The 115,343-nt window shown below is 72.3% G+C and carries 97 protein-coding genes (2 of these 97 running past the window's edge); 71 read left to right on the forward strand and 26 right to left on the reverse strand.

The genetic code is table 11. From position 1 onward, the window contains the following. Positions 1–856: the 5' portion of a hypothetical protein gene (locus ACIBCT_RS03715; protein ID WP_399185834.1), read on the reverse strand. Its footprint begins 14 nt before the window's first position; only the first 856 of its 870 coding nucleotides appear in the window; the start codon lies at positions 854–856; its stop codon lies off the left edge, out of view. Between the two features lie 446 nt (positions 857–1,302). Here ACIBCT_RS03715 and ACIBCT_RS03720 point away from each other — a divergent pair, with 446 nt between their 5' ends. The 4 genes from ACIBCT_RS03720 to ACIBCT_RS03735 all read left to right on the forward strand — a co-directional run bounded on the left by ACIBCT_RS03720 (position 1,303) and on the right by ACIBCT_RS03735 (position 6,172). Further along, positions 1,303–1,710 carry a cobalamin B12-binding domain-containing protein gene (locus ACIBCT_RS03720; protein WP_344889743.1) on the forward strand — a complete coding sequence of 136 codons (408 nt, stop codon included), beginning with the start codon at positions 1,303–1,305 and terminating at the stop codon, positions 1,708–1,710. 391 nt (positions 1,711–2,101) lie between these two features. Continuing rightward, positions 2,102–3,283 carry an ADP-forming succinate--CoA ligase subunit beta gene (sucC, locus tag ACIBCT_RS03725; protein WP_399185835.1) on the forward strand — a complete coding sequence of 394 codons (1,182 nt, stop codon included), beginning with the start codon at positions 2,102–2,104 and terminating at the stop codon, positions 3,281–3,283. Then, positions 3,283–4,158 (forward strand): succinate--CoA ligase subunit alpha, encoded by an 876-nt coding sequence (gene sucD / locus ACIBCT_RS03730; RefSeq protein WP_399185836.1) that lies wholly within the window; start codon positions 3,283–3,285, stop codon positions 4,156–4,158. The genes sucC and sucD overlap by 1 nt, the downstream gene beginning before the upstream one ends. 352 nt (positions 4,159–4,510) lie before the next feature. After that, positions 4,511–6,172 carry a DUF6350 family protein gene (locus ACIBCT_RS03735; protein WP_399185837.1) on the forward strand — a complete coding sequence of 554 codons (1,662 nt, stop codon included), beginning with the start codon at positions 4,511–4,513 and terminating at the stop codon, positions 6,170–6,172. 156 nt (positions 6,173–6,328) lie between these two features. On the opposite strand, the gene ACIBCT_RS03740 is transcribed toward ACIBCT_RS03735, so the two are convergent. Next, positions 6,329–6,739 (reverse strand): hypothetical protein, encoded by a 411-nt coding sequence (locus ACIBCT_RS03740; RefSeq protein WP_399185838.1) that lies wholly within the window; start codon positions 6,737–6,739, stop codon positions 6,329–6,331. A 78-nt stretch (positions 6,740–6,817) separates the two neighbouring features. Here ACIBCT_RS03740 and purN point away from each other — a divergent pair, with 78 nt between their 5' ends. The 4 genes from purN (at position 6,818) to ACIBCT_RS03760 (ending at position 10,235) form a co-directional block, all read left to right on the forward strand. Then, a complete protein-coding gene (gene purN, locus ACIBCT_RS03745; RefSeq protein WP_399185839.1) occupies positions 6,818–7,438 on the forward strand; it encodes a phosphoribosylglycinamide formyltransferase in 621 nt (206 codons plus the stop codon). Between the two features lie 46 nt (positions 7,439–7,484). Beyond that, positions 7,485–9,029 carry a bifunctional phosphoribosylaminoimidazolecarboxamide formyltransferase/IMP cyclohydrolase gene (purH, locus tag ACIBCT_RS03750; protein ID WP_399185840.1) on the forward strand — a complete coding sequence of 515 codons (1,545 nt, stop codon included), beginning with the start codon at positions 7,485–7,487 and terminating at the stop codon, positions 9,027–9,029. Between the two features lie 150 nt (positions 9,030–9,179). After that, positions 9,180–9,353 (forward strand): hypothetical protein, encoded by a 174-nt coding sequence (locus tag ACIBCT_RS03755; RefSeq protein WP_399185841.1) that lies wholly within the window; start codon positions 9,180–9,182, stop codon positions 9,351–9,353. 21 nt (positions 9,354–9,374) lie between these two features. Beyond that, positions 9,375–10,235: a bifunctional methylenetetrahydrofolate dehydrogenase/methenyltetrahydrofolate cyclohydrolase gene (locus ACIBCT_RS03760; RefSeq protein ID WP_399185842.1), complete on the forward strand. Its 861-nt coding sequence runs from the start codon at positions 9,375–9,377 to the stop codon at positions 10,233–10,235. Positions 10,236–10,453: 218 nt separating this feature from the next. Here the strand turns inward: ACIBCT_RS03760 and ACIBCT_RS03765 are convergent, their stop codons facing one another. Beyond that, positions 10,454–11,107: an FHA domain-containing protein gene (locus tag ACIBCT_RS03765; protein WP_344889718.1), complete on the reverse strand. Its 654-nt coding sequence runs from the start codon at positions 11,105–11,107 to the stop codon at positions 10,454–10,456. A 181-nt stretch (positions 11,108–11,288) separates the two neighbouring features. On the opposite strand from ACIBCT_RS03765, the gene ACIBCT_RS03770 reads away from it, so the two are divergent. The 3 genes from ACIBCT_RS03770 to ACIBCT_RS03780 all read left to right on the forward strand — a co-directional run bounded on the left by ACIBCT_RS03770 (position 11,289) and on the right by ACIBCT_RS03780 (position 14,064). Next, on the forward strand, positions 11,289–12,410 hold the full coding sequence (locus ACIBCT_RS03770) for a citrate/2-methylcitrate synthase (RefSeq protein WP_399185843.1): 1,122 nt from the start codon (positions 11,289–11,291) through the stop codon (positions 12,408–12,410). A 34-nt stretch (positions 12,411–12,444) separates the two neighbouring features. Beyond that, positions 12,445–12,735 (forward strand): hypothetical protein, encoded by a 291-nt coding sequence (locus ACIBCT_RS03775; protein ID WP_399185844.1) that lies wholly within the window; start codon positions 12,445–12,447, stop codon positions 12,733–12,735. A 114-nt stretch (positions 12,736–12,849) separates the two neighbouring features. Continuing rightward, positions 12,850–14,064 carry an NADP-dependent isocitrate dehydrogenase gene (locus ACIBCT_RS03780; protein WP_399185845.1) on the forward strand — a complete coding sequence of 405 codons (1,215 nt, stop codon included), beginning with the start codon at positions 12,850–12,852 and terminating at the stop codon, positions 14,062–14,064. Positions 14,065–14,187: 123 nt separating this feature from the next. Here ACIBCT_RS03780 and ACIBCT_RS03785 read toward each other — a convergent pair whose 3' ends face one another. Continuing rightward, the gene (locus ACIBCT_RS03785; protein WP_399185846.1) at positions 14,188–15,813 is read right to left on the reverse strand and encodes a sigma factor-like helix-turn-helix DNA-binding protein; all 1,626 of its coding nucleotides are present in this window, start codon (positions 15,811–15,813) and stop codon (positions 14,188–14,190) included. A 274-nt stretch (positions 15,814–16,087) separates the two neighbouring features. On the opposite strand from ACIBCT_RS03785, the gene ACIBCT_RS03790 reads away from it, so the two are divergent. The 3 genes from ACIBCT_RS03790 (at position 16,088) to ACIBCT_RS03800 (ending at position 20,657) form a co-directional block, all read left to right on the forward strand. After that, positions 16,088–18,559, forward strand: a complete 2,472-nt coding sequence (locus ACIBCT_RS03790; protein WP_399185847.1) for a protein kinase — start codon at positions 16,088–16,090, stop codon at positions 18,557–18,559. Between the two features lie 109 nt (positions 18,560–18,668). Beyond that, a complete protein-coding gene (locus ACIBCT_RS03795; protein ID WP_399185848.1) occupies positions 18,669–19,646 on the forward strand; it encodes a malate dehydrogenase in 978 nt (325 codons plus the stop codon). Between the two features lie 174 nt (positions 19,647–19,820). Further along, a complete protein-coding gene (locus ACIBCT_RS03800) occupies positions 19,821–20,657 on the forward strand; it encodes a hypothetical protein (protein WP_399185849.1) in 837 nt (278 codons plus the stop codon). On the opposite strand, the gene galE is transcribed toward ACIBCT_RS03800, so the two are convergent. Beyond that, positions 20,654–21,619: a UDP-glucose 4-epimerase GalE gene (gene galE / locus ACIBCT_RS03805; protein ID WP_344889697.1), complete on the reverse strand. Its 966-nt coding sequence runs from the start codon at positions 21,617–21,619 to the stop codon at positions 20,654–20,656. The genes ACIBCT_RS03800 and galE overlap by 4 nt on opposite strands. 122 nt (positions 21,620–21,741) lie before the next feature. Between galE and ACIBCT_RS03810 the strand changes: the two genes are divergently transcribed. The 3 genes from ACIBCT_RS03810 to ACIBCT_RS03820 all read left to right on the forward strand — a co-directional run bounded on the left by ACIBCT_RS03810 (position 21,742) and on the right by ACIBCT_RS03820 (position 25,437). Beyond that, a complete protein-coding gene (locus tag ACIBCT_RS03810) occupies positions 21,742–23,055 on the forward strand; it encodes a hemolysin family protein (protein WP_399185850.1) in 1,314 nt (437 codons plus the stop codon). 162 nt (positions 23,056–23,217) lie between these two features. Beyond that, a complete protein-coding gene (gene trpS, locus ACIBCT_RS03815; protein WP_399185851.1) occupies positions 23,218–24,222 on the forward strand; it encodes a tryptophan--tRNA ligase in 1,005 nt (334 codons plus the stop codon). 282 nt (positions 24,223–24,504) lie between these two features. Beyond that, entirely contained in the window at positions 24,505–25,437 is a 933-nt protein-coding gene (locus tag ACIBCT_RS03820) for a YihY/virulence factor BrkB family protein (protein WP_399185852.1), read from the forward strand. A 44-nt stretch (positions 25,438–25,481) separates the two neighbouring features. On the opposite strand, the gene ACIBCT_RS03825 is transcribed toward ACIBCT_RS03820, so the two are convergent. After that, on the reverse strand, positions 25,482–26,741 hold the full coding sequence (locus ACIBCT_RS03825; RefSeq protein WP_399185853.1) for a D-alanyl-D-alanine carboxypeptidase family protein: 1,260 nt from the start codon (positions 26,739–26,741) through the stop codon (positions 25,482–25,484). 86 nt (positions 26,742–26,827) lie between these two features. Between ACIBCT_RS03825 and ACIBCT_RS03830 the strand changes: the two genes are divergently transcribed. Further along, positions 26,828–27,040, forward strand: a complete 213-nt coding sequence (locus ACIBCT_RS03830; protein WP_399185854.1) for an SCO4848 family membrane protein — start codon at positions 26,828–26,830, stop codon at positions 27,038–27,040. Positions 27,041–27,094: 54 nt separating this feature from the next. Here ACIBCT_RS03830 and ACIBCT_RS03835 read toward each other — a convergent pair whose 3' ends face one another. After that, a complete protein-coding gene (locus ACIBCT_RS03835) occupies positions 27,095–28,483 on the reverse strand; it encodes a peptide ligase PGM1-related protein (RefSeq protein WP_399185855.1) in 1,389 nt (462 codons plus the stop codon). A 536-nt stretch (positions 28,484–29,019) separates the two neighbouring features. On the opposite strand from ACIBCT_RS03835, the gene ACIBCT_RS03840 reads away from it, so the two are divergent. From ACIBCT_RS03840 to ACIBCT_RS03870, 7 genes are all read left to right on the forward strand, one after another. Then, entirely contained in the window at positions 29,020–30,261 is a 1,242-nt protein-coding gene (locus ACIBCT_RS03840) for a M20 family metallopeptidase (RefSeq protein WP_399185856.1), read from the forward strand. A gap of 287 nt (positions 30,262–30,548) precedes the next feature. Continuing rightward, complete coding sequence (locus ACIBCT_RS03845) at positions 30,549–31,628, forward strand: BMP family protein (protein ID WP_399185857.1); 1,080 nt, start codon at positions 30,549–30,551, stop codon at positions 31,626–31,628. A gap of 102 nt (positions 31,629–31,730) precedes the next feature. After that, the gene (locus ACIBCT_RS03850) at positions 31,731–33,254 is read left to right on the forward strand and encodes an ABC transporter ATP-binding protein (RefSeq protein WP_399186092.1); all 1,524 of its coding nucleotides are present in this window, start codon (positions 31,731–31,733) and stop codon (positions 33,252–33,254) included. A gap of 37 nt (positions 33,255–33,291) precedes the next feature. Next, on the forward strand, positions 33,292–34,440 hold the full coding sequence (locus tag ACIBCT_RS03855; RefSeq protein WP_399185858.1) for an ABC transporter permease: 1,149 nt from the start codon (positions 33,292–33,294) through the stop codon (positions 34,438–34,440). Beyond that, positions 34,437–35,717 (forward strand): ABC transporter permease, encoded by a 1,281-nt coding sequence (locus ACIBCT_RS03860; RefSeq protein ID WP_399185859.1) that lies wholly within the window; start codon positions 34,437–34,439, stop codon positions 35,715–35,717. Before ACIBCT_RS03855 ends, ACIBCT_RS03860 begins: the two co-directional genes overlap by 4 nt. A 78-nt stretch (positions 35,718–35,795) precedes the next feature. After that, positions 35,796–36,242: a cytidine deaminase gene (locus ACIBCT_RS03865; RefSeq protein ID WP_399185860.1), complete on the forward strand. Its 447-nt coding sequence runs from the start codon at positions 35,796–35,798 to the stop codon at positions 36,240–36,242. A gap of 37 nt (positions 36,243–36,279) precedes the next feature. Further along, positions 36,280–37,560, forward strand: coding sequence for a thymidine phosphorylase (locus tag ACIBCT_RS03870; protein ID WP_399185861.1), 1,281 nt, complete (start codon positions 36,280–36,282; stop codon positions 37,558–37,560). Here ACIBCT_RS03870 and ACIBCT_RS03875 read toward each other — a convergent pair. Beyond that, positions 37,550–38,194, reverse strand: coding sequence for a MarR family winged helix-turn-helix transcriptional regulator (locus tag ACIBCT_RS03875; protein WP_399185862.1), 645 nt, complete (start codon positions 38,192–38,194; stop codon positions 37,550–37,552). The two genes, ACIBCT_RS03870 and ACIBCT_RS03875, sit on opposite strands and share 11 nt — an antisense overlap. Positions 38,195–38,281: 87 nt before the next feature. On the opposite strand from ACIBCT_RS03875, the gene ACIBCT_RS03880 reads away from it, so the two are divergent. The 5 genes from ACIBCT_RS03880 to ACIBCT_RS03900 all read left to right on the forward strand — a co-directional run bounded on the left by ACIBCT_RS03880 (position 38,282) and on the right by ACIBCT_RS03900 (position 43,161). Next, a complete protein-coding gene (locus ACIBCT_RS03880; RefSeq protein ID WP_399185863.1) occupies positions 38,282–39,715 on the forward strand; it encodes an MFS transporter in 1,434 nt (477 codons plus the stop codon). Positions 39,716–40,068: 353 nt separating this feature from the next. Further along, positions 40,069–40,665: a hypothetical protein gene (locus ACIBCT_RS03885; RefSeq protein ID WP_399185864.1), complete on the forward strand. Its 597-nt coding sequence runs from the start codon at positions 40,069–40,071 to the stop codon at positions 40,663–40,665. A gap of 138 nt (positions 40,666–40,803) precedes the next feature. Then, positions 40,804–41,157: a cupin domain-containing protein gene (locus ACIBCT_RS03890; RefSeq protein ID WP_399185865.1), complete on the forward strand. Its 354-nt coding sequence runs from the start codon at positions 40,804–40,806 to the stop codon at positions 41,155–41,157. A gap of 78 nt (positions 41,158–41,235) precedes the next feature. After that, a complete protein-coding gene (locus ACIBCT_RS03895) occupies positions 41,236–42,315 on the forward strand; it encodes an adenosine deaminase (protein WP_399185866.1) in 1,080 nt (359 codons plus the stop codon). 33 nt (positions 42,316–42,348) lie between these two features. After that, on the forward strand, positions 42,349–43,161 hold the full coding sequence (locus ACIBCT_RS03900) for a PH domain-containing protein (protein WP_399185867.1): 813 nt from the start codon (positions 42,349–42,351) through the stop codon (positions 43,159–43,161). A gap of 45 nt (positions 43,162–43,206) precedes the next feature. Here ACIBCT_RS03900 and ACIBCT_RS03905 read toward each other — a convergent pair whose 3' ends face one another. The 3 genes from ACIBCT_RS03905 to ACIBCT_RS03915 are packed head-to-tail and all read right to left on the reverse strand — an operon-like array spanning position 43,207 to position 46,205. Beyond that, on the reverse strand, positions 43,207–44,850 hold the full coding sequence (locus tag ACIBCT_RS03905; RefSeq protein WP_399185868.1) for a phospho-sugar mutase: 1,644 nt from the start codon (positions 44,848–44,850) through the stop codon (positions 43,207–43,209). A 59-nt stretch (positions 44,851–44,909) separates the two neighbouring features. Beyond that, positions 44,910–45,713, reverse strand: a complete 804-nt coding sequence (locus ACIBCT_RS03910) for a purine-nucleoside phosphorylase (protein ID WP_399185869.1) — start codon at positions 45,711–45,713, stop codon at positions 44,910–44,912. 39 nt (positions 45,714–45,752) lie between these two features. Beyond that, positions 45,753–46,205, reverse strand: coding sequence for a gamma-glutamylcyclotransferase (locus ACIBCT_RS03915; RefSeq protein WP_399185870.1), 453 nt, complete (start codon positions 46,203–46,205; stop codon positions 45,753–45,755). A gap of 151 nt (positions 46,206–46,356) precedes the next feature. Between ACIBCT_RS03915 and ACIBCT_RS03920 the strand changes: the two genes are divergently transcribed. Beyond that, positions 46,357–47,751, forward strand: coding sequence for an NAD(P)H-quinone dehydrogenase (locus tag ACIBCT_RS03920; RefSeq protein ID WP_399185871.1), 1,395 nt, complete (start codon positions 46,357–46,359; stop codon positions 47,749–47,751). A gap of 52 nt (positions 47,752–47,803) precedes the next feature. Here ACIBCT_RS03920 and ACIBCT_RS03925 read toward each other — a convergent pair whose 3' ends face one another. Next, positions 47,804–48,997, reverse strand: coding sequence for a pentapeptide repeat-containing protein (locus tag ACIBCT_RS03925; RefSeq protein ID WP_399185872.1), 1,194 nt, complete (start codon positions 48,995–48,997; stop codon positions 47,804–47,806). A 235-nt stretch (positions 48,998–49,232) separates the two neighbouring features. Between ACIBCT_RS03925 and ACIBCT_RS03930 the strand changes: the two genes are divergently transcribed. The 3 genes from ACIBCT_RS03930 (at position 49,233) to ACIBCT_RS03940 (ending at position 51,102) form a co-directional block, all read left to right on the forward strand. After that, positions 49,233–49,916: an alpha/beta fold hydrolase gene (locus ACIBCT_RS03930; protein WP_399185873.1), complete on the forward strand. Its 684-nt coding sequence runs from the start codon at positions 49,233–49,235 to the stop codon at positions 49,914–49,916. Next, entirely contained in the window at positions 49,913–50,365 is a 453-nt protein-coding gene (locus ACIBCT_RS03935; RefSeq protein WP_399185874.1) for a hypothetical protein, read from the forward strand. Before ACIBCT_RS03930 ends, ACIBCT_RS03935 begins: the two co-directional genes overlap by 4 nt. Positions 50,366–50,532: 167 nt before the next feature. Further along, entirely contained in the window at positions 50,533–51,102 is a 570-nt protein-coding gene (locus ACIBCT_RS03940; protein WP_399185875.1) for a hypothetical protein, read from the forward strand. A gap of 68 nt (positions 51,103–51,170) precedes the next feature. On the opposite strand, the gene ACIBCT_RS03945 is transcribed toward ACIBCT_RS03940, so the two are convergent. Then, positions 51,171–53,189: a beta-galactosidase gene (locus ACIBCT_RS03945; RefSeq protein ID WP_399185876.1), complete on the reverse strand. Its 2,019-nt coding sequence runs from the start codon at positions 53,187–53,189 to the stop codon at positions 51,171–51,173. Positions 53,190–53,381: 192 nt separating this feature from the next. On the opposite strand from ACIBCT_RS03945, the gene ACIBCT_RS03950 reads away from it, so the two are divergent. The 8 genes from ACIBCT_RS03950 (at position 53,382) to ACIBCT_RS03985 (ending at position 64,173) form a co-directional block, all read left to right on the forward strand. Continuing rightward, the gene (locus ACIBCT_RS03950) at positions 53,382–55,670 is read left to right on the forward strand and encodes a TIM-barrel domain-containing protein (RefSeq protein ID WP_399185877.1); all 2,289 of its coding nucleotides are present in this window, start codon (positions 53,382–53,384) and stop codon (positions 55,668–55,670) included. 10 nt (positions 55,671–55,680) lie between these two features. Beyond that, positions 55,681–56,985: an ABC transporter substrate-binding protein gene (locus tag ACIBCT_RS03955; RefSeq protein WP_399185878.1), complete on the forward strand. Its 1,305-nt coding sequence runs from the start codon at positions 55,681–55,683 to the stop codon at positions 56,983–56,985. Positions 56,986–57,092: 107 nt separating this feature from the next. Beyond that, positions 57,093–57,971, forward strand: coding sequence for a carbohydrate ABC transporter permease (locus ACIBCT_RS03960; RefSeq protein WP_399185879.1), 879 nt, complete (start codon positions 57,093–57,095; stop codon positions 57,969–57,971). Beyond that, positions 57,968–58,783 carry a carbohydrate ABC transporter permease gene (locus ACIBCT_RS03965; protein WP_399185880.1) on the forward strand — a complete coding sequence of 272 codons (816 nt, stop codon included), beginning with the start codon at positions 57,968–57,970 and terminating at the stop codon, positions 58,781–58,783. The genes ACIBCT_RS03960 and ACIBCT_RS03965 overlap by 4 nt, the downstream gene beginning before the upstream one ends. A gap of 221 nt (positions 58,784–59,004) precedes the next feature. Then, complete coding sequence (locus ACIBCT_RS03970) at positions 59,005–61,932, forward strand: glycoside hydrolase family 3 C-terminal domain-containing protein (protein ID WP_399185881.1); 2,928 nt, start codon at positions 59,005–59,007, stop codon at positions 61,930–61,932. A 200-nt stretch (positions 61,933–62,132) separates the two neighbouring features. After that, on the forward strand, positions 62,133–62,999 hold the full coding sequence (locus tag ACIBCT_RS03975; RefSeq protein ID WP_399185882.1) for an aldo/keto reductase: 867 nt from the start codon (positions 62,133–62,135) through the stop codon (positions 62,997–62,999). Between the two features lie 320 nt (positions 63,000–63,319). Then, on the forward strand, positions 63,320–63,775 hold the full coding sequence (locus tag ACIBCT_RS03980; protein WP_399185883.1) for an Hsp20/alpha crystallin family protein: 456 nt from the start codon (positions 63,320–63,322) through the stop codon (positions 63,773–63,775). An 86-nt stretch (positions 63,776–63,861) separates the two neighbouring features. After that, complete coding sequence (locus ACIBCT_RS03985; RefSeq protein ID WP_399185884.1) at positions 63,862–64,173, forward strand: helix-turn-helix domain-containing protein; 312 nt, start codon at positions 63,862–63,864, stop codon at positions 64,171–64,173. Positions 64,174–64,327: 154 nt separating this feature from the next. Here the strand turns inward: ACIBCT_RS03985 and ACIBCT_RS03990 are convergent, their stop codons facing one another. The 3 genes from ACIBCT_RS03990 to ACIBCT_RS04000 are packed head-to-tail and all read right to left on the reverse strand — an operon-like array spanning position 64,328 to position 67,936. Then, positions 64,328–65,227 (reverse strand): carbohydrate ABC transporter permease, encoded by a 900-nt coding sequence (locus ACIBCT_RS03990; protein WP_399185885.1) that lies wholly within the window; start codon positions 65,225–65,227, stop codon positions 64,328–64,330. Beyond that, positions 65,224–66,246, reverse strand: coding sequence for an ABC transporter permease (locus tag ACIBCT_RS03995; protein WP_399185886.1), 1,023 nt, complete (start codon positions 66,244–66,246; stop codon positions 65,224–65,226). Before ACIBCT_RS03995 ends, ACIBCT_RS03990 begins: the two co-directional genes overlap by 4 nt. Then, positions 66,239–67,936: an extracellular solute-binding protein gene (locus ACIBCT_RS04000; protein ID WP_399185887.1), complete on the reverse strand. Its 1,698-nt coding sequence runs from the start codon at positions 67,934–67,936 to the stop codon at positions 66,239–66,241. The genes ACIBCT_RS03995 and ACIBCT_RS04000 overlap by 8 nt, the downstream gene beginning before the upstream one ends. 212 nt (positions 67,937–68,148) lie before the next feature. Here ACIBCT_RS04000 and ACIBCT_RS04005 point away from each other — a divergent pair, with 212 nt between their 5' ends. The 3 genes from ACIBCT_RS04005 (at position 68,149) to ACIBCT_RS04015 (ending at position 73,347) form a co-directional block, all read left to right on the forward strand. After that, positions 68,149–69,354, forward strand: a complete 1,206-nt coding sequence (locus ACIBCT_RS04005; RefSeq protein ID WP_399185888.1) for an ROK family protein — start codon at positions 68,149–68,151, stop codon at positions 69,352–69,354. A 181-nt stretch (positions 69,355–69,535) separates the two neighbouring features. Next, a complete protein-coding gene (locus ACIBCT_RS04010; RefSeq protein ID WP_399185889.1) occupies positions 69,536–72,346 on the forward strand; it encodes a glycoside hydrolase family 3 C-terminal domain-containing protein in 2,811 nt (936 codons plus the stop codon). Beyond that, entirely contained in the window at positions 72,343–73,347 is a 1,005-nt protein-coding gene (locus tag ACIBCT_RS04015; RefSeq protein ID WP_399185890.1) for a LacI family DNA-binding transcriptional regulator, read from the forward strand. Before ACIBCT_RS04010 ends, ACIBCT_RS04015 begins: the two co-directional genes overlap by 4 nt. A 250-nt stretch (positions 73,348–73,597) precedes the next feature. Here the strand turns inward: ACIBCT_RS04015 and ACIBCT_RS04020 are convergent, their stop codons facing one another. Together ACIBCT_RS04020 and ACIBCT_RS04025 are read right to left on the reverse strand one after the other, a co-directional pair. Further along, positions 73,598–74,941, reverse strand: coding sequence for a hypothetical protein (locus ACIBCT_RS04020; RefSeq protein ID WP_399185891.1), 1,344 nt, complete (start codon positions 74,939–74,941; stop codon positions 73,598–73,600). A 334-nt stretch (positions 74,942–75,275) separates the two neighbouring features. After that, a complete protein-coding gene (locus tag ACIBCT_RS04025) occupies positions 75,276–77,042 on the reverse strand; it encodes an acetyl/propionyl/methylcrotonyl-CoA carboxylase subunit alpha (protein ID WP_399185892.1) in 1,767 nt (588 codons plus the stop codon). Positions 77,043–77,441: 399 nt separating this feature from the next. Between ACIBCT_RS04025 and ACIBCT_RS04030 the strand changes: the two genes are divergently transcribed. Continuing rightward, on the forward strand, positions 77,442–77,714 hold the full coding sequence (locus tag ACIBCT_RS04030; RefSeq protein WP_344889587.1) for a WXG100 family type VII secretion target: 273 nt from the start codon (positions 77,442–77,444) through the stop codon (positions 77,712–77,714). Between the two features lie 227 nt (positions 77,715–77,941). On the opposite strand, the gene ACIBCT_RS04035 is transcribed toward ACIBCT_RS04030, so the two are convergent. Continuing rightward, on the reverse strand, positions 77,942–82,636 hold the full coding sequence (locus tag ACIBCT_RS04035; protein ID WP_399185893.1) for an FtsK/SpoIIIE domain-containing protein: 4,695 nt from the start codon (positions 82,634–82,636) through the stop codon (positions 77,942–77,944). 631 nt (positions 82,637–83,267) lie between these two features. Between ACIBCT_RS04035 and ACIBCT_RS04040 the strand changes: the two genes are divergently transcribed. The 12 genes from ACIBCT_RS04040 to ACIBCT_RS04095 all read left to right on the forward strand — a co-directional run bounded on the left by ACIBCT_RS04040 (position 83,268) and on the right by ACIBCT_RS04095 (position 94,535). Further along, entirely contained in the window at positions 83,268–83,966 is a 699-nt protein-coding gene (locus ACIBCT_RS04040) for a hypothetical protein (RefSeq protein ID WP_399185894.1), read from the forward strand. Position 83,967: 1 nt separating this feature from the next. Then, positions 83,968–84,747 carry a hypothetical protein gene (locus ACIBCT_RS04045; protein WP_399185895.1) on the forward strand — a complete coding sequence of 260 codons (780 nt, stop codon included), beginning with the start codon at positions 83,968–83,970 and terminating at the stop codon, positions 84,745–84,747. Then, positions 84,744–86,045, forward strand: coding sequence for a CpaF family protein (locus tag ACIBCT_RS04050; RefSeq protein WP_399185896.1), 1,302 nt, complete (start codon positions 84,744–84,746; stop codon positions 86,043–86,045). The genes ACIBCT_RS04045 and ACIBCT_RS04050 overlap by 4 nt, the downstream gene beginning before the upstream one ends. Next, positions 86,042–86,929 (forward strand): type II secretion system F family protein, encoded by an 888-nt coding sequence (locus tag ACIBCT_RS04055; protein WP_399185897.1) that lies wholly within the window; start codon positions 86,042–86,044, stop codon positions 86,927–86,929. The genes ACIBCT_RS04050 and ACIBCT_RS04055 overlap by 4 nt, the downstream gene beginning before the upstream one ends. Beyond that, positions 86,922–87,857 (forward strand): type II secretion system F family protein, encoded by a 936-nt coding sequence (locus ACIBCT_RS04060; protein ID WP_399185898.1) that lies wholly within the window; start codon positions 86,922–86,924, stop codon positions 87,855–87,857. Before ACIBCT_RS04055 ends, ACIBCT_RS04060 begins: the two co-directional genes overlap by 8 nt. Before the next feature lie 2 nt (positions 87,858–87,859). After that, complete coding sequence (locus ACIBCT_RS04065; RefSeq protein ID WP_344889566.1) at positions 87,860–88,108, forward strand: hypothetical protein; 249 nt, start codon at positions 87,860–87,862, stop codon at positions 88,106–88,108. Further along, complete coding sequence (locus ACIBCT_RS04070) at positions 88,095–88,556, forward strand: TadE/TadG family type IV pilus assembly protein (protein WP_399185899.1); 462 nt, start codon at positions 88,095–88,097, stop codon at positions 88,554–88,556. The genes ACIBCT_RS04065 and ACIBCT_RS04070 overlap by 14 nt, the downstream gene beginning before the upstream one ends. 7 nt (positions 88,557–88,563) lie before the next feature. After that, positions 88,564–88,992, forward strand: coding sequence for a TadE/TadG family type IV pilus assembly protein (locus ACIBCT_RS04075; RefSeq protein ID WP_399185900.1), 429 nt, complete (start codon positions 88,564–88,566; stop codon positions 88,990–88,992). Positions 88,993–89,129: 137 nt separating this feature from the next. Then, positions 89,130–89,531: a pilus assembly protein TadG-related protein gene (locus ACIBCT_RS04080; protein ID WP_399185901.1), complete on the forward strand. Its 402-nt coding sequence runs from the start codon at positions 89,130–89,132 to the stop codon at positions 89,529–89,531. Positions 89,532–89,583: 52 nt separating this feature from the next. After that, positions 89,584–92,613 carry a BTAD domain-containing putative transcriptional regulator gene (locus ACIBCT_RS04085; RefSeq protein WP_399185902.1) on the forward strand — a complete coding sequence of 1,010 codons (3,030 nt, stop codon included), beginning with the start codon at positions 89,584–89,586 and terminating at the stop codon, positions 92,611–92,613. A 187-nt stretch (positions 92,614–92,800) separates the two neighbouring features. Then, positions 92,801–93,472, forward strand: a complete 672-nt coding sequence (locus tag ACIBCT_RS04090) for a hypothetical protein (RefSeq protein WP_399185903.1) — start codon at positions 92,801–92,803, stop codon at positions 93,470–93,472. A 40-nt stretch (positions 93,473–93,512) separates the two neighbouring features. Further along, a complete protein-coding gene (locus ACIBCT_RS04095; RefSeq protein WP_399185904.1) occupies positions 93,513–94,535 on the forward strand; it encodes a hypothetical protein in 1,023 nt (340 codons plus the stop codon). A 168-nt stretch (positions 94,536–94,703) separates the two neighbouring features. On the opposite strand, the gene ACIBCT_RS04100 is transcribed toward ACIBCT_RS04095, so the two are convergent. From ACIBCT_RS04100 to ACIBCT_RS04120, 5 genes are all read right to left on the reverse strand, one after another. After that, a complete protein-coding gene (locus tag ACIBCT_RS04100; RefSeq protein WP_399185905.1) occupies positions 94,704–95,234 on the reverse strand; it encodes a methylated-DNA--[protein]-cysteine S-methyltransferase in 531 nt (176 codons plus the stop codon). After that, complete coding sequence (locus ACIBCT_RS04105; protein ID WP_399185906.1) at positions 95,231–96,730, reverse strand: AlkA N-terminal domain-containing protein; 1,500 nt, start codon at positions 96,728–96,730, stop codon at positions 95,231–95,233. The genes ACIBCT_RS04100 and ACIBCT_RS04105 overlap by 4 nt, the downstream gene beginning before the upstream one ends. Positions 96,731–96,822: 92 nt before the next feature. Beyond that, entirely contained in the window at positions 96,823–97,770 is a 948-nt protein-coding gene (locus ACIBCT_RS04110) for an NYN domain-containing protein (RefSeq protein ID WP_399185907.1), read from the reverse strand. Positions 97,771–97,871: 101 nt separating this feature from the next. Next, positions 97,872–98,078, reverse strand: a complete 207-nt coding sequence (locus ACIBCT_RS04115) for an acyl-CoA carboxylase subunit epsilon (protein WP_399185908.1) — start codon at positions 98,076–98,078, stop codon at positions 97,872–97,874. Next, positions 98,075–99,667, reverse strand: a complete 1,593-nt coding sequence (locus tag ACIBCT_RS04120; RefSeq protein ID WP_399185909.1) for an acyl-CoA carboxylase subunit beta — start codon at positions 99,665–99,667, stop codon at positions 98,075–98,077. Before ACIBCT_RS04120 ends, ACIBCT_RS04115 begins: the two co-directional genes overlap by 4 nt. 353 nt (positions 99,668–100,020) lie before the next feature. On the opposite strand from ACIBCT_RS04120, the gene ACIBCT_RS04125 reads away from it, so the two are divergent. From ACIBCT_RS04125 to ACIBCT_RS04135, 3 genes are all read left to right on the forward strand, one after another. Beyond that, a complete protein-coding gene (locus tag ACIBCT_RS04125; protein ID WP_399185910.1) occupies positions 100,021–100,806 on the forward strand; it encodes an ABC transporter ATP-binding protein in 786 nt (261 codons plus the stop codon). Further along, complete coding sequence (locus ACIBCT_RS04130; RefSeq protein ID WP_399185911.1) at positions 100,782–102,425, forward strand: hypothetical protein; 1,644 nt, start codon at positions 100,782–100,784, stop codon at positions 102,423–102,425. Before ACIBCT_RS04125 ends, ACIBCT_RS04130 begins: the two co-directional genes overlap by 25 nt. Before the next feature lie 65 nt (positions 102,426–102,490). Further along, positions 102,491–105,127, forward strand: a complete 2,637-nt coding sequence (locus ACIBCT_RS04135; RefSeq protein ID WP_399185912.1) for a phosphoenolpyruvate carboxylase — start codon at positions 102,491–102,493, stop codon at positions 105,125–105,127. Positions 105,128–105,191: 64 nt separating this feature from the next. Here the strand turns inward: ACIBCT_RS04135 and fdhD are convergent, their stop codons facing one another. Next, positions 105,192–106,070, reverse strand: coding sequence for a formate dehydrogenase accessory sulfurtransferase FdhD (gene fdhD / locus ACIBCT_RS04140; RefSeq protein ID WP_399185913.1), 879 nt, complete (start codon positions 106,068–106,070; stop codon positions 105,192–105,194). Positions 106,071–106,334: 264 nt separating this feature from the next. Between fdhD and ACIBCT_RS04145 the strand changes: the two genes are divergently transcribed. The 9 genes from ACIBCT_RS04145 (at position 106,335) to ACIBCT_RS04185 (ending at position 114,044) form a co-directional block, all read left to right on the forward strand. Continuing rightward, on the forward strand, positions 106,335–107,159 hold the full coding sequence (locus ACIBCT_RS04145) for a biotin--[acetyl-CoA-carboxylase] ligase (protein ID WP_399185914.1): 825 nt from the start codon (positions 106,335–106,337) through the stop codon (positions 107,157–107,159). 121 nt (positions 107,160–107,280) lie between these two features. After that, on the forward strand, positions 107,281–107,799 hold the full coding sequence (locus ACIBCT_RS04150) for a PH domain-containing protein (protein ID WP_399185915.1): 519 nt from the start codon (positions 107,281–107,283) through the stop codon (positions 107,797–107,799). 237 nt (positions 107,800–108,036) lie between these two features. Continuing rightward, positions 108,037–109,029 carry an adenylate/guanylate cyclase domain-containing protein gene (locus ACIBCT_RS04155; protein WP_399185916.1) on the forward strand — a complete coding sequence of 331 codons (993 nt, stop codon included), beginning with the start codon at positions 108,037–108,039 and terminating at the stop codon, positions 109,027–109,029. A 136-nt stretch (positions 109,030–109,165) separates the two neighbouring features. Then, entirely contained in the window at positions 109,166–110,251 is a 1,086-nt protein-coding gene (locus ACIBCT_RS04160) for an S-(hydroxymethyl)mycothiol dehydrogenase (RefSeq protein WP_399185917.1), read from the forward strand. Further along, positions 110,248–110,865: an MBL fold metallo-hydrolase gene (locus ACIBCT_RS04165; RefSeq protein WP_399185918.1), complete on the forward strand. Its 618-nt coding sequence runs from the start codon at positions 110,248–110,250 to the stop codon at positions 110,863–110,865. The genes ACIBCT_RS04160 and ACIBCT_RS04165 overlap by 4 nt, the downstream gene beginning before the upstream one ends. 299 nt (positions 110,866–111,164) lie before the next feature. Then, on the forward strand, positions 111,165–111,344 hold the full coding sequence (locus ACIBCT_RS04170) for a (2Fe-2S)-binding protein (RefSeq protein WP_344889512.1): 180 nt from the start codon (positions 111,165–111,167) through the stop codon (positions 111,342–111,344). 16 nt (positions 111,345–111,360) lie between these two features. Then, positions 111,361–111,843, forward strand: coding sequence for a bacterioferritin (gene bfr / locus ACIBCT_RS04175; protein ID WP_399185919.1), 483 nt, complete (start codon positions 111,361–111,363; stop codon positions 111,841–111,843). Between the two features lie 251 nt (positions 111,844–112,094). After that, positions 112,095–112,763, forward strand: a complete 669-nt coding sequence (locus tag ACIBCT_RS04180) for a response regulator transcription factor (RefSeq protein ID WP_012888073.1) — start codon at positions 112,095–112,097, stop codon at positions 112,761–112,763. Between the two features lie 3 nt (positions 112,764–112,766). Further along, positions 112,767–114,044: an ATP-binding protein gene (locus ACIBCT_RS04185; protein WP_399185920.1), complete on the forward strand. Its 1,278-nt coding sequence runs from the start codon at positions 112,767–112,769 to the stop codon at positions 114,042–114,044. Positions 114,045–114,167: 123 nt separating this feature from the next. On the opposite strand, the gene ACIBCT_RS04190 is transcribed toward ACIBCT_RS04185, so the two are convergent. Next, entirely contained in the window at positions 114,168–114,698 is a 531-nt protein-coding gene (locus ACIBCT_RS04190; RefSeq protein ID WP_399185921.1) for a GtrA family protein, read from the reverse strand. 417 nt (positions 114,699–115,115) lie between these two features. Here ACIBCT_RS04190 and ACIBCT_RS04195 point away from each other — a divergent pair, with 417 nt between their 5' ends. Next, positions 115,116–115,343 carry the 5' end (the start) of a 5-(carboxyamino)imidazole ribonucleotide synthase gene (locus tag ACIBCT_RS04195; protein ID WP_399186093.1) on the forward strand. 885 nt of this gene lie beyond the right edge of the window, so the window shows 228 of its 1,113 coding nt (coding positions 1–228); its start codon is at positions 115,116–115,118; its stop codon lies off the right edge, out of view.

Below are 115,343 nucleotides of genomic sequence, written 5' to 3' on the forward strand. Positions count from 1 at the left end.
GCAGGGGGATGGTCTCGACGGCCTCGAAGCCCGCCTGGACGTCCTTGACGGTGGCGATCTGGTCGGCCGGCGGAGCGGTGACCGCGACCGGGGCACCCCAGTTGGTGTAGGCGGTGGTGATCGTTGCGCCCCCGCTCGAGATCGTCAGCCTGGCGGGGAGTCCGCGGCCGTCCAAGAACAGCTTCCAATTGATCTTCATCTTGGCCAGGGGCGCGAGCAGCTTCTGCCCCACCCCCGCCCGGAACCACGGCGAGACCTTGTGGAGCTCGCTGTAAGTGATCTTCCCCGCGTAGGCGGAGGTCTGCTTCACCGTGGCGTGCGCGAGCAGGGCCTTGAGGGTGGCGGGCTCGGCCGCGTTGACGGGCTGGCCCATCGAGCCGGTCACGCCGTGCGTGTCCTCGGGATACTGCAGCCAGGGCTTGTCCGTCGGCATGAACCGGCTGAACGCCCCGCCTGAGATGTAGGCCTTGTTCCCGATCCGGACGACCCGCTCGGGCTCGGCCAGCCCGGCCATCAGCTTGTTGAACCGCTTGCTCTCCGGGCTGTCTTCCTCGTCGTTCGACTCAAGGCCGAGCCCGAGGTCGCCCTCCTTGATGCGCAGCGTGGTGGTGTGGTCGGACGCGATCACCCCGGAGGCGCCGAACTGCAATTCACCGACGCGCTTGCCGAGGACCTCGGTCTTTTGCTGCCGACGAATCTTGATGGTGTCGGTGTAGGTGACACCGCGTCCGTTCTTGAACTGGCTCTTCAGCGCGGTGACCGGATCGGCGACCTGCGCGTGCGCGGTCGATGCCAGCGCCGGGACGCCCAGCACGGCCGTTGCGGCGCACGCCAGCCCGGCGATGTATCGCTTCAAGGGAAGTCCTCCTGATGGTGCCCCGCGCCCTGACGGCGAAGGGTCTGCACACTCTCGCAGTGCTAGATCACGAAAAGATAGCGCATGCGGACGTTCGTCTTGAATTAATCGTGCATATTCCGTGCAGAACGCCTCCCCGTGTTCCGGGATTCCGTCCGGAGGGCCGGGATGGGCATTCTTGTTTCCACGCGATCACGGAACGTTGTTTTCCCGTTTTTCGAACGTGATGGGAGCCCGGCTTTCTTTCGCCGTTCCGTGAAATTCACGGCGCGTTCGCCGTACCGGGAAAGCGGTGGGATTCCGGAGGTGGCGACGCCGGGCCGTGGCGCGCGCCGGGGAAGGGCCCGGAGGGAGAATCGAACCGGTCGCTGGACGGTACCGGGACGGGGCCGGTTACGCTGCCGACAGCTCCCATGTTGCGGGGGAGCGCAGACAAGGAGGTCTGTATGGATGCCGTGCCGAGGATCCGCGTCGTCATCGCCAAGCCGGGGCTGGACGGTCACGACAGGGGAGTGAAGATCGTGGCGCGCGCGCTGCGGGACGCGGGGATGGAGGTCGTCTACACCGGCCTGCACCAGACGCCCGAGCAGGTGGTGCGCACCGCGATCCAGGAGGACGCCGCGGCGATCGGCCTGTCCATCCTGTCCGGCGCGCACATGACGCTCTTCGCCAGGGTGCTGGAGCTGCTGAAGGAGAACGACGCGAGCGACATCGTGGTCTTCGGCGGCGGGATCATCCCCGAGGCCGACATGCCCGCGCTCCAGGAGATGGGCGTCGCGCGCATCTTCACACCGGGCGCCACCACGCAGGAGATCGTCGACTGGGTCCGGAGCGCGATCCCCTCGCCGGTCTGACGGTCGGCGCGGACCCGTCCGGGCCGGACGGCGCACGGACCTGCCGGGGCGTCGCGGACGTCTCCGGCGGATCGGCGCTCGGACCGGCGCTCGGATCGGCGCTCGGATCGGCGCTCGGACCGGCGCTCGGACCGGCGCGTGGATCGGCGCGTGGATCGGCCACGCCGTCGCGGACGTCTCCGGCGGACCGGCGCGGGCGGTTTCTCGCGTCCCTCGCACCCCCCGCGAGGTCACGAACAACATTCGGCCAGGCGATCATGGACCCGGTTGCCTGGTCATGTCATCAGGCGGGCTAGGCTTCATTGGCGCAAAACCGCCGGGCTCCCCCTTGGATCGTGGAGCCGGCCCGCTCACATCTGTACACCAGCCGGACAAGCAAGGACGGACCCTCGTGGACCTGTTCGAACATCAGGCGAAGGAGCTCTTCGCGGAGTACGGCATCCCGGTGCCGCGCGGCGTCGTCGCGCACACCGTGGAGGAGGCACGGGCGGCAGCCGAGCAGCTGACCGGCCGTGTCGTCGTCAAGGCCCAGGTCAAGACCGGTGGTCGAGGCAAGGCCGGTGGCGTGAAGGTCGCCGACGACGCGGCCGACGCCGAGCGGAAGGCCACCGACATCCTCGGCATGGACATCAAGGGCCACACGGTCCACAAGGTCCTGATCGAGGAGGCCAGCGCGATCGCGGAGGAGTACTACTTCTCCTTCCTGCTCGACCGCGCCAACCGTACGTTCCTCGCCATCTGCTCCGCCGCGGGCGGCATGGACATCGAAGAGGTCGCGCACAGCACGCCCGAGAAGGTGGCGAAGGTCCCGATCTCCCCGCTGGACGGCGTCGACCGGGCCAAGGCCCGTGAGATCGCCCAGGCCGGCGGGCTGCCCGAGGTGGCGCTCGACGGTGCCGCCGAGCTCATCGAGAAGCTCTGGTGCGCCTTCGTCGACGAGGACGCCTCCCTCGTCGAGGTCAACCCGATGATCCTGTCCGCCGACGGCCAGGTGAAGGCCCTCGACGGCAAGGTCACCCTCGACGACAACGCGGCCTTCCGCCAGACGGACCATGAGGCCTTCGAGGACAAGGCGGCCGAGGACCCCCTAGAGGCCGCGGCCAAGGCCAAGGACCTCAACTACGTCAAGCTGGACGGCTCCGTCGGCATCATCGGCAACGGCGCGGGCCTGGTCATGTCGACCCTCGACGTCGTCGCCTACGCCGGCGAGGCGTTCCCCGGCAAGCCCAAGCCCGCCAACTTCCTCGACATCGGCGGCGGCGCCTCGGCCGAGGTGATGGCGGCCGGCCTGGAGATCATCATCTCCGACCCCGCGGTCAAGTCGATCTTCGTCAACGTCTTCGGCGGGATCACCGCCTGCGACGCGGTCGCCAACGGCATCGTCTCCGCCTTCGAGCTGCTGCAGACCCGCGGCGAGAGCGTGAGCCGCCCGCTGGTCGTCCGGCTGGACGGCAACAACGCCGAACTCGGGCGTCAGATTCTCTCCGACGCCAAGCTCTCCGGCGTCGAACTGGTGGACACGATGGACGATGCGGCCAAGCGGGCCGCCGAACTCGCCGCGGTAGGTGCGTAATGGCCATCTGGCTGACCGAGAACAGCAAGATCATCGTCCAGGGCATGACCGGCGGTGAGGGCACCAAGCACACCCGGCGCATGCTCGCCTCGGGTGCCCGCGTCGTCGGCGGGGTCAACGCCCGCAAGGCCGGTACCGTCCACGAGGGCCTGCCCGTCTTCGGCGCCGTCGCCGAGGCCATGAAGGAGACCGGCGCCGACGTGTCGGTCGTCTTCGTGCCCCCGGCGTTCACCAAGGACGCCGTCAAGGAGGCCATCGACGCCGAGATCCCGCTCTGCGTGGTGATCACCGAGGGTGTCCCGATCCACGACACCACCGAGTTCTGGGCCTACGCGGTCGCCAAGGGCGGCAAGACCCGGATCATCGGGCCGAACTGCCCCGGCATCGCCTCGCCCGGCGCCTCCAACGCGGGCATCATCCCGGCCGACATCACCAGCGCGGGCCGTATCGGCCTGGTCTCGAAGTCGGGCACGCTGACCTACCAGCTCATGTACGAGCTGCGCGACATCGGCTTCTCCACCGCGGTCGGCATCGGCGGTGACCCGGTCATCGGCACCACCCACATCGACGCGCTCCAGGCGTTCCAGGACGACCCGGCCACCGACGCGATCGTGATGATCGGCGAGATCGGCGGCGACGCCGAGGAGCGGGCCGCCGCCTACATCGAGCAGCACGTCACCAAGCCGGTCGTCGCCTACGTGGCGGGCTTCACCGCTCCGGAGGGCAAGACCATGGGCCACGCGGGCGCGATCGTGTCCGGCTCGGCCGGCACCGCACAGGCCAAGAAGGACGCCCTGGAGAAGGTCGGCGTGCGCGTCGGCAAGACCCCGAGCGAGACCGCGCGGCTGATGCGCGAGGTCGTCCAGGCGCTCTAGCCGTACCGGGGCGGGCACCGCGCACCGGGGCGCACGAGAACCGCGCGCCGGAGCGCATGAGAAACGCGCACGAGAGACCGCGCGGAAACCGCGCGCGGGGATCGCGTACCACCGAAGGGCGTCCGGCATCTCGCCGGGCGCCCTTCGCCGTCCGGTCCCGACCACGGCCACGGTCCCGACCACGGCCACGGTCCTGGCCACAGCCCCCGACCACGGTCCCGCTCCCGCTCCCGCTCCCGCTCTCGGTTCCGGCCACGGCCCGGATACCACACGTCCCCGCCGAGGGGTGGTGCGCGACACGCGGGGCGCAGGAGTCCCTTCCACACCGGAGATGCTGAGACCATCGACTACTGTGACGGCCCTTTTCGATCAGCTACGGACGGCTCCCCGCAACGTCCTCAGCCGTATCCCCCTGCCCGGCCTCACCGGTGACGACGACGACGTCCGCCGGCCGCTTCCCGTCTCCGGGATGCTCGCCGCCGCCTGGACGCTCGGCGTGGGACTGGCGGTGCTCACCACGCTCACCCTGGTCGGCTGGATCGCCGCTCCGCGTGGCGCGCTGGGAGTCGGTCTGCCGGCGGTGTTCCGGACCGCGTCCCAGCTCTGGCTGGCCGCCCATCACGCGGGTTTCGCGATCCCGGGCGGCTCGGTGGGACTGCTCCCTCTGGGCCTGACGATCCTGCCCGCCTTCCTGCTGTACCGCGCCGGGATGTGGATGGCCCGCGACGCGGACCTGCGGCTCCGCCTTCCGGCCCGGCTGCCCAAGAACACCCCCAGGGAGGTGTCCAACGCGCGCCGCAGGGCCCAGCTGGTCCTGGTCGCCCAGGCGGGCATCTCGCTGGCGGCGCCGTACGCGCTGCTGGCCGGGCTCATCGCGCTGATCACCAGGAACGAGATCACCCAGCCCTTCCTCGGCGACGTGCTGATCAGCCATCTCGTGCTGGCCTTCATCGCGGGCTCGGTGGCCGTCGCCAGGACGATCGGACCCTGGCGGTCCATGCTGCGCCTGCTGCCCGAGCGGCTGCGCTCGGTCGTGGCCGGCACGTCGGCCGCGTTGACGATCATGCTCGTGGCCGGCGCGATCCTGGTGACCGGGGCCACCGTGGCCAACTTCGGCCAGGTCGGTGAGCTGTCGGGCATCCTGGCCCCGGGATTCGTGGGCGGGCTGCTGCTCCTGCTGATCCAGGGGCTCTACCTGCTCAACGCCGTCATTTGGGCGATGGCCTACATCGCCGGTCCCGGCTTCGCGGTCGGTACCGGCACGCTCGTCGCGCCGACCGGGGTGCAGCTGGGCACGGTGCCGAGCCTGCCGATCCTGGGCGCGCTGCCGGAGGCGGGCCCGACCCCGGCCTGGGTGATGGCGGTGGTCGCGGTGCCGTTCGTGGCCGGCGCCGTGGCGGGCGTGCTGGTCGTGCGGATCTCCCCCTCCTCCTCGTACGAGGGGGCTCCGCTGTGGGGGCTCGCCTGCGGGCTGGGCACCGGGGCCGCGGCGGGCCTGCTGGCGGCGCTCTCGGGCGGTTCGCTCGGTGGCGCGCGGCTCTCCGAGGTGGGCCCGGCGGCCTGGGAGGTGATGCTCTCGGTGACGCTGGAGGTGGGCGTCGCGGCCGGGATCGCGGCCGGGCTGGCCAACTGGTGGCTGCTCTTCCGCGGGCACGGTACGGCCGTCACCAAGGCGGCTGCCAAGGTCGGCACGGCCACCGCGCCGGTCCGCAAGGCCGGCGTCAAGCTCGCGCGGGCCGCCGGGTCGGTGGCAGGCAAGGCCGGTCTCGCCGAGCCCGAGGAGCTGCGCAGGCTTCCCGGTCACTGGCTGGACGCCACCGAGTGCGACACCCAGCCGATCCCGGTCATCCGGGACGACTGGGAGGACGAGCACGCCTCGGCCGCCGCGGAGGACACGCTCGCGACCCGCCGCCCCGACCCGCCGCGCCCGCCCCGGCGCGACATCGTCGACGAGTCCGACGACAAGGGCGGCCACGTCATCTACGTCGACCCCTACGCCTGGGACCGCGACTGAACGACCTCGCGGCCGGAGCCGCCGGACGACCCACCGCCCGCGTCCGTCGTCGGCCGCGGGGGTGGTCGTCCAGGAGGGCCTTCCCGCGGGCGCGCGGGGTTCTCACGACGTCCCCGGTGCTCCGGACGGCTCCCGCGGGGCCGTCCGGGACGGTTCTCAGGGCGGGAAGGGGAACTGCATCTGCCCCGGCCGCACGAAGGGCATCTTCTTCTCAAGGGCCCGTTCGAGCTGCTCGACGCACTCGTTCTGCGACGCGACCGTGCCCGCGCCCCTGCCGCACTCGGCGTAGGCGGCCAGCTCGTCGCTGAAGTAGAACTGCAGCGCGGACATCGCGACCGACACCACCAGCGCGCCGGCCGACAGCACGACGCCCACCACGGCGATGCCGGCGGGCTTGGGCACGGAACGCAGCGTCCGGATCGCGCGTACCGAGGTGACCAGGGCGAAGAACGCCATCACGACCCCCGCCAGCGGGAGCACCAGCGTCATCACCACCGCGGCGACGGCGAGCCACAGCGCCCTGCGGCCGGCACTCTCGGCGGGCCGCACCTGGACCGGTAGTGTCACCTGACCTCCTTGTATCGTTCGTACGGACAGCCGATACCCTTGCAGCGGCGTGAGTCCCCGTCCGAATGGAGAGCGTCGGTGTCATCCCAGGCCGTTCGGCTCGTGGTCCTCGTGTCCGGTTCTGGGACCAACCTACAGGCCCTGCTGGACGCCGTGGCAGACGAGACCTACGGCGCCCGCGTGGTGGCGGTGGGGGCCGACCGCGACGGGATCGAAGGGCTGGCCCGCGCCGAGCGGGCGGGGGTGCCGACCTTCGTGGAGCGGCTGGCCGACCACCCGGACCGCGGGGCGTGGGACCTGGCCCTGGCCGGACGCATCGCCGCTCACCGGCCCGACCTGGTGGTCTGCGCGGGCTTCATGAAGATCCTCGGCGAGCCGACCCTGCGGGCCTTCCCCGTCCTGAACACCCATCCCGCGCTGCTGCCCTCCTTCCCGGGCGCGCACGGCGTTCGGGACGCGCTGGCGTACGGCGTGCGCGTCACCGGCTGCACGGTGATGCTCGCCGACGCCGGCGTCGACACCGGGCCGATCATCGCGCAGCAGGCCGTGCCGGTGCTGGACGGCGACGACGAGGCCACCCTGCACGAACGCATCAAGACCGTCGAGCGCGACCTGCTCGTCGACACCGTCGGACGGATGGCCCGCGAGGGCTGGACCGTGACCGGCAGAACCGTCCGACTCGGACGCACCGGCGAATGAGCCGGATCCCCGGGAGAGACCCGGAAACGACCATGAGGAGCACGAAGTGACCCGCATCGCCATCCGGCGCGCGTTGATCGCGGTGTATGACAAGAGCGGGCTGGAGGAACTGGCCCGCGGCCTCGACGCCGCGGGCGTGGAGATCGTCTCCACGGGGGGCACCGCCGCGAGGATCGCCTCCTTCGGCGTCCCCGTCACTCCCGTCGAGTCCCTGACCGGCTTTCCCGAGTGCCTCGACGGCCGGGTCAAGACGCTGCACCCGCGGGTGCACGCGGGCCTGCTCGCCGACGGCGGCAACCCCTCGCACGTCAAGCAGCTCGAAGAGCTGGAGATCGAGCCGTTCGAACTGGTCGTGGTCAACCTCTACCCGTTCCGGCAGACCGTCGACTCCGGCGCCTCCGACACCGAGTGCGTCGAGCAGATCGACATCGGCGGTCCGGCGATGATCCGGGCCGGGGCCAAGAACCACGCCACCGCAGCGGTCGTGGTCGATCCGGCCTCCTACGGAGACGTGCTCGCCGCGATCGAGGCGGGCGGCTTCACCCTCACCGACCGCCGCCGCCTGGCCGCCGCCGCGTACGCCCACACCGCCGCCTACGACACCGCGGTGGCCTCCTGGTTCGCCGAGGTCTACGCGGCCGAGGAGGGCGCCTGGCCGCGCTACATGGGCGCCGCCTGGGAGCTGCGCTCGCCGCTGCGCTACGGCGAGAACCCGCACCAGGGCGCGGCCCTGTACGCCGACCAGAAGGACGGCCTGGCCGCGGCCGAGCAGCTGCACGGCAAGGAGATGTCCTACAACAACTACCTGGACGCCGACGCGGCCTGGCGGGCGGCGTGGGACTTCGACGGGCCCGCCGTGGCGATCATCAAGCACCAGAACCCGTGCGGCGTCGCGGTCGGCGCGGACGTCGCCGAGGCCCACCGCAAGGCCCACGCCTGCGACCCGGTCTCGGCGTACGGCGGCGTGATCGCGGTCAACGCCGAGGTGAACGGCGAGCTGGCCGCGCAGATCGCCGAGGTGTTCACCGAGGTCGTGGTGGCCCCCTCCTTCACCGAGGAGGCGCTGGCGACGCTCACCGCCAAGAAGAACATCCGGCTGCTCGCCTGCCCGGGCGGGCCGTCCAACCCCTCGGAGTTCCGCCGGATCGACGGCGGGCTGCTGGTGCAGGCCGCCGACCGGATCGACGCGCCCGGGGACGACCCGTCCTCCTGGGAGCTGAAGGCGGGATCGGCCGCCTCTGCCGAGGTCCTCGCCGACCTGGCCTTCGCCTGGAGGGCGTGCCGTTCGGTGAAGTCCAACGCGATCCTGCTCGCCGCGGACGGGGCCAGCGTCGGCGTCGGCATGGGCCAGGTCAACCGGGTCGACTCGGCGCGGCTCGCGGTCTCCCGGGCCGGGGAGCGTGCGCGGGGGGCCGTGGCGGCCTCCGACGCGTTCTTCCCCTTCGCGGACGGCCCGCAGATCCTCATCGACGCCGGGGTGAGGGCGATCGTGGAGCCGGGCGGCTCGATCCGGGACGAGGAGGTCGTCGCCGCGGCCGAGGCCGCCGGGGTGACCCTCTACTTCACCGGGACCCGTCACTTCTTCCACTGACCTGCACCGGGGTACGGCCGTCGCGTCACCGTGGCGGCCGTACACGGGAGATAGGAAAGTGGCCGTTTGGACAGGACTGGTCAGCTGAAATTGGTTTGAAACGCGGTTAGGGTGAAGCATCCTCTTTCGTCCGAATCGTGGAGTCCCCCTATGCCGCTGCTCGACCACGCCCTGTACGCCTTCGTGATCATGCACGGCCTCTGGGGAAGTCCCCTGATGATGATCGTCATCGCGCTCGGCGCGGCCTACCTCAGCGGACGGGCCATGGAGCTCATCCCGTTCACCCGCAGGATCATCGAGCGCAGGGAAGCGGAGCGCGGCTGATCCCGTGAGAGGGTGGCCCCTATGAGCGCGCGGATTCTCGACGGCAAGGCCACGGCGGCGAAGATCAAGGCGGACCTCGCGGTGCGGGTGGCCGCGCTGGCGGAGCGGGGCGTCGTCCCGGGGCTGGGAACCGTGCTGGTGGGGGCCGACCCGGGCAGCCAGATCTACGTGGCGGGCAAGCACCGCGACTGTGCCGAGGTGGGCATCTCCTCCATCCGCAGGGACCTGCCCGAGGACGCCGGCCAGGCAGAGGTCGAGGCGGTCGTCGACGAGCTCGACGCCTCGGACGAGTGCACCGGCTACATCGTCCAGCTCCCGCTGCCCCGTCACCTCGACACCCAGGCGCTGATCGAGCGGATGGACCCGGCCAAGGACGCCGACGGCCTCCACCCGGTCAACCTGGGCCGCCTGGTCCACATGGTCGACGCGCCGCTGCCCTGCACGCCGTACGGGATCGTGGCGCTGCTGCAGGAGTACGGGGTGCCGATCAAGGGGGCCGAGGTCGTCGTGGTCGGCCGGGGGATCACGGTGGGCCGCTCGCTGGGCCTGCTGCTGACCCGCCGTTCGGAGAACGCCACGGTCACCCTCTGCCACACCGGGACGCGGGACCTGGCGGCCCACACCCGGCGCGCCGACATCGTCGTCGCCGCCGCGGGGGTGCCGCACCTGATCACCCCGGACATGGTGAAGCCCGGGGCCGCGGTGCTCGACGTCGGCGTCTCCCGGGTCGACGGGAAGATCGCCGGTGACGTCGCGCCCGGTGTCGGGGACGTCGCGGGCTTCCTGACCCCCAACCCCGGAGGCGTGGGCCCGATGACCCGGGCCATGCTGCTCACCAACGTGGTCGAGGCCGCCGAGAGGCGCGTCCGCGCGCAGGGCTGACCACCGGGCGGAGCCGTCCCGGGCGGACGCGGCCGATGGGATCGGCGGTCCGTGTCCGGCCGACCCGTGTCCGGCCGGGTCGTGAGTCCGGTCGGGCCGGCTCGCGGACCGCGCTCGCCGTGGCCTCGCGGGCCGCAGGTTCCCGGCCGGGTCAGGGGCTCGGCCGGGTGACGGGTGGATCCGGGCCCGCGGGCGAACCGTCCCGCGGGCGGGGCCGGTTACGAGGCCCTGCGGTTGGCGCCGCTGCTCGCCGTCTGTGGCTCCGCCGCGCCGGAGGCCCGTTGCGGGGGCACCACCGGGGTGGGCCTGACCAGCCCCAGGGCGACGACCTCGTTCGCCAGCCTGGTGCGCCGGTTGGTCCCCTCCGGGATCCGGAACTTCTGGTAGAGGCGCAGAAGGTGCTGCTTGACGGCCGCCTCCGTCACCACCAGGTCGTCGGCGATCTCCCGCGCCGTGGCCGGTGCCACGAACGCCTCGTCCGAGAGCGCCGGACGGCAGAGCGACGTCAGGACGTCCACCTCCCGCCTGGTCAGCTCCGGTGCCGCGGCGCGGCGGAGCTCGACCTCCGGGGCGAAGTCCTCACGCGGGACCCCGCCGATCCTGCCTCGTGCCGCGCCGAAGGACACCACGTCACCGTCGTCCAGCACCCTGCGGGCGATCGGCCGGCCGTTGACCCGGGTGCCGTTGCGGGACAGGCCCAGATCAACGACGTAAAGGTAGGGTCCGCGCCGGACGAATTCCGCGTGCAGCCGGGAAACACTCGGATCGGTGAGCCGGATGTCCACTCCCCGGCCACGTCCGATCGTCGTGATCTCGGGGCGCAACGGGACCACCTCGCCTGTGTCCTCGATGCGTATGAACGGCCCCTCCACGGCAGTTCCTCCCCAGGTAGCCCGCCGTAACTATTCCTACAGCTCCGGCTTACCCAAACGAGGTGATGGGGAATCGCCTTTGCCAGAAGGAGAATCCCCGGTGAAATTGGCCTGTACCACTTGGGAGGGTTTCCCCTGCTCACGGGTAGACTTCGCTCACAGATAAGCGGAGGAAACACTCATGGCGGACAAGCCCACCAAAGGTCTCGCCGATGTCGTAGCCGCGTCCACAGCGCTCAGCGACATCGACGGTCAGGCCGGTCGCCTCTTCTATCGCGGATACGACATCCACGATCTGGCCGGCCGTACGAGCTTCGAGGAGACCGCGCACCTGCTGCAGTACGGCACGCTCCCCACCGCGGAGCAGCTGGCCGCCTACGGGCAGGAGCTGGTCCGGGGGCGTACGCTCGGCACCCTGGCCGAGGCCAACATCGCGGAGATCGCCGAGAAGCAGGCCCCGATGGAGGCGCTGCGCACGCTGGTCTCGCTGGCCGGGGGCGACGATCCGGACAAGGACTCCAACGAGCCCGAGGCGAACCTGCGCAAGGCGGCCCGGCTGACCGCGCAGCAGCCGATCCTGGTGGCCCGCTACCACGCGGCCAGGACCGGGGCCGCCGTCGCCGATCCCGACCCCGAGCTGAGCGTGGCGGCGAACTTCCTGCTGCAGATCACCGGCCGTACCCCCGGTGAGCGCGAGGTCGAGATCTTCGACGCCTGCCTGGTCCTGCACGCCGACCACACGATGAACGCCTCCACCTTCGCCGCCCGGGTCTGCGCCGCGACCCTGTCGGACATGCACTCGGCCGTCGTGGCCGCCATCGGCACCCTCAAGGGCCCGCTGCACGGCGGGGCCAACGAGCAGGTCATGCGCGGTCTGGAGTCGATGGACCCGGGCGGCGTCGCGGCGAACGTGCGCGAGCGGCTCGCCGCCGGTGAGAAGATCATGGGCTTCGGGCACCGCGTCTACAAGACCGAGGACCCGCGCGCCACGCACCTGCGCAAGATGTCGAAGGAGCTCGGCGAGGCGTCCGGCGACGACACCTACTACCGGATGTCCAAGGAGATGGAGGAGGTGGTCTTCGAGACCAAGGGCCTCTACCCGAACGTCGACTTCTACGCGGCGACCGTCTACCACTACCTGGGCATCCCGACGGACCTGTTCACTCCCGTCTTCTCGGTCAGCCGCATGTCAGGATGGACCGCGCACGTCATCGAGCAGCACGCCGACAACCGGCTGATCCGGCCGGACAGCGAGTACATCGGCGAGCGGGACCAGAAGTGGAAGCCGATCTCCGAGCGATGAGCCGGGATCAGGGGCGGGAGCGGGTGATGGACCGGTGAACGCGCGAGCGGCCGAGGTGAACGAGGAACGCTGGGGGGCGTACCCCCTGGTGCTGGGCGGAGCGCTCGCCGCGCTCGTCCTCGCCCTGGTGCTGGGCCTGCCCTACTGGGGCGGGATCGCCATGGGCGCCGTCATGACCCTGGGGGCGCTCGCCCGGCTGGCCGGGGGCGGGCGGCTCGCCGTCCGCCGCAAGGCCACCGACGTCGTCACGCTGGGCGGCCTCGGCGTCGTGCTGATGGTGGCCGGGATCATCCTGGAGTTCAAGGACCTCATGCCGATGCGATAGGTCGGATGACCGGGTGCGCCGCGAGGTGATCGACCCCGTCCGATAGCCTCAACGGCCAGTGAGCCTCAAAAAGGACTGTGCTGGTCAAATTAGTTCAGAAGGGGAACCATACGCATGCCCAAGATCAAGGTAGAGGGCCCCGTCGTCGAGCTTGACGGCGACGAGATGACCCGGATCATCTGGCAGTTCATCAAGGACCAGCTGATCCTTCCCTACCTGGACGTCGACCTGAAGTACTACGACCTCGGGATCGAGCACCGCGACGCCACCGACGACCAGGTGACGATCGACGCCGCCAACGCCATCAAGCAGTACGGCGTCGGCGTCAAGTGCGCCACGATCACTCCGGACGAGGCCAGGGTCGAGGAGTTCGGCCTCAAGAAGATGTGGAAGTCCCCGAACGGGACCATCCGTAACATCCTCGGCGGTGTCATCTTCCGCGAGCCGATCATCATGTCCAACGTGCCGAGGCTCGTCCCCGGCTGGACCAAGCCGATCATCATCGGCCGTCACGCGTTCGGCGACCAGTACCGCGCCACCGACCTGAAGGTCCCCGGCGAGGGCAGCCTGACCCTCACCTACACCCCCAAGGACGGCTCCGCGCCGGTCGAGCTGGACGTCTACGACTTCCCTGGCCCCGGCATCGCGATGGCCATGTACAACCTGGACGACTCGATCCGCGACTTCGCCCGCGCCTCCATGCGCTACGGCCTCTCGCGCGGTTACCCGGTCTACCTCTCCACGAAGAACACGATCCTGAAGGCCTACGACGGCCGCTTCAAGGACATCTTCGCCGAGGTCTTCGAGTCGGAGTTCAAGGCCGACTTCGACGCCGCCGGGATCACCTACGAGCACCGCCTGATCGACGACATGGTCGCCGCGGCGCTCAAGTGGGAGGGCGGCTACGTCTGGGCCGCCAAGAACTACGACGGCGACGTCCAGTCCGACACGGTCGCCCAGGGCTTCGGCTCGCTCGGCCTGATGACCTCGGTGCTGCTCACCCCCGACGGCCGGACCGTCGAGGCCGAGGCCGCCCACGGCACGGTGACCCGCCACTACCGCGAGCACCAGAAGGGCAACCCCACCTCCACGAACCCGATCGCCTCGATCTTCGCGTGGACCCGGGGCCTGCAGCACCGCGGCAAGCTCGACAACACCCCCGCGGTGTCCGACTTCGCCGACAAGCTGGAGCAGGTCTGCGTCGAGACCGTCGAGGGCGGCCAGATGACCAAGGACCTCGCCCTGCTGGTCGGCGGCGACGCCCAGTGGCTGACCACCCAGGACTTCCTGGCGGCGCTGGACGAGAACCTCAAGAAGAAGATGGGCTGACCACGCCCTGACGTCCCGGGAAGGGGCCGCCCGACGGCGGTCCCTTCCCGCGTTCCCGTGACTTGCCGCTCTCCCGTGACTTCCCGCGTTCCCGTGACGGGGCCGCGCGCACCGGCTCGCCGGTCACAGGGCCTTCGCGGCCCCCAGGACGAGGGCGGCGTCGGCCGGAAGGCCGGCCAGCCGGTGCGCGCGGCCGGTGACGGCGTTCACCCGGAACAGGCCGAGGGGCTCGCCCCCGTCCGCGGCGCTCATCCTGACGACCACCTCGCGGCCGTTCAGCCAGCTCACCACGGCCCCCTCGGCGGGCCGTCCCACGTCGGGGAGCGGGAGCCGCCGCAGGACTCGCCGCGCCGCGGTGTCGATCACGTGCAGGCCGAGCGGGCCGCGCGCGTCCCGGTGCGCCGCCTTGCCGCCGCCCACCGCCGCGGCGTACCTCCCGTTCGGGGAGCCGGCCCAGGTGCCGTACCGCTCGCCGAGCCATGGGGCGGCCCTGTCCGCGGGAAGCTCCCGCGTCGCGGGCACGGGGGTCAGGGCGCCGGTCGTGAAGTCGGTCCGCAAGCGCCGCCCGCCGAGCACGACGGTGAAGTGGCGGCCGTCGGGGGAGACGCTCACCAGCGTGCCCTTCTCGGTGTCGGCCGGCACGAGGACCGGTGACAGGTAGCGCTTCACGCCGCTGCCGAGGTCGTGGGCGACGTAGCGGCGCTCCGCGGCGCTGAGGTACGCGATGCGACGCCCGTCACGGCTGATGGCCGGATCCAGCCGGGGACGCTTCCCGTCGCCGTGCGCGAGGCGCTGGGCGGCGTCGGGGACGCTGACCGTCGACTCGCAGGGTCCGCCGCCCTCGCAGTCCCCGGCGGCCGCGCTCGCGGAGGCCCCGGGGGCCAGCCGCAGCGTCCAGCCCGCGCAGACCACGTCACCGTCCCGCGCGGGGACGTCCTCGCCGGGACAGCGGGCCGGCACCGCGTACCGGATCACCGAGGAGGTCCGCGGAGCCCGCCACGGGGCAGGGGACGCGGTCGTGCCGGGCTGGACGGCCTTCGGGGACGCGGCCTTCGAGGGCGTGGTCCCGGGGGAGGCGCCGGGGGAGGCGCCGTTCTCCGCCGGGGAGCCGGACGGGGAGGGGGCGGGCGTCGGGGTGGCGATCGCCCGTACGGGCTCGTGGCCCTCGATCGCCTCGACGCCGCCGCGGCCGCTCAGCGCCGAGTTCAGCACCTCGCCCCGCTGGAGCACCGTGAAGGCGACGATGAGGGCGACCGGGACGAGCGCCGCCGCCACGGTGAGGAGCACCCCGCGGGCACGGCGGCGTTTGAGCGTGCGCACGCACAGCGCGCTCAGGTCGGGGACGGACGCCTCCCCGGCCGCCGTGGCCATCCTCGCGACCAGGCGCTTCTCGTCGCCCTTGGTGAGGGTCTCGACGGCTTCGGCGATCTCCGTCCGCACGGTGTCCTCGGGCACCCCGAGGACGGCCGCCATCTCCGCCCGGGTCCTGCCGTCGTGCAGGCAGGCCACGACCAGCAGCCGCTGCCGGGCCGGGAGCCGCACCAGCGCCGTGGCCCCGGCGGCGCTCGGCCGCTGCAGGAACCGGCGGTAGAGCGCGATCTGGGCGTGCGTGGTGGGGTTCTCCCAGACCGGTGGCGGCCAGGAGAGGGCCACGGTGTGGAAGGACCGCAGCACCAGGCGGATGGCCTGCTCGTGGCTACCGGTGAGGAGCAGTGCGGTGCCGACGAGGGAACGCTGATCGCGCTGCACGAACTCGCGATAACCGATATATCGGCGCATGGACGTTTTTGCTCCGGCTTGCCTAAGGGACGTACGACGGTAGCGATCTAAGCGGCTTTAACGAAAAATTGGGGCAATTGTCGGAAATCGGGGGGTCGTGTTCGCCCGTCATCCCGGCCGTGGCACGGACGGGGAACGAGCCCTGGGGTAAGGGGTGCGCGGTCACGTCGGGGTAACGGTGGGGGTGGGCGGGTCATGGCGCCGTAAAGTTTGCCACGTCGAAGATTACGAGACCCCAAGGACGATGATGCCGCAGATCGCCCCACTGGGAGCGGGGGAGCCGGACCGGCTCGGGCCGTTCCGCGTCCTCGGGCGCATCGGCGAGGGCGGGCAGGGCATCGTCTACCTCGGGGTCGACGCCGCCGGGGAGCGGGCGGCGATCAAGTTGCTGCACGTGAAGTTCTCCGGCGACGCCGTCGCCCGGTCGCGGTTCGCCCGGGAGGCGCGGGCCGCCCAGCGGGTCGCCTCGTTCTGCACGGCCGGGGTGCTCGCCGCCGACCTGGAGGGCGACACCCCCTACATCGCCAGCGAGTACATCGAGGGCAGGTCGCTGCGGGAGGTCGTGGAGAGCGACGGCCCCCTGCGGGGAGCCCCGCTGCAGAGGCTGGCGATCGGCACCGCCACCGCGCTGACCGCGATCCACCACGCCTCGATCGTGCACCGGGACTTCAAACCGGACAACGTGCTCATCGCCGCCGACGGCCCGCGGGTGGTCGACTTCGGCATCGCCCGCATCCTCGACTCCACCGGCACGATCACCAGCCGGGCCATCGGCACCCCCGCGTACATGGCGCCCGAGCAGATCGCCGGAGCCGACGTCGGGCCGCACACCGACGTCTTCGCCTGGGGCGCGACCATCGCGTTCGCCGCGACCGGCGAGACGGTCTTCGAAGGGGGGTCGATCGCCGTGGTGCTCAACCGCATCCTCAACCACGAGCCCGACCTCGGCGTGCTGCCGGAGCCGCTCCGCGGCGTGGTCGGGGCGGCGCTGGCCAAGTCCCCCGCGGGCAGGCCCTCCGCCGACCGCCTCCTGCTCCGGCTGCTCGGTCACCCCGACGCGGGGAGCGCCTCCCCGGCGATCCTCACCCAGGGGGCCGAGGTCGCCGCCCCCGACGAGCCCCGGGCCGGTGACCGGCGCGGCCCGGGGACCGGTCCCGGCACGGACCCCGCCGCGCGCCTCGCCGCGCGCCTCGCCGCGGACCTGGACGACGGCGACGCCACCAGCCAGCTCCGCCTTCCCGGCTCCGGGACGATGCCCCGGCCGGGTGCGGGAGCTCAGAAAGGCGCGGACGGAGGCGCGGAGACAGGCACGGAGAGAGGCGCGGGCGGGCCGCCGCCGTCCACCGGCTTCCGGGCCGAGCGTCCCCACGACGACCGGCCCGACCGGCCCGACCGGTCGGGCGGGTCCGACCGGCACGGCGCGTTCGACGGACCCGGCCGGCCTGACACGCCCGGTATGCCCGGGGGGTTCGACGGGCCCGGTCGAGCCGGGCGTCCCGGCAGGGAGGACCGGTACGGCCCGGACCCGGAGGCACGGCCCGGCCGGGACACCCGGCGCGCTCCCGCCGCCCAGGGGTTCTCCTCCCCCCTGCGGGACACCACGCCGCTCCCCGACCCCGCAGAGTGGACCGGCCACCCCGAGCACACCGGTCCCGAGCACACCGGTCCCGAGTACGCCCGTCCCGAGTACGCCCGTCCTGAGTACGCCGGTCCCGAGTACGCCGGTCCCGAGTACAGCGGTCACCCGGGGTACGCCGGTCACCCCGGCCACGGCGCCCCGGTGTCGCCGCCGAGCTGGCAGGGGCCCGCGCGTACCGGAGGGCCGGACGGGCACGGACGCTCGCGGCGGGGACGCTGGATCGCCGCCGCGCTGGCCCTGCTGCTGCTCGCGGGGGCGGCCGCCGCCGCCGTCGTCTGGTGGCCGCGGTCCCCCTCCGGGGGCACGCCCGTGCAGCCATCCGGCGAGGTGTTCACCTCCGTGGTGGACAAGGCCGCCAAGACCGGCAGGCTCGTCGTCGGCATGCGCGACCACCTGCCCGGTGTCGCGCTGCGGAACGGCGACAGGTGGAGCGGCTTCGAGGTCGACCTGGCCCTGGAGATCGCCGAGGCCCTGGGGGTGCCGGAGAGCGGTGTGACCTTCCGGGGCACCGCCCGTGACGAACGGCCGAGGCTGCTGGCGGCCGGGGACGTCGACATGGTGCTGGCCACCTACCCGATCAACGAGGTCGACGACGTGACCTTCGCCGGGCCCTACTACCTCGCGCACGTCGACGTGCTGGTCAAGGACGAATCGCCCATCCGGACCGTGAAGGGCCTGGAGGGCAGCCGGATGTGCCGACCCGATGCGAGCGCCTCGGTCGCCGTGCTGCAGAAGGCGGTGGGACGGCTGGAGCTCCTGCCCGCGCGGACCTACGCCGAGTGCATGGAGATGCTGCGGGACGGCCGGGTCGACGCGGTCCCCGGCGACGACCTGCTGCTGGCCGGCTACGGCGACCGGGAGAGCGTCCGGCACCGGCTGCTCGGCCTGGAGCTCACCGACGAGCGCTACGCGGTGGCGCTCAAGCGGGGCGACGAGCGCACCTGCGAGGCCGTCAGGGGGGCGATCGCCGAGCTCCACCGGAACGGCACGGTCCGCAGGCTGCTCGACCGGCACTTCTCCAGGGTCGGCTTCCCCGGCCGGGAGAACGACCTCCCGGCCATGGCGGCCTGCGGCTGAGGCCCGTCCCACCGGCCCGGGGGCCGATCGGGGTACTCGCCGGACGGCCGTCGGCGACGGACGGGTAACATCCGAGCGTCACAGTTCATCCTTCGAGTGGGGGAAGGTCATGGCCCAGACTCCCGTAAAGGTCACCGTCACCGGTGCCGCCGGTCAGATCGGCTACGCGTTGCTCTTCCGCATCGCCTCGGGCCAGTTGCTGGGCGCCGACGTCCCGGTCACGCTGAGCCTGCTGGAGATCCCGCAGGCCGTGAAGGCCGCCGAGGGCACCGCGATGGAGCTCGACGACTGCGCGTTCCCGCTGCTGCGCGGCATCGAGGTCACCGACGACCCGAACACGGCGTTCAACGGCGTCAACGTGGCGCTGCTGGTCGGGGCCCGTCCCCGGAGCAAGGGCATGGAGCGCGGCGACCTCCTCCAGGCCAACGGCGGCATCTTCGGCCCGCAGGGCAAGGCGATCAACGACAACGCCGCCGACGACGTCCGCGTGCTGGTGGTCGGCAACCCGGCCAACACCAACGCGCTCATCGCGCAGCAGAACGCCCCCGACGTCCCGGCGGAGCGCTTCACCGCGATGACCCGCCTGGACCACAACCGGGCGCTGTCCCAGCTCGCCGCCAAGCTCCAGGTCCCGGTCACCGAGATCAAGAAGATGACCATCTGGGGCAACCACTCCGCCACCCAGTACCCGGACCTCTTCCACGCCGAGGTCGGCGGCAAGGTCGCGGCCGAGCTGGTCGACGAGACCTGGCTGCGCGACACCTTCATCCCCACCGTGGCCAAGCGCGGCGCGGCCATCATCGAGGCCCGGGGCGCGTCCTCGGCCGCCTCGGCCGCCAACGCCGCGATCGACCACGTCTTCGACTGGGTCAACGGCACCGACTGGACCTCGGCCGCCATCCCCTCCGACGGCTCGTACGGCGTGCCGGAGGGTCTGATCTCGTCCTTCCCGGTCGCCTCGCGCGGCGGGAAGTGGGAGATCGTCCAGGGGCTGGAGATCGACGCCTTCTCCCGCAAGAGGATCGACGCCACCGTGGCCGAGCTGGAGGAGGAGCGCTCCGCGGTCCGCGAGCTCGGCCTGATCTGACGCGACCGGCCCGATCCGGTACGGACCCGGCCCGATCCGGTACGGGCCCGGCCCGATCCGGTACGGGCCCGGCCTGATCCGGTACGGGCCCGATCCGGTGCGGGCCCGGCCCGGCCGGAAAGGCGGCGTGTCGCTCATCGCCGGGCGGCGCGTCCCGTCGTTCAATGATCACTTGTGGTCGGGGGATCGATGGTCCGGGGGCACGCCGCGGCGCGGGTCGCCGCCGGTGTGCTCTGTCTCGTGCTCGCGGCACTGCCCCGGGCGGCGCTCGCCTCACCGGAGGGCGACGGCTGGGGTGGCGCCGACCTGTCGGTGCGGCTGCTGGTCTCCCCGGCCAGGGCCCAGCCGGGCCGCCTTCTGAGCTACCGGGCCGAGGTGGGCAACGCCGGGCCCGGTGACGCGGTGCTGCCCGTGCTGACCGTCCGGCTGCCGGACGAGGTGGACGTGCTGGGCGCCGACGTCGCCGAGTGCCTGCCCGGCGTCGCGGCCGGGGAGGTGGTCTGCGCCTCGTCCGCCGACGTCCCGGCCGGGACGTCCGGCGGGGTGAGGATCGACGCGATGGTGCGGCCCGGCGCGCGGGGCCCGCTGGAGGCGAGCGCCACGCTCTCCTCCGGGGTCGTGGACGACGACGAGACGAACAACTCCACGCGGACGCTGACCGAGGTGGGGGAGGGGACGGACCTGGCGGTCACGATGTCGCGCCGGGTCCGGGCCGGTCGCCTCGTCGTGATGTCCGCGGTGGTGCGCAACCGCGGGCCGCGGCGCGTCCACGACGCCGGGATCCTCCTCGACACCGGCGGGGCACGGCTGCTGGCGGCGCGCGGCGCGCGGTGCGACTCCCGCCCGGGCCGCACCGGCTGCCTGCTGCGCGCGCTCGGCGCGGGCGGGAGGGCGAGCCTGCTGCTCGCCTTCGCGGCCCGCGACCGCGGGGGGCGGGCGGAGGCGACCGTCCACTCGGCACGGGTGGGCGACCGCCGTCCCGCCAACAACACGGCCCGTTTCCGGCTCTAGTCCCGGCCGGTCAGGGCGGCCCAGGCGTCGGCGACGACGTCGCGGACCGAGGGGTGCTCGGGCTTCCAGCCCAGCTCGTCCCGGATCTTCTCGGACGAGGCCACCAGCACGGCCGGGTCACCGGCGCGGCGCTCGCGTACCACCGAGGGGATCTCGTGACCGGTCACCTCGCGGCAGACCGAGAGCACCTCCTGCACCGAGAAGCCGGTCCCGCTGCCCAGGTTGTAGATCCGGTGCTCGCCCGGGGTGCAGGCGTCCAGCGCCAGCAGGTGGGCGCCGGCCAGGTCGGCCAGGTGGATGTAGTCGCGCACGCATGTGCCGTCGGGGGTCGGGTAGTCCGTGCCGAACACGCTGACCGGCTCGCGCCCGCCGAGCGCGACGGCGAGGACGTTAGGGATCAGGTGGGTCTCCACGGTGTGACGCTCGCGGTAGACGCGGCCGTCCCGGTCGGTGTACGCGCCGCCCACGTTGAAGTAGCGCAGGCTCACCGCGGCCAGCCCGTACATCCCGGCGAACGCGCTCAGCGCGGTGTCGACCGCGAGCTTGGACGCGCCGTAGGGGTTGGTCGGCCGGGTGGGGTCGGTCTCCCTGATCGGGGAGCGCTCCGGCTCGCCGTAGGTGGCGGCGGTGGAGGAGAAGACGATCCGGCCCACCCCGGCGCTCCGCATGGCGTCGAGCAGGGCGAGGGTGCCGCCGAGGTTGTGCGCCCAGTACAGGTCCGGCCGCTGTACGGACTCGCCGACCAGCGACTTCGCCGCGAAGTGCAGCACGCCCTCCACGCCGTCGAGCACCCCGGCGGCGTCGGTGATCGACCCCTCGACGAACCGGGCGCCCGGCGGGACCGCGTCGGCGTGGCCGGTGGACAGATCGTCCAGCACGGTGACCTCGTGGCCCGCTTCGACGAGTTGCGCCGCCACGGCGCTGCCTATGTATCCGGCGCCGCCGGTGACGAGCAGCTTCACGGATCCTCCTGTTGGATGATGTTTGGACTTGTTGACTTTTGTAAGTCTAGCGCCAGCATATGCTGGCACATCACATATCGGCCACCGCCGGAACGGGCGGCCGCCATGACGGAGACGACCTCGTGAACAGCGTCCTGGCGAACATCGCCCTGGTCATGATCTTCGTACTGATCGGAGGGTTCTTCGCCGCAGCAGAGATGGCCATGGTCTCCCTGAGGGAGAGCCAGGTGCGGCGGCTCGACGCTCAGAGCCGCAGGGGGGCCAGGGCCGCGAAGCTCGCCCGCGACCCCAACCGCTTCCTGTCCGCGGTGCAGATCGGCGTCACCGTGGCCACCATGCTCTCGGCGGCCTTCGGCGCCGACACCCTGGCCAAGGACCTCATCCCGGTGGTGACCGGCTGGGGGGTCCCCGAGGCCGTGACGGCCCCGCTCGCGCTGGTCCTGGTGACGCTGGCGATCTCGTACGCCTCGCTGGTGCTGGGCGAGCTCGCCCCCAAGCGGATCGCCAGGCAGCGGGCGGAGGGGATCTCCCTGCTGGTCGCGCCGTTCCTCGACCGGATGGCCGCGCTGTCGCGGCCGATCATCTGGGGGCTGTCGAAGTCCACCGACGGGGTGGTCAAGCTGCTGGGCGGCGACCCCGACGCCGACCGCGAGGAGATCTCCACCGAGGAACTGCGCGACATGGTGGTCGGCCACCAGGAGCTCACCGCCGACGAGCGCCACCTGATCGGGGAGGTCTTCGCGGCGGGCAAGCGGCAGCTCCGCGAGGTCATGCTGCCGCGTACCGAGGTGGAGTTCATGTCCGCGGACACGCGGCTGGCCGAGGCGGCGGTCATGGCCGCGGCCATGCCGCACTCCCGCTTCCCGGTCTACCGCGACTCCTACGATGACATCGTGGGCTTCGTCCACATCCGCGACCTGCTGGACCCGGTGCTGACCGGGTCCATCGAGCCGATCAGCGAGCTGGTGCCGATCCGCCCGGTCAAGCTGGTCCCCACCAGCAAGCGGCTGATGGCCACCCTGTCGGAGATGCGCAAGGAGGGCCACCACCTGGCGATCGTGGTGGACGAGTACGGCGGCACCGCCGGCATCGTCACCCTGGAGGACCTGGTCGAGGAGCTCATCGGCGACATCCGCGACGAGCACGACGTGGAGGACGAGCACGTCGCGCTGCCCGCGGGGGAGGCGGAGCTGGACGGGCTGGCGACCCTCGACGAGGTGGCGACCTCCAGCGGCGTCCGCCTGCCCGACGGCCCGTACGAGACCCTGGGCGGGTTCCTGATGTCCTCCCTCGGTCACCTCCCGGTGCTGGGGGAGCGGGTGGAGGTCCCCGGATTCGACATGACGGTCACCGAGATGGACGGCCGCAGGGTCTCCCGGGTGAGGATCAAGCGGAACACCTCCCGCCAGGACGCGAAGGCCGCCCCCGAGGACTGACCCGCGCCCGCGCCCGTTCCCGGACGCGGACGCGCCCGCGGGGGAACGCGGGCGGTGCCCGTGCCCGGGGACCCGGGGACGGGAGGCGGGGGACCCGGGTGGCCGGTGGGCGTCTCCGCCCGGGGCACCGATCACTCCGGACAGCTGACACAATTGTGTGCCATGGCCAGTCCTCGCGTCCTGTCGGGAATCCAGCCCACCGCCGACTCCTTCCACCTGGGCAACTACCTCGGTGCCGTACGGCAGTACGTCGCCATGCAGGAGGGCCACGACGCGTTCTACTGCGTCGTCGACCTGCACGCGATCACGGTGGACTACCGGCCGGAGGAGCTGCGCAGGCGCACCAGGGTGGCCGCCGCCCAGCTCTTCGCCGCGGGCCTGGACCCGGAGCGCTCCACGGTCTTCGTGCAGAGCCACGTCCGCGAGCACACCGAGCTGGCCTGGGTGCTGATCTGCCTCACCGGCATGGGCGAGGCCGGCCGGATGACCCAGTTCAAGGACAAGTCCGCCAAGCAGGGCGAGAGCTCGGCCAGCGTGGGGCTGTTCACCTACCCCATCCTGCAGGCCGCGGACATCCTGCTCTACCAGGCCGACAGGGTGCCGGTGGGCGCCGACCAGAAGCAGCACCTGGAGCTCACCCGCGACCTGGCGCAGCGCTTCAACCACCGCTTCGGCGAGACCTTCACGCTGCCCGAGCCGCACATCGTCAAGGGGGTCGAGAAGATCACCGACCTCCAGGAGCCGACGGCGAAGATGTCGAAGTCCTCCTCCTCCGCCGCGGGCATCCTCGACCTGCTGGAGCAGCCGGGGCCACTCCGCAAGAAGATCATGCGCGCGGTCACCGACACCGGCTCCGAGGTCCTGGCCGACGACGAGAACAAGCCGGGCGTCACCAACCTGCTGCGCATCCAGTCCGCGCTGAGCGGTGTCCCCATCCCCGAGCTGGAGGCCCGCTACGCCGGTCAGGGGTACGGGACCTTCAAGAAGGACGTCGCCGAGCTGGTGGTCGACACCTTCACCCCGATCCGCGAGCGGACCGAGAAGCTGCTCGCCGACGAGGCCGAGCTCGACCGGATGCTCGCCGTCGGCGCCGCGCGGGCCCGCGCGGTGGCCTCCGAGACCATGGCCAGGGTGCGCGACCGGGTGGGGTTCCTGCCCACCCCGTGATCGGCGGTCCCGTCCCGCCCGACCCCCGCGAAGGTCCCGGGCCCGGTCCCGGGTCCGTCGTCGCCTCGCCGTACCCGTCACGTCCGTCACGCCCGTCACATCCCGCTCCACCGTCCCGTCCTCCCCTCGCCCCGCCCGATCGCACCCCGCCCCGCTCGTCCCGTGAGCCCGCGCGGCCCGTCCCGTGGACCTGCCCCGCCCGCCTCGCGGGCCCGCGCACGGACGACGGTCTTTCCGTCGCCGTACGCGGTCGAGACGGCGGCGACGGGGTAGGGGGCGCAGGTGACAGGTGCATGGGAACGCGTGCGGACGGCCCAGGAACGGTTCGGGGCCCGGCTCGGCTCGGCCCGGGTCAGGTGGCACTGGCTGGACCATCTGGTCAGGACCTTCCAGCGCTACCAGATCCAGTCCGGTGACCGGCTCGCCGGGGCGGTCAGCTACTTCGCCTTCCTGTCGTTCTTCCCGATCGTCGCGCTGGCCTTCGCGGTCTTCGGCTACTTCCTCTCCGTCACCCCCGACGCCCCCGGCACCCTGCGCAAGGCCATCGACCAGTACCTGCCGGGCCTGGCCGACAAGCTGCCGATCCAGGAGATCGCCGACTCGCGGACCAGCGCCGGGATCATCGGCCTGCTCGGCCTGCTCTACGCCGGGCTCGGCGCGATCGACGCGCTGCGCGGCGCGCTGCGCGAGATCTCCATGACCACCGAGGCGCCGCTCGGCTTCGCCATGGCCAAGCTCAGGGACCTGGCCGGGCTCGTCCTGGTCGGCACCACGATGGTGGCCTCGGTGCTGGTCGCGGGCTTCGCCACCCAGGCCAGCGGGACCGTGGCCGGATGGGTGGGGCTGTCGGGGTCGGTGGTGGCCACCACCACGATCTGGCTGGTCGGCCTGGCGGTGAGCGTGCTCGCCGACGTCGTGGTCTTCCTGATCCTGCTGCGCTGGCTGGGACGCCTCCGGCAGCCGTTCCCGGTGCTGCTGCGCGGCGCCCTGTTCGGCGCGATCGGCTTCGCCCTGCTCAAGCAGCTCGCCGCGCTGGTGCTGTCCAGCACCCTGAACAACCCCGTCTACGGGGTGTTCGCCGTGGTGGTCGGCCTGCTGGTGTGGATCAACCTCTCTGCCCGGGTGATCATGTACGCCGCCGCCTGGACGGCCACCGCCTCGCTCGGCCCGCCGCCCGACCCCACGCCGGTCCCGGCGACCGCCATCCCCGTCTGAGCCGCGGTGACCGGCGGATGACCGGCGGGGTCCGGCGGCCCCGGTCAGCGGAAGCGCCGGCGCAGGCCGTACGCCAGCCAGGCCAGGCCGCCCAGCAGGCCCGCACCCAGGACGTAGTAGCCGATCGGGACGCTCCCGCCGGCGGGACGGGCCGCGCCGGGCGGATCGGTCGCGGCGACCGGTGCAGGGACGGCCGGGGGCGCGGAGGTGGCGGGCGCGATGGGGGACGGGGTGACCGCGGGGGCCGGGTCGACCAGCCGCCCGACCGGGGTGACCCGGCCGCGGTTGGCGAAGCCCCAGTCGAGCAGGTCGGCGACCTCGTCCCAGAAGTAGCCGTCGTGGCGCATGATCGACACGATGATCGTGTGGCCGTTCCGCCTGGCCGCGCCGACGAAGCTGCCCTGGGCCTTGGAGGTCCAGCCGTTCTTGACGCCGATCATGCCCTTGTAGCGCCAGAGCAGCTTGTTGTGGTTGCCGATCTCGTAGTAGCCCTTGGGCGCCGGGAACTTGTCCGTCTTCAAGCTGATATATCGGCGGAAATCGGGATTGGCCAGGCCGGCGCGGGCGATCAGGGCCAGGTCGTAGGCCGAGCTGCTCTGCCCGGGCTTGTCCAGCCCGCTCGGGGTCCTGGCCACGGTGTCGAACGCCTGCAGGCGCCTGGCCTCGGCGTTCATGTCGGCCAGGGTGGCGGTCAGGCCGCCGTTGGCCTCGGCCAGCGCCATCGCGCTGTCGTTGCCGGAGACCAGCAGCAGCGCCTTGAACAGGTCCTCGACGGTGTAGAGCGGCTTGGGGACCAGGCCGACCGCGCTGCCCTCCTCGTTCACCGCGCGCCGGCTCGGCGTGACCTTCCGGTTCTTGTCCAGCCTGGGGATCAGGGTGAGGGCGGTGAGCGCCTTGAGCGTGCTCGCGGGCAGGTAGCGCCCGTGGGCGTCCTTGGCGGCCAGCACCGCGCCCGTCCCGGCGTCGGCGATCACGTACGCCCTGGCGGCGGTCTTGGGCGGGGCCCTCACGCCCTCGGGGACGATGAGCCCCCGCTCGCCGAGCCGGGAACCGCCGACCGGTTCCCCCGCGCCGTTCGGCCCGAGCCGGCCGGTGCCCGGCGGGCCGGCTCCCCCGAAGCCGGTGCCCGCACCGTGCGAACCGGTGCCCGGCAGCGCGGCGGTGCCCGGCGAGACGCCCGATGCGGTGCCCGATGCGGTGCCCGCGGGCGTGCCCGGCGCCCGGGCCCCGGCCTGTGCGGGCGCGCCGAGAAAGGCGGTCGCCGCGAGCAGCACCCCGACGGGCGCGACGTGTCTGGTCCCCATGATGATCTCAGGGTAGCTTCGTGCCGGTTCGCATGGAGTACAGGTGCCCTGACCGGCTACGCACCACTCGGCGGAATACTGACATCATGCAAATATCGCGAAAGATCGCCGCTTTTCTGATCGGCCTTGCCGCTTTCATGATCTTCGAATGGATCAACCTTGGCTTCAACCTCGCGGACGGCCACCCCACGTCGTTCTACGTGGTCCACGGGATCCTGGTCGCGGTCAACCTGGTGCTGGCCGTGGTGCTCGGTGCGATCGGCCTGCGGGCACTGCGCGGCCTGCGGGAGGCGAGGTGACCGGTGTGACCGGGACGGCCGCGGCGGAGTGGCCGGGGAGCGGGCCGGAGCCGCTCAGGCGGGACGGTTCAGCGTCGAGACGGTCCTGCGGTGCAGCTCGGCGGCCTCCTCGGCGGAGTCGCCGATGCTGGTGAACCCGAGCTTGCCGAACTCGGTGACCGCGCCCAGCAGGTGCAGCACGTTCCCGGTACGGCGCTCCCGGTCGAAGCCGAGGCCCTCGTCCTGGATCAGCTTGACGACCTCCCCGGGGGCGCGGCCCCGCAGGCAGGGGGCGGCGCAGTTGTCCGTCGCCACGTAGTGCTTGGCCCTGCCCTCGTGCACGAGCAGGCCGCTGCCGGGGTCGTAGGAGGCGCCGGTGGTCAGGACCGCGGCCCCGAACGGGTGGGTGGTCCCGCCGATGCGCAGGTTGATCTCGCACAGCAGCGTCCGGTAGCCGCCGCCGGCCTTGACGGCGAAGAAGTCGACGCCGAACAGTCCCACCACGCCGCGGTCGGCGAGGATGCGGGCGATCCGCTCGGCGTACGCGCTGAGCTCGGCCCGGTACTCCTGGCGGGCGGGGAAGCTGCACCCCTGGTAGACGTCGTCGTTGGGGCCGCCGAGGACCTGCTCGTGGGTGGCGACCACGTCGACGGTGCCGCCCGGGGTGATCCTCGCCAGCGCGCTGGGGGAGCGCAGCGGCCGGTCCTCGATGAACTCCTCGACCACCGCCCCCCGCTCGGCGATCTTCTCGGCGAACGTCGCCCAGTTCTCGCCCGGCGCGGAGAAGCTCGTGGGGCAGTCGGTGATCGGGCGGTCGTCCCTGGTCAGGATGGCGTTGCCCATCCCCGAGTAGCTGTTGTTCAGCTTGACCATCAGCCGGGGCGCGGGGCTCATCGCGCGGGCGGCGTGCTCCACCTCGGTCAGCGACCGCAGGTCCCCGAACCCCCTGACCGTCGGCACCTCGGCCTGTGCGCCGAGCGTCCGCCCGCCGCTCTTGGAGCCCAGGTGGGCCAGGGCGGTGGGAGGGCCGTAGATCGGCAGGGAGAGGATCGCGGCCAGCCGCTCCTCGTACTCGCTGACCACGAACGGGACCATCCAGGCGCCCCCGTCGTCCTCGCGGGGGAGGCCGAGCGACGCGCGCAGGCGCTCGATCACGTCCGGGCGCCGGAGCAGCGCCTCGCTGAGCGGGTGCGTGTCGGGATCGTCCAAACTGATCATTTGCAGCCGCGTGCGGGCCTCGTCGGGATCGTCGAGGAAGCTCAGGTAGTAGTCCACGATCGCCCCGTCCACGGGCAGCGAGGTCACGTAGACGACCGAGACGCCGGGCCTTCTCAGCGTCAGCAGCAGGAACAGCAGCCGCTCCTCGTAGCAGCGGGCCGCGGGGATGCTGCGCAGCTCCTCCTGGGGAAGGGAGAGCGAGGGAATGACCAACAGGGCGCCCTCGTCCGGTTCGAATATGCTCAAACGCGACCATCTCTTCCCGAATGGGATGTTAGTGATCATATGCGAAGTGAAACACGCACTCTTCCTGTTTACATCACTCCGCCCGGTGCGATGACCGGCACCTGAGGGTCACGTAAATTGCCAGGTAGGCGAGGTTTGGGAGAGGGGTGCGGCCACCTTTCCCGCGGGGTCCGTCCCCGCGAAGGACCAGCGTCCCCATGGTCAATCGGAGCCATCTTTCGTGGTCCTCCTGGGGCGCAAGTGCCAGAAGAGGAACATGAGGTGACAAAACATTTGGGCCGGATGTCGGCGAGCCGCTCGGGGAGAGCGATAAAGTCGGTGTCATCGCCGACGCGACGGCTACCCCGGACCACCGGTCCGCCGTTCCCGCGCCGGTGACGGACCAGTCCGCGCCGATGCGGTCCGGGAGGCCCACCCCGGCCCGTCGGTGCGGCGATCGCTTTTTTCGAGACGGCCCCGTGGACGCAGAGATCCCGGACGGTCGCACAGGTGCGTCGAGGATCCACAGCCCGCCGGCGCGGATGGGACGGTGAGCAATGCGGGGGCGTAATTTGCGGGGAGAACTCGACACGTTCCTTGCCGCTGGCGAGCAGGAACTGATCGGTTTCCGTCGAGACCTGCACATGCATCCCGAGCTCGCGTTCGCCGAGTACCGCACCACCCAGCGTGTCGCCGAGCGCCTGAGCGCCGCCGGCCTCGTCCCCTCGGTGCTGCCGCGCGGTACCGGCCTGCTCTGCGACGTCGGCAGCGGTGACGGCCCGACCGTGGCGCTCCGGGCCGACCTGGACGCGCTGCCGGTGCCGGACGAGAAGGACGTCCCCTACAGCTCGACGGTCCCGGGAGTCTGCCACGCCTGCGGGCACGACGTGCACACCACGATCCTGCTGGGCACCTCGCTGTTCCTGGCCCAGCAGGCCGAGGCGGGCCTGCTGCCCGGCCGGGTCCGGCTGATCTTCCAGCCCGCCGAGGAGCTTCCCGGCGGCGCGCTGGAGGTCATGGCCTCGGGCGGCATCAGCGGTGTCGACCGCATCTTCGGGCTGCACTGCGACCCGCGCCTGGACGTCGGCAAGGTGGGCCTCAAGACCGGCCCGATCACCTCCGCCTGCGACCGGGTCACGATCCGGGTGAGCGGCCCCGGCGGGCACACCGCCCGGCCGCACCTCACCGCGGACCTGGTCTTCGCGCTCGCCAAGATCCTCACGGAGCTGCCGGCCGCGCTCTCCCGCCGGATCGACCCCCGCTCCTCGCTGAGCCTGGTCTGGGGCCGGGTCGAGGCGGGCTCGGTCGCCAACGCCATCCCGGACGACGGCGTCGCCGAGGGCACCGTGCGCTGCCTGGACGAGGCCGCCTGGCACGCGGCCCCCGACATGATCAAGTCGCTGCTGGAGTCGGTCGCGGGCGCGTACGGCGTCGAGGCCGAGATGGACTACGTGCGCGGCGTGCCGCCGGTGGTCAACGACAAGGTCAGCGTGCAGATGCTGGCCGAGGCCGCCGAGGGCGTGCTCGGCCAGGGCGCCCCGGTCCCCACCGAGCAGAGCCTGGGCGGTGAGGACTTCGGCTGGTACCTGGAGTCCATCCCCGGCGCGTTCGCCCGGCTGGGCACCCGCCGGAAGGGGTCGACCGAGTCGGCCGACATCCACCAGGGCACCTTCGACGTGGACGAGAGCGCCATCGGCACCGGCGTGCGCTTCCTGGCCGCGACCGCGCTGACCGCGCTCTGGGAGGGCCAGCGCCCGGTCACCGACGACGCCCTGATGGCCGTGAACGCCGACAACTAGCCCTTACCGAGCAACTTCGGACATATTTGGGCAAAATTACTCAACGGATCCGGTCAGAGGAACGTCGGAGACCGGAGCCGGGCCGGGGCCCGGCGGCCAGGGCCGTCCGGTGTCACCCGCGGGGTGGTTTCGTCACGCTACGTGTGTCACAGGGCGGCCTGAGCTGGATAACGGACCTGTTTCGGACTGGTGTGACGGTTTGGTCAACCCTGACGGACCAACTATCTTCCGTGCAGGGTTGCCGTGCGTCTCTTCGCGCGTGCACTGAGAACGCGAAGGGAGTCATCTTGCTTCAGAACCGATTCGGCAAGCTGGCCGCGACCGCACTGGCGGGCAGCATGCTCATGGGAGCTGCCGCGTGTGGTGGAAGCGAGGAACCGACCACGTCGGCCCAGCCGAGCGGGGCCGCCAGCAGTGCGGCGTCGGCCGCGACCGGACCCAAGGTCGGGCTCGCGTACGACATCGGCGGGCGTGGTGACCAGTCGTTCAACGACTCCGCGGCGGCCGGGCTGGACAAGGCCAAGGCCGAGCTGGGCCTGGCCGAGACCAACGAGCTCGAGGCCGGCACCGGTGAGACCGAGGCGGCCAAGGAGGAGCGGCTCCGCCTGCTCGCCGACGGCGGCTTCAACCCGATCATCGCGGTGGGCTTCGCCTACTCCAACCCGGTCAAGAAGGTCGCGACCGAGTTCCCCGACGTCAAGTTCGCGATCGTGGACGACGCCGCGGCGGCCGGTCCCAACATCTCCAACCTCCTCTTCGCCGAGCACGAGGGCTCCTTCCTGGTCGGCGCCGCCGCGGCGCTGAAGAGCAAGAAGAACCACGTGGGCTTCGTCGGCGGCGTCCAGGTGCCGCTGATCAACAAGTTCGAGGCCGGGTTCATCGCCGGTGCCAAGGCGGTCAAGTCCGACATCAAGGTCGACGTCAAGTACCTGACCCAGCCGCCGGACTTCACCGGCTTCAACGACCCGGCCAAGGGCAAGACCGCGGCCGAGGGCATGTTCGACGCGGGCGCCGACGTGGTCTACCAGGCCGCGGGCGGCTCCGGCGGCGGCGTGTTCGAGGCGGCCAAGGCCGCCAAGGGCCTGGCCATCGGCGTCGACTCCGACCAGGCGAAGACCGCGGCCCCCGAGCTGCAGAGCGTCATCATGACCTCCATGGTCAAGAAGGTCGACGTCGCCGTCTTCGACTTCCTGAAGAGCTTCACCACCAACTCGGTGAAGGCCGGCACGACGACCTACGACCTCAAGGCCGACGGCGTCGACTACTCCACCACCGGTGGCCAGGTCGACGACGTCAAGCCCAAGCTCGACGAGTACAAGCAGAAGATCATCTCCGGCGAGCTGACCGTCCCGGACAAGACCTCCTGACCTGAACGCTCACGCGGGGCCCGGCGGACACCCTCCTCCGGGCCCTTCGCCCTATCCTCACCACCACGTTCCGTATCGGGCATCCGTGCGGAGGAGGCCGTCATCAGCACCCCGGCACCGGCCGTCGAGCTCGAGGGGATCACCAAACGATTCCCCGGCGTCGTCGCCAACCGCGACATCTCCCTTTCCGTACGGCAGGGACACGTGCACGCCGTCGTCGGCGAGAACGGCGCAGGCAAGTCCACCCTCATGAAGATCCTGTACGGCATGCAGCGCCCGGACGAGGGACGGATCCGTGTCAACGGCGCCGAGGTGGGCTTTCGCTCCCCCGCTGACGCGATCGGGGTGGGCATCGGCATGGTCCACCAGCACTTCATGCTGGCCGGCAACCTGACCGTGCTGGAGAACGTGATCCTGGGCAGCGAGCCCCGCAAGGGAGGCGTCGCCATCGACTTCGGCGCCGCCCGCGCCAGGATCCGGGAGATCTCCGACTCCTACGGCCTGGGCATCGACCCGGACGCCACCGTCGAGGACCTGGGGGTGGGCGCCCGCCAGCGGGTGGAGATCCTCAAGGTGCTCTACCGCGGGGCCCGGATCCTCATCCTGGACGAGCCGACCGCCGTGCTCGTGCCGCAGGAGGTCAAGGAGCTCTTCGCCAACCTGCGCGAGCTGGTCCGCGAGGGACTCACGATCATCTTCATCTCGCACAAGCTGGACGAGGTCCTCTCGGTGGCTGACGCCATCACCGTCATCCGCCGCGGCACGACCGTGGCCGAGGTGGACCCCAAGGACGTGAGCGCCCGGCAGCTCGCCGAGCTCATGGTCGGCAGCGAGCTGCCCAGCCCGGAGACCCGCGAGTCCACGGTCACCGACACGGTGGCGATCTCGGTGCGGGACCTGAGGGTCCACTCGGACGGGGAACGCTGCGTCGTGGACGACGTGAGCTTCGACATCCGCAGGGGTGAGGTGCTGGGCATCGCCGGGGTCGAGGGCAACGGCCAGGCCGAGCTCGTCGAGGCCATCATGGGCATGCGCCCGGCCGACGGCGAGATCCGGCTCGGCGAGCACGACATCTCCGGCTGGACGACCCTGCGCCGCCGCGAGGCCGGCATCGGCTACATCCCCGAGGACCGCCACCGGCACGGCCTGCTGCTGGAGGCCCCGCTGTGGGAGAACCGCATCCTCGGCCACCAGACGCGCAGGCCCAACGTCAAGGGACCCTGGATCGACCGCGCCGGAGCCCGTGAGGACACCCGCCGCATCGTCGAGAGCTACGACGTCCGCACGCCGGGCATCGACGTGGACGCCTCCGCGCTGTCCGGCGGCAACCAGCAGAAACTGATCGTCGGCCGGGAGATGAGCGGGGACCCCGTCTTCCTGATCGCGTCCCACCCCACCCGCGGTGTCGACGTGGGCGCCCAGGCCGCGATCTGGGACCACCTGCGCGCGGCACGCGCCGCGGGCCTGGCGGTCCTGCTCATCTCGGCCGACCTGGACGAGCTGATCGGCCTGTCGGACACCCTCAAGGTGATCCTGCGCGGCCGCATCGTCGCCGAGGTCGGCCCCAAGGACGTGACGCCGGAGCGGCTCGGCTCGGCCATGACGGGTGCTGGAGAGGCGGCATGAACACCCACGTAGCGCACACGCCCCCCGGGACGCCCGGATGAGCGCGAAAGAATCGACCTTCGCCGACCGGCTGCTCGGCCGGGTCTCACCGGCGGGGCTGCTCTCGCTCGTCGCGCCGGTCACGGCCATCGTGTTCGCCGCGCTGGTCACCATGGTGATCCTGGGGCTCATCGGCGCCCCGCCGGTGGACACGCTGGTCGTCATGGGCGAGTACGCCGTCCGGCCCCGCTCGATCGTGCTGACCCTGAACTCCGCGACGACCTACTACCTGTCGGCGCTGGCGGTGGCGATCGGGTTCAAGATGAACCTCTTCAACATCGGCGTCGACGGCCAGTACCGTCTCGCCGCGCTGACCGCCGCGGCCGTCGGCGGCGCGGTCGCGCTGCCCGCCCCGCTGCACGTCGCGCTGATCATCTTCGTGGCCGTGCTGGTCGGTGCCGGCTGGGCGGCCATCGCCGGGCTGCTGAAGGTGCGGCGCGGGGTCAGCGAGGTGATCTCCACGATCATGCTGAACGCCATCGCCACCGCGCTCGGCTCCTGGCTGCTCAACAAGGAGCGCCTGGCCGTCGAGGTCGGGGGCAGCAACAACATCGGCACGAAGCCGATCGCGCCCTCCGGCCAGGTGCCGGGGCTGGCGATCGTCTCGGGCACCCAGACGAAGGTCTTCGGCCTGATCCTGCTCTCGATCGCGATGGGCGTCCTGTTCCACGTGGTGATCAACCGGACCCGCTTCGGGTTCGACCTGCGCGCCACCGGCCGCTCGGAGCCGGCCGCGGTGGCCAGCGGCGTCAACGTCAAGCGGATGATCCTCGTCTCGATGATCCTGTCCGGCGCGGTGGCGGGCCTGGTCGGCATGCCGCAGCTGCTGGGCTCCTCCTACAGCTACAGCCTGGACTTCCCCACGGGACTCGGCTTCACCGGCATCGCGATCGCCCTGCTCGGACGCAACCACCCGGTCGGCATCGCGTTCGGCGCCCTGCTGTGGGCCTTCCTGGACACCTCGGCCGGCATCCTGCAGATCAAGAGGATCTCCCCGGACATCGTCACCATCATGCAGGGTGTGATCGTGCTCTCGGTGATCATCGCCTACGAGCTGGTGCACCGCTACCAGGTCGCCGCCGAGCAGCGCCGGGTGAGCCGCCAGCTGGCGAGCGCCGCCCCGGCCCAGGAAGGAACGCCGGTATGAGCCAGAACGCCCTCGCCACGCCGGAGGCCCCCCTCCTGGGGCCCAAGGCCCCGGCACGCAGGTTCAGGCTGACCTGGCGGACCGTGCTGCTGGCCCTCGGCGCGCTGGTCGTGCTGCTGTCGTTCACGCGCGCCGTCACCGGCGCCGTCGACCTCACCTCGGCGGGCGCGATCAACGCCTCCATCGCGCTGGCCATCCCCATCGGCCTGGCCGGTCTGGGCGGCCTGTGGGCGGAGCGGGCCGGAGTGGTCAACATCGGCCTCGAAGGCATGATGATCATGGGCACCTGGTGCGGTGCCTGGGGCGCGATCCAGTTCGGCAATCCCTGGGCGGGCGTCGTCGCGGGTGCGATCGGCGGTGCCCTGGGCGGCCTGCTGCACGCGATCGCCACCGTGACGTTCGGCGTCGACCACATCATCTCCGGTGTCGCGATCAACATCCTGGGGCTGGGCGTCACCCAGTTCCTGTCCAAGGTCACCTTCGCCGAGATGCCGGGCGGCGGCGACTCCCAGTCGCCCCCGGTGCCCAAGCCCGAGGTGGTGAGCCTGCCGTGGGTGGGGGATCCGCTGAGGGACCTGGAGGCCGGGCGGTGGTTCCTGCTCTCGGACGCGGCGGGCATCCTGCGCGGCCTGACCACGAACGTCTCGCTGCTGACGATCCTGGCGATCCTGCTCGTCCCGCTGTCGTACTACGTGCTCTGGCGCACCGCGTTCGGCCTGCGGCTGCGCTCCTGCGGGGAGAGCCCGGTGGCCGCCGAGTCGCTGGGCGTCAACGTCTACCTGCACAAGTACGTCGCCGTCGTCGTCTCCGGCGCCCTGGCGGGCCTGGGCGGCGCGTTCCTGGCGCAGGTGGCCGCGAGCGCCTACCGCGAGGGACAGACCGGCGGGCGCGGCTTCATCGGCCTCGCCGCCATGATCTTCGGTAACTGGCGGCCGGGCGGTCTGGCCGGGGGCGCCGTCCTGTTCGGCTACACCGACGCGCTGCAGCTGCGCCGGGGCGGCGAGTCGGTGCACGCGCTGCTGCTCGTGGTGGTGATCCTGCTCGTCGCCGTGACCGTCTACCAGCTCGTACGGCAGCACCGGACGCGGGCCGCGCTGATCACCGGCGTCGCGGCGGTCACCGTGTTCGTGGTGTTCGCGCTGACCGACTCGATCCCGTCGGAGTTCACCTCGGTCACCCCGCACATCACCACGCTGCTGGTGCTGTCGCTGGCCGCGCAGCGGCTCCGCCCGCCGGCCGCCAACGGCATGGTGTACCGCAGAGGACAGGGGAAATGACGTGACGGCGGGGCGGGGGAGCGTGACACGCACGACGCGACGGGGACGGCCCGCACCGTCCCCACGAGGGGAGACGGTGTGACGGACACGGGTACGGACGGCCGCACCGGCGAAGGGGCCGGGACGGGCGCGGACGTCGACTGGGCCGCGCTCAAGGACGAGGCCGTACGGGCCATGGGGCACGCCTACGCCCCCTACTCCAAGTTCCCGGTCGGCGCCGCCGCCCTGGTGGACGACGGGCGGATCGTGTCCGGCTGCAACGTGGAGAACGCCTCCTACGGCCTGGGCCTGTGCGCCGAGTGCGGGCTCGTCTCCGCGCTCCAGGCGACCGGCGGTGGCAGGCTGGTGGCGTTCACCTGCGTCGACGGGCACGAGGAGCTGCTCATGCCGTGCGGCAGGTGCCGCCAGCTGCTGTACGAGTTCGGCGGCCCCGAGATGCTGCTGGAGACCGTCGACGGCCCGAGACCGATGTCGGAGATCCTGCCCTACGCCTTCGGGCCCGACGACCTGAGCCGGGGAGCCTGACCATGGACGCCATCGACCTGAGCCGGAGGGCCTGACCATGGACGCCATCGAGGTCATCTCCGCCAAGCGGGACGGGCGCGAGCTGTCGCCCGGGCAGATCGACTGGGTGATCGACGCCTACACCCGGGGCGTCGTGGCCGACGAGCAGATGTCCGCGCTGGCCATGGCGATCCTGCTCAACGGCATGAACCGGCGGGAGATCGCCGGATGGACCCAGGCGATGATCCGCTCCGGCGACCGGATGGAGTGGTCGGCGCTCCCGGGTCCCACCACCGACAAGCACTCCACCGGAGGCGTCGGCGACAAGATCACGCTGCCGCTGGCCCCGCTGGTCGCGGCCTGCGGGGGGTACGTGCCCCAGCTGTCCGGACGGGGGCTCGGCCACACCGGCGGCACCCTGGACAAGCTGGAGTCCATCCCGGGCTGGCGGGCCTCGCTCTCCAACGACGAGATGCTCGGCGTGCTCGGCACGGCCGGGGCCGTGATCTGCGCGGCGGGCGACGGCCTGGCCCCGGCCGACAAGAAGCTGTACGCGCTCCGCGACGTCACCGGGACCGTGGAGTCGATCCCGCTGATCGCCTCCTCGATCATGTCGAAGAAGATCGCCGAAGGGACCGGCGCGCTCGTCCTGGACGTCAAGGTCGGCTCCGGGGCGTTCATGAAGACCGTGGAGGAGGCCCGCGAGCTGGCCACCACCATGGTCGAGCTGGGCACCGACGCCGGGGTGGGCACGGTCGCGCTGCTGACCGCGATGGACCGGCCGCTGGGCCTGGCCGTGGGCAACGCGCTGGAGGTCGCCGAGTCGGTCGAGGTGCTCGCCGGGGGCGGGCCCGCCGACGTGGTCGAACTGACCGTGCTGCTGGCACGGGAGATGCTCGCCACGGCGGGGATCACCGCGGGCAAGGATCCCGAGCGGGCCCTGGCCGACGGCTCGGCGATGGACGCCTGGCGACGGATGATCACCGCCCAGGGCGGCGACCCGGACGCCCCGCTGCCCGTGGCCGCCGAGACGACGCAGGTCGTCGCGCCCTCGTCCGGCGTGCTCCGCCGGCTCGACGCCTACGGGGTGGGCCTGGCGGCCTGGCGCCTCGGCGCGGGACGGGAACGCAAGGAGGACCCGGTCTCCCCGGGCGCGGGCATCGTCCTGCACGCCAAGCCCGGCGACCCGGTCCGCGAGGGCGCCCCGCTGATGACGCTGTACGCCGACGAGGGCGGTCGCTTCGAGCGGGCGCTCGCCGCCCTGGAGGGCGCCTACGCCGTGGGCGAGGCGGCCGGCGAGGACCTGCTGCCCCTGGTGATCGACCGCGTCACCGCCTGACCGTGGCCTCCCGCGAGGCCGGGCCCTCCGCCTCCTCGAGGCGGGGGGCCGTGGCGTCTCCGGTGTCTTCGGTGTCTTCGGTGTCTTCGGTGTTCTGTGCGTCCCAGGCGTCTCCGGGGGTGCTCGCCTCCCCGGCGCGCGGCCCGGGGAGTCGCGGTGCCGAGCAGCGGCCCCCGGTGACCTCGGCGCTTCCGGCGTCCCAGGCGTCCTGCGTCTCCTCGGAGAGCCGCGCCCGGCCGGAGGGCCGGCAGGTGCCGGGGTCGACGGGGGCGAAGATCTCGCCGATCACGGCGCGGTGGGTGGGGAGGGCCGTGGCGTGACGCTCGCGTCCCTGCCCGGTGATGCCCACGTAGATGCCGCGCCGGTCGTCCTGGCAGACGGCCCGGGTCACCAGGCCCGCCTTCTCCAGGCGGGCGAGCAGCCGGGAACAGGCGCTCTGACTGAGGTGGACGGCGTCGGCGACCTCCTGGACCCGGTACTTCTCCCGGCCGCCCTCGACCATCCGTTCCAGGACCTCGAACTCGCTCATGCCCAGCCGGTGCCGTTCGGAGAGCTCGCGTTCCAGCGCGCAGGCGGCCGCGGCGTGCATCGCCAGGATCTGGCGCCAGGCGCGGACCGCGTCCTCCTCGTTCATGTCGCGGATCGTACCACCCGTGAAGGATAGATGCACAGGAACTAAATTCTCTTGCATTAAATGCGGCTGCATGTATTCTCGGTCGTCATGACCTCCTCATCGACTTCACCGGATGACGAGCGCTGGAGTCCCGCGCTGTGGGCCGCGCTCACCGTGCTCTGCGCCGTGGTCTTCCTCGACGCCCTCGACGTCTCCATGGTGGGCGTGGCCCTGCCGTCGATCCAGGCGGACCTGGGACTGTCCACCTCCTCGCTGCAGTGGGTGGTCAGCGGCTACGTGCTCGGCTACGGCGGCCTGCTCCTCCTCGGCGGCCGGACCGCCGACCTGCTCGGGCGTCGCAGGGTCTTCCTGGTCGCCCTCGCGGTCTTCGCCGTGGCCTCCCTGCTCGGCGGCCTCGTCGACGACGGCACGCTGCTGATCGCGGCCCGCTTCGTCAAGGGCGTCAGCGCCGCCTTCACCGCGCCCGCGGCGCTCTCCATCATCACCACGACCTTCGCCGAGGGCCCGGCCCGCAACAGGGCCCTCAGCTTCTTCACCGCCTCCGGCGCCAGCGGCTTCTCGCTGGGACTGGTCATCTCCGGCTTCCTGACCGAGCTCGGCTGGCGCTGGACGTTCCTCATGCCGGTCCCCGTCGCGATCATCGCGCTGGTCGCGGCCCTGAAGTACCTGCCCAAGCGCCGTGAGGAGCGCGCCGAGAGCGGCCACGACCTGCTCGGCGCGATCACCATCACCGGCTCCATGCTGCTGCTGGTCTACGCCGTGGTCGAGGCGCCCGACGCGGGCTGGAGCTCGCCGCGCACGATCGCCTCGCTGCTGGGCGCCGCCGCGCTGATGGCCGCCTTCGTGATCACCGAACGGCGCGTCAGGCACCCGCTGGTGCGCCTGGGCATCCTGCGCTCCGGCCCGATCGTCCGCGCCAACCTCGGGCTGGTGATCCTGTTCGGCTCCTACGTCGGCTTCCAGTTCGTCGCCATGCAGTACTTCCAGAACTTCCTGCACTGGTCGGCCCTGCAGACCGCGCTGGCCTTCCTGCCGGCCGGACTGCTGGTCGCGGTGACCTCCACCCGGATGGGCGCGCTGGCCGACCGGTTCGGCACCGCGAAACTGATCGTGGTCGGTTCGGCCGCCCTGGCCGCCGGGTACGCCTTCTTCCTCCGGCTGAACGCCGACCCCAGCCTGTCCACGCTGATCATCCCCGGGATGGTGCTGCTGGGCATCGCGTTCGCGCTCTCCTTCCCCGCGCTGAACATCCAGGCCACCAACGGTGTGGCCGACGACGAGCAGGGGCTGGCCTCCGGGCTGCTCAACACCTCCGGGCAGGTCGGCGGGGCGGTCGTGCTGGCCGTCGTGACGGCCGTGCTGACCTCCGGCACGGGCGCCGACCCGATCGGCTCCTTCCGCGCGGCGATCATGGTCTCCGGGATCCTCGCCCTGGCCGGCCTGGTGATCGCCCTGACCGGCCTGCGGGCGCGCCGCCCGCTCGCCGTCGCCGAGGAGGAGGCGGTCCTGGAGGCGGTCTAGGACCTCTCCTGCGGGTCCGTACGCCTCGGCGCGGACCCGCGGACGACTCGCGGCCCGGGACAGGAACGCCGGGGACGACGGGGACGACGGGGACGACGGGGACGACGGGGACGGGGACACGGGACCCCCGGGACCCCCGGGGACCCCGCCGGGTCGCGGGCGCGCCGCCGCCGGTCACAGGGGCCCGGCGGCGGCGCCCTGTTCGCCCGGCCCACCGCGACGCGCCGCCACGACCGGGGCGCGGTGCTTGACTCGTCCCTCGGACGGCTGTCACGATCCGGCCAGGGCACAGGTGGGCGACGGGGGTGAGAGCCGCGTCCCACCTGGGCATCTAACGGGGCAGGAGGCTCACCATGAACCGCACCCTCGTCCCCTTCGCGCTCGCTCCCCTGCTGGCGCTGGCGGCCTGTGGCACGACCACCCAGACCACGACCCCCTCCTCGGGGGCTCCGGCGGCCACGACCCCGGCGGACGGCGCGACGGCCACGCCCTCCGTGGCCGCGCCCGCCGGGCTGCGTCCACCGACGAGCACCAAGGAGATCGAGGTCGACCGGACGACCGGCACCACGCCGATCGTCACCGGAGCCCGGTTCGCCGAGCACCCGGGGTTCGACCGGGTGGTGATCGACCTCAAGGGAGACCTGCCCGGCTACACCGCGCGCTGGGTGGCGGAGCTGGTCCAGGACGGGTCGGGCGACCCGATCGACGTCAAGGGCGGCGCCTACCTCCAGCTCACGATGACCCCGGCCGCGGCGCACACCGAGGCGGGCACGCCGACCTGGACCGGCGGGCCGATCTTCCAGGCCGGGCTCGGCAACGTGCGGAACGTCGTCAGGACCGGCGACTTCGAGGCCGTGGTGGGCGTCGGCGTCGTCCTGGAGCGCAAGGCCGCCTTCCGGGTGCTGGAGCAGAAGAGCCCGAACCGGCTGGTCGTCGACATCGCGCACTGACCGTACCGACGGCACCGACGGCACCGACAGCACCGACGGCACGACCGTACCGGCCGCACCGGCCCCGTCCTGCGCGGCCCGGTCCCGCGCGGCGGGTGCCGCGCACGGTGACCACCGCGCCGGTGCCAGACTGGTGCGATGGTACGCAAAATCGAGGGCGCGACGCGGATTCCCGTCCCGGGCGGCAAGATGATCGACGAGTACGTCGGCCGGGTCAACAGCGGTGACGAGCGGATCTCGATCGCCCACATGAAGGCCCCCGCCGGGTGGGAGGAGCCCGCCCAGACCCCCGAGTTCGCCGAGTACACGCTCGTGCTCTCCGGCACGGTCCTGGTGGAGCACGACGGGGGCGTCACCGAGGTCGGCGCGGGACAGGCCTTCGGCTGCGAGCCGGGGGAGCGGATCCGCTACAGCGCCGGTCCCGAGGGCGCCGAGTACGTCGCCGTCTGCCTGCCCGCCTTCGCCCCCGAGGCCGCCCGCCGTGAGGACTGACCCGGGCACCCGCCGCGACGCCCGTCGTGCCGGCCGAGGCGATGACCGCCCGCCGGACCCCGGCGGTAGGCTGGTGAGATGAGTCAGCTACCCACCTTCGAGCAGATCCGCCTGGCCCCCAAGGTGCTGCTCCACGATCATCTCGACGGTGGCCTGCGACCGGAGACCATCATCGATCTGGCCCGGGAGACGGGCTACGACCGGCTGCCCGCGACCGACACCGAGAGCCTGCGCGCCTGGTTCCGCGAGTCCGCCGACTCCGGCTCGCTGGAGCGCTACCTGGAGACCTTCGACCACACCGTGGGCGTCATGCAGACGCGCGAGGCGCTGATCAGGGTCGCCGCCGAGTGCGCCGAGGACCTGGCCGCCGACGGCGTGGTCTACGCCGAGGTGCGCTTCGCGCCAGAGCAGCACACCTCGGCCGGCCTGAGCCTGGAAGAGGTCATCGAGGCCGTCCAGGAGGGTTTCGCCTCCGGCTCCGCGGGACGCGGCATCCGGGTGGGGACCCTGCTCACCGCCATGCGCCACCAGGCCAGGTCCATGGAGATCGCCGAGCTCGCGGTCCGCTACCGCGACGCCGGGGTGGCCGGGTTCGACATCGCGGGCGCGGAGGCGGGCTACCCGCCCACCCGCCACCTCGACGCCTTCGAGTACCTCCAGCGGGAGAACGCCCACTTCACCATCCACGCCGGTGAGGCGTTCGGCCTGCCGTCCATCTGGCAGGCCATCCAGTGGTGCGGCGCCGACCGGCTCGGCCACGGCGTCCGCATCATCGACGACATCTCGGTCCAGGACGACGCCGAACCCAAGCTCGGCCGTCTGGCCGCCTACGTCCGGGACAAGCGCATCCCGCTGGAGATGTGCCCCACGTCCAACCTGCAGACCGGTGCCGCGGCCTCCATCGCCGAGCATCCGATCGGGCTGCTGCGCCGCCTGAACTTCCGGGTGACCGTCAACACCGACAACCGGCTGATGAGCGGGACGTCCCTGTCGGAGGAGTTCGCCAAGCTGTCGGAGGCGTTCGGCTACGGGTGGGACGACATGTTGTGGTTCACGGTCAACGCCATGAAGTCGGCGTTCCTGCCGTTCGACGAGCGCCTGTCGCTCATCAACGGCGTCATCAAGCCCGGGTTCGCGCGGCTCAAGTGGCAGGCGTGAGCGGGTTCGTACCGGCGAAGTGAGTTCTCTCCGATGAAGCAGGTGTTCCGCTCCACCTTCGCGGTGATCGTCGGCTGGGTCTGGATGGCCTTCGCCGCCTTCAACGCGGTCGACCTGGTGGTCCGCTACGGCGGGCGGAGTTCGATGGTCGCCGCGGCGGTGCTGGCGGTGCTGACCGCGCTGGTCTTTCTCACCTGCCTGCGCCCGGCGCTCGTGCTGTCCGAGGAGGGGGTGCTGGTCCGCAACCCGCTGCGGAACACCTTCGTGCCCTGGCGGGCGGTGGACGGGGTCACGGTCTCGCACTCGATCACGATCGTCTCCGGCGAGCGGAAGATCCGCTGCTGGGTGCCGCACGTCTCCGCCCGCGAGCGGGCCGCCGTGACCCGCAAGGCCGGTGTCCCGGGACGGCGGGGCCGCTTCGAGACCGAGCCGGTCCGTTCCAAGGGGGAGCGGGCGGCCGCCGAGGCGGTGGCCGGGAGGACCCACGCCGACTGGGTGGCCCAGCAGATCACCGAGCGCGCCGAGGCGGCCCGGCGTGCGGCCCGGGCACGGGAGACCACCGCGGCACCTGCGCCCACCGGGGCACCGGCGTCCGGGACCGCGGCATCAGGGACCATGGCGTCCGGGACCGCGGCGTCCACCGCGGCACCGGTGCCCGGGGCCACGGCCTCCGAGAGCACGGCCTCCGAGGGCACGGCGTCCACCGGAGCCGTGCCGTCCACGGGGGTCACGGCGTCCACCGGGGACGGCACCGGGGCGGGCGCGCCCCGGACGACCTGGGCCCCGACCGCGCTGGCCGCCCTCGCGGTCGCGGCCCTGCCGACGATCGCGGCCTTCCTCGTCTGAAGCCCGCACGCGCGGACCCCGGGGCCTCCGCGGCCCCGGGGGACGTCAGAGCCCGAGGGTCCCGGCGAGGTCCGCCCTGAGGGCGTCCAGCTCGGCGGCGGCCCGCGCGCGGGCCTCGGAGACCTCGCCGCCCACCGGGATCACCACCTCCAGGTAGCACTTGAGCTTGGGCTCGGTGCCCGAGGGGCGGACGACCACCCGGGCGCCGCCGGACAGCCGGTAACGCACCCCCTCGGTGGGCGGCAGCCCGCCCGCCCCCTCGCTCAGGTCGTCGGCGGACTCGACCTCGCGACCGCCGAGCCGCGCCGGCGGCGTCGCCCGCAGGCGGGCCATCGCGCCGGCGATGAGCGACAGGTCGGCCACCCGGAACGACAGCTGCGAGGTGGCGTGCAGGCCGTGGCGGCGTGCCTGGTCGTCCAGGAGGTCGAGCAGGCTCCGGCCCTCCAGCCGGGCCTCGGCGGCGATCCCGGCCACGGTCAGCGCCGCGCCGATGCCGTCCTTGTCGTGCACGGGCAGCCCGGCCCCCGAGCCGACGCTGTACCCCAGTGCCTCCTCGTACCCGAAGACCAGTCCCGCACCGGCCTTCATGATCCATTTGAAGCCGGTCAGGGTCTCGGCGTAGCGCACGCCGTGCGCGGCGGCGATCTTGCCGAGCAGTGACGAGGACACGATGGTGGTCGCCACCAGGCGGTCGTCGCCCGAGGTGTGCCGGATCACGTGCTCGCCGAGCAGGGCGCCCAGCTCGTCGCCGGTCAGCATCCGGTGGCCGCCGCCGGGCAGCGGCACGCCCACCGCGCAGCGGTCCGCGTCGGGGTCGTTGGCCAGCACCAGGTCGGCGCCGGTCCGCGCGGCCAGCTCCAGCGCGAGGTCCATCGCGCCGGGCTCCTCCGGGTTGGGGAAGGCGACGGTCGGGAAGTCGGGATCCGGCTCGGCCTGCTCGGCCACGGTCGCGGGCGCCTCGAACCCGGCCGCGGCGAAGGCCCTGGCCAGGGTGGCGCCGCCCACGCCGTGCAGCGGGGTGTACGCCACCCGCAGCCCGCGGGCCTCACCGATCGGCAGGGCGGTCAGCGCCTCCAGGTAGGCGGCCACGACGCCGTCGTCCAGGGTGGTCCAGCCCGGGTCGCCGGGGGAGCCCAGGGGGAGCTCGGAGACCGGCCCGGTGGCGTCGATGGCGGCGGAGATCTCCGCGTCGATCGGCGGCACGATCTGGGAGCCGTCCCCCCAGTAGACCTTGTAGCCGTTGTCCCGGGGCGGGTTGTGGCTGGCGGTGACCGTCACGCCCGCGTCCGCGCCGAGGTGGCGGACGGCGAAGGCCAGCACCGGGGTGGGCAGCGGGCCGGGCAGGAGCGAGGCGCGCAGCCCCGCCCCGGTGAGCACGGCCGCGGTGTCGTGGGCGAAGGCGTCGGACTTGTGCCGGGCGTCGTAGCCGATCACGACGTGCCGTCCCGGGCCGAGGACGCGGGCCAGGCCGGCGGCGGCGCGCATGACCGTCACCCGGTTCATCCGGTTGGGCCCGGCGCCCAGCTCGCCGCGGAGCCCGGCGGTCCCGAACTCCAGCCGGGAGCCGAACCGCTCGCGCAGCGCGTCGTCGTCACCGCCGGCCAGCAGGCCGGTCAGTTCCGCGCGGGTGTCGGGGTCGGGGTCCTGGGCCAGCCAGGATCGGGCGAGCCCTGCCAGGTCGCTGTTCATGCATCACCTCTCGGAGGCCGAGGCCGTGGGTGGTCGCCGGAGCCTGCCGCCGGCCCGTCCTACAGCCTGCCCACGACGCTGGCCAGCAGACCGCCCATGCGGGTGGCGGTGGCACGGCCCACCTCCAGCACCTCCTCGTGGTTGAGCGGCTCGCCCACCAGCCCGGCGCCCGGGTTGGTGACCAGGGAGACGCCCAGCACCTCGGCGCCGCCCTCGCGCGCCGCGATCGCCTCCAGCACGGTGGACATGCCCACCATGTCGCCGCCGAGGATGCGGCACATGCGCACCTCGGCCGGGGTCTCGTACGTGGGGCCGCGGAAGGCCACGTAGACGCCCTCGGTCAGCGACGGGTCCACCTCGCGGGCCAGCGCGCGCAGGCGCGGGCTGTAGACGTCGGTGAGGTCGACGAAGGTGGCGCCGGTGATCGGGCTGGCACCGGTCAGGTTGATGTGGTCGCTGATCAGCACCGCCTCGCCGACCTCCTGGGTCTCCGGGCGCAGCCCCCCGGCGGCGTTGGTCAGCACGATCGTGCCCGCCCCGGCCCTGATCGCGGTCCGCACCCCGTGCACCACGGGGTCCACCCCGCGGCCCTCGTAGAGGTGGGTACGCCCGAGGAAGATCAGCACGTTCCTGCCCGCCGGGGTCCGTACGACGCGGATCCGGCCCGCGTGCCCCTGCACGGCGGGCGGCAGGAAGCCGGGCAGGTCGGTCACGGGGATCTCGGCGACGGTCTCGCCGATCGCGTCGGCGGCCGGAACCCAGCCGGAGCCCATCACGAGCGCGACGTCGAAGGAGTCCACTCCGACGGCGCCTCTCAGCGCGTCCGCGGCGTCCGTGGCGAGGGCGTAGGGGTCGTTGGTCACCTCACCGAGCGTACCGGTCACCGCCGCGGGCGGCGGGCGTCAGCCTCCCAGGGAGGTGCAGGGCCGGCCGCGCAGACCCCTGACGTAGTCGTCCGGGGCGCCCGCGCGCTCGGCGGCCTCGGCCAGGATGCCGAGGTAGCGGGCCGAGGGCAGGCCGCCCTCGTAGCCGTCCAGCACGTAGAACCACGCCAGGACCTCGCCCTCCAGGGTCTGCACCCGGAGTTTGACCTTGTGGTACAGGCCGCGCGCCGCGCCCTCCCACTGGTCGAGGGAGCTCTCGTCCCATTCGGGCACGTCGTACAGGACGACGAAGACCTGGTCGGCCGGGTCCTCGACGATGGAGGCCAGCGCGCCCTCCCAGCCGAGGTCGTTCCCGCCGAAGGTCAGGCGCCAGCCCTGGAGCCAGCCCGTTCCCCTGATCGGGGAGTGAGGGGCCCGCTGGGCCATCTGCTTGGGGTCCATGTTGCTGCCGTAAGCGGCGTAGACAGGCACGGTGCCCAACACTAATCGAAGATCGGCCGGACGATCGCCCGGCGGGGAAGGCGCGCCGACATCCCCGGGTGGCGCGGGGTTTCCAGGGGCTTTCGCGATTGGACGGGACGCGGAGCGACGGTCGCTCCCGTCATGCGGGAGAATGGTACATGTGACGAGGATAGTGATCATCGGTGGCGGTCCCGGCGGATACGAGGCGGCGCTGGTGGCGGCCCAACTGGGGGCGCGGGTCACCGTGGTCGAGCAGGACGGCCCCGGCGGGGCGTGCGTGCTCACCGACTGCGTGCCGTCCAAGACGCTGATCGCCACCTCCGTGCGCAAGCAGGCGCTCCTGGACGCCAGCATGCTCGGGGTGCACTACACCGGCGGCCCCGACGGCGACGTCGGCGGCGTCATCGCCGACATGCCGCTGGTCAACAGGCGCGTCAAGGAGCTGGCCCGCGCGCAGTCCGCCGACATCGCCGCCCGGCTGGCCGCCGAGGGCGTCGAGGTGGTCACCGCCCCCGGGCGGCTGGTCGACCCGCAGGTGGTCAGGGCCGGGGACCGGACGATCCGGGCGGACGTCGTCATCGTCGCGACCGGCGCGACCCCCCGCATCCTGCCCGGCGCCGAGCCCGACGGCGAGCGCATCCTGACCTGGCGGCAGCTGTACGACCTGGAGGAGCTGCCCGAGCACCTCATCGTGGTCGGCTCCGGCGTCACCGGCGCGGAGTTCGCGGGCGCCTACCGCTCGCTGGGCTCGGAGGTCACCCTCGTCTCCTCCCGCGACCGCATGATGCCCAACGAGGACGCCGACGCCGCCGAGGTCCTCGAAGAGGTCTACCGCCGCCGCGGCATGAACGTCATGGGCCGCTCCCGCGCCGAGTCCGTCAAGCGCACCGCCGACGGCGTGGTCGTCACCCTGGAGGACGGCCGCACCGCCGAGGGCACCCACTGCCTGATGACGGTCGGCATGGTCCCCAACACCGCGGGGATCGGCCTGGAGGAGGCCGGGGTCACCCTCGCCCCCGGCGGGTTCGTCCAGGTGGACAAGGTCTCCCGCACCTCCGCGCCCGGCGTCTACGCGGCCGGGGACTGCACCGGGGTGCTGATGCTCGCCTCGGTGGCCGCCATGCAGGGCCGGATCGCCGTCTGGCACGCCCTGGGCGAGGCCGTGCAGCCGCTCCGCCTGGCCACGGTGGCCTCCGCCATCTTCACCGACCCCGAGATCGCCGCCGTGGGCGTCGCCGAGAAGGCGGTCCGTGCCGGGGAGATCGAGGCCAACATCGTCAAGCTCCCGCTGGCCACCAACGCCCGCGCCAAGATGCAGGGCTTCAACGACGGCTTCGTGAAGCTGTTCTGCCGCCCGCACACCGGCATCATCCTGGGCGGCGTCGTGGTCGCCCCCCGGGCCTCGGAGCTGATCCTCGCGGTGTCGGTGGCCGTCCAGCAGCGGCTGACCGTCGACCAGCTCGCCCACACGTTCGCGGTCTACCCCTCCCTGTCCGGCTCCGTCACCGAGGCGGCCCGCCGCCTGATGCAGCCGATGACCCCCAGCGGCATCTGACCGCTCCGGGCCCCCGCCCCCGGCGGGCCTTCCGGCCGGCGCGGGGGAGGGGTCAGCGGACCTTGGGCCGCAGGCGGTTCAGCGCGTTCCGGCCGTCCTGGACGGCCTGGGCCACGAAGTGCAGCTCCTCCTGGCGCCTGGCGATCGACAGGGCCTGCTTGGCGGCCTCGTACGCGTCCAGGGCGTGCCGCCAGTCGCGGTCGGCGGTCATCCCGCCGCGCCCGCCGAGCTGGAACTCGTAGTCGAGCTGGTCGATCTCCTCGCCCAGCCGGGTGATGTCCTCCTCGGCGCCGTGGCGCATCAGCGCGAACCGCTGGGCCCGCCGGGTGCGTCCCTGGGCGCTGATCCCCCAGGCCACCACGGTCAGTGCCAGGCCCACCGCGCTGACCACGACCATGATCAGGCCCACCGACGCGCCACCGCCCCTGGCGGCGGCCGACGGGGAGTCCGACGGCTCGCCGGAGAAGATGCCGAGGTCGGGGACCGTGATCGGCGTCGAGGGGTCCAGGCCCGTGGGGGTGCCCTTGGAGCCGGTGAGGTCGGCGTCGTCGGCCTGGACGAAGGACGCGCCCTCGACCAGCGCCCCGGTGAAGTCGGCGCCGTCCAGCTCGGCCTGGGTGAAGGTGACCTCCCTGAGGTCGGCGTCCTTGAGGGTGGCGTTGCGCAGGTTCGCCTGACCCATCTTGGCCTCGTGCATCTTGGCCCGGGTGAAGTCGGCCTTGCGCCCCTTGAGCTGGCCGGGGGTGCTCTCCTCCAGGTCGGCGTCGATCAGCTTGGCGTTGGTGAAGTCCGCCTGGGTCAGCTCGGCCCTGGTCAGCGCCACCCTCGACAGGTCCGCGTGCGGGAAGTACGCCTGCCCCGCCTCGGCGTCGACCATGACCGCGTCCCGCAGGTCGGCGTGGTCGGCGTGCATCTGCCCCAGGTCGGCCTCGGTGAGGTCGGCCCTGCGCAGGTCGGCGTACTTCAGCGTGGCCTGGGTCAGGTCGGCCTGCTTGAGCGAGGCGCCGTGCAGGATCGCGCCGGTGAGGTCCTTCTGGGTCAGGTCCACCCCGTCCAGCTTCGCCTTGGTCAGGTCGGCGCAGCGCAGGTTCGCCGGGAGCCGGGCGCCCTCGGTGAAGTCCCTGCCGCGCAGGTTCGCGCCCTCACCGGGCCGGCACGGCCCGGTCGCGGCCTGGACGGGAGAGAACAGTGTCCCCGACAGCGCGATGATCGCGACGATGAGAGCCAGGGGGATGGAACGACGCACGGGAGCCTCCTTCAAAGCAGTCCCGATGGTGTCAGCGGATCATTGCATCCCGCTAGACGGCCGCTTGCATCGTCCTCCGGACGCCACCCGCCGGTGCTCCCCGGATCCCCGGCAGGGACGCGGGCGCGGCCGGTGGCGTGCCGTCCACCGTGAACCGGACCGGCGCCGCCGCCGGGAGCTCTGCGGAGGGATGGCCGCACGCACGCCCGACCGACACGGTCGGTATCGTCGGGGCATGACCGACCACCGCGCGGTCGACGTGGACGGGATCCGGCTCGCGTACCGGGTGTCCGGAGCCGTCGACGCCCCGCCGCTCGTCCTGCTGCACGCGCTGGGCAGGACCGCGGCCGACTGGGACGGCGTGGTGGCCGCCTTCGAGCCCCATTGGCGGGTCCACGCCCTGGACCTGCGCGGGCACGGGGACAGCGCCTGGCCCGGTGACTACTCCCTGGAACTCATGCGCGACGACGTGCTCGGATTCCTGGACGCCCTGGCGCTCGACCGGGTGACCCTGGTCGGGCACTCGCTGGGCGGGTTCGTGGCGTACCTGTTCGCCGAGGACCACCCCGAGCGGGTGGAGCGCCTGGTCCTGGAGGACGTCTCGGCGCCGCTGCCCCGGGAACGGACCGTGCCGGTCAGGCCGGACGGGGCACTGCCCTTCGACTGGGCGATGGTGCTCGCCGTCAAGAAGCAGATCGACGATCCCGACCCGGTGTGGTCGGACCGGCTCGGCCGGATCACCTCGCCGACCCTCATCGTGGCGGGCGGGTCGCTGAGCCACGTGCCGCAGGACCTGATCGCGGAGATGGCGCGGCGGATCCCCGACGCCCGCGTCGTCACCGTCGAGGCCGGGCACCTGGTGCACGACGTCCGGCCCCGCGAGTTCACCGACGCGGTCCTGGCGTTCCTGCGGCCGTGAACACCCCCCTCGCCGCCGTGACGCAGATCGCCGTCCCGTTCCTCTGGCTCGGGATGGTGCTGGCCATCTCGTTCCTGGAGGCGCCGCTGAAGTTCCGCGCGCCCGGCATCACCGTGCCGCTCGGGCTCGGCATCGGCCGCCTGGTCTTCCGGGCGCTCAACGTCGCGGAACTCGTCCTGGCCGTCGTCCTCACCCTGACACTGCTCCTCGGCGCGGGCGGCCTCGCCCTCGGAGACGTCGCGACGACGGTGCTCATCGCCCTCTGGGTGCTGCTGGTCGTCCAGGTGACGGTGCTGCGGCCTCGCCTGGACCGCCGCGCCCGGCAGATCATCGAGGGCGGGAACCCGCCGCGCTCGCACCATCACCTGCTCTACATCGCGGCCGAATGCCTCAAGGTCGTGCTGCTGGTCACGCTCGGCGTCCTGCTCGCCTCCCGGCTCCTGTCGTGACGCCCGCCGGGTGACGCCGGCGGGTCACCGCACGGCCCGCCACGCGGGCTCGCGGGGTGGATCACCACGCAGGCGGACGCGCGCTCAGCCTGCAGGCGGACGACGGGCGCCGTCGTGACGGCCGACCATGGAGCCTGCTCACCACAGGCTCTCGTAAGGACACGAACATGCTCAAGAAGTCTCTGCCGGCCGCGCTGGCGGCGGCCCTCGCCGCTCTCACCCTGGCCCCCGCCGCCCCTGCCGCGGCCGTCGCGGAGCCCACGATCGAGGTCCGCCTCGGGCACAGCTCGACCCTGAAACAGTCGAACAGCAAGTTCACCTGCCCCGCGAACGAGGTGCTGATCGGCCGCGCGCACCGTGGCGACGAGAACGGCGACACCACGTTCCGGTGCGGGCGTATCTTCATCGACAACGTCCAGGTCACGGTGCTCAAGCTGGACTTCTGGGGCACCGTGAAGGATGAGAACGAGCACGACTACCGTGCCCCGGAGAACCGGGCCATCGTCGGGATCCGGCACGACGGGGACGAGAACGGCGACACCGTCTACTACAGCGGTGCGCTGTACCTGCAGAGCAAGCCGGTGCAGATCCACGCCAGGCAGCTGGGGGACTGGGTCAGGGAGAACAACCACGACTCGATGGCCGGCGCCGGCCAGGTGATGACCGGCCGCAAGCACAGCGGGGACGAGAACGGCTGGACCCAGTACGAGTACGGCTGGGTCTCCTACAGCGGCTGATCGCGCAGCCGGGCGGCGATCCGTCCCGCGGGGGGACGCCGCCACCCGGTCCCGATCCCCCGCGAAGGTCAGTGCCACTCCCGGGGGCGGGAGGCGGAACGGTCGAGGTCCAGGTCGTCGTGCGTCCGTACGGCGAAGCCGCCCGGGGGGAGGGTGACGCCCTCCACCTTCTGCTCCTCGTCGCCGTGGTTGACGGCGAAGAACCAGTCGCCGCGGCGGACGAGTTCCACGGGGGCGGGGGTAAGGCCCAGCAGGCGGGCGTAGGCGTCGTCGGACAGGCGGGTGGAGACGTACAGGGCCGTGCCGGAGCCGTGGGAGTGGCGGGTGATCGCGGGCTGTCCGTCGAGGGGGGTGCCGGAGGCGTGCGGGCCGGTGTAGACGGCCAGCGCCTCGGCGCCCTCTAGGTGGACGTGCTCGCTCCAGAACGTGCCGGTCTCCCCCCGGGGACCCGGGAAGGTCGCCGTGTGGTCGTCCGGGACATCCGGGTCGTCCGGGGCGTTCAGGGCGTCGGGGGCGTCGGGGGCCGAGAGCGTGAGGGCGACGTCGGGCGGGAGGGGGTGGAACTCCTCGACCCTGATGCCGAGGAGGTCGCGGAGGGCGCCGGGGTAGCCGCCGAGGCGGACGCGGGCGTGCTCGTCGGCGACGCCGCTGAGGTAGGAGACCACGAGCGTGCCGCCGTCGGCGACGTAGCGACGCAGGTTGCCGGCGTCGGCGTCGGAGACGAGGTACAGGGCCGGGACGAGCACGAGCGGGTACGCCGACAGGTCGGCCGAGGGGTGCACCAGGTCTGCGGTGACGCCGTGCCGGTAGAGCACCCGGTGGGCCTGGCGTACCGCGTCGGTGTAGGCGATCTCGGACGATGGCAGGCCGGGCGCCTGCAGGGCCCAGTTCGCCTCGGAGTCCACCAGGATCGCGGCCCCGGCCTCGACCGGGGCGGCGCAGGCGTCCACCAGGGTCGGCAGCAGCGCGCCCAGCTCGCAGATCTCCTCGAAGATCCGTGAGTCGGGCCCGGCGTGCGGCACCATGCCCCCGTGCCAGAGCTCCGCACCGCCCCGCGAGGCCCGCCACTGGAAGAACATCGCCCCCCGCGAACCCCGTGCCACGTGCGACAGGCTCAGCCGGGTGATCTCCCCGGGGCGTTTGGCGACCATCCGGGGGCCGGTGTAGGTGACCACGGCCTGTTCCATCAGCAGCCAGGGCTTCCCGGAGGCCCAGCCCCGGGCCAGGTCGGCGGCGAACGCGGTCTCGGCCGGGGGGTCGGCCGAGGGGTAGTGGTCGATCGCCACCACGTCGACCTCGTCGGCCCAGTGCCGGTGGTTCACCGGCACCCAGTCGCCGAGGACGAAGTTCGTGGTGACCGGGATGTCCGGGGTGATGTCCCGCAGGACGGCCTTCTGGTCACGGAAGTGGTCGAGCATCGCGTCGGAGACGAACCGCCGGAAGTCGAGCACCTGGGAGGGGTTGGGCAGGTACTGGGTGGCGCGGGGCGGGGTGATCTGCTCCCAGGCCGAGTAGTGCTGGCTCCAGAACGAGGTGGTCCAGGCGTCGTTCAGCGCCTTCAGGGTGCCGTGCCGCTCCCGCAGCCAGACCCGGAAGGCGTCCGCGGCGTGGTCGCAGTGGCAGACGGTGCCGTACTCGTTGTGCACGTGCCACATGGCCAGCGCGGGATGGTCGAAGTAGCGCTCGGCGAGGGCGTCGGCGATCCGCAGGCAGGCGTCCCGGTAGGCGGGGGCGTGCACGCAGTAGGTGTCGCGGCTGCCGTGGGAAAGCCGGGTGCCGTCGGCGGTGACGGTGAGGGCGTCGGGGTGGGCCAGGCCGAACCAGGGCGGCGGCGAGGCGGTGGGGGTGGCGAGGTTGACGGCGATCCCGCCCTCGTGCAGCAGGTCGAGGACGCGGTCGAGCCAGCCGAAGTCGTGGACCCCGGGCAGGGGCTCCAGCCGGGCCCAGGAGAACACTCCGACGCTGACCAGGTTGACCCCGGCCCGCCGCATCAGCGCGACGTCCTCCTCCCAGACCTCCTCGGGCCACTGCTCGGGGTTGTAGTCCCCGCCGTAGTACAGCCCGCCGGTCCGTCCAGGCCAGTCCACGCTCGCCCCTTTGTTTGGATGCAAACTAAACTAATTATCACGGGTCACCGGTTCCGTTCAAGAGCCGGATCGCTCGTCCTCTCCGGTCCGGGCGCCCGGCGGACCGGACCGCGGGGCGTGCCCCGCCATTGACGTTTGTTGGTTTGGACGTAAAACTAATTCCGCAGCCGCACGTCGAGCTCTGGAGTTCCCATGCCCTACCGTCCCCCGCTGGTCGCGCACGAGTACTTCGTCGCGGATCCGCCGGAGCTGCCCGTCCGCTCGCACGGCGAGGAGGGACTGTCGGCGCTGATCTCGGCGGAGCCGGTGGCCTCCGACGAGGCCGGGGTGATCCTCAAGGCGGTGACCACCGCCGAGGAGACGCTCCTGGTGCAGGTCGGTGTGGCGGGCGAGGGCGTGATCCGGGTCAGGCTGGGCCAGGACGCGGACGCGCGGACCCGGTCGGCCCCGGCGATCTCCATGGTCACGCCGGGTGAGTTCGCCGGGGCCCGGGTGGAGAACCGGGACGGGACGATCCTGCTCGACGCGGGCTCGCTCCGCGCGGAGATCACCCTGTCGCCCTGGCACCTGAGGTTCACCGACGCGAGCGGGGCGCCGCTGCTGGAGCAGGACCGGGGGCACACCGACATCAGCGGCCGGCTGCGCACGCTGCCGTTCGGCCGCTCGGCCTCGGGCGGGACGGTGGCCGGCTACCACGAGAGCTTCGTGGCCGGGGCCGACGAGGCGTTCACCGGGTTCGGCGAGTCCTTCACCCGGCTCGACAAGCGTGGCCAGCGCCCCCTGATGTGGAACTTCGACGCGTTCGGCGCCGAGTCGCAGCGGGCGTACAAGAACGTGCCGTTCTACCTGTCCAGCAGGGGCTACGGCGTGCTGGTGGACAGCGGGGCGCCGGTGGAGTTCGACGTGTGCCAGACCACGCACAGCTGCGTGCAGATCGTGGTCCCGGACGACCTCATCGACTACTACGTGATCGCCGGTCCCACCCCGCCGGAGGTGCTCGGCCGGTTCGACCTGCTGACCTGCGCGCCGCAGCTCCCGCCCAAGTGGGCGTTCGGCACCTGGATCTCCTCGGGGTTCTTCGTCGACACCCAGGAGCGGGTGATGAACAGGGCGCGCACGATCCGCGAGCGCGGCATCCCCTGCGACGTGCTGCACCTGGACACCTACTGGCAGACCGACGGCCACTGGTCCGACCTGCGCTGGGACGCCGGCGGCTTCCCCGACCCCGCGGGCATGCTGGCCGAGCTGGACGCCATGGGCTTCAAGGTCTGCCTGTGGATGAACCCCTACGTCTCCCACCTCAGCCCGGCCTTCCCTGAGGCCGCCGAGAACGGATTTTTCCTGAAAAATCCGGATGGTGAGGTGTACGTCGCGGACTGCTGGCACGGCTCGTACCCGGCCTGCGGCATCGTCGACTTCACCTCGCCCGCCGCCGTCGAGTGGTTCAAGGGGCTGCTCCGCCCGCTGCTGGAGCAGGGCGTGCAGGTCTTCAAGACCGACTTCGCCGAGGGCGTGCCGCACGACGCCGTGGCGGCCAACGGCATGTCCGGCACCGACCTGCACAACGTCTACACGCTGCTGTTCAACGACGTCGTCTCGGAGGTGACCCGCGAGGTCGCCGGGCACGGCATGGTCTGGGCGCGCTCGTCGTACCTGGGCGGGCAGCGGCACGCGGCGCAGTGGAGCGGCGACACCTACACCAGCTACCCGGCCATGGCCAGCACGTTGCGCGGCGGGCTGGCGCACGGCCTGTCCGGCATCCCGTTCTGGAGCCACGACGCCGGGGGGTTCACCGGCCGTCCCACCGACGACCTGTACGTCCGCTGGACCCAGTTCGGTGCCCTGTCCCCGCTGCTGCGCCTGCACGGCACCACCAGCCGGGAGCCGTGGGAGTTCCCCGAGGTGGAGGCCGAGGCGGTGGAGGCGCTGAGGCTGCGCTACCGGCTCATGCCGTACATCTACAGCGCGGCCGTGGAGGCCGCCAGGACCGGGGCGCCGATGATGCGGGCGCTGTGCGTCGACCACCCCGACGACCCGGTGGCCTGGCAGGCCGACCTGGAGTACCTGCTCGGCCGCGACCTGCTGGTGGCGCCGATGACCTCGCCCGAGCAGGTCAGGAAGGTCTACCTGCCCGCGGGCGAGTGGGTCGACCACTGGACCGGCGAGGTGCTGACCGGCGGCCGGTACGTCACGGCCGCCACTCCGCTGGACCGCATCCCGCTGTACGCGCGGCACGGCGCGATCATCCCCGTCCTCGCCGACCCGGGCGGGACCGTCGGCGACGGGCCGTTCGGGGAGATCACCCTGGTCGCGTACGGCGTCGGACAGGGCCGCACCACCGTCTCCGACCTCGACGGGGACACCGTGATCACCTCCGTCCCGGACGGGGAGGGCCTGCGGGTGACCGTCTCGGGGAGCGCGCGGATCGCGGGCGTCGAATTCGTGGGGACCGACGTCCCGGTCGTCATCACCACCACCTAGGAGAAGAACCATGCTCAACCTGAGAGCGGGTGTCGCCGTCGTGGCGGCGGTCGTGGCGCTGGCCGCCTGCGGCGGCACCGAGCCCGCGGCGCAGTCACCCGCCGCGGACGGTCCCCGCGTCCTGAAGCTCTGGCACTACGAGGCCGCCGACAGCGCGATGGGCAAGGCCTGGACCGAGGCCGTCAAGCAGTTCGAGGCGTCCCACCCCGGGGTGACGGTGAAGTTCGAGGAGAAGGCGTTCGAGCAGATCCGCCAGTCCGCGGGCATGATCCTCAACTCGGACGAGGCCCCGGACGTGATGGAGTACAACAAGGGCAACGCCACGGCCGGGCTGCTGTCCAAGCAGGGGCTGCTCACCGACCTGACCCCCGAGGTGACCAGGCGCGGCTGGGACAAGCTGCTCAGCCCCTCGCTCCAGACCACCGCGAGGTACGACGAGCGCGGCGTCATGGGCTCGGGCAACTGGTACGGCGTCCCGAACTACGCCGAGTACGTGATGGTCTACTACAACAAGGACGCCTTCAAGAAGGCGGGCGTCGAGGTGCCCACCACCTTCGAGGAGTTCATCGAGGTCCTCGACACGTTCGCGAAGAAGGGCACCACCCCCATCGCGATGGGCGGCGCCGAGTACCCCGCGCAGCACATCTTCTACCAGCTCGCGCTGAGCAAGGCGCAGCGGCCCTGGGTGGACGCCTTCCAGCTCTACAAGGGCAAGGTCGACTTCAAGGGGCCGGAGTTCACCTACGCGGCCGACACCTTCGCCGACTGGGTGAAGAAGGGCTACATCGGCAAGGACTCCGCCGCGGTCAAGGCCGAGGACATGGGCGTGTCCTTCATCGGCGGCAAGCACCCGATCCTGATCTCCGGCAGCTGGTGGTACGGCCGCTTCGTCAGCGACGTCAAGGACTTCGAGTGGGGCTCGTTCCTCTGGCCGGGCGGCACGATGAGCGCCGGGTCCAGCGGCAACGTCTGGGTCGTCCCCGAGAACGCCAAGAACAAGGACCTCGCCTACGACTTCATCGACATCACGATGAAGAAGGAGATCCAGAACCTGCTGGGCAACTCCGGCGGCATCCCGGTGGCGGCCGACACGGCCGCGATCACCGACGCCAAGAGCAAGGAGCTGATCGAGAACTTCAACACGCTCTCGTCCTCCGACCGGCTGGCGTTCTACCCGGACTGGCCGGCCCCCGGCTACTACGACGTGCTCGTGTCCGGGCTGCAGAACCTCGTCAACGGGTCCAAGTCCTCCGCCGAGGTCCTGGACGAGCTCGCCGCGCCGTACCAGGAGAACCTCGCCGACCTCGGCAACTGAGCACGCCCCCGACCGCGTGGCCCGGCCACGACCGAGCACGACCGGCCCGCGCGGCCCGGCGACGTACGGGGTCCCGTACGTGTGGAGACACAGAGAGGAGACCTCCGATGCAGAGGTCTCGTGACCGCGGGTACCTGGTGTTCCTGCTGCCCGGTGCCCTGCTGTTCACCGCGGTCGTCGCGGTGCCGTTCCTGATGAACGTCGGGATCGGCTTCACCCGGTGGCAGGGGATCGGCGATCCCCGGTGGATCGGGCTGGACAACTACTCCCGGCTGCTGGCCGACGCGCGGTTCTGGACCTCCTTCCGCAACAACGTCGCGCTGATCGTCGCGATGGCGATCGTCCCGACGATCGTCGGGCTGGTCCTGGCGGCCACGCTCTTCGACCACGTGGGCAGGAGGTTCGGCCCCCGCACGGCCGGGGCGCTGCGGGCCGCGTACTACCTGCCGCAGGTGCTGCCGGTCGCGGTCGCCGGCATCGTCTGGGGCTGGATCATGCACCCGCGCTTCGGGGCGCTGAACGAGTTCCTCGCCCTGCTGGGGATGGAGCCGAGGAACTGGCTCGGCGACCCGGACTGGGCGCTGCCGAGCGTCATGGCCATCATGGTGTGGTTCCAGATCGGCTACCCGGTGGTCATCTTCATGGCCGGGCTGCAGCGGGTGGACCCCGCGCTGTACGAGGCCGCGGAGATGGACGGCGCGTCGTGGTGGCGGCGGTTCTGGCACATCACGATCCCGCAGATCCGGCCGGAGATCTACGTGGTCCTGCTGACCTGCACGATCGCCGCCCTCAAGGTCTTCGGGCCGATCTTCGTGCTGACCCGGGGCGGCCCGGGCGGGGCCACGCTGGTGCCGTCCTACTTCAGCTACCAGAACTTCTTCGAGAAGGCCAACGTCGGATACGGCTCGGCGATCGCCACCGTGCTCACCCTGGTGATCATCGTGGTGACGGTGTTGTTCCTCCGGGTTCAGGACAGGGAAGCATGATCCGGAAATACTCGGTCCTGGCCGCGCTGGTCGTGCTGGCCGTCGTGATGCTGGTGCCGTTCGCCATCGTCACGCTCAACGCGGTGAAGTCCCCGGCCGAATACTCCGCGGGCGGCCCGCTGAGCCTGCCCGGCTCGCTGTACCTCGACGGGATCGTCGAGTTCTGGAACCGGGTCGACTTCGGCGGCAAGCTCTGGAACAGCCTGCTGATCAGCGGCTCGGTGGCCGTGCTGGCCACCGTGCTGTCGGTGTTCAACGCGTACGCGATCGGCATCGGCAGGGTGCGCGGCCGGATGTGGATCCTGGTGCTGTTCCTGGTGGCCAACACGCTCCCGCAGGAGGCGCTGGTCTACCCGCTGTACTACCTGTCCAAGCAGGTGGGCCTGTACGACACCCGGCTCGGGATGATCATCATCTTCACGGTGATCCAGAGCGCGTTCGGCACCTACCTGCTCTCCTCGGTGCTCGGCCGCTTCCCGCGCGAGATCCTGGAGGCCGCGGCCCTGGACGGGGCGGGCAAGTGGCGGGCCCTGTGGCGGGTCGTCGTGCCGATCAGCTCACCGACGCTGAGCGTGCTGCTCGTCTTCTTCTTCATCTGGACCTGGAACGAGTTCTTCCTGCCGCTGATCTTCCTCATCTCCAACGAGAACCAGACCGTCCCGGTCGCGCTGGGCGTCCTGCAGGGGGACAAGATGATGGACGCGACGATGTCCAGCGCCTCGGCGCTGCTCGGCATCCTCCCGGCCGTCGTCTTCTTCCTCATCTTCCAGCGCACCCTGACCCGCGGCGTGACCGTGGGCGCCGTGAAGTGACCCCGCGCTTTCCGCGGCCTTCCCGATCCTCGAAGGCCCCGATCCGTGAAAGCCCCGATCCTCGAAAGGCCCCGGGCCCGCAGAAGCCCTCCCCGGACCCGAAGGGCCTTTTCGGCCCCGTGAGAAGCCCTCCCGACCCCTACCGGGCCCTCCCGGCCCATGTGAGCCTCCCGGCCCATGCGAGCCCTCCCCCCTTCGACTCCCCCTGACCTGGAGGCGAAATGTCCCTGTCGACCAAGGCCGTCGCGGCCGTCGCCGCGGCGGCCCTGACCCTGGGGCTGTGCGCGGCACCCGCCCGCGCGGCCTACGAGCACCCCTTCCGTGACCCCTCGCTCCCGCTGTCCCAGCGCGTGGACGACCTCCTCGGCCGCCTGACCCGGGCCGAGAAGATCTCCTGGCTCCACCAGTACCAGCCGGCCGTGGAGCGGCTCGGCATCGGGCTGTTCAAGACCGGCACCGAGGCGCTGCACGGCGTCGCCTGGTCCACCGACATCGACGACGGCGGCAACGTGGTGACCGCCAAGGGCACGGTCTTCCCGCAGGCCGTGGGCCTGGCCAGCACCTGGGACCCGGCCCTGATCAAGAAGGTCGGCACGGCCGTCGGCGAGGAGGCCAGGGGCTACCACTCCGAGAACCCCCGCGTGTGGGGCCTGCAGCTGTGGGCGCCCGTGGTCAACCTGCTCCGCGACCCCCGCTGGGGCCGCAACGAGGAGGGCTACTCCGAGGACCCGCTGCTCACCGGCGCGATCTCCACCGCGTACGGCTCGGGCATCCAGGGCGACGACCCCGACCACCTGCGGGCGGCGCCGGTGCTCAAGCACTTCATGGCCAACAACAACGAGATCCGCCGCGACACGACCTCCTCCAGCCTGCGCCCGCGCGTGCTCAACGAGTACGAGATCCCGGCCTTCAGGACGGCGCTGGAGGCCGGGGCGGCCACCGGCGTCATGACGGCCTACAACCTGGTCAACGGGCGGCCCGCCACGGTCACCGACCTCACCTCAACGGTCGACACCTGGAGCGACCGGCGGCTGTTCAACGTCTCCGACGCCGGAGGCCCGAACAACCTCGTCGGCTCCCAGCGCTACTTCGCCACCCGGGCCGAGGCCGCCGCCGCCATCGTCAAGGCGGGGGTGTCGAGCTTCACCGTCGACAACACCGACGGGGCCCCGACGGCGGCCGCGGTCGGCGAGGCGCTCGCGCAGGGACTGCTCACCGAGGCCGACCTCGACGAGGCCGTCCGCGACATCCTGCACATCCGGTTCCGGCTCGGCGAGTTCGACCCGGACGGGGGACCGTACGGGAAGATCACCAAGGAGGTGGTCGACAGCCCGGCGCACCGCGCGCTGGCCCGGAGGACCGCCGCCGAGGCGGCGGTGCTGCTGAAGAACTCCTCCGCGGCGCTGCCGATCTCCCCCGGCAAGAAGGTCGCGGTGGTCGGCCCGCTGGCCGACACCCTCTACACCGACTGGTACTCGGGCTCGCTCCCGTACCGCGTCACCCCGCTCGACGGCATCAGGAAGCGGGCCGCGAGCACCGTCTCGGCCGAGGGCGTCGACCGGATCGCCCTGAAGTCCGGCGGCAGGTACCTCACCGCGGGCACCGGCGCGGGCGCCGACCTGAGGCTCTCGTCCACCACGGCCGGGGCCACCGAGCAGTTCGACGTCTTCGACTGGGGACAGGGCGTCGTCACCCTGCGCAGCGTCGCCAACGGCAGGTACGTCAGCCGGGCGAACTGGTCCACCCTGGTCAACAGCCAGGAGCAGCCCACCGGCTGGTTCGTGCAGGAGCAGTTCAAGCTGGAGGCCCAGGCCGACGGCACGACGCTGCTGCGCTACGCCGGGTACGAGACCGCCCAGGACTGGTTCGGCCCGAACGTCTACGTCAAGGCCGCCGCCGACGGCACGCTCTCGCTGAGCGTCGCCGCGGACGCCACCCGCTTCGAGACCGAGACCGTGCGCAGCGGCGTCGACGAGGCCGTCGCGGCGGCGAAGAAGGCCGACGTCGCGGTGGTCGTGGTCGGCAGCATGCCGTTCATCAACGGCCGCGAGGACCACGACCGGACCGACCTCGGCCTCGCCGAGGGACAGCGCGAGCTCGTCGAGGCGGTCCACGCCGCCAACCCGAACACGGTCGTGATCCTGGAGAACAGCTACCCGACCACGATCGACGCCCTCCAGCGGAAGGTCCCGGCGATCCTGTGGACCACCCACGCCGGAGCCGAGACCGGTCACGCCCTGGCCGATCTGCTCTACGGCGACGCCAACCCGGCCGGCCGGCTCACCCAGACCTGGCCGAAGGAGAGCACGCCCCTGCCCGACATCCTCGACTACGACATCATCAAGACCCGCGCGACCTACCTGTACTCCACGGCCGACCCGCTGTACGCCTTCGGGCACGGCCTGAGCTACACCACCTTCGGCTACCAGGGCCTCAAGGTCGTCCCCCGGGGCGACGGGCACGAGGTGAGCGTCCGGGTGACCAACACCGGCACCCGGGCGGGTGACGAGGTCGTGCAGCTCTACACCCACCAGCACGCCTCCCGGGTGGAGCAGCCCGTCAAGCAGCTGCGCGGCTTCCAGCGGGTGCACCTGGCCCCCGGACAGACCAGGACCGTGACGTTCCCGCTCAGGACCGCCGACCTGGCCCTGTGGGACGTGACGCGGGGCCGCTTCGCCGTGGAGACCTCCACCCACGACGTCATGGTCGGCTCGTCGTCGGAGAGGATCCGGCAGCGGGCGACCGTACGGGTGACGGGCGAGCGCATCGGTGCCCGCGACCTCACCCGCGTCACCCGCGCCGCCGACTTCGACGACCACTCCGGGGCCGAGCTGGTCGACGAGACCAAGGTGCGCGGCGACGCGGTCGCGGCCTCGGCGGGGGAGTGGATCTCCTTCGAGGACGTGGACTCCGGCTCCGGGGTCACCGGCGTCCGGCTCGGGGTCGCGGCCACCGCGGCCTCCTCGGTCGAGGTCCGCCTCGGCTCGCCGACCGGCACCCTCGCCGGGACCGTGCCGGTGACCGCCACCGGCGGCGTGTACTCCTGGGCGACCGCGCAGGCCCCCGTCCAGGGCGTGCGGGGCCGCCAGGACGTCTACCTGGTCCTCAAGGGGGGACTGCGGATCAGGGACGTCACCTTCACCCGCTGACCGCCGGCGCGTCCCGGGTGCGGCCCGTTCTCCCGTCCCGGCGGGGGAGCGGGCCGCACCCGTCCCGGGGCCGGATGACCAGGGGTCCCGGGGGTAAGGGGGACGGCACGAGATCCCGCAGGGATGTCTCGGGTCACCGATCCGGCGGGACGCGCCGGATCGTCGCGGCCCGCCTGTTGCCTGGTTCTGGGAGGACGACCATGACGACCACTACCCGCCCCGCAGAGGCGTCCGGCCGGTTCGCCATCGGGGGCGACCTCAACGTCAACCGTCTGGGTTTCGGCAGCATGCAGCTCACCGGCGAGGGGGTGTGGGGGGAGCCGCGCGACCCGGAGGAGGCCGTCCGGGTCCTGCGCCGGGCCGTCGAGCTGGGCGTGACCCTCATCGACACCGCCGACTCCTACGGCCCGTTCGTGGCCGAGCGGCTCATCAGGAAGGCGCTGCACCCCTACCCCGACGAGCTGGTCATCGCGACCAAGGCGGGGCTGACCCGGCAGGGGCCCGGCCGGTGGCGTCCGGTCGGCCGTCCGGAGTACCTGCGCCAGCAGGCCGAGCTGAGCCTGCGCCACCTCGGCGTGGAACGGATCGACCTGTTCCAACTGCACCGCATCGACCCCGCGGTGCCGGTCGCCGACCAGGTCGGGGAGCTCGCGCTCCTGCAGCAGGAGGGCAAGATCCGTCACATCGGTCTCAGCGAGGTGAGCGTCGAGGAGGTCGAGGAGGCGGGCAGGTCGGCGAGGATCGTCTCGGTGCAGAACCTCTACAACCTCGCGCACCGCGACGCCGAGCCGCTGCTGGAGTACTGCGAGGCCAACGGCGTCGCCTTCATCCCCTGGTTCCCGCTGGCGACCGGCAGGCTGGCCGAGGCGGGCGGCCCGCTCGCCGAGGCGGCCGCCGGTCACGGGGCCTCGCCCTCGCAGCTCGCGCTGGCCTGGCTGCTGCGGCGCTCGCCGGTGATGCTGCCCATCCCGGGCACCTCGACGGTCGCGCACCTGGAGGACAACGTCACCGCCGCGACCGTCACGCTGACCGACGAGCAGTTCGAGGCGCTGTCCAAGGGGGCCTGACCCCCGGCCGCTTCCCGGCCGCTTCCCGCTCCCTGCCCCGCTTCCCGTTCCCCGCCCCTGTCCTCGCCCGTGCCCCTGCCCCTGCCCTGACCCGGCTCGGCCGGGCCTGCTTCGTGAGCCCGCCCGGTTCCCTCGGGAGCCGGGCGGGCTCATCCTTTCCGCAGGTAGAAGCCGTCGTCGATGCTCACCCTGCGCCATCCCTGAAAAATCTTGATGAGATGACTTGCAACCTCGGCTGCCGATAACCTATAAATGAAGTAACAAGTTTCCGAGAAGGCAGGCTTGAGGAAACCTGCCAGGTTCACCGGAGGTGGTTACCGATGCTGCTCACGTCGATCGACCCGTTCGTGCAGGAGTTCGACCGCCGCTTCGACCGGCTCGCCCGCCAGGCCTTCGGCGGGTCCGAGGGCGCCGCGCGCGGGGCCATGCCGCTCGACGGGGTCCGCCGCAAGGACGACGTCCTGCTCAAGTTCGACCTGCCGGGCATCGACCCCGACTCCATCGAGGTGACCGTCGACCGGGGCGTGCTCACGGTGAGCGCCGGCCGCGAGGAGGAGTACGGCGAGGACGACCGCCTGTTCGTCCGCGAGCGCCCGATGGGCACCTTCACCCGGCGCGTCTACCTCTCCGAGCACCTCGACGCCGACAAGGTCGACGCGGCCTACTCCAACGGGGTGCTGGCGGTGCGCATCCCGGTCATCGAGCGGGCCAAGCCCCGCAAGGTCGAGATCCAGAAGGCCGAGAACGTGTCCGAGCAGAAGTCGATCAAGTCCTGAGGGCACTGGGCCTGAACGTGGAACCGGGCAGGGTGGACGGCCGGAACCCTCCGGCCCCACCCTTCCGCGTTTCAAGAGAGGGAACCATGATGGCCCGCCTGCCCTTCGACGACGAGCACGCCCCCCTTTACTCGGTCGGCCAGGTCGCCGACATGCTCAACGTCGAGCAGGCATTCCTGCGTCGTCTCGACGAGCACGATGTGGTCCGCCCCGCCCGTTCCAGCGGCGGCCAGCGCCGCTACACCCGTCACGAGATCGGTGATCTCCAGGACGCCATCCGGCTGGTCGGCGAGGGCATGACGCTCGCCGCGATCCGCCGGATCTTCGCGCTCCAGCAGCAGGTCCGCGAGCTGGAGGAGGAACTGGCCAGGGAGCGGGAGGCACGCTCGGGGGGTTGACCCGGGGCCCGGCCACGTGCCGGGCCCACCCGGTCCCCGGGTTGTGACCGGCCGGGAAACGCGTGCGGGGCCCGCCATGATCCGCCCGCCGGGACCCGCCCGTCAGGGAGCGTCGGTCAAGGCCGGTCCGAGAGGCCCGTTCGACGAAAGCCGCTCAGCCCTTGATGGCCCCGATGATCACTCCCTTGGTGAGGTGCCGCTGGACGAACGGGTAGACGAACAGGATCGGCAGCAGCGCGACCACGACGATGGCCATCTGGATCGCCAGGCTCGGCGGCAGCGACTGGCCCGGGACCGTGCCGACGCCGGACTGGCCGACGACCAGGGACTGGCCCTGCAGCACGTACTGCCGCAGCACCACCTGCAGCGGCCACTTGGCGTTGTCGTTCAGGTAGAGGACGGCGTTGAAGAACGAGTTCCAGTAGCCGACCGCGTAGAACAGCCCGATGACCGCGGTGACGCCCTTGGACATGGGCAGCACGATCTTCCGCAGGATGCTGAACTCGCTCGCGCCGTCGATGCGGGCGCTGTCGGAGACCTCCTCGGGGATGTTCATGAAGAACGCCCGCATCACCACCAGGTTGAAGGCGGTGACCGCGCCGGGCAGGATCAGCGCCCAGTACGTGTCGATCAGCCCCAGCGAGCTGACCAGCAGGTAGTTGGGGATCAGGCCCGGGCCGAACAGGAACGTCAGCAGCACCAGGAACAGCAGCGGCCGGTGCAGCAGCGAGCCGGGCCGCGACAGCCCGTAGGCGGCCAGCACGGTCACGGTCAGGCTGATCGCCGTGCCGACGAGGGTCACGCCCAGGCTGACCCCGACCGACCGCGTCACCACGCCACCGGCGAACAGCTCCCGGTACGCGGCCAGCGAGAGCCCGCTCGGCTTGATGACCAGGCCGCCGGAGGCGGTCACCGCCTCCTGGGTGGACAGGCTGGTCAGCACGACCATGTAGATCGGGAAGAGCACCGAGGCGACGATGAGCGTCAGCAGGAGCCCCTTGAGGAGCCCGCCGACGCGGCTGGGCCGCTCGGCCCAGGGAGGAAGAGTCGTCATGATCGTTTGTAGATTCCCTGCTCGCCGAATCGGTGGGCGACCTTGTTGGCCACCAGGATCAGGATCAGTCCCACCAGCCCCTTCACCAGGCCGGCCGCGGCGCCGTAGCTCCACTCGCCGGTCAGCAGCGTGCGCCAGTACACGAAGGTGTCCAGCACCTCGGCCGCGTCCCGGCCGACCGCGTCGCGCTGCAGGAAGAACTGCTCGAAGCCGACGTTGAGCGCCTCGCCCAGGCGCAGGATCAGCAGCAGCACGATGACCGGGCGCAGGCCGGGCAGGGTGATGTGCCACATGCGCCGCCAGCGGCTCGCGCCGTCCACGGCCGCGGCCTCGTACAGGTTCTGGTTGATCGCGGCCAGCGCGGCCAGGAAGATGATCGTCCCCCAGCCGGCGTCCTTCCAGATCGTCTCCGCCGTGACCAGTGCGATGAAGGTGTCCGGGTTGGTCATCAGGTCGACGCCGTCGTAGCCGTTGTCGCGCAGCGTCTGGGACAGCAGGCCCGCCCCGCCGAACATCTGCTGGAAGAGCGTGACCACCAGCACCCACGAGAAGAAGTGCGGCATGTAGACGATGCCCTGGATGAACAGGCGCAGCCGGGGCCGCACCACGCTGTCCAGCAGGATGGCCAGCATGATCGGCACCGGGAAGTAGAAGATCAGCTGGAACGTGGTGATCGACAGGGTGTTGATCGTCGCGTCCCAGAAGCTGTCGTCGAACATCAGCCACTGGAAGTTGGTGAACCCCACCCAAGGGCTCTCGGCGACGCCCACGTACGGCGAGTAGTCCTGGAACGCGATCACGTTGCCGAGCAGCGGGACGTAGTGGAAGACGATCAGCAGGCCGACGGCGGGGAACGCCATCAGCAGCAGCTGCCAGTCACGTTTCAGCCGCGAGCGGAGCGGTTGCGGGCGCGTCCGTCTTGTCCTCGGGCCCCTTTTACGGACATCCTTGGAGGTGCCGGTGCCGGCGGGTGAGGTCAGGTCACCCGCCGGCCCGGTCTTCGTGTCGTCCCTAAGCACGGCCGTTTTCCTGCAGGACCTTCATGTAGAAGTCGCGGCCCTCGTTCCCGCCGTCCCGCTGCCACTCGGCGACGATCTGCTTGACGTCGCTCACCGGGCGACGTCCGCGCATGATGTCGGTGAACTTGTCCTCGGTGGGCACCTGCAGGCCCGAGAGCTTCGACGGCCGCTGGATCCTGATCCCGTCGAAGGGGCCCTTCTCCAGGAAGGGGAAGGACGCGTTCTGCCACTCGACGTTGGCCTTGACCGCGTCAGGCCAGATCCAGTCCACGTACAGCGGGCGCCCGCCGAGGAAGCCGTAGGTGTAGGCGACCTCCTTGCGGCCCAGGTCGGTCGACTGCGGCACGTTCTTGTCGTCCCGGGTGAAGTGCTTGCCCTCCACGCCGAAGTTGGCCAGCTCGTACTCCTTGGTGCCGTACGGCGCCGCGCACCAGTTGAGGATGGAGAGGATCTCCGCCACCTTCTCCTTGGGCAGGCCCTTCTTCACGAAGGTGAAGATGCCGGCCGCGGTGCCGTGGTGCATGAGCGGCTTGCCGCCGTCGTGCGCGAAGACCGGGAAGGCGCCGATGTCGAAGGCGGGGTTCTTGGCGCGGTGCTGCTGCAGCAGTTCCTTCCAGGCGCCCAGGCCGTCGCGGTAGACGAGGATCTGCCCGGCCCCGATCAGGTCCTTTTCGTTGGAGCCCTTGCTGCTGACGACGCTGGGGTGGACCAGCCCGGCCTTGAAGACCTTCTGCATGAACTCCAGCATCAGCACGTACTCGGGCGTCTCGTACTTGTGCACGAGCTTGCCGCCCTCGTAGCGCCACTCCTGCGGGACGCGGAAGGTCGGCCACATCATCTCGTGGATGCTGCCGAACGCCCAGCGCTTGGCCTTGGCGTCGGTGATCTCCTTGCCCAGCTCGAACAGCTCGTCGGCGGACTTGGGGTTGGCGTTCCAGCCCTTGTCCTCGAAGATGTCCTTGCGGTAGAGCAGCGCGATCGGGTACGGCTCGGTCGGGAACGGCACCGCCATCAGCTTGTCGTTCCACACCGACCACTGCCACGCGGCCGTGGGCAGGTTGGCCAGCAGCGCGTACGGCTTGACCTTGTCGCCCTGCAGGTAGGGGGTCAGGTCCTCGAACGCCCGGTCGACGGCGGTGTTGAAGTCCGCCATCTTCTCGATCTCCCAGCTCGGGATGACCATGAGGTCGGGGACGTCGCCGGAGGCCAGGCGGGCGATCGCCTTGTCGGCGTAGACGGTGCCGTCGGTGATCTGGAACTCCACGGTGGAGCCGATGTCGGCGTTGACCGCCTGGAAGTAGGAGTTCTCCGACAGGCCGGGAGGGGGCGGGCCCCACAGCGGGGTCATGGCCTTGTACGTGCCGCCCTTGCCGGCCTTCTGGGTGAGCGCGGGGGCGGGGTCGGCCGGGTAGGAGGTGAAGCCGCCGCTGACGTCGGGGACGCCGGGCAGCGTGGAGACCGTGCCGGGCAGGTCGGGCTTGACGCCGGGGAAGGCGGTGTAGGTGGGGGTGAGGGTCGTCAGCTTGTCCGCCGCGGCGGCCTTCGCCCCGCCTCCGGCGCCGGGCCGGGGCCCTGCCGGTGCCGAGCACGCGCCCAGCAGTCCGCCGCCCGCGGTCATCGCGGCGGTGAGGCCCACCAGTCCGAGAAATCCGCGGCGGCTGGTCACGGCGCCCTTGGGAAGATCCTTCACGGGGCGCTCCCTTCGTTGTTCCGGGGTGGATCGGGGGTGTCGTGGGGAGAGGGTCCGGGGTAGAATTAGTTCGTCTGTTGACCAAACAAATTAGTCGAGGGTGGCCGCCGCCACAAGGGACCGCCGATCGCGGGCCACGGTGGAGCGATCACAGATTGGTGAACGATGGGGCATGATGGGGCCAGCCTGGCCGAGCGGGAGCGGGATTCACCTTGATCACATCAACGACCGACCCGCGGCCCGCCGACTTCGCCGACGTGCGGGCCACCAACCTCGCCGTGGTGCTGAGGTTCGTGCGCGGGAACGCGCCGTGCTCGCGGGCCGACATCGCGGCCTCCACCGGTCTGAACAAGGCGACCGTCTCCAGCCTGGTCGCCGACCTGATCGACCGCCGCCTGGTCCGGGAGACCGGCCTGACCGAGAACCGGGTCGGCCGCCCCGCCACGATGCTGGTGCTCGACGGCTCGCCGTACGCGGCGATCGGCATCGAGGTCAACGTCGACTACGTCACCGCGGTCGCGGTGGACCTGTCGGGGGAGAGGCTGCTGTCGTGGCGCAGGTCCTTCCCCGGCGCGGGCGGCACGGCCGGGCAGGCCATGGCCACCGTGGCCGGGATCGTCCGCCGGGTGGTGAGCCGGATGGCCAAGCAGGAGCGCCAGGTCCTCGGGCTGACCGTGGGCGTGCCGGGCCTGATCGGGGTCGACGGCGGCGTGCGCATCGCGCCCAACCTGGGCTGGCGCGACGCCGACCTGTGCGGTGACCTCACCAAGGCCCTGCGCGACCCGGGCTTCCCGGTCCAGGTCGACAACGACGCCAACCTCGCCGCGCTGGCCGAGCACCGCTTCGGGCCGCACGCCGGGACGGCCAACCTCGTCTACCTCACCGGTGAGATCGGGGTCGGTGCCGGGATCATCCTCGACGGGCGCCTTCGCCGTGGCGGTCAGGGCTACGGCGGGGAGATCGGCCACATCCAGCTCGACCCGCTCGGGGCCGAGTGCCGCTGCGGGCGGCTGGGCTGCCTGGAGGCCGTCGCCGGGATCGGCGCCGTGCTGGAGCACGCCGCGCTCTCGCCCGCCGAGGTCGAGGTGGAACTGGACGAGGTGGTACGGCTGGCCGGCGCGGGCGATCCCCGCACGCTCGACGTGCTCGCCTCGGTCGGGCGGAACCTGGGCAAGGGGGTGGCCGTGCTGGCCAACCTGATCAACCCCGAGGTGGTCATCCTGGGCGGCTACTACGTGCCGCTCGCCCCCTGGCTGCTGCCCGCGGTCGAGGCCGAGGTGCGGAGCCGCACGATCGCGCCCGAGGCCGGGGGCTGCCGGGTGGTGGCCTCCACCCTCGGCTACGGCGCCGCCGCGCTGGGAGGCGCCGCCAGGGTCCTGGATTCGGTGGATTCGGGTCGTTTGCCCCGCATCTCTTGACCCAGCGCTCACGGAAGGGCACCCTTCAGGGAAGCTCCGTTCGAAACACGCGCGTAACGAGCAGTGAAACGCGCGGTGACGGCCGGAGTTTTCCCGGACCGATTATCGAAGCGCTTCGACAGAGGCGTTCTTCGCGCAGGCCAGTCGAAGCGCTTCGACGCTCTCAGAGGGATGGTCCCCCATGACCGAACCGTTCCGTGACCCGGATCTGCCGCTCGCCACGCGCATCGCCGACCTGCGGGACCGGCTGACCCTGGCGGAGAAGGTCGCCCTGCTGCACCAGTACCAGCCGCCGGTGGAACGGCTCGGCCTCGCCCCGTTCCGCACCGGCACCGAGGCGCTGCACGGCCTGGCCTGGCTGGGACCGGCGACGGTGTTCCCCCAGGCGGTGGGGCTGGCAAGCACCTGGGACCCGGACCTGGTCAGGCGGGTCGGCGAGGCCACCGGCGACGAGGTCGTGGCCTTCCACCGCAAGGACCCGGCCGGGGCCGGGCTCAACGTCTGGGCGCCGGTGGTCAACCCGCTGCGCGACCCGCGCTGGGGCCGTAACGAGGAGGGCTACTCCGAGGACCCCTGGCTGACCGGGGTCATGGGGGAGGCGTACGCGTCCGGCCTTCGTGGGAGCGCTCCCAAGATCCTGAAGACCGCGCCCACCCTCAAGCACTTCCTGGGCTACAACAACGAGACCGACCGCTGCGTCACCTCCAGCGACCTGCCGCCCCGGGTGCTGCACGAGTACGAGCTCCCCGCCTACCGCCCGGCCCTGGCCTCCGGTGCCGCGGTCGCCGTGATGCCCTCCTACAACCTGGTCAACGGCCGCCCGGCCCACCTCAGCCCGCTGATCGCCCAGGTGCTGCGGGCCTGGGCGCCCGACGACGTCCTGGTGGTCAGCGACGCCTACGCGCCCGCCAACCTCACCGGCCTGCAGGCCTACCACGACGACCTGCCCGAGGCGTACGCCCACGCGGTCAAGGCCGGGCTGGACAGCTTCACCCAGGACGACGACCGGCCCGAGGCCACCCTGGGCCACCTGCACGCCGCCCTGGAGCGCGGCCTGCTCACCGAGGCCGACGTGGACGCGGCCGTGGGGCACGCCCTGTCGATCCGCTTCCGGCTGGGCGAGTTCGACCCGTCCACGCCGTACGACGACATCACCGAGGAGGTCGTCAACTGCCCCGAGCACCAGGCGCTGGCCCGCGAGGCCGCCCGGCGCTCCATCGTGCTGCTGCGCAACGACGGCCTGCTGCCGCTGACGCCCGGGACGCGCAGGATCGCGGTCATCGGCCAGCTCGGCGACACGCTCATGGAGGACTGGTACTCCGGGACGCTCCCGTACGCGGTCACCGCCCGCGCCGGGCTGGCCGGGCGGTGCGAGACCGTCTTCTGCGAGGCGGTGGACCGGATCACGCTCTCGGTGGACGGCGGCCACGTCGTGGCCGACCCGGACGGCGGCCCGCTGGGCATCGCCGCCGAGCCCGGCCTGTTCGACCTGTTCGACTGGGGCGGCGGCAGCTACGCACTGCGCTCGGTGACGACCGGCCGCCACCTGTCGATCGACGACGACGGCGTGCTGGTCAACGACCAGCCGGGACCCAACGGCTGGGAGGTGCGCCAGACCTTCCGCACCGAGGAGCGCCCGCGCGGCACCGTGGCGTTCCGGCACATCTCCACCGGCCGCTACCTCGCCCTGGAGAGCGAGCCGGATGCCCGCCTGGACGGCCGTCCGGGCGGCTCCCGCTTCCGCCTGGCCGACGACGCCGACGCCGCCGCCTGGATCACCCTGGAGACGGTGGTCAGCGGGGCCGAGGCCGCCGCCGCGCTCGCCGCGACCGCGGACGTGGCCGTGGTGGTCGTGGGGGACCACCCGCTGGTCAACGGCAGGGAGACCGAGGACCGCCTCGACCTGGAACTGCCCGCGGCCCAGCAGGCCGTGGTCAGGGCCGTGCGCGAGGCCAATCCCCGGACCGTGATGGTGATCAGCAGCGGCTACCCGGTGACCTGGGAGGGCGACGACCCGCCCGCGGTGCTCTGGTCCTCGCACGGGGGCCAGGAGTACGGGCACGCGCTGGCCGAGGTGCTGTTCGGCGACGCCGACCCCGAGGGACGGCTCACCCAGACCTGGTACCGCTCGGCGTGCGAGCTGCCCGACCTGCTCGACTACGACATCATCGCCTCGGACGCGACCTACCAGTACTTCCGCGGCACCCCGCTCTACCCCTTCGGCCACGGCCTGAGCTACACCGACTTCGACTACTCCGACCTGGAGGTCGAGGTCACCGGCGGACGGCTGGTCGCCTCGGCCACCGTCGCCAACACCGGGTCCCGGCCCGGCGTGGAGGTCGTCCAGATCTACACCCGCCAGCGGCGCTCCCGGGTCAAGCAGGCGCTGCGGCGGCTGCGCGGCTTCGTCAAGGTGCGGCTCGACCCCGGCCAGAGCACCCGGATCGACTGGGACCTCGACATCCGGGAGCTGGCCTTCTGGGACGTGGTCGGGAACCGGTTCGTCGTGGAGGACGCCCCCCACAAGATCATGATCGGCCGGTCCGCGCGCGACATCCGGCTCTGCGCGTCCTTCCACGTCGAGGGCGAGCACATCGGCCCGCGCGACGCCTTCGCGGCCCCGATCCCGGCGGTGGACCACGACGAGTACGACTCGGTCTCCTTCGTGGACGCCTCCCGGGTCTCCGGCGACGCGGTGCGCTCCACCGCCGAGGGGGCGTGGATCGTGTTCCGCTCGGTGGACCTGGGCGCCGGGGCCGCCTCCTGCTCGGTCCTGGCCACCAGCGTCGAGGGCGGCGTGATCACCCTGCGCCTGGACGACCCCCTCTACGGGCCCGTCGTCGGCGACCTCCCCGTCCCCCGCGCAGGCCGCTACGACCTCACCGAGGTACGCGGCGGACTTGCGGAGGCCGAGGGAGTCCACGATCTTTATCTGGTGTTCGAGAACGCGGGGATCACCGTGGCCACGCTGAGCCTCTGCGAGGCCGCGTGAGCGAGCGGGCCGTCACCATCAGCGAGGTCGCCCGGCACGCGGGGGTGGCGGTGAGCACGGTCTCGTACGTGCTCAGCGGGAAACGCGCGATCTCGGCCGACACCCGGCGCCGGGTGCTCGACAGCGTCCGGGTGCTGGGCTACCACCCCAACGCCGGGGCGCGGGCGCTGGCCAGCAGGCGCTCCAACGTCATCGCCCTGGTGCTGCCGCTCCGGGTGGGGATGCACGTCCCGGTGCTCATGCAGTTCGCCACCTCGGTGGTCACCGAGGCCCGGCGCTACGACCACGACGTGCTGCTGCTGACCGCGGACGAGGGCTCGGACGGGTTGCGCAGGGCGGCGGCGAGCGCCCTGGTGGACGGGCTGGTCCTGATGGACGTGGAGCTCCACGACAGCCGGGTACCGCTGCTCAAGGACCTGGCCGAGCCCAGCGTGCTGATCGGGTTCCCCTCCGACTCGGCGGGCCTGACCTGTGTCGACCTCGACTTCGCGCGGGCCGGGGCGCTCTGCGTGGAGCACCTGGCCGAGCGCGGGCACCGCGAGATCGCGCTGCTCGGCGCCCCCTCGGTCGTCTACGACCGGGGCACCGGGTTCGCCCGGCGCACCCGGGAGGGGTTCGCGGTCGCCATGGCCGAGACCGGGCTGGCCGGCGTGGCCCTGCCCTGCGAGGAGGACTTCGACCGGGTCTGTGCCGCGATCACCGGCTTGCTGGAGGCCAGGCCGGGCCTGTCCGGGCTGGTCGTGCACAACGAGGCCGCGGTCAACCACGTGCTCGGGGCACTGCGCCAGAGCGGCCGGCGGGTGCCGGACGACATCGCGGTGGTGGCGATCTGCCCGGACGACATCGCGGAACGCTCCAGCCCGCCGCTGACCTCGGTGCTGATCCCGGCCGAGGAGGTGGGCCGCCAGGCGGTACGGCTGCTGATGGAGAAACTGGAGGGCCGCGCCGTCCCTGACGGCACCCTGCTCCAGCCCCGGCTGACCGTACGCGCCAGCACCTGAGAGACCGGCCTCGGTGAGGACCGGCCCCTGACGGCCCGCGCGAGCCCGGTCGTCCCGCCGGGCGTCTGCGCGGACGCCCGCCAGGACGACGGTGGGCGCCGCTCCCCGATGTCATGCCGACGGCGGGCGCCCCCCTGGGAAGGGGACGCCCGCCGTCGTCTTCTCGATCTTCTCCGACGGTCCGGAGACCGGTGGCCCGCCGTGGCGGTCACCGGCCTCCCGGCCGCAGGTCCGTGCCGGTGATCAGGGTCTACCAGTCGCCGCCACCGAAGTCGCCACCGCCGAAGTCGCCTCCGCCACCGAAGTCGCCCCAGCCCCCGCCGCCGAAGTCGCCTCCGCCGCCGAAGTCGGTGCCCGCGGCCTGGTCGCCGCCGCCGTAGCCGCCGTAGCCGAAGCCACCGCTCATCATGCTGCCCATCATGGTGCCGACCATCATGCCGGTCATGACGTCGCCGAAGCCGCCGTAGTAGCCGTAGGCGTAGGGCTGGTAGGCCGGTCCCGCGTCGTAGTACGGGCGGCGCTGGCCGTTGACCATGACCTCGCGGGTCTGGGGCTCGAAGCCGCGCTCGACGGCCTCGGCGTCGGCCGCGCAGGCGGGCACGTCGCGCAGCGCGCCACCGGGCGGGGCCCAGCGCACGTCACGGATCGAGGGGCCGTGCTGCGGGTTGAAGAAGCACGGCGAGCGCCGCTCGGGCAGCGGCAGGTGGTTGACGCGCGCCTTCACGCAGGCGAGGGCGTAGCGGCCCTCCTCCAGCGCGGTGGTCACGCCGCGGAGCTCGTCGGGGCGCTTGACCGCCGCCAGCTCCGTCTTGGCCCGGTCGTAGGAGTCGAGGGCGCGCTGCCAGTCCTGCTGGTGGTCGGCGCCGTCGTTGAGGAGCTTGACGTCGGTGTCGAGCTCGGTGATCTCCTCGCCGAACTTGGTGACGTCCTCGTCCACGGTCTGCTTGACCGCGGCCAGCTCGGCGGCCTCGCGGGTCTCGCGCTCCTTCTTCTTCTTACGGGAGTAGAAGAAGAGACCGCCACCGCCGGCCAGGGCCAGCACGAGGAGGCCGACCAGCACGCCGGCGCCGGAGCCGCCCGAGGAGCGGGAGCCGGAGGAGGCGGGGGCGCCACCGGAGACGGCGGCGTCGTTCGCCAGCTTGACGAAGTTGATCACGTTGTCGGTCGGGCTGCCGGTGGTCTTGGCCCGGCCGAGCAGCTCGTCGACGTCGACGCCCCTGATGTTCGTCACGCCGAACGGGGTCTTACCGCTCATCACCAGGACGGTGGACTTGGGCCCGACGCTCTTGAGGGTCGAGCTCAGCAGGGTCCTCGCCTGGGACTGGCTGGTGATCGCTCCCTGGGGGAGCATGGCGACGTAGACGGAGGACGTCTGATCCGCCGCGTCACGCATGGCGTTCGCGGCGTTCTCGGGGATGCCCGCCGCCGGATCGAGGTAGAAGTTGTCGCCGTCCTTGAGGCCCGAGGCGATCACACCGGGGTCCGGTGCCGCGGCGTGGGCCGCCGGGGCGATCATGAACATGGCCAGGAGCCCGGCGAACACCGCCACGAGCGTGGCACTGAAACGACCTAGCGCGGCTTTTGTGATGGTCACGGCAGAAAGCCTCCTTCGTCCTGAAGACGAATGGGCGGACGTCAGAGTTCCCACGTAGTTCCCTAGTCGTGCCCTCGTAGTTCGGTCGTGGCCTCGTAGTTTCCTACGTCTCTCGACCGTATCCCCTTCGTACCCGAGGTGAGCGCCATGGTGCGTGATCGTCCCCGTCGCCCTGTCTCCTCCCCGCGCCCCCTGCCCCGAACGCGGGCTCCCATGCCTGTGGGAACCCGCGGTCCCGCCCGGGCCCGACGGGAACGCACGTCCGGGCCCCCGGGGGCCGGGGCTCCCGGGGCTCCGCGGGCCTCGTCCAGGGCCCGGGGGCGCCGGAAGCCCCTCAGGCGTCCTTGATCTCGCAGATCACGGCCCCAGAGGTGACCGTCTGACCGACCTGCGCCGCCAGCCCGGTGACGGTGCCGGCCCGGTGCGCGGCGATCGGCTGTTCCATCTTCATCGCCTCCAGCACGACCACGGTGTCGCCGGCCGCCACGGTGTCGCCGTCGGCGGCCACGACCTTGACGATCGTCCCCTGCATCGGGCTGACCAGCGATTCGCCGCTCGTGGCCTTCCCGGCCGTCCCGCCCCGGTTCCGGCGCGGGGCCCTCGGCGTGCTCCGTCCGGTGCCCGCGCCCGTTCCGGCGCCCGAGGCGGCGAACCCCGCGGGGAGCACCACCTCCAGCCGCTTGCCGCCCACCTCGACGGTGATCCGCTCCCGCTCGGCCGGCTCCCCGTCCGGGCCGGTCTCCCCCTCGTACGGCGGGATCGTGCCCGCGAACTCGGTCTCGATCCAGCGGGTGTGCACCGAGAACGGCTCGCCGGTGAACGCGGGGTCACCGACCACGGCCCGGTGGAAGGGGATCACGGTCGGCATGCCGCCGACCTCGAACTCGGCCAGCGCCCGGCGCGAGCGTTCCAGGGCCTGCTCCCGGGTGGCGCCGGTCACGATCAGCTTGGCGATCAGGGAGTCGAAGGACTGCGGCACGGTCATGCCGGCCTCGTACCCGGAGTCCAGGCGCACGCCGGGGCCGGACGGGACGCTCAGGCGGGTGATCGTGCCCGGGGCGGGCAGGAAACCGCGGCCCGCGTCCTCGGCGTTGATCCGGAACTCGATCGAGTGACCGCGCGGCACGGGGTCGTCGTAGCCGAGCTCCTCGCCGTCGGCGATCCGGAACATCTCCCGTACCAGGTCGATGCCGGAGACCTCCTCGGTCACCGGGTGCTCGACCTGCAGGCGGGTGTTGACCTCCAGGAAGGAGATCGTCCCGTCCTGTCCCACCAGGAACTCGCAGGTGCCCGCGCCCACGTAGCCCGCCTCGCGCAGGATCGCCTTGGAGCTGGTGTGCAGCAGGTCGATCTGCTCGGGCGTCAGGAACGGCGCCGGGGCCTCCTCGACGAGCTTCTGGTGGCGGCGCTGGAGCGAGCAGTCCCGGGTGGAGACCACGACCACACCGCCGTGGGCGTCGGCCAGGCACTGGGTCTCCACGTGCCGGGGACGGTCCAGGTAGCGCTCGACGAAGCACTCGCCCCTGCCGAACGCGGTGACGGCCTCGCGCACCGCCGACTCGTACAGCTCGGGGATCTCCTCGATCGTGCGGGCCACCTTGAGGCCGCGCCCGCCACCGCCGTAGGCGGCCTTGATCGCGATCGGCAGGCCGTGCTCGGCCGCGAAGGCGACGACCTCCTCGCTGCCGGAGACCGGGTCCGGGGTCCCGGCCACCAGCGGGGCGCCGACCTTCTGGGCGATGTGACGGGCCTGCACCTTGTCGCCGAGCGCGACGATCGCGGCCGGGGGCGGGCCGATCCAGGTCAGTCCCGCGTCGATCACGGCCTGGGCGAAGTCCGCGTTCTCGGCGAGGAAGCCGTACCCGGGGTGGACGGCGTCCGCCCCGGTCTCGGCGGCGATCCGCAGCAGCTTGCCGATGTCGAGGTAGGTCTCCGCGGGCGTCCGCCCGCCGAGCGCGTGCGCCTCGTCCGCGACCCGGACATGGAGCGAGTCCAGGTCCTGGTCGGCGTAGACGGCGACGCCGGCCAGCCCGGCGTCCTTGCACGCGCGTGCGATCCGCACCGCGATCTCACCACGATTGGCGATCAGGACCTTGTGCACCGAGGTCGTTCCCTTCAGTACGTACGGACAGAAGGCTGGCGGGCCTCCAACGGAGTGTAGGCGCACCCTGATCACCCGACGGCGATGGGGCGCCTGCCCGGCCGGGTGGGCGCCGCCGTCGACGCGCACGACCCGGCCGGATCGTCACCCGGTCGCCCCGGGCGGCGGACGTCTCCGCGACGGCGTGACCGATACCGGTTCCCCCGCCCGTCACCACGATCCCACCCACCGCCGATAACTCCCTGCTTCACGAAAAATAGGGATAATGAAGAACGTTAGCCTCTCGGCAACGACGGGAACGTCCATATCCGCTCGGTATAACCCGGATCCCATGTGATCCATTCGCCTATCGTGATTTCGTTTGGTCACCGTCCCGACACTGATCCGAAGGAGACTGGCATGAGCCAGAACTTGCTCGGCGGCAATCCCGCGGAAATGCAGCAGATGGCCACCCAGTTCACCCAGCAGGCCGACCAGGTCAGGGCCACGGTGGCCGCGCTGGACCGTGAGGCCGCGAAAGTCGGGACCGCCTGGACGGGGCCCGGTGCCCAGCGTTTCGGCGAGGCGTGGCAGAACTACCGCGCCGCGTTCCAGCGCATGTCCGAGGAACTCGCCGAGGCCTCCAGGGTCATCAACACCTACCGCGGCAACATCGAGTCCGCGACGCGCTAGAGGAACGGCCGGGACGCCCCGGTCCTGGAGGAGACGCCTTCGAGGACCGGGGCGTTTCCATGCGCGGCCCCGGCCGCGTGCCCCGGCCCGTCCGCGCGGCCCCGCCCGCGTGCCCCGGCCCGTCCGTGCGGCCCCGTCCGCGCGGCCCCGCACAGGCCGTCCGTGCGCGGTCCGTCCGGGTACGGCCGTCCGTGCGCGGCCCGGTCAGGGCCGGGCCTGCGCCGTCCTCACGTGACGGCGGCCTGGACGGGGGTCACCGAGCCCGCGGTCACCAGCAGGCCGCGTCCCGGGGGGCCGCCGACCGCGCCGCGGGGCAGGCGGACGGTGAACAGGTCGCCGTCGGCCGGGCTCTGCACCGAGAGCAGCAGGCCGGTACGGCCCTTGCGGGCCTCGGCCGCGAACCCCCGGTAGGCGGTGGTCAGGTCACCGGTGGTACCACCGACGATCATGCCGTGCTCGCCGTCCCTGCCGCTGCGCAGCACCTCCTCCAGCGCGGTGCCCAGGGGCGAGTCGGCGGAGATCAGCTCGGCGTCGTCGACGACCACGACGTAGCGGTCGTGCCCGGCGACGGCCCCGTGCAGATCCCCGCCCGCGTCCAGCACGGCCAGCACGCCCGGTGTGTCGACCAGCGTGCACAGCGGGCTGCGGCGGGGCGTGACCAGGACCGCGGGCGTGCCCTGGGACAGCAGCGAGTGGGTGGCGGTCAGCAGCGTCGTGGACCTGCCCGACCTGGGCGGGCCCGCGACGACCGCGGCCGGGCCGTGGGCGAGCAGGTCGATCCCGAGCGGGGCCAGCGAGTCGCCCCCCACCCCGAGCAGCGCCCACAGCGGGGACGGCGGCCGGAAGGCGGGCGCGAGGTCCATGGCCTGCGCCGCGGTGACGCGCATCGGCAGTGCGTCCACCCGCATCGGCGGATCACCGGTGATCTCCGGGGCCGAGCGGGCCAGCGCCTGGAGCGCGGCGACCTGGGCAGGGCCCGAGGGGTCCTCGCACAGAAGCGCGATCTGGCTCTCGGTCGTGCCGTGCTCCCCGCCGGACAGCGCCCGGCCGGGCGCGATGGTGGCGGGCAGGTCCTTGACGGGCAGCCCGGCCAGCCCGTAGTCGGTGGGGTCGGCCAGCCGGAGGATGAGCCGGTCGTCGAAGACCGTGGAGATCTGCCCGATCAGCGCGGACCGGTCACCGGTCACCACCGCCCGCAGGCCGACCGCCGGGCCCTCCCGCAGCAGCTGCATCAGCGCCTCGATCAGCCGCCCGTAGTCGTAGGCCTCGAACGCGGCGACGAACCCCTCCCAGCGGTCGAGCATCAGCACCAGCCACGGCAGCCGGGGACCGTCGGCGGCGCGGAGCTCGGCCAGCGAGGCGTACCCGGCCTCGGCCAGGAGCTGCTGGCGCCGTCCCACCTCGGCGCGGAGCCGGGCCAGCAGCCGTTCCACCCGGTCGAGCTGGTCGCGGGTGACCACCGCCCCGCAGTGCGGCATCGCCACCAGGGGGAGCAGCGCCCCCGAGCCGCAGTCGATCGCGTGCAGGTGCACGTCGTCGGGGGAGGCGCCCGCGGCGATCGATCCGGCCAGCGTGCGCAGCGCCGTGGACCGCCCGCTGCGCGGGGCGCCGGCGACGAGCAGGTGCCCGCCGTGGGCCAGGTCGAGCGTCAGCGCCCGGCGGTCCTGCGCCCAGGGCAGGTCGGTGACCCCGAAGGCCAGCGGCGCCACCTCCTCGACCCCCGGCCGGTAGGGCAGCCCGCCGTTCGGCGGTCCGCCGTTCACGAAGCCGCCGGACCGGTCCCCGCCGGACCGGTCCCCGGTTGCTCGGTCTCCGGCGGGCGGGACGAGGCCGGGGACGGTCACCAGGTCGGGGAGCGGCTCCAGCCACGGGCTGGGCTGCTCGGCCACCCCGGCCACCCGGGCGGCCTCCACCAGCGCGTCGACGAGCAGCGACAGGTCGGTGACGTGGCCGCTCTCGGACCCGGCCTGGACCGGCCTGGGCCGTCCCAGGTCGTGCCAGCCGACCTCGCTCACCCGTACCCGGCTCTCCCCGCCCGAGGCGCCGGGGCTGCGGCCGCCGATCCGCGCGGCCTGCACGCCCGTCGCCGCGCCCGCCCCGGACTTCACGTAACACCGTCCCGGCACGGACTTGGGGATGTACGAGGCGTCGGGACGGCCGATGACGTCGGCGGACTCGGCGGACTCGGTGACGCGCAGCGCGATCCGCAGGGAGGTGTTGGCCTGGATGTCGGCGGTCACCACACCGCCGGGCCGCTGGGTGGCGAGGATCAGGTGGATGCCGAGCGAGCGCCCCCGCCTGGCGATGTCGACCAGCCCGGTCATGAAGTCCGGCAGCTCGCTGACCATGGCCGCGAACTCGTCGATGACCAGGACCAGCCTGGGCAGCGGCGCCGGGGGCTCCAGGGCCGCCGGGGACGCCGGGGACACCGACGACGCCGTGGACGCCGTGGACGCCGAGGACGCGCCGCGCCCGCGCAGCGGCCTGACCGGTGCGCCGCCCCCGGCGACGAGCAGGTCGCGGGAGGCGCGGGCGGTACGGGCGTCGCGCAGCTCGTGGTAGTCCTCGATGTCCTTGGCCCCCGCGGCCAGCAGCAGGCGCTCGCGGCGGCGGATCTCCGCGGCCAGGGAGGCCAGGGCCCGCTGGGTCAGGTGGCCGTCCAGGTCGCTGACCATGCCCACCGTGTGCGGCAGCCGCACGCACTCCTTGAACGCGGCGCCGCCCTTGTAGTCGATCAGCACGAACGTCATCTCGTCCGGCCGGTTGGCCACCGCCAGCGAGCAGATCAGGGTCTGCAGCAACTCCGACTTGCCCGCGCCGGTGGTGCCCGCGATCAGGGCGTGCGGCCCGTCCCGGCTCAGGTCGACCGAGAACGGCCCCTCGGGACCCACCCCGATGACGGCCTCGGTCGTCCGTCCCCAGCGTCCGGCCAGGTCGGAGCCTGACAGCGAGGGCAGCCCCAGCAGGTCGAGCAGCCGCGCGGAGTCGGGCAGCGCCAGGCCCGCGTCGTCGCGGCTGACGTCGCGGATGGGCGAGAGCGAGCGGGCCAGCCGGTCGGACCAGGCGGCGCCCACCTGGTCGGCCAGGATCTCGCCGAGGTGGTCCAGGCCGCCGCCGCGCAGCCGCAGCGTGCCGTCGGCCTCCGCCGCGGCGACGGTGACGCACTCCTCGGGCAGCAGCCGCTGGTCGCCGTCGATCGCCAGCGTGTACACGCCCGCGCGGGGGCCCCGGCGCAGCACCTGCGGCATGCCCGGCAGGGCGCGCAGCATCTGCGCGCCGTCCAGCACCACCAGCACGTCGTAGGGACGCTCGTCGTAGACGGGCGCGGCGTACGGCTGCCCGGCGCCGTCGTCCCCGGCGCCGCCGAGGTCGCCCCAGCCGGTCGGGATGCGGCCCAGCCTGGCCGCGGTACCGGTCGCGGCCTCGTCGCCGAGGCGTTCGTCGATCATCGCGGCCAGCTCGGCCACCCGGCGGGCCGCGGCCTCGGGGTCGGCGCCGACCAGGGCCACGCAGTCCTCGCCGCCGCGCGGGGCGCAGTGCGGCAGCCAGCGGACCCAGTCCCAGCGTTCCTCCCCGTCGCCGTGCGCCGACAGCACGACGATCGCCAGGTCACGCGGGCTGTGCAGGGCGGCGGCCTGGCCGACCAGCCAGCGCGCCACCCCGGCCGTGACCTGCCGGGGCCCGGTCAGGCCCGCGACGCCCAGGCGGCGCATGGCCAGCGCCACCGGCACCGCGTGGCAGAGCGGCGGCTCGGGGAGCGGCGCGTCGACCGCCGCGGAGCGCTCGGCGGCGAACTCCAGCTCGGCGGGCAGGTCGGCCAGGCCGAGGCGCAGGCGCAGCGCGTCGGGGTCGTGGTCGCGCCGCTCCCACAGCCGCCGCCGCGGGCCGGTCACGGTGAGCAGCACCTCGGCGGGGTCGGGGGCGGCGGCGCGGCGGGCGGCCTCGTCCTCGGCGCGGGCGCGCTCCACGGCCGCCTCGAACCCCTTCATCCGCTCCCTGTACAGCTTGAGTTCCTGGCGGTACTGCTTGCGGCCGTGCCGGCGGTCGCTCCACCACTGACCGATCATGATCAGCGGCGTCATCAGCGCGAACAGCAGGAAGTACGGGGTCTTCAGGGCGATGGCCATGCCCACGCCCAGCACGGCAGGCAGGAACGCGGTCAGCAGCTGCAGCCGCATGGTCTCGGCCCGCTTCGGCTCGGCCGGGACCTCGAAGCGGCGCGTGCCGCCCGGCGGCCGGAACCTGGGCGGCCGGTTGTAGGCCAGCCCGCCGTCCGGCTGCGCGTCCAGGTGGGCGTCGGGAGGCTCGACCGCCCGCAGGGTCAGCACGGTCCCCCCACAGCTCAGCACCGCGTGCTCGGGCCAGGCGAGCGGCTCGGAGACCGGGTCGCGGTCCAGCAGGGGCACGGGCCCGTTCTCCTCGGCGGGCTCGACGGTGATGGCGTCCGGGGTGAGCCGGACCACCGCCGCCCGCGCGGGCAGCCGGGGATCGGCCACGGAGACCGGGCAGGCGGGGTCGGAGCCGACGGTGTGCACGCCCAGGCTGAGGCGGTGCACGGACCCGGCCGCGGGCCCGCCGACGACCCGGATCTCCACGATCCCGCCCGGCTCCTCGGCGACCGTGGCCGTCGCCAGGGAGCGGTCGAGGGTGACCAGGTCGCCGTCGCGGAGCAGGCCGAGCACGGGCGCGGACGGGTCGAGGGGACGGCCCTCCAGCCAGAGCGGCGGCGGCTCGGACCCGCCCGGATCGCGGCCCAGCCCGTACGGGGCCCTGCTGCGCGTCAGCCGCACCACGTTGCTCGGCCGCTCGCCGCCCTGCCCCGCCAGGGACTCGGCGAGCCGTGCCACCGTGGTCGTCTCGTCGCCCTCGACCACGATGTCGCGGTCGGCGTGCTCGCCGAGCACGGTGAGCATGATCCGCATCGCCGCTCTCCTCGGGTCAGGCCCTGGATCTACCGTACAGAGTGGAAACCGTCTCGCAGAGGGTGTTCGCGGCAATGTCATGGCACGCGGGCTGGTATGTGGAAAACGTCCCCGCCTGTGGACAACCGCCGGTGGGCGCCGGGCCGTCATGCCGGTCCACGTGGGCGTTCCGTCCCCCGGAGGCGTCCGGTCGCCGTCCCGTCACGGGGGCGAGGCTGTGGAAAACCTGTTCGGAGAGTCGGGTCCTTCGACACCCGTACCGTCCCGGTCCCCAGGCGGGGAGGGGGTCGGGTGGTGCCGCGTCCGGGCGGCGGGCCGTCCCCGCGGGAGGGGGCGCGGGAGAAGGCCGTGAACAGGGGATGTGAAGGTGTGGGGCACAGCGGGTAATGCCCGCTGTAAATGCCGGGACGATTGTTACAGGAGTTGATTACCGTCCTTATCACCCAAATAAGTCTCGTGTCATCTAGCGGAACCGCCACTTTCTTCTGAAGTGACGTTGACAGACGCGTTCCTATCAAACGAGCATGGGTTCTGGCTTTTGTCCGTCGGAGCGTCCGCATGGTGCGCATAATGGCGTAAATTCGACCAGTAGTTCCACGCGTTTATGACCACTCTGGGAGTCCCCCGACCCATGAGGACCAGTGAGAAGCCAGCGGGCCGCGCCCCGGTGAACGCCGAGCGGCAGACGTCGGCGGGTGCCCTGTCCGGCCCGGCGTCGCGCAAGCTCCCGGTGCCCCCTCGCGAGCGCAAACCCGCCCTCGCCGCCCTCGCCGTCCTCCTCATCCTGGGCGGCGCCCTGGCCACCACCCTGCTCGTCCTGCGCAGCGGCGACCGCGTCTCGGCGATCGCCATCTCCCAGCAGGTCGGCGCGGGCCAGCCCTTCACCGAGGCGTCGATGAGGGAGGTCCAGATCGCCGACACCGGCATCGGCTACGTCGCCTGGTCCCAGCGCGCCCGCGTCGCGGAGAACTACGCCCGCGTCACGATCATCCCCGGCACGCTCCTCACCCGCGAGATGGTGGTCTCCGCCAGCAGGGAGCAGGGGCCGGGCAAGGCGCAGGTCGGCCTCTCCCTCAAGCCGGGCCAGACGCCGGGCACCCTGGAGCGAGGGGACCGGGTCCAGGTCGTGCACGTGCCGGGCGGGAGCCGCGGCGAACGCCAGGGACGGGTGCTGGCGCAGAGCGCGCTGGTCCACCAGATCGGCACCCCGGGCAGGACCGGGGCGAACGGCCAGGTCACCATCATCGTGGACAGTTCCATCTCGCCGGAGATCGTCGCCTACGCCTCCGCGGGTGAGATCGCCCTCGCCGAGCTGCCGGGAGCGCGCTGACGTGGCGCTCATCGTGCTGGCCGCCGACAAGGGTGCGCCCGGCGTGACCACGGCGGCCACCGCGCTGGGCGCGATCTGGCCGCGCCCGGTGCTGCTGGCCGAGTGCGACCCGGCGGGCGGCGACATCGCCTACCGGCTGCCCGCCGACGACGGCGGGGTGCTCAACCCGGGAAGGGGCCTGCTCACCCTGGGGGCCACCGCCCGCCGGGGGCTGCGTCCCGACCAGATCCACGAGCACACCCAGAAGATCATCGGTGGGCTGGACGTGCTGGCCGGGCTGACGCACGGCGAGCAGGCGGCCGGGCTGACCTGGCTCTGGGGCCCGCTCGGCAGGGCGCTGGCCGCCATGCCGCACGCCGACGTCCTGGCCGACTGCGGGCGCCTGGGCGGGCACCCGCACCTGGCCGAGCTGACCGCGGAGGCCTCGCTGGTGGTGCTGTTCACCAGGGCGAGCCTGGACCACGTCGCCCACCTGCGCGAACGCCTGCAGGTGATGCCGCGCGAGCCGCAGGTGGGGGTGGTGGTCATCGCCGACCCCCGGCAGTACCGCACGACGATCGACGAGGTCCGCCGGATCGTCATGGGCACCGGCAGGCAGGTCGCCTTCGTCAGCGGGCTCGCGCACGACCCCAAGGGCGCGGAGCTGCTGCGCGGCCAGTGGGGCGGGCGCCTGGACCGCTCCCTGCTGATCCGTACCGCCCGCGAGCTGGCCGGTCGTCTCGCCGCCCAGGTCCGCGCCCCCGACGTGGCGGGCGTGGCGTCGAACGGAGCCGGGCCGTGACCGTCGACCACGCGCTGGTGAAGCGCTTCCGGCAGGAGGTGGGCGACAGGCTGGCCCACCAGCGCCGCCTGGACCAGGCCGGCGGCCTGCCGCCGATGACGGGCGAGGACGAGCGGCAGTTCGCCCGGGCGCTGATCGCCCAGATCCTGGAGGAGTTCGCCCGCGGGGAGATCGGCGTCGGCAGGACCCCTCCCAGCGCAGAGGAGGAGGAGGCGCTCGCCGCGGGGATCCACGCGGCCCTGTTCGGCGTCGGCCGCCTCCAGCCGCTGCTCGACGACCCCGAGGTCGAGAACATCGACATCAACGGCTGCGACCGGGTCTTCGTCGGCTACGCCGACGGCCAGGAGCTGATGAGCGACCCGGTGGCCGAGTCCGACGAGGAACTGGTCGAGCTGGTCCAGATCCTCGCCGCCTACAGCGGCCTGTCCAGCAGGCCGTTCGACACCGCCAACCCCCAGCTCGACCTGCGCCTCCCCGACGGCTCCCGGCTCTCGGCCGTGATGGACGTGACGGTCCGCCCGTCCATCTCCATCCGCCGTTCCCGGCTGGGCAAGGTGTTCCTCAGCGACCTGGTGGGCAACGGGACCCTCACCCCGGAGGTGGGACGCTTCCTCGCAGCCGCGGTGGCGGCCAGGAAGAACATCATGATCTCCGGCTCGACCAACGCCGGGAAGACCACCCTGCTGCGCGCGCTGGCCAACGAGATCCCGCCGTCCGAGCGGCTGATCACCGTCGAGCGCGCCCTGGAACTGGGCCTGGACCAGTTCCCCGAGCTGCACCCCAACGTGGTCGCCTTCGAGCAGAGGCTGCCCAACTCCGAGGGCCAGGGCGAGATCACCATGGCGGAGCTGGTCCGCCGCTCGCTGCGGATGAACCCGTCCCGGGTGATCGTCGGCGAGGTCCTCGGCGACGAGATCGTCACCATGCTCAACGCGATGACCCAGGGCAACGACGGCTCCCTGTCGACCATCCACGCCAACTCCTCGATGGAGGTCTTCAACCGCATCGCCACCTACGCGCTCCAGGCGTCCGAACGCCTGCCGATCGAGGCCACCCACATGCTCATCGCGGGCGCGATCGACTTCGTGGTCTTCATCGAGAAGCGCAACGACTACGCGGTGGGCGGCAGGCTGCGCCGTTTCGTCTCCAGCGTGCGCGAGGTGGCCGGGGTGGACGGCCGGGTGCTCTCCTCCGAGGTGTTCGCGATGTCCCCCGACGGCCGGGTGCTGCCGCACGCGCCGCTGTCGTGCCTGGAGGAGCTCGCCCACTTCGGCTACGACCCGGGAGGCTGGAGATGACCTCCCTGCCCCCCGGCCTGTTCGACCCGCTGGTGATGCTGGCGGGCGTCGCGGTCGGCACCGGCCTGTTCCTGCTCTTCGTCTCGGTGTACGGGGTGCGCCCCCGGCCGTCCACCCCGGGCAGGAAGGCCGGCCGGCGCGCGTTCCTGCGCGCCCTGTCCACCCGGTCCGCGGTGGGCGCCATCGCCGGGGTGCTGGTGCTGGTGGTGACCGGCTGGCCGGTCATGGCGGTGGGCGCGGTGCTGCTCTCCCTGGCCTGGCGCGGCCTGTCCGGCGGCGCCGCCGAGGAGCGCACCGCGATGCGGCGGCTGGAGGCGCTGGCCGCCTGGACCGAGTCGCTGCGCGACACCATCGCCGGGGCGGCCGGGCTGGAGCAGGCGATCCCGTCCTCGATCCGGGCCGCGGCCCCCACGCTCCGCCCGCACCTGCGCTCCATGGTCGACCGCCTGCACACCCGGATGGCGCTGCCCGACGCGCTCAGGCTGTTCGCCGACGAGCTCGACGACCCCTCCGCCGACCTGGTGGTGGCCGCCCTCATCCTCAACTCCAAGCTGCGCGGCCCTGGGCTGCGCGACGTGCTCGGCGCGCTCGCCGTGTCGGCCCGCGAGGAGCTCGACATGCGCCGCCGGGTCGAGGCCGAGCGCCGCTCCACCCGGCGCAGCGTGCAGATCGTGGTCGGCACGGCCATCGCCTTCGCCGTCGCGCTGGTCGTGTTCAACCCGGCCTACGTGCAGGAGTACGACAACGCGCTCGGCCAGGCCGTGCTCGTCGTGGTCGCCGGGCTGTTCGGCGCCGGGTTCGCCTGGATGCGCCGCCTGGCCCGGTTCGACAAGCCCGCCCGCCTGCTGGGACTGCCCTCTACCGGGCAGGTGGCCGGTGACTGAGGCGCTGCTCGCGGGCTCGGTGCTCGGCATCGGCCTGTTCCTGCTCCTCCGGGCGCTGTTCCCGGCCCGTCCCGGGCTGGTGACGCGCCTGCTGGCGCTCGACGCCGCCAGGGAGGGCGGGGACGCGCCCCGCGCCCGGCTCGTCATGCCCGACGAGGAGGTCAGCGCGTTCCGGCGCGGCCTGGGGGTGCGGATGGCCCGCTTCTACGCGGCCAGGGGCTGGGAGGCCCACTCCGCCAGGGCGGACCTCGCGCTGCTCGGCAGGTCGTTCGAGGGCTTCCTGGCCACCAAGGTCCTGCTGGCGTTCTCCGGGCTGCTGGCGTTCCCGCTGCTGGTCGGCTGGCTGGTGCTGATGGGGTGGGGGCCGTCCCTCACCGTCCCGCTCTGGGCCGCGCTCGCGGTCGCCGGGGTCTTCTTCGTCCTGCCCGACCTGCAGATCAAGCGGGACGCCGCCCGGATGCGCCGCGACTTCCGGCACGTCGTCGGATCCTTCCTGGACCTGGTCGCGATGAACCTGGCCGGGGGGCGCGGGGTGCCCGAGGCGCTGATGATGGCGGTCTCGGTGGGCAGCCCCGGACCCGACGACGAGGGGGCCAACTGGGCGATGTCCCGCATCCGCCAGGCGCTGGGCAACGCCAGGATCGTCGGCATCACCCCCTGGCAGGCCCTCGGCCAGCTCGGAGACGAGATCAACGTCGACGAGCTGCGCGACCTGTCGGCCGCCCTGGGGCTGGTCGCCGACGACGGGGCCAAGGTCCGCTCCTCCCTCACCGCCCGCGCCGCCACCATGCGGCGCCGCGAGCTCGCGGAGATCGAGGGGCAGGCGGGCGAGCGTTCCCAGTCGATGCTCGTCGCCCAGCTGCTGCTCTGCGCGGGCTTCGTGATCTTCCTGAGTTTCCCGGCCGCTATGAAGATGTTGGGGTCCTGACCATGCTGAACCATCCGTGGGTCGTGTACGCGACCGTCGTTCTTCGCGTCCGGATCGACAGGGCGCGCAACGCCCCCACCCGGGGCGCCTCCGCGGTCGAGTGGGTCATCATCACGGCCATCATCGCCGGGGTGGCGCTCGGCCTCGCGACCCTGATCAAGACCCTCGTCGAGGGCAAGCAGGCCGAGATCTCCAACCAGTTCGGCGGGGGCGGCGGAGGCGGCGGGGGCGGTGAACTTGGCGACCCGTGACCGCGGCGAGCGCGGCGAGTGCGGTGAGCGCGGTGAGCGCGGTGAGCGCGGTGAGCGCGGTGCCACGGTCGTCGAGTTGGCGATCGTCATGCCGGTGGTGCTCGTCGTCGTCCTGCTCATCGTGCAGTCCGCCCTCTGGTTCCACGGACGTCAGATCGCCGACGCCGCGGCCAGGGAGGGGGCGCGGCTCGCGCGGGTCGACACCGAGTCGTGGCGGCAGGACGGCGAGTCCCGCGCCCAGGAGGTGATCCGCACCGTCGGGCCGAAGCTCCTCGACGGCGCCACGGTCACGGCCTGGGAGGAGGGCGACCGGCGGGGCGTCGAGGTGACCGCCTCGGCGGTCCAGGTCGTCCCGCTGCTGCCGTCCACCACGTTCACCGTGACCGCGCGCTTCGGCGGTCCCATCGAGTGCTTCCGGCCCGACGACGGGAGCGAAGGGTGTCAGTGAGCCTCCAGTGATCCCCCTGCCCCGGCGGGTCCCGCCGTCCGGTGACGACCGCGGGTCGCTCAGCACCGAGACGGTGCTGCTGGCCCCGGTCTTCCTGCTGTTCCTGCTCTTCCTGGTGGGGGCCGGAAGGGTGGTCGAGGCCCAGGGCGAGGTCAACGGCGCGGCCAGGGACGCGGCCAGGGCCGCCTCCGTCGAGCGCACCCAGGCCGACGCCGAGGACGCCGCGCAGGAGGCGGCCGGCACGGCCCTGTCCGGCGAGTGCGAGCCGCGGGTCGATCTGGCCGGTACGAGCTGGCGGCCCGAGGGCGTGGTCCGTGTCGAGGTGACCTGTTCGCTGAACCTGGACTTCCTGGGGTTCGGCGCGGCCAAGGAGATGAAGGGCGACTCGGTGGTCCGACTGGAACGGTTCCGCAGGGTCGAGGTGCTGAATCCGTGAACGTCCCCCCGACCCGGGCCCGGCCCTTGGAAGGGACGGGCCCGGTACGCCCGCCCGCGGCCCGGCGGAGCCTCGCGCGCCCGGCCGCGGCGTCACGGGCACCCGCGCGCCCGGCCGGGAACGGTGAGCGAGGGTCGATGTCGATCTTCACGGTGATCTTCTCGGTGGTGGTGTTCCTGCTGGCCGGGCTTCTCGTGGACGGCGGGGCCGCCATCAACGCGCGGCTGCGCGCCGCCGACGTCGCCGAGCAGGCGGCCAGGGCCGCGGCCGACCAGATCGACGTCGAGCACCTGCGCGCCACCGGCGAGGCCAGGCTGCTGGGAGGGGACGAGTCCTGCGCCAAGGCCGAGGAGATCGTCTCGGCCCACGGCGGCGACGTACGGCTCGCCGGGTGCACGCCCGCGGGCCGGACCGAGGTCACCGTGGACGTCTCGGTCGCCTGGAAGGCGTTCTTCCTGGCGGCGTTCGGCTTCCCCGGCGCGGACATGAAGGCCACCGCCACGGCCGGACCGGACACCGGGGAGGACCCGGCGCCGTGAACGGCCGCCCCACCGATCGACCGACGACGAACCTGGACGAGGAGGGAGACGAATGACCACGCGACAGCCCGCGCGCATCAAGGACAGGCGCACACCGGGAGACCTGCTGGCGGGTCTCGGCGCCCTGGTCGTCCTGGCCGCGCTCGTCGCGGGTGTCCCCTACGCCCTGCTCCGGCTGGCCGGGCCGCCGCTGCCGCCCGAGCTGCTCGACCTCGACCTGCTGACCAGCCAGGTGGGCACGAGCACGATCGTCGCGATCCTCGTGCTGCTGGTCTGGCTGGCGTGGCTGCAGATGGTCGTCTGCGTGCTGGTCGAGATCTACGCCGGGCTGCGCCGGGTCGGCATGCCCGCCCGGGTGCCGTTCTCCGGCGGCACCCAGATGTTCGCCAACCGGCTGGTCTCCGCGGCCATGCTGCTGTTCACCGTCTCGGCGGTGGCGCTGCCGGTCGCGAAGCTGACCAGCCTGCCGCCCGCGACCTCCGGCATCGTCGCCACCGGGCTGGCGACGGCCTCCGGCCCGGCCGCGGCCGAGCGGGCCGAGCTGGAGCCGGCGCGCAAGGCCAGGAAGGTGTACGTGGTGCAGCCGCCGCACGGGCGCCACCACGAGAGCCTCTGGGAGATCGCCGAGAAGTGCCTCGGCGACGGCCGCCGGTACCCGGAGGTCTACCGGCTCAACCAGCACAAGGAGCAGCCGGACGGCAGCCGCCTGCGGATGGCCGACCTGATCAGGCCCGGCTGGGTTCTGGACATGCCGGACGACGCGCGCAACGTGCACATCGTCCCCGCCGGCGAGTCGCGCGACGACATCCTCGAGGACCACCGCGGCAAGCCCTCCGAACTGGACGGCCGCACCCAGACGTTCACCCCCGGCGGCGCGGACCTCCCCGAGGAACAGGTCCGCGACGTACCCGTGCCCCGCGACGCCCGGGACGTCCGGGCGCCGTCCGAGACCGGCCCCGATCGTGCCGACCGGCAGGAGCAGGGCCGCGCCGACCGGCAGGAGCCCGGCGCGACCCGGCAGGAGCCCGGCGCGACGGCGGACACCGAGCGGCCCGCGCGGCGCGACGCCGACACGGCCGGGCCCGCCCGGAGCGGGCAGGACGACGAGCGCCAGGCCGAACGGTCCCCCGGACAGGACCGGTCCCAGTCCCAGTCCCAGGACCGGGACCAGGACCAGAACCGGGACCCGCTCCAGGACCAGGCGCCCGGCCAGGACCCGGCCCAGGGCCAGGACCAGGAGCAGGGCCGGGACCAGGGGCTGGGCATGCTCGACTACCTGGCAGGGGCCTCGCTGGCGGCGGCCGGGCTGCTGGCGGCGCTCGGACGCAGGCGCAGGCAGCAGCTCTGGCACCGGGCGTTCGGCCGCAGGATCGTCCGTCCCAGGGACGACGCGGCCGAGGCCGAGCTCGCGCTCCGGCTCGGCGCCGACGCCCCGGGCAGCCGGATGCTCGACATCGGGCTCAGGCTCCTGGGCAGGTCCCTGGCCGCCCAGCACCGGACCCCGCCCACGATCTACGCCGCGCACCTGTCGCCGCAGACCCTCGACCTGTGGGTGCACCCGCCCGACTCCGACGCCCCTGCACCCTGGTCGGCCCACGACGGCGGCCAGGTCTGGCGGCTCCCCGCGCACGAGGGACGGATGCTCGACGAGCAGGCGCTCGCCGACGCGCCCGCGCCCTACCCGGGGCTGGTCTCGCTCGGCTCCAACGGCGAGGGCCGGGTGCTCGTCGACCTGGAGGCCGCCCACGGCCCGATCCGCATGCACGGCCCGCAGACCACCGCGGCGCTGGCCGCGCTCGCCGTGGAGCTGGCCACCAACCGCTGGTCGGACCGGATGCGGGTCACCCTGGTCGGTTTCGGCGAGGAACTGACCGTGATCGCCCCCGACCGGATCAGGTACGCGGGCGGCCTGGCGGAGGTCCTCCCCGAGCTGGAGGCGGAGGCGGCCGGGACGGGGGCGCGCGGCGGCGAGGTGCTCACCGGCCGCGTCCAGGGACGCGCCGCCGACCCGGCCTGGACCCCGCACTACCTGCTCTCCGCGATCCCGCCCACCGCCGAGGAGGGCCGCCGCCTGGCGCTGCTCGCCAGGAAGGGCGTCAGGACGGCCACCGGGTACGTCGTCGCGGGCGACGTCCCGCACGCCACCTGGAACTGGGCGATCACCGAGGAGGGCCGGGCCGAGGTGGACGCGCTCGGGTTCGACGTCGCGGCGCAGCTGCTGCCCCGCCGCCAGTACCGGGCGCTGATCGACCTGTTCATGGCGGCCGACCGGATCGAGGGCGAACCGCTCCCCGACGAGCCGGAGCCGATCCCCGCCGAGCCCTCGGTCGAGGTGCGGATCCTGGGTCCCGCCGAGGTCGTCGGCCCCCCGCCCATGGAGGAGGGGCGGGCGGTGCTCGCCGTCGAGCTCGTCGTCTACCTGGCCACCCACCCCGGCGGCGTCCACCCCGTGGTGCTCGGCGGCATCCTGTGGCCGAGGGGCGTGCAGCAGGTCGTCCGGGACGCCACGATCGCCAGGGTCGTCACCTGGCTGGGCACCGACGGCCAGGGCAGGCCCAACCTCTACGCCGACGAGTCCGGGCGGCTCCGGCTCGGCCCCGAGGTCTGCACCGACTGGACGGTCTTCCGCGATCTCGTCCGCCGATCGCACGCCGACCCCGCCGGGCGCCCCGCGCTGCTGGAGAGGGCGCTCGACCTGGTCCGCGGCCCGCTGCTGAACGGCCGCCCGCGCGGCCGCTACGCCTGGCTGGCCGCCGACGACCTGGAGTACGACGTGACCGCGGGGGTGGCGGACGCCGCCCACCGGCTCTGCGAGGTGCGGCTGGCCCGCGGCGAGATCGACGAGGCCGTGGCGGCGGTACGGGCCGGGCTGCTGCTGGCCGCCGACGACGAGGGGCTCTGGCGCGACCTGCTGCGCGCCACCCACCTCACCGGCGACCCGGTCCGGCTGCGCGCCGTGGCCGACGCCCTGCACCGGCGGGCCGCCTCCCATCCGTACGGCGGCGGGATGGCCCCTGAGACCGACGCCCTGATCGACGAGCTGCTGCCCTCGTGGCGGATGCGCTCGGCCCCGACGGCATGACGGTCCGGGCGCGGGGCCCCGTACGGGAGGAGTCCCCGCGGAACGGGCCGGCCGGGGACGAGCGGGTGCGGGGCGGACCGGAACGGATCGAGTGGAGACCGGTGAACGAGACGGGACGAAGGAGGCGGCCATGCCGAATCGTGCATACCGGTGGTTCCGGCGGACCGGCGCTCCTAGCGTGACCCGTATGCGTGCCGTGATCGCGCTGGCCCTGCTCCCGGTCCTCGTCCTTCCGGCGGCCTGTGCCCCGCCGGAGCCTCCCCCGTTCGTTCCGGCCGATCTCTCCTCCGGCACCGGCGCCTCCGTGTCCGCCTCCCCGTCGGGGCCCCCGACCGGAGAGGCGGCGGAGCCGAGGACGGAGACGGTCAGGGTCGCGCCGGGCGTGCGGGTCGTGGTCGAGTGGCCGGTCGCCCCCGACCCGGACAGGAGCGCGATGATCGAGGTCTTCCGCGACTACGTCGCCGGGGCGTTCCGGGCGGTGACGAGCGAGGGCCGCGACACCGGTTACCTCGGCCTGGTCGAGCACGACGCGGCCGACGACGCGTCCGCCTGGGCGCAGGCGTTCCTCGACCGGCGCAGGTCCGTACGGGGGGTCGCCCGGTTGTACATGCCGAACGTCAGCGCGGTGAGCGGTTCGGGCGACCGGCGGGGGGCGCAGCTGGACGTCTGCGTCGACGAGACGAGGATGCGGCTTCTCGACGCCTCCACGGGTGAACCGGTCCCCAGGCAGCCCGACTGGACGAGGAGGCCCTTCCTGCAGTCCGCGGCGATGGGCCGGACCGAGGACGGGAGCTGGCGCATCAGGCTCTTCCGCCACGCCAAGCTCCCGGACGAGCGCGCGAAGGGTTGCCTGAGATGACGTTCTCCCCATGGCCGTGTCCGCATACCGGAGGTGCTTGATGATCGGGAAAGTGATCGTCGCGGGGCTGCTGATGCTCGCGCCCCCGGTGACCGCGGCCGTGTCCCCGATGTCCCCGATGTCCCCGGTGTCCCCGGTGACCGCGGTGACCGCGGCCGCGCCGGTGGCCGCCGACCCCGAACCCCAGGGCACGACCGGGGAGGCCTACCAGAGGGGGCGCGAGGCCGGGGTCGCTCTCAAGGACTCCCAGATCGTGATCACCGGCACGGGGCTCACCGGGAAGAGCGACGGCTACCGGATCAAGCGCCCCTGCTGGTACGAGCCCCGCGGGAACGCCGAGGAGAGGCTGGAGGCGGAGCGGAAGGCCCTGCCCGACGCCCTCCCCGAGCAGGAGTGGAAGAGACGCAAGGAGGCCCTGGAGAAGTTCGAGGAGAAGGTCGGCCAGGAGGGCACCTGGTGGCAGCGCGCCTACAACTCCGCCGACCCGGCCGGTATGGCGTGCGTGGCCGCCCTGGGCGAACCCGACGTCTGGGCTCCGCCCGGCACCACCCCGCCCAACGGGATCACCATCGAAGAGCTCGTCGAGATCGCCCGCGCCGCGCTGACCGTGCCCGACCCGAAGGTCGAGATCAATCCGGACGTCAAGAGCTACGTCAACCTGCCCACCTGGGTCTGGCTGGGAGGCGCCGGTGAGACCACCCGGTCGGTCACCGCGACGCTGCCCGGGGTCATGAGCGCCACCGTGACCGCCACCCGCGGGAAGATCGACATCGACCCGGGCACCACCGGCGACCGGGCGAGGGTCGCGGAGAGCGGGTGCGGCGAGGGCGGCGTGCCGTACCGCAAGGGCGCCGACGACGGCGACGACCCTCCCTGCGGGGTGACCTATCTGCGGGCCTCGGTCGACCAGCCGCGCGGCGTCTACGAGCTGACGGTCACCGCGGTCTGGGACATCGAGGTCGAGGACGACGTGGTGCCCTTCGCCTACGACCCGGTCGAGGTCGGCGCCACCCGGGACGTCCCGGTGGGCGAGGTGCAGAGCACGGTCAGGAAGACCGGCTAGCGACCCCGGCCCTCCCTCGGCCCGGGGATCCGGGCCCTGAGCGTTCACGGGCCCCGAAGCCCGGTGCCCCTCCCGGCCCGGGAGGGGCACCGGACGCGAGGGCCCCGGCCCCGGGTGCCTTCGTCCTCCCGGAACCGGGGCCCTCGCGGCCACCCGTGGTGCGCGTCCCTAGTGCTCCCGGATCCGTAGCCGCTCGGCGGCCGGGGCCCCCTCGTGGGTGAGCAGCCACTGCTTGACCGGGGTGCCGTAGTAGTAGCCGCCGTACCCGCCGCCGGACGGCAGGATCCGGTGGCAGGGCACGAAGGGCGCGATCAGGTTCCGCGCGCACGCCGAGCCCGCGGCCCTGGCCGCGGTCCTGGGCAGCCCCGCCCTCTCGGCCAGCTCGGCGTAGCTGATCGTGACGCCCGCGGGCACCTGGCGCAGGGCGGTGAGCAGCCGCTGCCGGATGGGCGTGCCCGGCTGCTCCACCGGCACCGCGTCGAGGGCGGTCAGGTCACCGTCCAGGTAGTCGCGTACCGCCCGCGCCGGCCGGCCCAGGTCGTCGGTGAGGTCCATCCCCTCGGCGCGCAGCTCGGGGGAGAGCCGCTCGAACATCTCCTGCGGGCCGGTGGTGGTGAAGCCCGCCGCCAGCAGCACGCCCTGGCGGGCGAGCATGGCCAGCGGGCCGATCGGGGTGTCGAGAACCTGTGCCTCTATCATTCCGAACTCCAAAGGTGCAGCGCGGCGTACGCCCGCCAGGGGCGCCACCGCTCGATGTGACTGTCAGGGATGCCCAGGCAGGCCATGGCCCGCCGCAGGCCGAGGTCTCCGCCGGGCCAGGCGTCGGGGTCGCGCAGTGCCCGCAGCGCGATGTAGCCCGCGGTCCACGGGCCGATCCCGGGGACCTCCAGCAGGCCGGCCACGGCCTCGGAGGGCTCCTGCCCGCCGTCCAGGTCGATCTCGCCGGCCGCGACCTTCGCGGCGAGCGCCCTGAGCGTGGCGGTGCGCCGCCCGGTCAGGCCGAGCCCGTCGAGGTCGGCCTCGGCGAGCCGGGCCGCGTCCGGGAACAGCAGGCCCGGTCCCGCGGGCGAGGCCGGGCTCCCGGCGCGGGCCGTGACGCGGCCCAGCAGGGTACGGGCGCCCGCGACGGAGATCTGCTGGCCGACCACGGCGCGGACGGCCATCTCGAAGCCGTCCCACGCGCCGGGCACCCGCAGCCCCGGGCGGGCGGCGACGAGCGGTGCCAGCGAGGTCTCGCCCAGCGCGGCGGAGATGGCCTCCGGATCCGCGTCGAGGTCGAGCAGCCGCCGGCAGCGGGCCACGATCCGGGCCAGGTTGCGGGTGTCCTCGACGCTCACGTCCAGCCGGACGCGACCGGGTTCGGGGGTCAGGGTGACGGTGCCGCCCGCGACGGCGCGGCTGTAGGACGTCGCGTCCGCCCGCTCCAGCCCGGGGATCGCCCGCGCCGCCAGGAACCGCATCAGGGTGCCGGCGTCGTAGGGCTCCCGGTGGTGCAGCCGCAGGGTCAGCACGCTGGCGGCGGACCCCGCGGTTCCCGTCCCGATGGCCGTGCCGGTCCCGCCCCGGGCCCCGGCGGCACCGGCTCCGACCCCGGCACCAGCACCGGCTCCGGGGCCGGCCGCCCTGCCCGTCGTCGCGCGCAGCTCACCGGGGGTGAAGCCGTAGGTGTCCTTCATGGCCGCGTTGAACTGCCGGACGCTGCCGAAACCCGCGGCGAACGCCACGTCGACGATCGGCAGCGCGGTCTCGGTCAGCAGCTGCTTGGCCAGCAGCAGGCGCTTGGTCCTGGCCACGGCCAGCGGCCCCACGCCGATCTCCGCGGTGAACAACCGGTGCAGGTGACGGCCGGTGATGTGCAGCCGCCCGGCGAGCCCGGTCACCCCGCCGTCGTCGGCCACGCCCTCGTCGATCAGGCGGAGCGCCCGGCCGACCAGGTCGCCCCGGTGGTCCCAGCCGGGGTCGCCGGGGCTCAGCTCGGGACGGCAGCGCTTGCAGGGCCGGAACCCGGCCGCCTCGGCGGTGGCCGCGTACCGGTAGAAGCGCACGTTGCGGGTGGCGGGGGTGCGGGCCGGGCAGACCGGCCGGCAGTAGATGCGGGTGGAGGTGACCGCCGTGTAGAACCGCCCGTCGAAGCGGGCGTCCCTCGCGGCGACCGCGCGGTAACAGGCGTTGAAGTCGAGCTCTCTCACGGACACGATGACGACGCTACCCGCGGTACGCCCGGCATCGCTGGCGGGAATCGGACACGACGGCGGAGGTCGTGACCCCTCCCCGAAGAGCGGGAACCCTACTTGGAGGAGACACCGACACCGATCTCGAACTCCCGGTAGACCCGCGCCCAGAACCCGTCGCGGAGCCAGACGCGGGCCTCGGGATAGGGGCGCAGCGAGTGCCCGAGCTCCTTCTCGGCCTCGATGAGCAACTCGGTGTCGATCACCGTGGGCAGGATCGGGCCGGGCAGCAGGTCGCGGATGTTGTCACGGCCACGGGTGAGGATCCACTTCTGGGCGACGTGCTCGCCGACCTCCTCGACGCGCGGACGGCTGGGGCCCAGCTTGGTGACCTGGCCGACCGGGATCTTGGGTTTGGCGGTCGCCGCGGTCCGGCCGGCGAAGACCTGGGCGGGGGAGGGCGCGGCCGGGGCGGCCGGGACCGGGACCGGCGCGGGGGCGCGGCTGAAGAAGGAGCGCAGGAAGTCGGCGCTGATGATCTCGACGGTGTCGGACTCCCAGACCAGGCGCTCGGCCTGGTTGGTGCCGTAGGGCGGCTCGACGCCCCACAGGTGGATCCGCACCCCGTAGGCCTGGGCGGCCTCGACGGCCGGGACCATGTCCTCGTCCCCGGCCAGCAGTATCGTGTCGCTCACCGCGTGGTGCCTGGCCAGCGCCTCCAGGTCGCTCCTGATCTGCGCGTCCACGCCCTTCTGCTGCCCGCGCGCGTTGAGGTTGCCCAGGCGGACCTTGACCCAGGGAAGCTGCGCGATGACCCGCTGGTCGACGGTCGGCACCCGGTCGCGGGCGGCGTCGTACCAGTAGATCCGGAGGAGCTCGCCATGGATGCGCTCCTCCGCGTGCTTCTGCAGCGCCTGGATCAGCTCGTCGGCCGCCACCCGGTACTCCTTGCGCTCCTTGGCGGCGAGCAGCACCTCCCCGGCGGCGGCGTACAGGTAGCCGACGTCGACCAGGACGGCGTACTTGCCGGGGATGGGGCGTGACGTGAGGTCCAGGATGGTCATGGCGTCCTCCAGGCCTCGGAACTAGCTGATCGGCTGACTATATGCGCCCATTTCTTAGATGGTCCCAACTCTCGCGCAAGTTGACACCCCGTTCTCGGGATCTATCTGGGCAGTGCGCTTGATCTCCATGCGCCTTGTCCAATAGGAAGTGCTTTTCGCATGTGATGCGCGTGATTGCTCCAGGATTTCGGCGTCTGCGGGTCTTGTGACGCCGGAATCGGTGGTCCGGCCTGCGCGGAGAGGGCGATCACCACGGCCGCGATCTCCTCGGGCGTGGCATCCCCTTTAATGATCTTCAAATGGTTCACAGCGGTATGTTCCCGTGCTTCTTGGGGGGCAGGGTGGCGCGCTTGTTGCGCAGTGCCCGCAGTGCCCTGACGATCTGGACGCGGGTGTCGGAGGGGCGGATCACCGCGTCCACATACCCTCGTTCGGCCGCGAGATACGGATTGGCGAGCGTGTCCTCGTACTCGGTGACCAGCCGGGCCCGCTGGACGTCCGGGTCCTCGGCCGCCATCAGCTCGCGCCGGTAGAGGATGTTGACCGCGCCCTGCGCGCCCATCACCGCGATCTGCGCCGTCGGCCAGGCCAGGTTGACGTCCGCGCCCAGGTGCTTGGACCCCATGACGTCGTACGCGCCGCCGTAGGCCTTGCGGGTGATGACCGTGACCAGCGGCACGGTCGCCTCGGCGTAGGCGTAGAGCAGCTTGGCGCCCCGGCGGATGATGCCGTTCCACTCCTGGTCGGTGCCCGGCAGGAAGCCGGGGACGTCCACGAAGGTCAGCACCGGGACGTTGAAGGCGTCGCAGGTACGGACGAACCGCGCCGCCTTCTCCGAGGCCGCGATGTCCAGCGTCCCGGCGGAGCTCATCGGCTGGTTGGCGACGATCCCCACCGAGCGTCCCTCGACGCGGCCGAACCCCACGATGATGTTGGGCGCGAACCCGGCGTGCACCTCGAGGAACTCGCCCTCGTCCAGGACGTGCTCGACGACCTCGTGCATGTCGTAGGGCCGGTTCGCCGAGTCCGGGATCAGCGTGTCGAGCTCGCGGTCGGCGTCGGTGGTCTCCATCACGGGGTCGGCCGCGAAGACCGGCGTCTCGTCCATGTTGTTGGACGGCAGGTAGGACAGCAGCGCGCGGGCGTACTCCAGGCAGTCGGCCTCGTCGGCGGCCTCGTAGTGCGCCACGCCCGAACGGGAGTTGTGCGTGTGCGCCCCGCCGAGCTCCTCGAACGTCACCTCCTCGCCGGTGACGGTCCTGATCACGTCGGGGCCGGTGATGAACATGTGCGACTTCTCCGAGACCATCAGCACGAAGTCGGTGAGCGCGGGGGAGTAGACGGCGCCGCCCGCGCACGGGCCCATGATCAGTGAGATCTGCGGGATGACCCCGGAGGCGTGCACGTTCCGCTTGAAGATCTCGGCGTACAGGCCGAGCGAGACCACGCCCTCCTGGATGCGCGCCCCGCCGGAGTCGTTGATGCCGATCACCGGGCAGCCGGTCTTCAGCGCGTGGTCCATCACCTTGACGATCTTCTCTCCGAAGACCTCGCCCAGGGAGCCGCCGAAGACGGTGAAGTCCTGGGCGAAGATCGCCACCGGACGGCCGTCGACCGTGCCGTACCCGGTCACCACCCCGTCGCCGTACGGCCGCTCGCGCTCCAGGCCGAAGCTGGTGGACCGGTGCCTGGCGAGCTCGTCGAACTCCACGAAGCTGCCCTCGTCGAGGAAGGCCAGGACCCGTTCCCGTGCGGTCATCTTGCCCTTGGCGTGCTGCCTCTCGACGGCGCGCGCCGAACCCGCGTGGGCGGCCTCGTGCAGCCGGCGCTCCAGGTCGGCCAGTTTCCCGGCGGTCGTGCGGATGTCGGGTCCGGGATCCACCGGCTCGGCGCTCATTGAAAACCTCCAGTGCGGGCGTCCCCGGCTCTGGCCCCGGGGAGGGACACGGCACGGTATCGCGCGGTGCCGGTCCAGTTTCGCCTGCCTCCACGGCGAGAGCCAAGCCGCCTGTGTGCGCGACGGCCGGACCGTCCGCACCGTGCGAGCCGGGCCGTCTCCACGGCGAGAGCCAAGCCGCCTGTGCGCGACGGCCGGACCGGTGGGCCCACCGCGGATCTCCCCCGGGCGGGCCGTGGACCTAGGCTGGTCCGACGGCCGATCCCGGACGATCCGCGGCGAGGCGGCCGCGAACTATCGGTGCAGATCATTCGTTCCCCCACCAGGGTCGGCCGACCCCCAAAGGAGGCACCATGCCGGACGTCATGGAAGCGGTACGGACCAGCGGTCTGGTCAAGAGATTCGGGCAACAGGTGGCCGTGGCGGACGTCGACCTGGTGGTGCCCCGCGGTGGCTTCGCCGGACTCGTCGGCCCCAACGGCGCGGGGAAGACCACCACGCTCAGCATGGTCACCGGGCTGCTCCGCCCCGACGGCGGCTCGATCCACATCGACGGCGTCGACGTCTGGCGCGACCAGGTCGCGGTCAAGAGCCGCATCGGCGTGCTGCCCGAGGGCCTGCGCCTGTTCGAGCGGCTGTCGGGCCGGGAGCTGCTCTCCTACAACGGCCAGCTCCGCGGCATCCCCCGCGCGGAGGTGCGGCAGCGCTCCGACGAGCTGCTGGAGGTCATGGGCCTGACCGAGTCGGCCGACAAGCTCGTCGTCGACTACTCCACCGGCATGCGCAAGAAGATCGGCCTGGCCGCGGCGCTGCTGCACAACCCCGCGGTGCTCTTCCTCGACGAGCCGTTCGAGGGCGTGGACCCGGTCAGCGCCAACACGCTCGTCGAGGTGCTCCGGCGCTACACCGCCTCCGGTTCGACCGTGGTCTTCTCCAGCCACGTCATGGAGCTGGTCGAGCGCCTGTGCGACTGGGTCTCGGTGATGAACCGCGGGCGGATCGTCGCGCAGGGCCCGCTGGACGAGGTCAGGGCGGGCCGCAGCCTCAACGAGGCGTTCCTCGCCCTGGTCGGCGCCCGCGCGGGCGAGGGAACGAGCGGGCAGGAGGGCCTGTCATGGCTGGGCGCGACCCCCAGATGAGCGCCGTCCCGACCCCCGCCCCCGCCCCCGCCCCGGCCGCCCCCGCCGCCGCCCCGGTGGGCCCCATGGTGTTCGTACGGCTGAAGCTGCGGCTCGTCGCGGGCAACCTGCGCGGCAGCACCCAGCGCCTGCTGGGGTTCGTCTTCACGGTGCTCGCCGCGATCGTGCTCGCCTCCTTCGGGTTCCTGATGATGGCCGGGCTGCGCCTGACCTCCCCCGACCTCGCCGTGGACGTGGTGACCGTGCTGTTCACCTTCCTCCTGGTGGGCTGGGCGATCGTGCCGCTGCTGGCGTTCGGGCTGGACGACACCCTCGACCCGTCGCGCCTGGCGCTGTTCCCGCTGCGCACCGGCAGGCTCGCCACCGGCATGTTCGCCGCCTCGATCACCGGGGTCTGGCCGGCCGCCACGCTGATCGTGACGCTCGGGGCCGTGGCCGGGCTGGCCCACGGGATCGGCGCGGTGCTGCTGGGCGTGGTCGCGGTGCTGCTGCACTTCGCGCTCTGCGTCGTCCTCTCCCGGCTGGCCACCACGGCCCTGTCGGGGGTGCTGCGCAGCCGCAAGGGACGCGACGTGCTGGCCGTCTCCGCGATCTTCGTGGTGCTGGCGGCCCAGCTGCCCAACCTGCTGCTCAACGGCGGCCTGTCCGCCGACCCGCAGGCCCTGCTGCGCTCCCTGGCGTCGGTGCTGCGCTGGACCCCGTCCGGCCTGGCCGCGCACGCCGTCGCCGGAGGCGGCCTCGTCGCGCTCACCGGGATCGCCGTGCTCGCCGCCCTGGTCGCGGTGATCGGATGGCTGTGGATCACGGCCCTGCGCCGCGCCCTGGTCTCCACGGACGCCTCCACCCAGGGTGCGGCGGTGCGCGACTCCGGCGGCCTGTCGGCCAGGTTCCTGCCGTACGGCCCGCTCGCCGCGGTCGTGGGCAAGGAGCTCAAGTACGCCCGCCGCGACCCCCGGGGCAGGGTCGGCTGGTTCGCCGCCGTCGCGGTCGCCGGGATCATGGCCTTCTCGATCAACGACGGCAGCGGCCCGGCCGGTGTCGGCCTGGCGGTGGCGCCCGCCTGCCTCGGCGCCGCGATGATCGCCATCCAGGGGTGCAACGCCTTCGGCATCGACGGCCGTTCCCTGTGGATGAACACCGTCGTGTACGGGAACGACCGCGACTGGCGGACCGACCTCACCGGGCGGCACCTGGCCGTGGCGGTGATCGCGGTCCCGCTGCTGCTGGCGCTCTCCGTGGTCGCCGCGCTGCTCGCCGGGAACCTGCTGTGGGCGGTCCCGGCGGTGCTCGCCGCCTGGGGCGTCCTGGGCGTCGGCCTCGGCATGGGAGCGCTGACCAGCGTGTGGCTGCCCTACACCGTGCCCGAGCGGCTGAACGCCTTCACCGGCGCGGCTCCGGGCCAGGGCGGCATCGCCTTCGCGGCCTCGTTCGGCGCGCTGCTGGGCACCGGGGTGCTCTCGCTGCCGATCCTGGTGCCGATGGGGATGGGTCTCACCTGGGTGTGCGCGCTGGCCGTCCCCTACGGCCTGCTGCTGTCCTGGGCCGGTCGCAGGATCGCCGCAAGGCAGGCGTTCGCCCGGTATCCGGCCCTGCTGGAGGCGACCTCGGCGGCCACCTGAATGGTCTAGTCCAATGGGTGAGACCGGTCTCCGCCGGTCGAAACCCGGTCGGTACCCTGACGGGCATGGCCACCATCGTGTCCCAGCAGGCAGAGCGTTCCTCCGCTGTCACCGAGATGCCCGACGAGCTGCGCGCGGACGTGCGGCTGCTCGGCGAACTCCTCGGGCAGGTCATCGCCGAACACGGCGGCGATGACCTGCTCGCCGATGTCGAACGACTGCGCAAGGCCGTCATCGGGGCGCGCCGCGGGCAGGTCTCGGTCGACGAGATCACCGCGATGGTGGCCGAATGGCCCATCGACCGCGCCGTGCACATCGCCCGGGCCTTCACCTGCTACTTCCACCTGGCCAACCTGGCCGAGGAGCACTTCAGGATCCGCGTCCTGCGGGTCCGCGACACCGGCGAGGAGCCGCTGCCGGAGTCGCTGGCCCAGGCCGTCCAGGAGCTCGGCGGCGGCAAGGTCGCCGACCTGGTCGAGGGACTGCGCCTGCACCCGGTGCTGACCGCGCACCCCACCGAGGCCCGCAGGCGCGCCGTGGTCACCGCCATCCAGCGCATCAGCGGCCAGCTCGCCGCGTACAACAGCTCCGACCGGGGGGCCGCGGAGCGGGCCGAGACGCGGCGACGGCTGCTGGAGGAGATCGACCTGCTCTGGCGCACCGCCCAGCTCAGGTCCACCAAGCTGGACCCGCTGGACGAGGTCCGCACCGCCATGGCGGCCTTCGACGAGACCCTCTTCCGGGTGGTCCCGCAGGTCTACCGGGCGCTGGACGCCGCGCTCGGCGGCAGCACCGGCACCGAACGCCCCCGCGCCCGCGCCTTCATCCGGTACGGGAGCTGGATCGGCGGCGACCGCGACGGCAACCCGAACGTCACCGCCAAGGTGACCCGTGACGCGGTGCTCATCCAGGCCGAGCACGTGCTGATCGCCCTGGAGAACGCCACCTCGCGCATCGGCCGCTCGCTGACCCTCGGCGCGGACCACACCCCGGCCTCGCGCGAGCTGCGGGCCGCGCTGTCCGCCGCGGAGAACGACCACCCCGACGTGGTCTCGGAGATGGCCACCCGCTCCCCGGGCGAGCCGCACCGGCAGTGGCTGATGTTCGTCGCGGCGCGCATCGCGGCCACCCGGCAGCGCGGCCTCGACCTCGCCTACCGCTCGCCCGAGCAGCTTCTGGCCGACCTGCGCACCGCCCAGGAGTCGCTGGTCGCGGCCGGGGCGATGCGGCAGGCCTACGGCGAGCTGCAGCACCTCATCTGGCAGGTGGAGACGTTCGGTTTCCACCTGGCGGAGCTGGAGGTGCGCCAGCACTCCCAGGTCCACGCGGCCGCGCTGGAGGAGATCGCCGCCGGGCGCACCTCCGAGCGGACCGAGGAGGTGCTGGCCACGATCCGCACCATCGCCTGGATCCAGGAACGGTTCGGGGTGACCGCCTGCCGCCGCTACGTCGTCTCCTTCACCCGCTCGGCCGACGACATCGCCGCGGTCCACGAGCTGGCCGCGCACGCCCTGGGCGAGCGGGCCCCGCGCCTGGACGTGGTCCCGCTGTTCGAGTCGGGCGCCGACCTGGCCGCGGCCCCGGCCGTGCTGTCGGGGATGCTGGAGATCCCGGCCGTGCAGGCCGCGCTGGCCGAGGAGCGGCGCCTGGAGGTGATGCTCGGCTACTCCGACTCCGCCAAGGAGCTCGGCCCGGCCGCGGCCACCCTCAAGCTGTACGAGGCCCAGGAGGCGCTGGCCGCCTGGTCGGCCGAGCACGACGTACCGCTGACGCTCTTCCACGGCCGGGGCGGCGCCCTGGGCCGGGGCGGCGGCCCGGCCAACCGCGCCGTGCTCGCGCAGGCCCCCGGGTCGGTGGGCGGCCGGTTCAAGGTCACCGAGCAGGGCGAGGTCATCTTCGCCCGCTACGGCCACGACGCCATCGCCCGCCGGCACATGGAGCAGGTCACCTCGGCGGTGCTGCTGGCCTCCACCCCGTCCATCGAGGCGCGTACCGCCGAGGCCGCCGGGCGGTTCCGCGGGGTGGCCGAGCGGGTCGCCTCGGCCTCGGAGAAGGCCTACCGGCAGCTGACCGAGGCGCCCGGCTTCCCGGAGTGGTTCTCCCTGGTCAGCCCGCTGGAGGAGATCGGCTCGCTCCGGCTGGGCTCCCGCCCGGCCCGCCGCGGCCTGGGCGCCCCCCGCTCCCTGGACGACCTGCGGGCCATCCCGTGGGTGTTCGCCTGGGCGCAGACCCGCGTCAACCTGCCCGGCTGGTACGGCCTGGGCAGCGGCCTGCAGGCGGTGATCTCCGAGACCGGGCTGGAGGAGCTGCGCGCCGCCTACCGCGAGTGGCCGCTGTTCGCCTCGCTGCTGGACAACGTGGAGATGTCGCTGGCCAAGACCGACCGCGACATCGCCGCCCGCTACCTCGCGCTCGGCGCCAGGGACGACTTCGTCGAGCAGGTGCTCGCCGAGTACGACCTGACCCGCCGCCTGGTGCTGGAGACCACCGGCCACACCCGCCTGCTGGAGGACCGGAAGGTCCTCTCCCGCGCGGTGCAGCTCCGCGACCCGTACGTGGACGCCCTGTCGCACCTGCAGCTGCGCGCCCTGTCCACGCTCCGCGCGGACGGGGGGCTCTCGGAGGAGGAGCGCGAGAACCTCTCGACGCTGCTGCTGCTGTCGGTCAACGGCGTCGCCGCGGGCCTGCAGAACACCGGCTGACCGGCCCGGCCCCTGACCGTTCCACCCGTGGCCGCCCCGTGCCGTCCCGCCAGGACGGGCACGGTCACGGGGTGAGGCGGTGCGCTCCGGCGTAGACGTTGAAGCGCTCCTCGCGCAGGAAGCCGACCAGCGTCATGTCGAACTCCCTGGCCAGCTCGACGGCCAGGGAGGAGGGCGCGGAGACCGCGCAGACGACCGCCAGGCCCGCGGTGAGGGCCTTCTGCATGATCTCGTAGCTGGTCCGCCCGCTGACCATGAGCAGGTGATCGTCCAGCGGCAGCCTGCCGGTCGTCATGGCCCAGCCGACGAGCTTGTCCAGCGCGTTGTGCCGTCCCACGTCCTCGCGGACCGCGAGCGCCTCTCCTTCGGGGGTGAACAGCCCGGCGGCGTGCAGCCCCCCGGTCTTGCCGAAGACGCCCTGGGCCCGCCTGAGCCGGTCGGGGAGGCCGTACAGGACCTCCGGGGAGACGAGCGGGCCCTGCCCGGCGGGTGCCGGGGGGCGGCGGTCGCGCAGCGCGTCGAGGCTCGCGGTACCGCAGACGCCGCACGCGCTGGACGTCACGAAGTGCCGGTCCAGCGAGGGCAGGTCGGGCAGCGGGCCGTGGAGCCGTACGGTGACGGTGTTGTAGCGCGCCTGCGGGGGCACGTCCTCGTCGGTGCAGTAGGCGATGGACGCCACGTCGGCCGGGGTGGCGACGCCCTCGCCGTACAGGAACCCTGCGGCCAGCTCGAAGTCGTGTCCCGGGGTGCGCATGGTGATCGCGACCGTGCGGTGCTCCGAGCCCGAGCGGACCCGGATCTCCAGCGGCTCCTCGGTGGCCAGGTCGTCGCGGCGCTCGTGCAGCGTGCCCGAGCGCATCTGCCCGACCCGCGCCCGGGTGGTGGGCCCCGGCCTGCGCGTGACCTCGGCGGACGCGCTCGTCGGGTCGGGACGTCCGCTCATCCGCATCCTCCAGGGTGGAGACCTCAGGCCCGTCCCGGACCGGTGCCCGGCGAGCACCCGGCGGACACGGTGCGGCCGGTGAGCGGCCGGCCGGGTACGGCGTGCCCGGTGCGCGCGGCGGGGTGCCGCGTGCCCCGGCGACGTGTCCGATCACGGTGACGGTCAGGCCACCATATGCGCTGCCGCCGCGCCACGGACGCGGGCCCTGCGATGACATACGGTGATTAGGTACCGGTCGCTCCCTCGGGAAGGCAGGATGGTCAGGTGCTCGATTCGCCCTTCACCGATCTCGAACGCCCGCCGCTCTCCCAGGCGGCGCTCACCCGGGCCCTGGTCCGCCCCGGTGGCCTGTGGTCCGACGTCACCGTGGTCGCCAGGACCGGATCGACCAACGCGGACCTCGGGCAGGCCGCCCGCGACGGCGTCCGGCAGGGGGCCGTCATCGTCGCCGAGACCCAGTTCGCCGGGCGGGGCAGGCTCGGCCGGGCGTGGAGCGCTCCACCGCGCTCGGGCCTGACGTTCTCCATGCTGTTCCGCCCCGACCCGCCCCCGGCCAGGCAGGGCTGGCTCCCCCTGCTCGTCGGCCTGGCGGTCGCGTCCGCGGTGCGGAAGGTCACCGAGGTCGACGTCCGGCTCAAGTGGCCCAACGACCTGCTGGTCGGCGAGCGCAAGCTCGCCGGGGTGCTCGCCGAGCGGATCGACAGCGCGGTGATCGTGGGGGTCGGGCTCAACGTGAGCCTGCGCGCCGAGGAGCTGCCGGTGGAGACCGCCACCTCGCTGGTCATCGAGAAGGCCGGCTGCGCCGACCGGGACCCGCTCCTGCGCGCGGTGCTGCGGGAGGTCGAGACCCACTACCGAGAGTGGTCCGAGGCCGACGGCGACCCCGAGGCGTGCGGTCTGCGGGCCGCCTACCTGGCGGCCAGCGCCACGGTCGGCCGCCGGGTCCGGGTGGAGCTGCCCGGGGAGCGGGTGCTGACCGGCACGGCCACCGGCGTCGACCACACGGGTCACCTGCTCGTGGACGCCAAGGGGGAGCAGCACGTGCTCAGCGTGGGGGACGTGGTGCACGTCCGCCCGCAGGGCTCGTGACCCCGCGTGCCCCCTTTCGTCCGCCCACGTGCCTGCCGTGCGCCGTACGGTTCGTGACGCCGCGCGTGTTCGCTCCCGCGGCTCATGACGCGGGGCACGCGGACGTGCCACGATTTGGCCCATGGGTCTACCCGATCACCAGATGACGGAGGGGGAACGACGGATCAGGTCGTTCCGCCCTCACTGGAAACGCCTCATCGTGCCGTTCCTCGCGCTGATCCTGATCATCCTGGCGTCCGGTGCCGCCGTCTTCTTCATGCCCGACTTCGAGTACACGTTCTACGCGCTGATCGCGGTGGCCGTGATCAGCGTCGGCCTGCTGACAGTGTGGTCGTTCGTTCCGTACCTGCGCTGGAGGAACACCACGTACGTGCTCACCTCGCACCGGCTCACCATCGGCACCGGCGTGCTGAGCACGTCCGTCGACGACATCCCGATGGCCAAGGTCGTGGCGGTCAGCGCCGACCAGACGCTGACGGAGAGGCTCTTCGGCTGCGGCACGCTCGTCGTGGAGTCGGCGGGCGACAGCGGCCGGATCACGCTCCGCGACATCCCGCGCATCCAGGACGTGCGGACCGAGCTGTTCCGCGCGATCGACGAGGCGGCCGACGGGGAGCCCTCCGAACCCGGCGGGCGGTGACCGATGGGGCGTGACCTCCCGGACCGGGGCGAGGACCGGTACCGGAACCCCGCGGGAAGTCCGGGCGAGGGGCCCGGGGGCACCGGGGGGCGGGCCGGGACGGGTACGGAGGCGACGGGCACGCGGGAGACGGTCCCCGAGGGGACGGGACCCGAGGGGACGGGACCCGAGGGGACGGAACCGGAGGGGGCGGGCACGCGGGAGACGGGACCGGAGGCGACGGATCAGGCCGGGCGGGTGCCCGCGGGGCGCCCGACGGCGGAGCAGATCGAGCACCTCTTCGTCGGCACGGCCCCCCGCTACACCCGGATCCAGGTGGCGGCGCTCGCCGGGGTCCCGCAGGAGCTCACCGAACGGATCTGGCGGGCCCTGGGGTTCGCCACGCTTCCCGACGACGCCGTGGCCTTCACCGACGCGGACGTCGCGGTGCTGCTGCGGGTCCGGGCGATGATGGAGAACGGCCTGATGGACGACCGGACCGTCATCCGGATGTCCAGGGCGCTCGGCCAGACCACCGCCAGGCTCGCCCAGTGGCAGGCCGAGATCATGATCGGTGCCATGCTCGACCCCGGAGAGCGGCCGGCCGACGAGGACCTGGCCGCGGTCATGGACACCTCCCGCAGGCTGCTCCCGGACTTCGAGAAGGTGCTGGTGCACGTCTGGCGCGCCCAGCTCGCCGCCGCCGGGACCCGCCTGCTGACCGTCGCCGACATCGACGACCGGATCGCGCCGGCCCGGCTCACGCTGACGGTGGGCTTCGCCGACCTGGTCTCCTTCACCCGGGTCTCCCGGGAGCTGGACGAGCGCGGGCTGGCCGAGCTGGTCGAGGGCTTCGAGGCGCGGGCCTCAGACGTCGTCGCCGAGCACGGGGGACGGCTGATCAAGACCCTCGGCGACGAGGTGCTCTTCTCGGCCTCCGACCCGCGCACGGCCGCGGCGATCGCCCTGGACATGGTCGAGACGGTCCGCCGGTACGGGCCGGACGTGCGGATCGGGCTGGCGTACGGCCCGGTGGTGCCGATCATGGGGGACGTGTTCGGCACCACGGTCAACCTGGCGGCCAGGCTCACGGCCATCGCCCGTCCCGGCACGATCGTCGTCGACGACGGGCTGGCCGGGGCGCTGGAGGGCGCGCCCGGCGTCGAGGTGGGCCGCATCCCGCGCAGGCCCGCCCGCGGACTCGGGGTGGTCCAGCCTTATGTTCTGCGCCGGAGTCCTGATAGTCATTGACCGACCACCGAGCTCCGGGTGCGGCCCCGAGGACCGTCCCGCAGGGAGGCGAGCGCACGGAGCCCCGCGAGTACCGCGGAGCCTCCCGGGGCTCGCGGGGGGCTCGGAGAGTTTCCGGAACAGATGAGGTGCAGGAATGCCGTACACCGTGCAAGGCGTGGTCGCGCGTGGCAAGGGCGAGCCGGTCTCGCTGGAGACCGTCATCGTGCCCGATCCAGGACCGGGGGAGGCGGTGGTGAACGTCCAGGCCTGCGGCGTCTGCCATACCGACCTGCACTACCGGGAGGGGGGCATCAACGACGAGTTCCCGTTCCTGCTGGGTCATGAGGCCGCCGGGGTGGTCGAGGCGGTCGGCGAGGGCGTCACCGAGGTGGCCCCCGGTGACTTCGTGATCCTGAACTGGCGGGCGGTGTGCGGGAACTGCCGGGCGTGCCTGCGCGGCCGTCCGTGGTACTGCTTCGCGACCCACAACGCCTCCCAGGCGATGACCCTGGAGGACGGGACGCCGCTCAGCCCCGCGCTGGGCATCGGCGCGTTCGTCGAGAAGACGCTGGTGGCGGCCGGGCAGTGCACCAAGGTGGACCCCTCGGCCCCGGCGAAGGTGGCCGGGCTGCTGGGGTGCGGCGTGATGGCGGGCCTGGGCGCGGCGATCAACACCGGCGGGGTGGGGCGCGGCGACAGCGTGGCGGTCATCGGGTGCGGCGGTGTCGGTGACGCGGCCATCCTGGGGGCCCGGCTGGCGGGCGCCTCGAAGATCATCGCGGTGGACGTGGACGACCGCAAGCTCGGCTGGGCCACCGAGTTCGGCGCCACCCACACGGTCAACTCCCGCACCCAGGACGTGGTCGAGACGGTCAAGGAGCTCACCGGCGGCAACGGCGCGGACGTGGTCATCGAGGCCGTGGGCCGTCCCGAGACCTACAGACAGGCGTTCTACGCCCGCGACCTGGCCGGGACCGTGGTCCTGGTGGGGGTGCCCACCCCGGAGATGACGCTGGAGCTGCCGCTGATCGACGTCTTCGGCCGCGGTGGCGCGCTGAAGTCCTCCTGGTACGGCGACTGCCTGCCCAGCCGCGACTTCCCGATGCTCATCGACCTGTACCTGCAGGGACGGCTGGACCTGGACCGCTTCGTCTCCGAGACGATCGGGCTGGGCGACGTCGAGGAGGCCTTCGCGCGGATGCACCGCGGCGAGGTCCTGCGCTCGGTGGTGATCCTGTGATCGACAAGATCATCACCTCGGGCACCTTCTCGCTGGACGGCGGGACCTGGGACGTCGACAACAACGTCTGGATCGTCGGCTCGGCGAGCGAGGTCATCGTCGTCGACGCCGCGCACGACGCCGCCGCGATCGCCCAGCGGGTCGGTGGCCGGGAGGTCAGGGCCATCGTGTGCACCCACGCGCACGACGACCACATCGACGCGGCCGCCGAGCTCGCTCAGCGGACGGGCGCGCCGGTCCTGCTGCACCCGGCCGACCGGGTGCTGTGGGAGATGGTCTACGCCGACCTGCCGTACGTCCCGCTCCAGGACGGCCAGGTGCTCTCGGCCGGAGGGGTCGAGCTGACCGTGCTGCACACGCCGGGTCACTCCCCGGGCGCGGTCTGCCTGTACGGCGCGGACATCTGCACGGTCTTCAGCGGCGACACCCTGTTCCAGGGCGGCCCCGGCGCGACCGGGCGGTCCTTCTCCTCGTTCGACACGATCATCGAGTCGATCAAGGGCCGGTTGCTGACCCTGCCCCCGGAGACGGTCGTGCACACCGGCCACGGGCCCTCGACCGTCATCGGCCAGGAGGCGGGGCACCTGGAGGAGTGGCTGGCCAGAGGGCACTGAGAAGGCGCCGAGGGCGTCCGTGAGCGTTCCGGACGCCCCGGGGCATTCTGGGCACCCTCCGGCCGGCCGGAGGGCCTGGAGCGGCGTGTGACGTGCACGCGGACGGATCCGGTGGGCGCGAGGTGTGGATCTCGGGACCTGCCGGCGACCTGTTCCGGAGGGACGGGCGGGGTCGCGGGAACGGCAGGAGGGTGTGACGGTCAGGTGAGTGTGCCCTACCTCACATAGGCAAGCCTAACCAAATGAGTTACCTTAGGTGTGCCTTACCTATGGTACCCTCATGAGAGGTCACACCCGCCGTGTACGTATGCGTCTGCCGAGCGGTCACCGAGAACGAGGTGCACGACTGCATCTCGGCAGGGGCGAAGAGTGCGCGCCAGATCCGCGACTCCACGGGTGCCGGTGGCGACTGCGCTTCTTGCGTGCGGAAAATTTGTGCGATCCTGAAGCGGTCTGAAGACTTGATGCCGACCGCATAGCACGAGGAGCCCGATCATGCAGGGCGACAAGAAGATCATTGAACTGCTCAACGAGCAGCTCACCGCAGAGCTGACCGCGATCAACCAGTACTTCCTTCACGCCAAGATGCAGGAGAACTGGGGTTACACCCGGTTGGCCAAATACACCCGCGAAGAGTCCATCGACGAGATGCGCCACGCGGAGAAGCTCACCGACCGCATCCTCTTCCTGGAGGGGCTGCCCAACTACCAGAAGCTGGGCACCCTGCACATCGGCCAGACCGTGGCGGAGCAGCTCCGCGCGGATCTGAACGTCGAGCTGGAGGTGGTCACCCGCCTGCGGCCCGCCATCATCCTGATGCGCGAGAAGGGCGACGCCACCTCGGCCCGGATCTTCGAGGAGATCCTGGAGGACGAGGAGCGCCACATCGACTACCTGGAGACCGAACTGGGGCTGATCGGAAGCCTCGGGGAGCAGCTCTACCTCGCCCGCTACGCCGAGCCGCCGTCGGCGGAGTGATATGGATCGAGCGGAACACGCCCACCGGATCCCTTCCGGTCGGGCGTGTTCTGTTTTGTCGGCCGATCCTTTTGGGCCCCTGTGCTTTCGAGGGGCTTACTAGGTGGGGGACCTACCGCTCGGCCTCGGGCCGTTGCGGGATGACTATCCGGGATTTATCAGTGTTTGCCCAGGTCAATGGATAGGTCAACGACACGTCAAACCGCGCGCTGTACCCGGGAAACGATCCCCTAAGGTCCTACGATCGCAACATGACCTGTGTACTACTCGCCGAGGATGACACCTCGATTTCCGAACCATTGGCGCGCGCGTTGCGCCGCGAGGGTTATCAAGTAGAGGTGAGCCCTGACGGCCCGCAGGCTCTGGAACGAGCGCTGTCGGGCGGCATCGACTTGATCGTTCTCGATCTCGGTCTTCCCGAGATGGACGGCCTGGAGGTGGCCCGGCGCATCCGCGCGGAGGGCCACGGTACTCCCGTGCTGATACTCACCGCCCGCGTCGACGAGGTGGACACCGTGGTGGGCCTCGACGCCGGGGCCGACGACTACGTCACCAAGCCTTTCCGCCTGGCCGAGCTGCTGGCGCGCGTCCGCGCCCTGCTGCGGCGCGGCACGTCCGAGACGCCGGTGGTCCAGGGCGTGCGCATCGACGCCGACTCCCGCCGCGCCTGGATGGGCGACAAGGAACTCCATCTGACCACCAAGGAGTTCGACCTGCTGAGGGTCCTGGTCCGGGACGCCGGGAAGGTGGTCACCCGGGAGCAGATCATGCGCGAGGTGTGGGACACCAACTGGTGGGGTTCGACCAAGACCCTGGACATGCACATCTCCTGGCTACGCCGCAAGCTCGGGGACGACGCCGCCAAGCCCCGGTACATCACGACGGTTCGAGGGGTCGGCTTCAGGTTCGAGCGCGAGTAGGAGATGCGCCGCCGCCTGCTCTCCTCAACCCTCCTCGTCGCGGTCATCGGGGTGTTGTTGCTCGGCATTCCCCTCGGTGTGGCGGTCAACCGGCTCATCGAGGAGGAGGCGACCCAGGCGCTCTCCTCGCACGCCAAGAGCCTGCTGGGGGAGGTCGAGTACGCCCGGATCCAGGATCAGCCGGTCGACGAGCAGCAACTGGAACGTAAGTACTCCGATCTTTACATTCAGATTTACGCGAAGGGGACGCCGCCCCAGGTGATAACGGTGGGCACCGAGCCCCCCGAGAGCCAGAAGATGACCGAGGACGCCCAGTCGGAGAACGGCGTGTACGTCGCGGTCAGCCGGGACAGGACGGAGGTGGAACGCGAGGCGCACGCCTGGCTCTTCCTCATCCTCGGACTCGCCGCGGCTGCCCTGGCGGTCGCGGTGGGGCTCGCCATCGTGCAGTCGCGGCGCCTGACGCTCCCGCTCAGCGACCTGGCGATGATCGCCGAGCGGCTCGGCTCCGGTGACGCCCGGCCCAGCAAGCACCGCTACGGGATCCAGGAGCTCGACCGGGTGGCCGAGGTGCTGGACCGCAGCGCGACCCGCATCTCGGACCTGCTGGCCAGGGAGCGGGAGTTCGCCACCGACGCCTCCCACCAGCTCCGCACCCCGCTCACCGGCCTGACCATGAGGCTGGAGGAGATCGTCGCGGCCGCCGACGAGCCCGGCATCGTCAAGGAGGAGGGCGAGGCCGCGATCGTGCAGGCCGAGCGGCTGACCGCCGTGATCGACGAGCTGCTGGCCACCGCCAGGAGGCAGCGTCAGGCCCAGGCCGAGATCGTGGAACTCGACGCGCTGCTCGACCAGCAGTTCATCGAGTGGGGACCGGCGTTCCGCCGGGCCGGGCGGAGGCTGAAGCTGGCCGGCACCCGCGAACTCCAGGCCCTGGGCACCGGGGGCGGCATCAGCCAGGTGATCTCCACCCTGCTGGAGAACTCGCTGGGACACGGCGACGGCACGGTGACCGTGACGACCAGCGTCAAGGACAGGTCCGTCGTGATCGAGGTCGCGGACCAGGGCAGGGGCATCCCCGACGACCTGGCCCCGAGGGTCTTCGAGCGGAACGTCAGCGGGGGCGGCAGCACGGGTCTGGGCCTGCCGCTGGCCAGGGCGCTGGCCGCCGCCGACGGCGGGCGCCTGGAGCTGGTACGGCCCCGTCCCGCGGCGTTCGCGCTCTTCCTGCGCCAGGTGGGGGACACGGGCAGGAACCGCGTCGTCCGCGGGCCCGCCTGACCGTAGGGACGGCCCGTCGCGGGGGTGGCGCCTTCGTCCGCGGCGCGGGCCCGGGGCCCGGGGGCCGGGCGCGGTCCGGCGGGGTCTGCGGGGGGTTACAGGGGTCTGCCGGGGGTTGCGGGGTCAGTGCTGCCGGGGCGGCCGCACGTCCTCCTCCGGGGTCTTGTTCAGCAGGTACACGTGGCCGTTCACCTGGCCGGTCGGCACCGGTGCGACCGGGGTGACGCCCGGCAGGAAGACCCACTTCTTGTAGGACCAGAACCGGAACAGGGTGCCGAGCCCGGTCCCGATGAGCAGCGCGACGTTGTAGCTCAGCGCGTCCTCCAGGCCGAGCGTGTAGGTCACGAAGCCGATCACCAGCAGGGAGATCAGCAGGCCGATGCCGTTGAGCACGAAGAACAGGAAGTACTCGCGGGCCAGGCCGCTCTGTTCCCGGTCCTTGAACGTCCAGTGGCGGTTGCCGAGGTAGGCGAAGGTGGCCGCGACGACCGTGGCGATGACCTTGGAGGTGAGCGGTCCCCAGTCGAACCCGAACCGGAGCAGGTTGGTGGTACCGGTGTCGATCAGGAAGGCGATCGCGCCGATCGCGCCGAACTTCGCCAGTTCCCGTGCCAGCCCGGCGAGCCGCCGGTAGGCGTTTCGGAGAAACTCCACGTCCGTGCACGGTCCTTTCGGGTCGACCGGTGATCCACCACGTCGGAGGACCTCGAACACTCTCGGATCAGGGTACCGGTGCGGCGCGCGAGGCCGCGTGACATCATCTCGATTTTCTCATAGTCCCCATCAGGGACGATTCAGGAAATGTCTTATATCGCGTTTCGTGAAGACGCCCCGACGTTACGCTGAGCCGGTGGATCGCGGGAAACCTCCGGACCCCGCCGGGGTGGACAGGGGCGCCACCCGGGCGGAGAACACGCTGGGCGGTCGTGCCTGCGAGGCGACCCGGAACGGCCGCCCGGCCCCCGCGCCGATCCCGCCGCCGGCCGGCCGACCGGTCCCGTACCGGGAGCGGTACACTCGACCGCCGTGAGCAGCCATTCTTCGGCCCATCCCCGCGGACCCGTCGTCGGCATGATCGGGGCGGGCCAGCTGGCCCGGATGACCCAGCAGGCGGCCATCGCCCTCGGCGTCGAGCTGAGGGTCCTGGCGGGCTCGCCCGACGAGAGCGCCGCCCGTGTGATCGCCGACGTGCGCCTGGGCGACCACCGGTCCCTGGCGGACCTGCGCGACCTCGCCAAGGGGTGCGACGCGGTCACCTTCGACCACGAGCACGTGCCCACCGAGCACGTCCGCGCCCTG

It is taken from the genome of Streptosporangium sp. NPDC050855, from assembly GCF_044456585.1.
Taxonomy (GTDB): Bacteria; Actinomycetota; Actinomycetes; order Streptosporangiales; family Streptosporangiaceae; genus Streptosporangium; species Streptosporangium longisporum.

What these genes read in the sequence shown, in the direction of transcription:
- ACIBCT_RS03720 (WP_344889743.1), top strand. Translation starts at nt 1,303, where the DNA reads ATGGATGCCGTGCCGAGGATCCGCGTCGTCATCGCCAAGCCGGGGCTG.
- sucD (WP_399185836.1), top strand. Translation starts at nt 3,283, where the DNA reads ATGGCCATCTGGCTGACCGAGAACAGCAAGATCATCGTCCAGGGCATG.
- ACIBCT_RS03755 (WP_399185841.1), top strand. Translation starts at nt 9,180, where the DNA reads ATGCCGCTGCTCGACCACGCCCTGTACGCCTTCGTGATCATGCACGGC.
- ACIBCT_RS03760 (WP_399185842.1), top strand. Translation starts at nt 9,375, where the DNA reads ATGAGCGCGCGGATTCTCGACGGCAAGGCCACGGCGGCGAAGATCAAG.
- ACIBCT_RS03770 (WP_399185843.1), top strand. Translation starts at nt 11,289, where the DNA reads ATGGCGGACAAGCCCACCAAAGGTCTCGCCGATGTCGTAGCCGCGTCC.
- ACIBCT_RS03780 (WP_399185845.1), top strand. Translation starts at nt 12,850, where the DNA reads ATGCCCAAGATCAAGGTAGAGGGCCCCGTCGTCGAGCTTGACGGCGAC.
- ACIBCT_RS03790 (WP_399185847.1), top strand. Translation starts at nt 16,088, where the DNA reads ATGATGCCGCAGATCGCCCCACTGGGAGCGGGGGAGCCGGACCGGCTC.
- ACIBCT_RS03795 (WP_399185848.1), top strand. Translation starts at nt 18,669, where the DNA reads ATGGCCCAGACTCCCGTAAAGGTCACCGTCACCGGTGCCGCCGGTCAG.
- trpS (WP_399185851.1), top strand. Translation starts at nt 23,218, where the DNA reads ATGGCCAGTCCTCGCGTCCTGTCGGGAATCCAGCCCACCGCCGACTCC.
- ACIBCT_RS03825 (WP_399185853.1), bottom strand. Translation starts at nt 26,741, where the DNA reads ATGGGGACCAGACACGTCGCGCCCGTCGGGGTGCTGCTCGCGGCGACC.
- ACIBCT_RS03830 (WP_399185854.1), top strand. Translation starts at nt 26,828, where the DNA reads ATGCAAATATCGCGAAAGATCGCCGCTTTTCTGATCGGCCTTGCCGCT.
- ACIBCT_RS03840 (WP_399185856.1), top strand. Translation starts at nt 29,020, where the DNA reads ATGCGGGGGCGTAATTTGCGGGGAGAACTCGACACGTTCCTTGCCGCT.
- ACIBCT_RS03855 (WP_399185858.1), top strand. Translation starts at nt 33,292, where the DNA reads ATGAGCGCGAAAGAATCGACCTTCGCCGACCGGCTGCTCGGCCGGGTC.
- ACIBCT_RS03860 (WP_399185859.1), top strand. Translation starts at nt 34,437, where the DNA reads ATGAGCCAGAACGCCCTCGCCACGCCGGAGGCCCCCCTCCTGGGGCCC.
- ACIBCT_RS03870 (WP_399185861.1), top strand. Translation starts at nt 36,280, where the DNA reads ATGGACGCCATCGAGGTCATCTCCGCCAAGCGGGACGGGCGCGAGCTG.
- ACIBCT_RS03875 (WP_399185862.1), bottom strand. Translation starts at nt 38,194, where the DNA reads ATGAACGAGGAGGACGCGGTCCGCGCCTGGCGCCAGATCCTGGCGATG.
- ACIBCT_RS03880 (WP_399185863.1), top strand. Translation starts at nt 38,282, where the DNA reads ATGACCTCCTCATCGACTTCACCGGATGACGAGCGCTGGAGTCCCGCG.
- ACIBCT_RS03885 (WP_399185864.1), top strand. Translation starts at nt 40,069, where the DNA reads ATGAACCGCACCCTCGTCCCCTTCGCGCTCGCTCCCCTGCTGGCGCTG.
- ACIBCT_RS03890 (WP_399185865.1), top strand. Translation starts at nt 40,804, where the DNA reads ATGGTACGCAAAATCGAGGGCGCGACGCGGATTCCCGTCCCGGGCGGC.
- ACIBCT_RS03895 (WP_399185866.1), top strand. Translation starts at nt 41,236, where the DNA reads ATGAGTCAGCTACCCACCTTCGAGCAGATCCGCCTGGCCCCCAAGGTG.
- ACIBCT_RS03900 (WP_399185867.1), top strand. Translation starts at nt 42,349, where the DNA reads ATGAAGCAGGTGTTCCGCTCCACCTTCGCGGTGATCGTCGGCTGGGTC.
- ACIBCT_RS03905 (WP_399185868.1), bottom strand. Translation starts at nt 44,850, where the DNA reads ATGAACAGCGACCTGGCAGGGCTCGCCCGATCCTGGCTGGCCCAGGAC.
- ACIBCT_RS03930 (WP_399185873.1), top strand. Translation starts at nt 49,233, where the DNA reads ATGACCGACCACCGCGCGGTCGACGTGGACGGGATCCGGCTCGCGTAC.
- ACIBCT_RS03940 (WP_399185875.1), top strand. Translation starts at nt 50,533, where the DNA reads ATGCTCAAGAAGTCTCTGCCGGCCGCGCTGGCGGCGGCCCTCGCCGCT.
- ACIBCT_RS03950 (WP_399185877.1), top strand. Translation starts at nt 53,382, where the DNA reads ATGCCCTACCGTCCCCCGCTGGTCGCGCACGAGTACTTCGTCGCGGAT.
- ACIBCT_RS03955 (WP_399185878.1), top strand. Translation starts at nt 55,681, where the DNA reads ATGCTCAACCTGAGAGCGGGTGTCGCCGTCGTGGCGGCGGTCGTGGCG.
- ACIBCT_RS03960 (WP_399185879.1), top strand. Translation starts at nt 57,093, where the DNA reads ATGCAGAGGTCTCGTGACCGCGGGTACCTGGTGTTCCTGCTGCCCGGT.
- ACIBCT_RS03965 (WP_399185880.1), top strand. Translation starts at nt 57,968, where the DNA reads ATGATCCGGAAATACTCGGTCCTGGCCGCGCTGGTCGTGCTGGCCGTC.
- ACIBCT_RS03970 (WP_399185881.1), top strand. Translation starts at nt 59,005, where the DNA reads ATGTCCCTGTCGACCAAGGCCGTCGCGGCCGTCGCCGCGGCGGCCCTG.
- ACIBCT_RS03975 (WP_399185882.1), top strand. Translation starts at nt 62,133, where the DNA reads ATGACGACCACTACCCGCCCCGCAGAGGCGTCCGGCCGGTTCGCCATC.
- ACIBCT_RS03980 (WP_399185883.1), top strand. Translation starts at nt 63,320, where the DNA reads ATGCTGCTCACGTCGATCGACCCGTTCGTGCAGGAGTTCGACCGCCGC.
- ACIBCT_RS03985 (WP_399185884.1), top strand. Translation starts at nt 63,862, where the DNA reads ATGATGGCCCGCCTGCCCTTCGACGACGAGCACGCCCCCCTTTACTCG.
- ACIBCT_RS03990 (WP_399185885.1), bottom strand. Translation starts at nt 65,227, where the DNA reads ATGACGACTCTTCCTCCCTGGGCCGAGCGGCCCAGCCGCGTCGGCGGG.
- ACIBCT_RS04010 (WP_399185889.1), top strand. Translation starts at nt 69,536, where the DNA reads ATGACCGAACCGTTCCGTGACCCGGATCTGCCGCTCGCCACGCGCATC.
- ACIBCT_RS04030 (WP_344889587.1), top strand. Translation starts at nt 77,442, where the DNA reads ATGAGCCAGAACTTGCTCGGCGGCAATCCCGCGGAAATGCAGCAGATG.
- ACIBCT_RS04035 (WP_399185893.1), bottom strand. Translation starts at nt 82,636, where the DNA reads ATGCGGATCATGCTCACCGTGCTCGGCGAGCACGCCGACCGCGACATC.
- ACIBCT_RS04040 (WP_399185894.1), top strand. Translation starts at nt 83,268, where the DNA reads ATGAGGACCAGTGAGAAGCCAGCGGGCCGCGCCCCGGTGAACGCCGAG.
- ACIBCT_RS04055 (WP_399185897.1), top strand. Translation starts at nt 86,042, where the DNA reads ATGACCTCCCTGCCCCCCGGCCTGTTCGACCCGCTGGTGATGCTGGCG.
- ACIBCT_RS04065 (WP_344889566.1), top strand. Translation starts at nt 87,860, where the DNA reads ATGCTGAACCATCCGTGGGTCGTGTACGCGACCGTCGTTCTTCGCGTC.
- ACIBCT_RS04080 (WP_399185901.1), top strand. Translation starts at nt 89,130, where the DNA reads ATGTCGATCTTCACGGTGATCTTCTCGGTGGTGGTGTTCCTGCTGGCC.
- ACIBCT_RS04085 (WP_399185902.1), top strand. Translation starts at nt 89,584, where the DNA reads ATGACCACGCGACAGCCCGCGCGCATCAAGGACAGGCGCACACCGGGA.
- ACIBCT_RS04090 (WP_399185903.1), top strand. Translation starts at nt 92,801, where the DNA reads ATGCGTGCCGTGATCGCGCTGGCCCTGCTCCCGGTCCTCGTCCTTCCG.
- ACIBCT_RS04095 (WP_399185904.1), top strand. Translation starts at nt 93,513, where the DNA reads ATGATCGGGAAAGTGATCGTCGCGGGGCTGCTGATGCTCGCGCCCCCG.
- ACIBCT_RS04100 (WP_399185905.1), bottom strand. Translation starts at nt 95,234, where the DNA reads ATGATAGAGGCACAGGTTCTCGACACCCCGATCGGCCCGCTGGCCATG.
- ACIBCT_RS04110 (WP_399185907.1), bottom strand. Translation starts at nt 97,770, where the DNA reads ATGACCATCCTGGACCTCACGTCACGCCCCATCCCCGGCAAGTACGCC.
- ACIBCT_RS04120 (WP_399185909.1), bottom strand. Translation starts at nt 99,667, where the DNA reads ATGAGCGCCGAGCCGGTGGATCCCGGACCCGACATCCGCACGACCGCC.
- ACIBCT_RS04125 (WP_399185910.1), top strand. Translation starts at nt 100,021, where the DNA reads ATGCCGGACGTCATGGAAGCGGTACGGACCAGCGGTCTGGTCAAGAGA.
- ACIBCT_RS04130 (WP_399185911.1), top strand. Translation starts at nt 100,782, where the DNA reads ATGGCTGGGCGCGACCCCCAGATGAGCGCCGTCCCGACCCCCGCCCCC.
- ACIBCT_RS04135 (WP_399185912.1), top strand. Translation starts at nt 102,491, where the DNA reads ATGGCCACCATCGTGTCCCAGCAGGCAGAGCGTTCCTCCGCTGTCACC.
- fdhD (WP_399185913.1), bottom strand. Translation starts at nt 106,070, where the DNA reads ATGAGCGGACGTCCCGACCCGACGAGCGCGTCCGCCGAGGTCACGCGC.
- ACIBCT_RS04150 (WP_399185915.1), top strand. Translation starts at nt 107,281, where the DNA reads ATGGGTCTACCCGATCACCAGATGACGGAGGGGGAACGACGGATCAGG.
- ACIBCT_RS04160 (WP_399185917.1), top strand. Translation starts at nt 109,166, where the DNA reads ATGCCGTACACCGTGCAAGGCGTGGTCGCGCGTGGCAAGGGCGAGCCG.
- bfr (WP_399185919.1), top strand. Translation starts at nt 111,361, where the DNA reads ATGCAGGGCGACAAGAAGATCATTGAACTGCTCAACGAGCAGCTCACC.
- ACIBCT_RS04180 (WP_012888073.1), top strand. Translation starts at nt 112,095, where the DNA reads ATGACCTGTGTACTACTCGCCGAGGATGACACCTCGATTTCCGAACCA.
- ACIBCT_RS04185 (WP_399185920.1), top strand. Translation starts at nt 112,767, where the DNA reads ATGCGCCGCCGCCTGCTCTCCTCAACCCTCCTCGTCGCGGTCATCGGG.